Genomic DNA, 112,794 nt, shown 5'->3' on the forward strand with positions numbered 1-112,794 from the left:
CCGATCGCGTAGCCGGTGAGGAACAGCTCCGGCGCGACCAGCAGCCCGGCGCCCGCGGCGGCGGCCCGGCCCGCGGCCTCGTCGAGGACCTTGAGGTTCTCGACGACCGAGCCGGGGCGGCCGGAGCTCTGGAGCAGGGCTGTGCGCATGCGGGGTCCTCATCGGGCGAAGGGGGGCAGGGGGCCGCCCGGAGCGTTTCGGGGGCCTCCTAGACGGTACGGTCGGGCGCTCGGGCCGGACAAGGAGGAGCCGTTGCGCGCCGGTAAGCGATTCGTTGCGTAGGCCGACGGCCGCGCGGCGATTCGTTGCGCGCCCTCACCGGCGCCTTCCCCGGGCCACCGCCACCGCCGTCACCAGGTACGGCACCGCGCACAGCGCGAACACCGTGCCGTGCGGGAACGTCGAGCCGAGGGCGCCGTACGCGCCGTAGACACCGATGGTCAGCACCTCGGTGCCGAGACCCGCGACGGAGGTGAGGGTGGCCCGGCCGGTGGACTCGATGCGCCGCTGGAGGCGGGCGTCGGCGACGACGGTCGCGAGCTGGAAGCCGCCGAAGGCCAGGGCGACGAGGGCGATGCCGGCCGGGCTGCCGGTGAGCGCACCGAGGGCCAGGACGAGCGCGGAGCCGGTGAGCAGGGCGGCGAGTCCCGTCCGGCCGAGCCGTTCGGCGGGGCCGGTCAGCAGACTGCCGGCCGTGACCGCGGCCCAGAGCAGCATCAGGAAGTACGGGACGGCCGGCTCGGACACACCGGTGTCCCGCACCAGCAGGGGCGTGTACTCGTCGAGGGCTCCCCACACCGCCGCCACGGCCGGGACGAGCAGCAGGGCGCCGCGCACCGAGCGGTCGCGGCGGGCGTCGCCGAGGCCGGTCCGCAGGGTGGCGGTCCAGCTCTCCCCGTGGTCCGGGGCCGTCCGGTGCTCGGGGAAGCGGGTCGCCGTCGCGGCGCACAGCACACAGGCCAGCACGCTCGCCGCGCCGACCGCCGGGTAGCCGCCGGCTGCGAGGACCGGTCCGGCCAGGCCCGTCGCCGCCGTCACGGCCACCTGGCCGGCCGCGTGGGAGCGGCCCATCACGCGCGCGTACCGGTCGGCCGCGCCGAGCCGCTCCAGCTCGTCGTAGACCAGTGCCTCCAGCGCGCCGGAACCCAGCGCTCCGCGGACGCCCCACAGGACGAATCCGGCGGCGAAGGCCCAGAACGACGGGAAGAGCACCCACAGGGCGAAGCCGGCGCCGCCCAGCAGCGGGCCCAGCCACAGCAGCAGACGGCGCGAGACGGCGTCGGCCCAGGCGCCGGAGGGGACCTCGAGCAGGACGCCGGTGAGCGACCACAGGACGAACAGGGCCGACATCTGTCCGACGGACAGCCCGGTGTCCGCGAACAGCAGCGCGTACACCGGGTAGAGCAGCACGAACTCGTCGAGGAACGCGTACGCGTAGAGCGTGGCGGTCAGCCGACGGGTGCCGGGGGCGGTCGTGGATCAATGTCGCCAGGTCATGCCACCGATGTTAGACACCGTCCGGCGCGCTGCCCAGCCGGTTTCCGGGGACGGCGAAGGTGGTGATCACCGCCGCGTGGTCGGAGGGCCAGTCGTTGTCCTCGACGTCCGGCCAGGGTCGGGGGCTGCCGGTGACATGGGTCCGCGACTCCAGGACCGTGAGGCCCCGGTGGAGCACGAAGTCGATCCGGTCCTGGGGCTCGGGGCGGCCGCTGCCGTCCTCGTGCTCGGTGTGCACGGGGGACCAGGTGTGTCCGGGTTCCCGTGCGGGGTCGGGGTGGGCCTCGCGGTAGGAGTCGGCGAGCCCCGCCCGCTCGGCCGCCCTGGTCACCGGCCAGGCCACGTCCGGCCAGTCGAGGTGGGAGGGGCTGTTGAAGTCGCCGACGAGGACGACCGGCACCGCCGGGTCGAGGCGGCGCAGGGCGTCCCGCAGCTGGGCGAGCCGCACCTCCTCGTGGGCGATCAGCCCGTCGGCCGGCAGCCCGTCGAAGGCCGCCTCGTAGGGGCCGTACGGCGTGTAGTCGAGGTGGACCGTCCAGACGTCGACCTCGGTGCCGTCCACGTCGAGCCGGACCCCGGCCGCCCCGTAGAAGCCCACGTCCGGGTCGCCGAGGACGGCGGTGATCGGGTGGCGGCTGATCACGCCGAGGTTCTCCCCGGCCCGGTGGTGGTGCCAGCCGAGCGCCTCGGCGAGCTCCCCGGCGGCGGTGCCGTACGTCTCCTGGAGGCCGACCACGTCCACCTCGGTCTCGGTGATCGCCTTGAGCTGCTTGGCCCGGTGGTCGTGGACCTTGGTGCCGCCGTACCAGAGGTTCCAGGTCATGACCCGCAGCCGGGGCGGGGTCAGCGCGCGCAGCCGCTCGGGGGTCACGTCCTCCAGGCTGGTGAGCACGGTCCGGCCGGGGGCGGCTCCGATGGGGGCGAGCGAGGGCACCGCGAGGACGGCGCAGCCCGCCGCCTCGGCGGAGGCGACACCGGTCTCGGTGTCCTCGACGGCCACGCAGGCCGCGGGGTGGACGCCGAGGGCGCGGCAGGCGGCGAGGTAGGGGTCGGGGGCCGGCTTGGTGTGCTCGGTGTCGTCGGCGGTCACGGAGATCGCGAAGCGGTGGGCGCCGAGCGCTTCGAGGACGGTGTCGGCGACGGCCCGGGGGGAGGCGGTGACCAGGGCGGTGGGCACGCCGTCGCGGGCCAGGGCGTCGAGCAGGGCGAGCGCGCCGGGGCGGGGGACGATGCCGGTGCGCACCCGGTCGGCGAACTCCCGGTGGAGGGTGTCGGCGAGGTCCGCGGCCGGCCGGCCGCTGGTCGCGGCCAGCCAGTCGGCCGTGTGCTCCACGGGCCGGCCGAGCACCTCCGGCTGGTCCGCTTCGGTCAGGGCCCGGCCGGCCACCCGTTCCACCGCCTCCCACCACAGCCGCTCGGTGTCGACGAGCGTGCCGTCCATGTCGAACAGGACGGCCTGGAGCGGGAGTCGAGTCACGGTCACACTCTTTCTGCGCAGTGGGGGGATGTGCGGAGGGGGATCAGGGGGTGCGTGCGGCGACCAGGACCGGACGCTCGGGCAGCGACACGGTGACGGTGGTCCCCGCGCCGAGGCCGCCGGCCTCGTGTGCGGGCAGGTCGGCCTTCACCTCGGTGCCGTCGGCGAGCTTGACGGTGACGCGGACGGCGGCGCCCAGGAACGACGTGGCGACCACCCGGGCGGACCCGTCGCCGTCGGCGCGTACGCCGACCGCCTCGGGCCGCACCAGCACGTCGACGTCCGGGCCGGCCGGCACGGGTCCGTCGACGGGCAGCCGCTGTCCGAGCACCTCGACGCCGCCGTCGGCGAGCCGTCCGGGTATCCGGCTCATGGTGCCGACGAACTCGGCGACGAAGGCGGTGGCGGGCCGGCCGTACAGCTCGGAGGGCGGCGCGCACTGTTCGAGCCGGCCGGCGTGCATCACGGCGACCCGGTCCGCCATGGACAGGGCCTCCTCCTGGTCGTGGGTGACGAACAGGGTGGTGATGCCGAGGTCCTGCTGGAGCCGGCGGATCTCCTCGCGCAGGCTGAGGCGCACCTTGGCGTCCAGCGCGGACAGCGGTTCGTCGAGGAGCAGCACCCGGGGGCGCAGGGCGAGGGCGCGGGCCAGTGCGACGCGCTGCTGCTGGCCGCCGGAGAGCTGGTGGGGGTACTGGCCGCCCTTGTCGGCGAGGCCGACCAGTTCCAGCAGCTCGGCCGCCCGCGCCCGCCGTTCGGAGGTGCGGACCCCCCGCATGCGCAGTCCGAAAGCCACGTTGTCGAGGGCGTCCAGGTGCGGGAAGAGGCTGTACGACTGGAAGACCATCCCGGCGTCGCGGCGGTGGGCCGGGATCCGGGTGACGTCCTCGCCGTCGATCAGCACCTCGCCGGAGTCGGGGTGTTCGAACCCGGCGAGCATGCGCAGTGCGGTGGTCTTGCCGCAGCCGGAGGGGCCGAGCAGGGCGAGGAGTTCACCGGGGCGGACGGTCAGGTCGAGTCCGTCCAGGGCGACGGTGGGCCCGAACTCCCTGCGCAGGCCCCGGAATTCCACGGTGGCTGCGGTCGTCGCCGTCTTGTCGGGCGCGGTCACGGTCATGGTTCATCCCCGGGATGCGGTTCGGGTACGCCCGCCGGCACCGGCGAGCGCGAGGAGCAGGACCCATGTCACGAGCAGGCTGAGCACGGACACGGCGACGGAGAGCTGGGCCTGCGAGCCGCTGACGTTCACGATCCACACGGCGAAGGGCGCAAAGCCCAGCAGCTGGGCCACGGTGAACTCGCCGAGCACCAGGGCCAGGGTGAGGAAGGAGGCGTTGAGCAGGGCCCCGCGCAGATTGGGCAGGACCGCCTGGATCAGCGCCTGCGGCCAGCTCGCGCCGCAGCTGCGGGCGGCCTCGACGAGGGTGCGGACGTCGACGGCGCGCAGACCGGCGTCCAGGGCCCGGTACACGAACGGCAGCGCCATCACGACGTACGCGAGGACGAGCACGAAGGGGAAGTCCGGGTTCTGGATCGCGACGAAGGTCTGGAACAGCGGGGTCCGGGAGAGGTGTTCCGGCCCCCACTTGAGCACGGTCCCGATGCCGGCGACGAACGCGATCGGCGGGACGACCAGCGGCAGCGAGCACACCACTTCGACGACCGGCCGCAGCCGGGGCGCGCCGAGCCGCAGCGCGACCATGGCGGGCACCATCAGCAGCAGCACGACGGCGATGGTGGCGGCGGCCAGTTCCAGCGAGAGCAGCAGGCTGGAGGTGAAGCCGTCGGTGGAGAAGATCTGGGTGTAGGCGTCGAAGGTGATCCCCTGGCCGGGCACGTCGACGGTGAAGACGACGGACGCGGCGAGCGGGACCAGGAAGTACAGCCCGGCGAGGCCGAGGACGCCCCACCGCCACAGGGTCAGGCGAGCCATCGCGCGCTCCTCCGTTGCAGGGGCAGGTACACGGCCATGACCAGACCGGCGACCAGGACCATGTCGAGGCTGAGGGCGAGGGCCACGTTCTCCTGGCCGACCAGGACGTTGCCGGAGATGGCGTCGGCGATCTGGAGGGTGACCAGCGGGATGGAGCTGCCGACCATCGCGGCGGCGGTGGCGTAGGCGGCGAAGGCGCTGCCGAACAGCAGTACGAGCCCGCCGAGCAGCGAGGGCAGCAGCACGGGCAGGGCCACGTGCCGCCAGTACTGCACGGGTGTCGCGCCGTTGTTCGCCGCGGCCTCGCGCCACTGGACGCGCAGGCCCTCCAGGGCGGGGGTGATGGTGAGGACCATCAGCGGGATCAGGAAGTACAGGTAGACGATCACCAGGCCCCAGAAGCTGTAGAGGTCCCAGCCCTTGTCGGTGAGGCCCAGGTGCCGGGTGAGGACGCCCGCGTTGCCGAGGGTGGCGACGAAGGCGAAGGCCAGCGGGACGCCGCCGAAGTTGGCGAGCACTCCGGAGGCGGTGAGCACGGCCTCGCGCAGGGCGCGGAACCGGGAGGTGACGACGGCCTGGGCGAGCGGCAGCCCGAGCAGGGCGCCGAGGGCGGCGGAGACGGCCGACAGCTTGACGCTGCCGATCAGGGCGGTCAGGTACGCCCCCTGGAGCGAGGCCGTCAGATTGCCGGTGGTGTAGGAGGCGGCGCCGGTGGCCGGGTCCTTGGCGGTGAACGCGCCGTCGAGCATGGCCAGGGCGGGCAGCCCGAAGGCGAGCGCGGTGAAGGCGAGCAGCGGGACGACCGCGAGCCAGCCGAGCGACCGGCGCCGCCGCTTCACCGCAGCGGCGGGCGCCGAGTCGGCCCGTACGGCGGTGGCCGTCATCCGGAGACGGCCTTCGCCCAGCCCTGTCCGAGCACGGTCTTGGCCTTGCTCTGCTGGTCCTCGGTCGGGAAGGCGGGGGTGCCGGAGACCTCGGGCAGCTTGGCGGCGGCCGTCTTGTCGAGGGTGCCGGCCTTCTCCAGGGCGGTCATCAGGACCGGGCGGGCGTAGCCCTTGAGCCAGAGGTTCTGGCCCTCGGCGCTGTAGAGGTACTCCTGCCACAGGCGGGCGGCCGCCGGGTGCGGGGCGTCCTTGTTGATCGCCTGGGAGTAGAACTGGGAGAACTGGCCGTCGGTCGGGACGGCGACCTTCCAGTCGACGCCCTTGGACTTGAACTCGTCGGCGTAACCGGCGTTGAGGTAGTCCCAGTCGATGCTGATCGGGGTCTCGCCCTTCTCGACGGTGGCCGGGGTGGACTCGACGGGCGTGTAGTTGCCGTTCTTCTTCAGCTTGGCGAAGAAGTCGAGGCCGGGCTGGATGTCGTCGAAGGAGCCGCCGCTCGCGAGGGCCGCCGCGTAGACGCCGCCGAAGGCGGAGCCGGACTTGGTGGGGTTGCCGTTGAGGGCGACCTGGCCCTTGTACTGCGGCTTGAGCAGGTCGGCGAAGGTGGTCGGACAGGTCTTGACGCGCCCCGCGTCACAGCCGATGGAGATGTAGCCGCCGTAGTCGTTGTACCAGCGGGCCTTTGCGTCCTTCTGGCCCTCGGGGATGTCGGCGTACGAGGCGACCTTGTACGGCGCGAGCAGCCCCTGCTGGGCGGCGCTCAGGGCGAAGGAGCTGCCGAGGTCGAGGACGTCCGGCGCGCGGTCCTGGCCCTTGCGGGAGGTCACGGCGTTGATCTCGTCCTGGCTGGAGCCGTCCGGGTTCTCGACGGCGATCTTGATGCCGTACTTCTTCTCGAAGCCGTCGATGAGAGCTCCGTAGTTGGCCCAGTCGCGGGGCAGCGCGATGGCGTTGAGCTTGCCCTCCTTCTTCGCCGCCTTCACCAGGGCGTCGAGGCCCCCGAAGTCGGCGGCGGAGGTGGCCGTGGCGGCGTTCTTGCCGTCGGCGGTGGTGGTGGAGTCGTCGGGGGCGGCGCCACAGGCGCTCAGGGCGAGTGCGGCGATGACACCGAGGGCGGCGGTTCTCGGCAGGGACACGGTCACGGCTTCTCCAGGGGACGCGCGAGGGTGCGGGAGATCAGGAGACGGGGCGAACTTGTCTGAACAAGTTGGCCCCAGTAACCACGCCGCTGATGTCCCCCCGGTAAACTCCGGCGAAACCCTGATCCCTTATTTCGCGGACACTCCGGGCTGCTCTTCATCACGTTTCGATGTCGACTAGGCTGGTCAGGCTGTGCACAGCAGCTGGAGCGAAGGGGAAGCATGGCGGCCCGACACGAGGAGATCGCCGACGCACTGCGCCGGGCGATCGACCGCGAGGAGTACACGGTGGGCGCCCGGCTGCCCGCCGAGACCGACCTCGCGGCCCGCTACGGAGTCTCGCGCGGGACGGTCCGCCAGGCCGTGGCGGCGCTGACCGCCGAAGGGCTCATCGGCTCCCGCCAGGGCGCCCGGCGGGTGGTGCTGGCCAGCCGCCGCAGCCAGAGCTTCGCGGAACTGCGCAGCTTCGCCGAGTGGGCGCGGGCGATGGGCCGCGAGGCGACCGGGCAGGTGGTGGCCCAGCAGTACCAGCCGGCCGGCCACGAGGACGCCGTCCGCCTCCAGCTCCCCCTCGGCACGCCGGTGCTGCACGTCCTGCGGGTGCGCGGCCTGGACGGCGAGCCGGTGCTGCTGGAGCGGACCGTGTACGCCGACTGGATCTCCCCCGCCGTCGAGCCGATCGAACCGGACTGCCCCTCGGTGACCCAGCGGCTGCTGGACGACACCGGGCTGGTCTTCGCCTACGGCGAGCACGTCATCGACGCGGTGGCGGCGGGCGCCCAGGACGCGGAACTCCTCGGGGTGCGCCGCACCAGCCCGCTGCTGCGGGTCCGCCGGGTCACCACGACCCATGAGGGCCGCCCCGTGGAGTGGTCCGACGACCGCTACCGCTCGGACGCGGTGAGCTTCAGCGTCCACAACTCGATCGGCAACAACGCGCTGGCGCGCAAGACGGCCGACTGAAGGCTCGGTCCGAGCTCGGACCGAGCTCGGACCGAGGGGCTCAGGTGGGCGAGCCGGAGGAGAACCGGCGCAGCAGCGGGGAGAGCACCAGCACCGACTTGGTGCGTTCCACGAAGGGCTCCCCCGCGATCCGCTCCAGGACCCGCTCGAAGTGGCGCATGTCGGCGGCGAAGACCTGCGCGACCGCGTCGGCCTCGCCGGTGACGGTGGAGGCGGCCACCACCTCCTGGTAGCGCTCCAGGCCCCGCTGGATGGTCTCCGGCGAGGTGTTGCGCCGGCAGTAGATCTCGACGAACCCCTCGGTCTCCCAGCCGAGCGCCGCCGGATCCACCCGTACGGTGAAGCCGGTGATGGCGCCGGTCGCCCGCAGCCGGTCCACGCGCCGCTTCACGGCGGGCGCGGACAGACCGACCAGGTTGCCGATGTCCGCGTAGGAGCGGCGGGCATCCTCGGCGAGGGCGTGCACGATGCGTTCGTCGAGATCGTTCAGCACGGTGGGTGGTTCACTTCTCCAGCGGAGCGGGTGTGGCGAGGCGGGAGCGGCGTTGGCCGTACACGAAGTACACCACGAGCCCGACGGCCATCCAGACACCGAAGACCACCCAGGTCACGGCCGACAGGCTGCCCATCATCCAGACGCAGAAGGCGAAGCCCAGCGCGGGCAGCACCGGCGACAGCGGCACCCGGAAGGTGCGGGGCATCTCCGGCCGGGTCCGGCGCAGCACCACGACGGCCACATTGACCAGCGCGAACGCGAACAGCGTGCCGATGCTGGTGGCGTCGGCGAGCTGGCCCAGCGGGATCGCGGCGGCGAGGACACCGCAGAACAGGGACACGATCAGGGTGTTGGCGCGGGGCGTGCCGGTCCTCGGGTGGACGCGCGAGAACACCTTGGGCACCAGCCCGTCCCGGGACATGGCGAACAGGATGCGCGTCTGGCCGTAGAGCACGGTCAGCACGACGCTCGCGATGGCGACGACCGCGCAGAACGCCAGCAGGGTGGCCCAGAAGGACTGCCCGGTCACGTCGCGCATGATCTGGGCCAGCGCGGCCTCGGAGTCGCCGAACCGCCGCCAGGGCTGGGCGCCGACGGCCACGGCCGCCACCAGCACGTACAGCGCGGTGACGATGACGAGCGACAGCATGATCGCGCGCGGCAGGTCGCGCTGGGCGTTCTTCGCCTCCTCACCGGCGGTGGAGGCGGCGTCGAAGCCGATGTACGAGAAGAACAGCGTGGCGCCTGCCGCGCTGACGCCGGCCATGCCGAGCGGCATGAAGTGCGCGTAGTTGCCGGAGCGGAAGCCCTGGACGCCGATGGCGCAGAACAGCACCAGCGCGGCGATCTTCACGGCGACCATGACGGTGTTGGCCCGCGCCGACTCCCGCGCCCCGCCGAGCAGGAACGCCATGGCCAGCAGGACGACGATCAGGGCGGGCAGATTGAACACGCCCCCGTCGCCCGGCGGCGCCGACAGCGCGTCCGGGATGGTCACCCCGATGGTCCCGTCGAGCAGCTCGTTGAGGTACTCGCCCCAGCCGACGGCCACGGCGGCCACCGACACGCCGTACTCCAGGACCAGACACCAGCCGCACACCCAGGCGATCAGCTCGCCCATCGTCGCGTACGCGTACGAGTACGAGGATCCGGCGACCGGGATGGTGCCGGCCAGCTCGGCGTAGGACAGGGCGGAGAAGAGCGCCGTGAGACCGGCGATCACGAAGGACAGCGTGACGGCCGGTCCGGCCTTCGGCACGGCCTCGCCGAGGACGACGAAGATGCCCGTGCCGAGCGTCGCCCCGATGCTGATCATGGTGAGCTGCCACAGCCCGAGAGAGCGCCGCAGCGCCCCTCCCTCGCCCTGGCCGCCCTCGGCGACCAGCCGTTCCACGGGCTTGCGCCGCATCAGCCGCGCGGCGAACCCCGGGGACGGAGGGGCGGCCTGGATGCGGTCCTTCGGGGGTGCGCTGTGGTCGAGCACGCGCTGACTCCTTCGTCGCTGCCGACGGCACGACGGAGACCGGTGCGGGCGGGAACCCACCGAGCGGGGTCCCTGCCACGCCACGTACAGCGCATGACCCTATGAGCAGGGCCGTAGCGATCGTAATGATGCAACCTTGCGTACCCACGCAAGATCATTGCGTTGATGGCACCGAGGTGCACTTTTGTTGCTGCGGGGCCGTGGGGCCCTACCAGCTGGCGTGCAGCGGCTTGCCCTCCGCGTAGCCGGCCGCGCTCTGGATCCCGACGACCGCCTTCTCGGCGAACTCCTCGAGCGAGCCCGCGCCCGCGTAGGTGCACGAGGACCGCACCCCCGCGATGATCGAGTCGACCAGGTCCTCCACCCCCGGCCGGCCGGCGTCGAGGAACATCCGCGACGTGGAGATGCCCTCCTCGAACAGCCCCTTGCGGGCCCGGTCGTAGGCGGACTCCTCCGAGGTCCGGTTGCGCACCGCGCGCGCCGAGGCCATGCCGAAGGACTCCTTGTACGGCCGCCCGTTGGCGTCGTGCTGAAGGTCGCCCGGTGACTCGTACGTCCCCGCGAACCACGACCCGATCATCACGTTGGACGCCCCGGCGGCCAGCGCCATGGCGACGTCGCGCGGGTGCCGGACACCGCCGTCGGCCCAGACGTGCTTGCCGTGCCTCCGCGCCTCGGCGGCACACTCCAGGACCGCCGAGAACTGCGGTCGGCCCACGCCGGTCATCATCCGGGTGGTGCACATGGCGCCGGGGCCGACGCCGACCTTGATGATGTCCGCGCCCGCCTCGATCAGGTCCCTGACGCCCTCGGCGGAGACGATGTTGCCCGCCGCGATCGGCACCTGCGGGTCGAGCGCGCGCACGGTGCGGATCGCGCTGATCATCGACTCCTGGTGGCCGTGCGCGGTGTCGATGACGAGCGTGTCGACGCCCGCGTCGAGCAGTTCCTTGGCCTTGCCCGCGACATCGCCGTTGATCCCGACGGCGGCGGCGATGCGCAGCCTGCCGTGCGCGTCGACGGCCGGCGTGTACAGCGTGGCGCGCAGGGCGCCCTTGCGGGTGAGGATGCCGGCGAGACGGCCGTCCTCGTCCACGGCGGGCGCGTACCGCCGGTTGGCCGCGTCGAGGATGTTGAAGGCCTCGCGGGGGTCGATGCCGGCGTCGAGGAGGAGCAGGTCGCGGGACATGACGACCTCGAGCTGGGTGAAGCGGTCGACGCCGCTGAGGTCCTGGTCGGTGACGACACCGACCGGCCGGTGGTCCTCGTCGACGACGACGCCCGCGTTGTGCGCGCGCTTGGGCAGCAGCGCGAGGGCGTCCGCGACGGTCTGGTGCGGGGCGAGCACGATCGGCGTGTCCAGCACCAGGTGCCGGCTCTTCACCCAGGTGATCACATCGGTCACGACATCGTTCGGGATGTCCTGCGGGATCACGACGAGTCCGCCGCGCCGGGCCATCGTCTCGGCCATCCGGCGTCCGGCGACGGCCGTCATGTTGGCGACGACCAGCGGGATCGTGGTGCCCGTGCCGTCCGGGGAGGAGAGGTCCACCCCCTGCCGCGACCCGACCGCGCTGCGGCTCGGCACCATGAAGACATCGTCGTAGGTGAGGTCGTACGCGGGCTGGACGTCGTTGAGGAAACGCACGTGCTGCACATCCCAGTCGTTCAGAGGCGACCCCCTGACAGGTCAGCCAGGGGGAAGAGCACGTACTTCATTGTCCCATGACGACCGTAACGCGGTGCCCGGACGGAACGTCCAAGCAGCGCGGAAGGGCTTAGGAGGATCCTCCGAGAGCGAGCACGACGGAGAGCTCCGGCACCTGGTTCACCGCCGCGGAGAACACCTCCTGGGCGATCTCCCACTCCTCCGGCCGCGCCTTCGCGTAGGGCCTCCAGTTCCGCACGACGACCAGCACCGGGCCGAGTTCGGGCCCGTCCGGCAGGTCGGTGAGGCTGTCGGCGAGGGCGTCCCAGTTGCGGCCGAACCAGTCGGGCAGTTCGAGGTCCCGGACACAGCGGTCCATCAGGGCCGCCTTGTCCATGACCCCGTCGAGATCCAGCGTGAGCACGTGCTCCGTCATCCAGGCACCGTCCTGAGCAGTCGTGAGTGCGGAAAGGGGCGGCCGAGAGACCGCCCCCTTCTGATCTTCCCTCAGATCCCGTCCGGGTCCGCGCGGTTGAGGGCGGGCTTCGGTGTCGGTCCCGCCGTCATCAGATAGTCGGCCGCGGAGGTGTCCGTGACCAGGCTGGTGACGAGCCCGGACCGCAGCACCGCGTCGATCGCGGCCGCCTTGCGCTGCCCGCCCGCGATCGCCACGACCTCGGGGACCCGGCGGAGCTGGTCGGCCTTGACCGTGATGCACCGCTCGCCCAGGTCCCGTCCGACCCGGCGGCCCTCTCCGTCGAAGAGGTGCGCGGACATCTCGGCGGCGACCCCGAGCGAGGCGTAGTGGGCCCGCTCCTCGTCGCTGAGCATGTCGTGCACCGTCGAGATGCCGGGCTCCCAGGAACCGATGGAGACACAGGCGACGGTGACCTTGTCGAAGTACTCGAAGGCCCGGGCGATCCCGGTCTGGTTGCGCAGCGCGGCCGCGGTGGCGGCGTCCGGCAACAGCATCGGCGCGTAGATGGGGTGCGCGTCGCCGCCGGACACCTGGGCGGCGCGCCGTACGGCCTCCACGGAGCCGCGCTCGGCGGTCCCCGCGTCGTACACCCCCGTCAGCTGCACCACCGTGCAGGGCGGCAGCCGGTCCAGGGCCGCCGCCATGTGGATGGTGGAGCGGCCCCAGGCCAGGCCCAGGACGTCTCCCTCGTTCACCAGCTCGCCGAGCAGGTCGGCGGCCACCTCTCCCAGGTTCTCGGGGTCGGGCGAGTCCTCGGCCTCCGCCGGCGACTCGACCACCACGGCGTGCCTGAGGCCGTAGCGGGCGCGGAGCGCGTCGGAGCGCTCGGCGTCCAGCTCGGCCGGCACACGGATCTCGATCCGTACGAGATCCCGTTCGAGGGCGGTCTCCAGGACCCGGGCCACCTTGAAGCGGCTGACGCCGAACTCCTCCGCGATCTGGATCTTGGACTTGCCCTCGAGGTAGAAGCGGCGGGCCATGGCCGCCGCCTGCACCAGCTCTGCGGGTCCCATCCGCATGGCTGACCGGCCCGCCGACATACCCGACACGGCGATCTCCTCACTGCTGTTCACACTCTGGATACGCCGTTCATCCTTGCAGATCCGGCGCACTTGATCAGCCCTGATGGGAGCCGTTCACGTACCTGTGGCCCAGTGTCCGCACGGGCTGCGTGTTCAGTGGGCTACGTATGGTGTCGGCCCGCTGTTCAGAGGGCCGTGGTTCAGTGGGTCAGTGGGCGCAGGCCCAGCTCGCCTTCGCGGTCGCCGCCTCGGCCTGGGCGCGCAGGGCGCGGACCGCCTCGGCGGGGTCCTCCGCGCCGTACACCGCGGATCCGGCGACGAACACGTCCGCGCCGGCCTCCGCGCACCGCTCGATCGTCGAGGCAGAGACGCCGCCGTCCACCTGGAGCCACAGCTCCAGGCCGTGCTTGCTGATCAACTCGCGGGTGCGGCGGATCTTCGGGAGCATGATGTCGAGGAACGCCTGGCCCCCGAAGCCCGGCTCGACCGTCATGATCAGCAGCATGTCGAGTTCGGGCAGCAGGTCCTCGTACGGCTCGATGGGCGTCGCGGGCTTGAGCGCCATGGAGGCACGGGCGCCCTTCGCACGGATCTCGCGGGCGAGTCGCACCGGCGCGGCGGCCGCCTCGACATGGAAGGTGACGGACGAGGCGCCCGCCTCGACGTACTGCGGGGCCCAGCGGTCGGGGGCCTCGATCATCAGATGGCAGTCCAGCGGAGTGTCCGTCGCACGGGCCAGGGACTCTACGACCGGCACACCGAGCGTGAGGTTCGGGACGAAATGGTTGTCCATCACGTCGACATGGAGCCAGTCGGCTCCTTCGACCGCCTTCGCCTCGTCCGCGAGGCGGGCGAAGTCGGCGGACAGAATGCTGGGGTTGATCTGCGCGGCCATGCCCCAAGCCTGCCATGCCCTCCGAGGGTGGGGCGCATGGGTCCCCTCTCGTGGTCGGGTGCGGGTGCGTGGTGGGCTGGTCGCGCCCGCGCGGCGGAGCCGCACATGTCAGGGCCCCGCGCCCCTCACCAGCTGGGGTCGGTATGAAAGCCACCGCGCATCTTGTCTGTGGGCGGCGGGCCAAGTGGCTGGTGCTCGGGGTGTGGCTGGTCGTGCTGTTCTTCATGGCGCCGTTCGCCTCCAAGCTGACCGGGGCCCAGGACAACGACGCGGCGTCCTGGCTGCCGGGGTCGGCCGAGTCGACCCAGGTGCTGGAGATCTCCAAGGGGTTCCGGCCGGAGCAGATTCCCGCGATCGTCGTGTACGCCCGGGACGACGGGCTGACGGCGCGGGACCGGGCGCAGATCGCGGCGGACACGGTGCAGCTCAGGCGGCTCACGGACCACGGGATCCGGGGGGCCGAGACACGGGGGCCGGTGTTCGACCGTCCGGTGGACCCGCGCGCCGCGCAGATCTATGTGCCGATCACCATGGACGAGAAGGGCTGGTCGCGGATCTCGCCGGCCGTGGACTCGATCCGTGACGTCGTCGGCAAGGGCGGCGCCGGGCTGGCCGTGCACATCACCGGCCCGGGCGGCACCTCCTCGGACTTCGCCAAGGCCTTCGAGGGCATCGACTCCACGCTGCTGGTGGCGGCCATGGGCGTCGTCATCGTGATGCTCCTGATCACCTACCGCAGTCCGACCCTGCTGCTGGTCCCGCTGATCGGCGTGGTGGTCGCGCTGTTCACGGCGCAGGCGCTGATCTACTTCCTGGCCCACTACGCGGGCCTGACCGTGAACGGTCAGAGCGCCGGCATTCTCACGGTCCTCGTCTTCGGCGCCGGGACGGACTACGCCCTGCTGCTCGTGGCCCGCTACCGGGAGGAGTTGCGCAGACACGAGGACCGCCACGAGGCGATGGCGCTGGCCCTGCACCGGGCGGGCCCGGCGGTGCTGGCCTCGGGCGCCACGGTGGTGCTGAGCATGCTGGTGCTGACGGCCGCCGAGATGAACTCCACGGCCGGCCTCGGTCCCGTGGCGGCCATCGGCGTGGCGGTCGCGCTGCTCGCCATGATGACCCTGTTCCCGGCCCTGCTGGTGATCTGCGGCCGCTGGATCTTCTGGCCGGTGATCCCCCACTTCGGCTCCGCCGATCCGACGGAGCGCGGCTTCTGGGCCCGTAACGGGGCCGGCATCGCCCGCCGCCCGCGCATGATCTGGATCGTGACCGCGCTGGCGCTGGCGGTGTGCTCGCTCGGGCTGATCCAGCTGCGCGCGGCGGGCATCAGCAACGCCGACGCCTTCACCGGGAAACCGGACTCGATCACCGGCCAGGAGGTGTCCGAGAAGTACTTCCCGGCGGGCAGCGGCGACCCCCTGGTGATCGTCTCCCACCAGGCCCAGGCCCGTCAGGTGGGCGCGGCGGTGGCGGCCACCGACGGCGTCGTGCCGACCTCGCTCGGGCTGCCGCCGGGCACGAAACCCCTCCACGACGGCAAGGTGCTGTTCGAGGCGACGATGACCGCCCCGTCCGACAGCGACGCCGCCAAACAGACGGTGGACCGGGTCCGGGACGCGGTGCACGCGGTGCCCGACGCCGACGCGCGGGTGGGCGGCGGAACGGCGGCCCTGCTGGACGCGGACCGGGCCACCACCCACGACAACATCCTGATCATCCCGTTGGTGCTGGGCGTGGTCCTGCTGATCCTGTGCGGTCTGCTGCGCGCCCTGGTCGCCCCGCTGCTGCTGGTCGGGACGGTGATCCTGTCCTTCACGGCGGCCCTCGGCATCAGCGCGCTGGCCTTCCGGCACGTGTTCGACTACGCGGGAGAGTCGACGGACTTCCCGCTGTTCGTCTTCGTGTTCCTGGTGGCCCTCGGCATCGACTACAACATCTTCCTGACCACCCGTATCCGTGAGGAGGCGCTGCGGCAGGGCACCCGCAGGGGCGTGGTGACGGGCCTCGCCGCGACGGGCTCGGTGATCACCTCCGCGGGCCTGGTGCTCGCGGGCACCTTCGCCGCCCTCGGCACGCTCCCCATGGTGGGCTTCGCCGAGATCGGCTTCGCGGTCGCCCTGGGCGTCCTCCTGGACACCTTCGTCGTACGGTCCGTGCTGGTCACGGCGCTGTTCCTGGACGTCGGCCCGAAGGTGTGGTGGCCGCACCGGCTGGCCCGGGACGACGGCCCGGCGGTGACCGAGGGCGCGCCGGAGCCCGCCACCCGGTCGAGCGGCTGACGGACCCCGCCGGGCGCGCCCCTCAGGAGGCCTGATCGCCCCCCGGGACCGGGACCGGAGCGCCCGTGTTCCCGTGGGAGACCAGGATGCGGGCGCTGCCCTCGGCGAGCCGGTACGCCATGCCCACGACCGCCACGTCCCCCGCGTCCACCTGGTCCGAGAGGGTGCGGGAGCGGTCGAGGAGCAGCTGCACGGTGTGCCTTATGTGCTCGTCGACGATGTCGCTGTCGGAGGTCAGTCCGGCGGCGCGGGCGGCCAGCACGCTGGGGGTGACCCGCTCGACCACGTCCCGGACGAAGCCGGTCGAGGGCAGTCCGTTCGCCACGGCCTCGCGGGCCGCCGCGACGGCCCCGCAGGAGTCGTGCCCGAGGACGACGACCAGGCGGCAGCCGAGCACGGCCGTGGCGTACTCCACGCTGCCCAGCACCTCCGCCCCGAGCACATGCCCGGCGGTCCGGACGACGAAGAGGTCGCCCAGCCCCTGGTCGAAGATGATCTCCGCGGCGAGCCGGGAGTCGGAGCACCCCAGGATGACGGCGAAGGGTTCCTGGCCGGGCGCGAGCTCGGCCCGGCGGGCGGCGTCCTGGTTGGGGTGACCGGGTGCGCCCGCGACGAATCGCTCGTTGCCGGAGAGGAGCGCGTCGAGGGCGACGGCGGGGGATGTGCGTGGCATGGGGCCACCCTAAGGCGCCGGGCGGCCGGGGAACGGGCGGGGGCTGACCACGTGTTTCATGACGATGGTCGAGTCGAGGCCGCGCGCGCCGGGGAGCGGGACGAGGACGGTCTCGTACAGGCCGGGCCGCGGCGGTGGGCTGTGATCAACCGGAGGGTGGCCGCCAGCGCCGTGGCGGCCAGGACGAGGAGCAGCTGGGAGGTGTGCGTCCCGGCGCTGTCCGCGGCGCGGGCGACGCCGTTGGGCAGCCCGAGCCGGTCCAGCAGCCAGCCGAGGGCCGCGCCGGCCGTCAGCACCGCCCCCGCGCCCCGCAGCACGGAGTGCCCGCGCAGCCGGGTGAGACAGATCAGGCCCGGCAGGGCGAGGAGGACCAGCACGAGTTGCACGGCTTCGATGCCGAGGTTGAATCCCGCGAGGCTGAGGGCGAGTTGGGCGGTGGAGAGGTTCATCTCGGCGAGCGTGAGCGAGAAGGCCAGGCCGTGCCCGAGCCCGAAGACACCGGCGACCAGGGCTTCCCGCCCGGGGAATAGCGGGCGCATGGCGTGCACGGCACCGACGAGAATACTGAAGGCGATAAAAGCCTCGACCGGCTGGGCCGGAATGTCGAGACGTCCGAAAGCACTCAGCGCGAGCGCCAGGGAATGCCCGACGGTGAAGGCGAGAGTTGTCCAGCCCATTCGCCGTATCGCGGTCCGGTTGTCCACTGTTCCCCGCCAGCGTTTTCCGGCCGCCCGGAGGGGAGCGGGAAGCAGAAGAATCAGCAGGAAGAGCAGATGATCGGTGCCGTCGAGAATATGAGCGGCGCCGAGCCGGAACATGGCGTACGTCCCGCTCCAGACGCTCCCGCTCTCCAGGTCGACGGTGAGGGGGGCGACGGTCATGGTCCGGGTGTCGACGCGGATGACGCCGACCTCGGTCGCGGTGTCCTGCCCCGCGTCGGCCACCCGGCCGGCGGCCCAGTCCTGCCGGACGGAGACCATCACGGTGTGGGTGACGACCTGGTGGACGACGGCGTCGTAGTCGAGCACGAACCGGCGCGGGTCCCCGTCGGCCGGCGGGGTGAGCGTGGCCCGTACCGTCAGCTCGCGGTAGGTGCCGGTGGAGGTCTGCTCCGCCCGCCCCAGGGACATGGCGCCGAAGGCGACGGTCCATGCCTCGCCCCCGCGGGTGGTGGGGCGCAGATGCGCGGACAGGTAGCGGCGGATCGCGGCGGTCCGCGCCGACAGCTGCTGCACGGTGGTGGAGTCGTCCAGGACGATGCCGCTGGCCCGGGAGAAGTCGCCGACGGGCAGCTCCAGTTCGGCGGCCACCGACGTCTCGTGCACGTCGAGCAGCAGCACCGAGTGGGGCAGCGGATGCGCGGCAGCGGGCGGCGCTGCCAGAAGCAGCGCCGCCGTCACCGCCAGCGCGACCCCGGCCATCATGCGCAGCGCATGCGACAGTGAGATCGGCAGACGGTCCATCAGAACGAGAACTCTCCGCCGTAGTCGGTGGTGTGGTCCCGGTAGACGGTGTGGTAGTGGATCTGGTTCTGGTAGACCACGCCGTCCTGGCAGACGAACTCGATCCACACGCCCGGCCCGTCGATCCGGACGTAGTCGCCCTGGGTGTCCAGGTCGGTGCCGCCGGAGTACGAGATGTAGGTCTCGTCGAGTTCCGACTTGTAGGTGCTCAGCACGGAGGCGGCGGTGGTGTCGTCCGCCACGTCGACCCACGGCTCCATGGCGTTGAGGACCAGTTCCTGCTGGTCGTCGGTGAGGTCGGCGACCGCGAGGCCTTCCTTGGTCTCCGGGAAGGCACCGTCCTCGTCCGGGCCGAGCAGTACGTCGGTGTACGACGCGGACAGCTTCGCCTCCGCCAGCTCGTCGTCGCTCAGACCGGCGAGCAGGTCCAGCATCCCGTCGCGCATCCCGGCCAGGGGGGCGTACGAGGTGCCGTCGTCGTCGGTCCAGCTCGTGGGCTCCACACCGATGAAGAACGGGGTGGTGCCCTCGACCTCGCCGTCCTTGTAGGTGAGGTTCGCCGCGAGGTGGTGCCCGCCGAAGTGCAGCTGCCAGGTGCCGCTGGTGCCCGGGGTGCCGAGGAACGCCAGGTAGTAGTTGCCGCTGCCGTACCCGCTGGCGGTCTCGCCGAGGACGTCGTCGGCCGCGAGGATCTGGGAGATCTGGTCGTAGCCGGTGCCGCTGCCGGTGCCGGTCGCCGCCTCGATCACCGCCTTGGCCGCGGCGAGCTGCTCGTCGCTGAGCGTGCTCAGCTCGATGCCGACCCGGCAGCTGGAACCGCACGGGAGGTTGGACCAGGCGGTCGCGTTCGCCTCGGTGAAGTCGAGCAGCACCTCGGCCTGCTGGTCGTCGTCCAGCGTGGCGAGGAACGCGTCGGCGGCGTCGACCACGTCCGAGACGGCGGCGGACGAGGCGGACGAGGCGGTCGTGGTCGGCGACGCGCCGACGGAGGCGGCATTGGCGTTCACGTACACCGCCCCGAAGAGCAGGACCGTTCCCGCGGCGAAAGCCGCGCCGGCCTTCTTCAACCGGTTCTTCGACCTGCGGTGAGAGTTGTTCTCCGACATCTTCTCTATCCCTTCCAAAGAGGCTTCACGGAATTCCGGAAATCCCCTTCGGGAAGGTTGATCTCAGGAATTCCGTGCCGTTGTTTTGGTGAGATAAAGAAACCAGTCGGCACTGTGGCAGACATCGAGAAACAGTCGGGGTTGGCTATGCGATGCTGTGCCCGGACGCCGACGGCTTAAGGTTTCCCGACTTCAACTCTCTTGCCCGGCTTGGGATATGACGTACCGTCATCATCCGGTCCGGCGGATGAGCGCCAGATACATGGCGTCGGTGCCGTGCACATGCGGCCACAGCTGGATGTCGGGCCCGTCGCCCAGCGCCGGCACGCCCGGCAGCAGCGGCCGCGCGTCGACCAGATCGGTCTGCGGGAACTGCTTGAGCACGTCGGCGACGACCGCCCGGGTCTCCGCGAGATGAGGTGAGCAGGTGGCGTACCCGACGACACCGCCGACCCGCACGGCCTCCAGAGCGGTCCGCAGCAGCCCGCGCTGCAACGGCGCGAACCCTTCGAGGTCCTCGGGCCGGCGCCGCCAGCGCGCCTCGGGCCGCCGCCGCAGGGCGCCCAGGCCGGTGCACGGCACGTCCATCAGCACCCGGTCGAAGGATCCCGGCCGCCACGGCGGCCGGATCCCGTCGGCGGCGATGACCTGGTAGGGCCCCGGATTGCCGTGCAGCGCCTTGGCCACGAGACCCGCCCGGTGCGGCTGCTTCTCGGAGGCGAGCAGCACGGCCCCGCGCTCGGCGGCCAGGGCGGCGAGCAGCGCGGCCTTGCCACCGGGCCCGGCGCACCCGTCGAGCCACTTCTCGTCCCGCCCCTCCACGGGCGCGGCGGCGAGGGCCAGCGCGACGAGCTGGCTCCCCTCGTCCTGCACACCCGCACGCGCCTCCCGTACGGCCTCGACGGCCCCCGGCTCCCCGCCCTCGGTGAGCCGCACGGCGTACGGCGACCAGCGTCCCGGAACGGCGGCCTGCTCCCGGAGCAGTTCCTCCTGCGTGGCCCGCCCGGGCCGGGCGACGAGAGTGACCTCCGGCCGCTCGTTGTCGGCTTCGAGCAGCTCCTCGATCCCGGCCCGCCCGCCGCCGAGCGAGTCCCACAGCGCGGAGACGACCCAGCGCGGATGCGCGTGCACGACCGCGAGGTGCTCCTCGGGGTCGTCGTCGTACGGCGGGGCGACCTGCTCCAGCCAGCCGTCGAGATCGTGCTGGGCGATCTTCCGCAGCACGGCGTTGACGAACTTGGCCCGCCCGTCCCCCAGCACGACCCGCGCCAGCTCGACCGCCGAGGACACGGCGGCATGCGTCGGGATCCGCGTCCCGAGCAGCTGGTGCGCGCCGAGGCTGAGCACATCGAGCACCGGGGGATCGACTTCCCTGAGGGGCCGGTCCACACAGGCGGAGATGACGGCGTCGTACGTCCCCTGCCGCCGCAGCGTGCCGTACACCAGCTCGGTGGCGAGCGCCGCGTCCCGCGTGTCGAACTTCTCGGGTCCTTCCTTCTCCCGCGCCTTGCGCAGCAGCGGCGGCAGCACCAGGTTGGCGTAGGCGTCCCGCTCGTCCACGGCCCGCAGCGCCTCGAAGGCGAGCATGCGGACGGGGTCCTTCTGGGGCCGGCGGTAGGGCCGGGCGGGCTTGCGGGGACGGGAGGACTGGTCGCTCACGAAAAAGGTGCTCCGGATTGCGGGAAGGAAGGGGCGTCCAGCGTACGACGTACACGCCGGACCGGCGCAGGAGCGTTACGCCCCGACCCGCTCGCCCTCGCCGATGCGCACCCCGCGCGCCCAGTCGGCGGCCCGCATCGGCTTCTTGCCCTGGGCCTGGACCCACAGCAGCTCGACGGCGTACGACCCCGTCCCCACGTGGACGCTGTTCTTGCCGACGGCCAGCGCGCCGGGAGCGAGGCCGTCCCGCCCGGGGACCGGCTGCACATGGATGAGCTTGAGCCGCTCGCCCCGGAAGGTGGTCCAGGCGCCGGGGGCGGGGGTGCACCCGCGCACGACACGGTCCACCCGCAGCGCGGGGGCGGCCCAGTCGATCAGCGCGTCCTCGACGGTGATCTTGGGGGCGAGGGTGATCCCGTCCGCCGGCTGCGGCACGGCCTTCAGGCTGCCGTCCTCGATCCCGTCCATGGTGGCCGCGAGCAGCCCCGCGCCCGCGAAGGCGAGGCGTGTCAGCAGATCCCCGCTGGTGTCGGTGGCCCGCACCACCTCGGTGACGGTCCCGTAGACGGGCCCGGAGTCCAGCCCCTCCTCGATCAGGAAGGTGGACGCCCCGGTGATCTCGTCCCCCGCCATGACCGCGTGCTGCACCGGTGCGGCGCCACGCCAGGCCGGGAGCAGCGAGAAGTGCAGATTGACCCAGCCGTGGGCCGGGATGTCCAGCGCCACCTTGGGCAGCAGGGCCCCGTAGGCGACGACGGGACAGCAGTCCGGCGCGATCTCCCGCAGCCGCTCCAGGAACTCCGGGTCCCGGGGCCGCGCGGGCTTCAGCACCTCGATGCCCGCCTCCTCGGCCCGCTGGGCGACGGGAGAGGCCACCAGCCTGCGCCCCCGCCCGGCCTGCGCGTCGGGCCGCGTCACCACGGCGGCCACCTCGTGCCGCCCGGAGGCGAGCAGAGCGTCCAGGGCGGGAACGGCGACCTCGGGGGTACCGGCGAAGACGAGCTTCATAAAGGGACGGGCCTCTCGAAAAAACAAACCACGGGCAACGCACAAGTCTATGGCCCCACTCCGAGCCCCCCACCTCGATTACCGACGGCGGCCACCCCGGGAGAGGAAGGGGGCGCAGACCGGCACCGGGAGCGCCCGCATATGCCCATACGCGCCCACACCGTGACCAGCGGAGCGCACCCGCGTTGGTCAAGAAAGAGTTGACCTTCTCCCCAACGCCGGTTCGAGAGGCTTGTTCATGGCCGACCATGCAACCCACGACGCCCAGGCCCGGGCCAGCCTGCACTTGCTGGTGCGGGACATCGAGCGGGTCCGCCGGCAGGTGGACGCGCTGCGCACCCTCACCGCCCAGCTGGGCAACGTCTACCGCCCCCGCCGCTCCGGCCCCTCCACGGGCTTCGTCGTCTACGGACGCGCCCCCGCCCCGACGGTCCGCCTCGCCCAGGAACTCCGGGACAGCGTCGAGACCCTGGTCACCGCGGCAGTGGACTTCGACCGCTCGCTCGGCTTCTCGTGGGACGCGGTGGGCTCCGCGCTGGGAGTCACCAAGCAGGCGGTCCACCGCCGTTACGGCGCCCGCAGGGCCGCGGCCGCCCAGGCACCCGCCGACACCGAGCGCACCCCGGCGGATCCGACCGGCCCCCGCACGGTCAGCGTGAACACGGGCCTGCCTGCGGTCCCCACCGTCCCCGCCGCCCGCTGCATGCCCACCCAGCCGACGGCGGGCAGCCCGGCCCTGCGCGACGACGTGAGACCGACCGCCTTCCCCGGCCCGCGCAACGGCTGAGGCCCCCACCGCTCCTGCCCTCTCGGCCCCCTCCCGAGAGGGCAGCCGCATTCCGCCCGGCTCACCCCGGCCGCCCACCGCTCACCCGATGTCCCCGGGATCGACCCGCACCCACACCCGCCCCGACTCCTCGGCCCCCCGAGCCATCCGAGCCGCCTGAGCCGACTTCAACGCGGCCGCCAGCGCCGCGCCCCGCCCCGGCGGCACCCGCACCAGCGCCCGCTCCCAGTGCTCCCCCGCGGGCGGCGCCCCCGGCCGTCTCGGCCGCCCCGGCGGGGTGACCGGCAACGGCACCGGCCCCAGCACCTCCGCCTCGCCGGGCAGCTCGGCCGCCCCCAGGAACGCGGCCACCGCCTCCGCCGTCCCCGAGACCGACGCCATCCGCGACACCGGCGGGAATCCCAGCTCGGCCCGCTCGGCGAGCTCCCGCAGCGCATGGCCCACGGGATCCCACCGCACCAGCGCCTGCACGGGCCGTAGCGTCGGCTCGGCGACGACCACCACGGTCCCGCCCTCCCCCTGCGGCCGGACCAGGGCCGCGGCCGCGATCCAGCGCCGCAGCGCGTCCTCCCCGGCCCGCAGATCGGGCCGGCCCAGCATGGCCCAGCCGTCGAGCAGCAGCGCCGCCGCGTACCCGCCCTCGGCCACCGGCTCGGCCCCCGGGGTGCTCACGACCAGCGCGGGCGCCCCCGGCACCGTGTCGAGGACGTGCTCGCGCCCGGACGTGCGCACCGGGACGGCCGGGAACGCCCGGCCCAGCTCCTCCGCGGTCCGCCGCGCCCCCACGACCTGGGCCCGCAGCCGGAACGACCCGCACTCCGGACAGTGCCACGCGCTCTCCTCACGCCCGCACCACCCGCACCACAGCGCCCCGCCGTCCCGCGCCTCCAGCGGCCCGGAGCAGTGCCGGCACCGGGCGGCGGCCCGGCACTGCGCGCACGCCATCCGCGGTACGTAACCCCGCCGCGGCACCTGGACCAGCACCGGCCCGTGGCGCAGCCCCTCCCGGGCCGCCTGCCAGGCCAGGGTGGGCAGCCGGGCGGCGCGCGCGGCCTCGTCGCGCGCCAGGTCCTGGTCCCCCACGGTCCGCACCAGCGGCGCCACCTGCCGCATCTGCTCCCGCGCGGCGACCAGGGGCCGCGCCCAGCCGCTCTCGACGAGCTGCGCGCCCTCGACCGTGCAGCTCCAGCCGCCCATGAGGAACCCGCACCGGTCCTGCGCGGCACGCAGCAGCAGCACCTCGCGCGCATGCGGCTGCGGCGCGTGCTGCTCGCTGTGGCTGTCGTCCCCGTCGTCCCAGAGGGCCACCAGACCGAGGTCGCGCACCGGGGCGAACATCGCGGCGCGCGTCCCGACCACGGCCCGTACGCTCCCGCGCCGGACGCCGAGCCACTCCCGGTACCGCTTCTCCGGCCCGGCGTCCGCCTGGAGCAGCGCGTGGCGCCCCTCCCCGAGCAGGCCCGTCAGGGCCGCGTCGACGCGGGCGGCGGCCCGCCCGTCCGGTACGACCACCAGGGCCCCGCGGCCCGAGGCGAGCGTCGCGGCGACGGCCCGGGCCAGCTCCTCGCTCCAGCCGGGCCCGGGCAGCGCGTTCCACACGGCGCGCGGTGCCCCTCCCGAGGCCAGTGACTCCAGGAACGCGGCCCCGCGCTCGTACCGGCTCCAGGATCCGGCCTCCGGTGCCGGTGGCGGGGGCAGCGGCGCGGGCGAGGGCCGTTGTTCGGCGCGCGCGTTGCGCGGCGGTACGGCGAGCTGGAGCACGTCGGCGAGGCTCCCGGCGTAGCGGTCGGCGACGGCCCGGGCCAGTCCCAGCAGCTCCGGGCCCAGCACCGGTTCGGGCGACACGACCTGGGCGAGGGCCGCGAGCGGCCCTGAGTAGTCGGAGGAGGCGAGCCGCTCGACGAGGAACCCGTCGATCAGTCCCCCGCCCTCGCGCCGCCCCTCGCGCACCCGGCCCCGGCCCGCGCCGAACCGCACCCGCACCCGCACCCCCGGCTGGGCCTCGGCGTCCAGCTCGGCGGGCACGGCGTAGTCGAAGTAGCGGTCGAGGTGGAGCACGCCCTTGTCGACGAGCACCCGCGCGACCGGCAGCTCCTCGGCGAGCGCGGCGCCCCGCCAGGTCCGCGGCTTGGCCCGCGGCTCCTTGGCCTTGCGCACGGTCTCCCGGATCAACGCGAGCTGCTCCGGCGGTGCGCCCTCCCCGCCTCCGGCCCCCGGCCCGTTCTCGCTGCTCACCCCTGCATTCTTACCAAACCCCACTGACAGCGGCCCCGCCCCCGGCGCCGACCCCTTGGCGTTCACATACATGTACATCTGTTCAATACATCGACCCGGTCTCGACCTGAAGATCACCGAACGGCGGCCTCCACATCATCTCCACCGCCTCGACCACTCCTTCGGCGGAGACCCAGAAGGCGTAACGCCGACGGCGTGCCCCCCTCCGCGCGGAAAACGGACCGGCTCCCGGGACCATCTCGGCGATGGTCCCGGGAGCCGGTGTCGTCCTGGTGCGGGCCTGAGCCCTGCAGGCGTGCGGCCTTACAGCCCCGCGGCCTTGCGCAGCGCCTCGACGCGGTCGGTCTTCTCCCAGGTGAACTCGGGCAGCTCACGGCCGAAGTGGCCGTAGGCGGCGGTCTGGGCGTAGATCGGGCGCAGCAGGTCGAGGTCGCGGATGATCGCGGCCGGACGCAGGTCGAAGACCTCGTCGATGGCCTTCTCGATCTTCTCGGTCTCGACCTTGTTGGTGCCGAAGGTCTCGACGAACAGACCGACCGGCTCGGCCTTGCCGATCGCGTACGCGACCTGGACCTCGCAGCGCGCGGCCAGACCGGCGGCGACCACGTTCTTGGCGACCCAGCGCATCGCGTACGCCGCCGAGCGGTCCACCTTGGACGGGTCCTTGCCGGAGAAGGCGCCGCCGCCGTGGCGGGCGAAGCCGCCGTAGGTGTCGATGATGATCTTGCGGCCGGTGAGGCCGGCATCGCCCATCGGGCCGCCGATCTCGAAGCGGCCGGTCGGGTTGACCAGGAGGCGGTAGTTCTCGGTGTCGAGCTTGATGCCGTCGTCCAGCAGCGCCTTCAGCTCGGGCTCCACGACGAACTCGCGGATGTCGGGCGCCAGCAGGGAGTCGAGGTCGATGTCGCTCGCGTGCTGCGAGGAGACGACGACCGTGTCGAGGCGGACGGCCTTGTCGCCATCGTACTCGATGGTGACCTGGGTCTTGCCGTCGGGGCGCAGGTAGGGGATGGTCCCGTTCTTGCGGACGTCCGAGAGCCGCTTGGACAGGCGGTGCGCCAGGAAGATCGGGAGCGGCATCAGGGTCGGCGTCTCGTCGGAGGCGTAGCCGAACATCAGGCCCTGGTCACCGGCGCCCTGCTTGTCGAGCTCGTCGTCGTCGCCCTCGACCCGGGACTCATAGGCCGTGTCCACACCCTGCGCGATGTCCGGGGACTGCGAGCCGATGGACACCGAGACACCGCAGGAAGCTCCGTCGAAGCCCTTCTTCGACGAGTCGTAGCCGATCTCGAGGATCTTCTCGCGGACGAGCTGGGGGATCGGCGCGTACGCCTTGGTGGTGACCTCACCGGCCACGTGCACCAGACCGGTCGTGATCAGGGTCTCGACGGCGACGCGGGACGTCGGGTCCTCGCGCAGCAGCGCGTCGAGGATGGTGTCGCTGATCTGGTCAGCGATCTTGTCGGGGTGACCCTCGGTCACGGACTCCGAAGTGAACAGGCGACGGGACACAACGCTCCCTGGGGTTGCAGCGGCTGCTGGCTGATCATTGGCGGACGCGACGGGAGCTGCGCCCGGCGTCGTCCGGGAACAGTTTATCGGTCGAGCCCGGCCACCGGCCCACCTGTCTCGCCTCTCGGGAGCGCTGTGACCTGCGGCACGGGCATTCTGCCGAATGCCGAGCACGCTTGGCCAGGGTCGCCACGCCCGAATCGAGCGGCGTACGAGGGAACGGCGAGCGCATCAAACAGTCAGGTCAGGCGTGGCGTCACCAGGTCCCACACGATTTCGGCCAACGCTTCCTTGGGCCCGTGAGGTACCGGGGTCTCGGTGCCGTCGGCCCCCAGGACGACGGCCTCGTTCTCCTCGGAGCCGAAGGTCCGGCGCTCCCCCACCTCGTTCACCACCAGCAGGTCGCACCCCTTGCGGCGGAGTTTCGTGCGGCCGTTGGCGAGCACGTCGTCCGTCTCTGCGGCGAAACCGACCACCACCTGCCCGGGGCGGGCGCGGTCGGCGGAGATCTCCGCGAGGATGTCCGGATTACGTAGGAGGACGATCGGATCGGGATCCTGTCCGTCCTTCTTCTTGATTTTCCCGGTGGCGTAGGTCTCGGGGCGGAAGTCGGCCACCGCGGCGGCCATCACGACCGCGTCGGCGTCGGCGGCCGCCTTGAGCACGGCCTCGCGCAGTTGAACGGCGGTCCCGACCTGGACGACGTCGACGCCCGCCGGGTCGGGCAGCCCGGTGTTGGCCGCGATCAGGGTGACCCGGGCGCCGCGGGCGGCGGCGGTGCGGGCGAGGGCGTACCCCTGCTTGCCGGAGGAGCGGTTGCCGAGGAAGCGGACCGGGTCGAGGGGCTCGCGGGTGCCGCCGGCGCTGACCACGACATGGCGCCCGGCGAGGTCGGGTTCGCGCACTCCCCTGGCCAGTACGCGGCGGCAGACCTCGAAGATCTCTGCGGGGTCGGGCAGCCGCCCCTTGCCGGTGTCGACGCCGGTGAGCCGACCGACGGCGGGCTCGATCACGACGGCGCCGCGGCGGCGCAGCGTCGCCACGTTCTCCTGGGTGGCCGGGTGCTCCCACATCTCGGTGTGCATCGCGGGGGCGAAGACGACGGGACAGCGTGCCGTGAGCAGGGTGTTGGTGAGGAGGTCGTCGGCAAGGCCGTGGGCGGCCTTGGCGAGCAGGTCGGCGGTGGCCGGGGCGACCACGACCAGATCGGCGTGCTGGCCGATGCGGACGTGCGGGACCTCGTGGACCTCGTCCCAGACCTCGGTGGAGACGGGGTGGCCGGAGAGGGCGGACCAGGTGGCGGCGCCGACGAAGTGCAGGGCGGAGGCGGTGGGCACGACCCGTACGTCATGGCCGGACTCCGTGAGCCTTCGCAGCAGCTCACAGGCCTTGTAGGCGGCGATGCCGCCGCTGACCCCCAGAACGACCTTGGGCTTGTCCACCGTCTCTCCCCGGACCTCGGAAGCGCGCCGCGGCTCCGGCGCACGACTCCATCACACACCACAGGCCCGGCAGGAGCACTGCCGGGCCTGTGGAAAAGTCAGCTGCAAGCTGAAAGTACTACTACTGCGTCCGTGGGGCCGCGTTACTGCGCGGGGTCCGCGACGGCCTCGGACGTCAGCAGACCCGCGTTGATCTCGCGGAGCGCGATCGAGAGCGGCTTCTCGTGGACGTGGGTGTCGACGAGCGGACCGACGTACTCGAGGAGGCCCTCGCCGAGCTGCGAATAGTACGCGTTGATCTGGCGAGCACGCTTGGCCGCGTAGATCACGAGGCTGTACTTCGAGTCCGTGGCCTCGAGGAGCTCGTCGATCGGCGGGTTGATGATGCCCTCGGGCGCGGAGATGGAAGAGGACACGCTCTACCTTCCGATGGATGGGAAAGATTCAATGACGGTGATCGTCACGATCACACGACATCCATCAAGGCTAGCAGCTCACGCGCCACGTCCTCGACGGAGGTGTTGACCAGGGTCACGTCGAACTCCGGCTCGGCCGCGAGTTCGATCTTCGCGGCGTCCAGTCGTTTCTCGATGACCTCGGGCGGCTCGGTGCCCCGCCCGGTGAGTCTGCGCACCAGCTCCTCCCAGGAGGGGGGAGCCAGGAACACCAGCTGGGCGTCCGACATGGACTCGCGGACCTGCCGCGCGCCCTGGAGGTCGATCTCCAGGAGGACGGGCTCACCCGCTTCCAGCCGCTCCAGCACGGCGCCTCGCGGCGTGCCGTAGCGGTTGCCGGCGAACTCGGCCCACTCGAGGAGCTCGCCGTTGGCGATCAGCTTGTCCATCTCGTCGTCGGTGACGAAGAAGTAGTGGACCCCGTGCTGTTCACCGGGGCGGGGCTTCCGGGTCGTCGCCGACACCGAGAGCCAGACCTCGGGGTGTTCCTTGCGCATATGGGCGACGACCGTGCTCTTGCCGACCCCGGAGGGGCCGGAGAGCACGGTCAGCCGCGGACGTTCACTCATGCAGCGATTATTCCAGCAATCCCGGAGTGCCCGGGACTCCCTTCCCGGCAGTACCCGGGATCAGGACCCGGTGCTGCCGAACTCACGCTCCAGGGAGGCGATCTGGTTGGAACCGAGACCGCGTACGCGGCGGCTCTCGGAGATGCCGAGTCGCTCCATGATCTGCTTGGCACGGACCTTGCCCACGCCCGGCAGGGACTCGAGCAGGGCGGAGACCTTCATCTTGCCGATGACGTCGTTCTCCTGACCCTGCTTGATGACCTCGTGCAGGGAGGCGCCGGAGTGCTTGAGTCGATTCTTGACCTCGGCCCGCTCCCGGCGAGCCGCGGCGGCCTTTTCGAGCGCGGCTGCGCGCTGTTCGGGGGTAAGGGGCGGAAGAGCCACGCCTACGTCACCTCGGATGTCGAACTGTCGGATACGGACCGGTGAGGAACCTAGTCGCCCCACACCTAGGGAGCTACGAGCAACACGCTCTGCCCGTTCACTCTGCTCGGAGACTAGCGGCCAAGTCCGCCTGAGTCAGCGAGAACAGAGGAAAAGTCCTGGTCAGCCTCTGTCAGGACGGGATATTTCAGACATAGTGCCCCGGATTTGAGGATGTATCCAGCCTCAAATCGGCCACGAAGCACTCATCGGAGGTTTGAAACGCCCTCGGACCGGCCCTCAGGAGGACTCCAACGTGACGCGGATCTCGTCCGCGAAGCGGTCCGCGGCGTCACGCAGCGCGCCCACGTCGGGACCGTGGCGCAACACTCCCCGGCTGACGTTCGGCACGACGTTGCGCAGCGCGCTCCCGAACACCCCGGGAAGATCGGCCGGAGTCGCCCCCTGGGCGCCCACGCCGGGCGCCAGGAGCGGCCCGTTGATACCGAGGTCGTAGGACGAGAGGTCCCCCAGGGTCGCCCCGACGACCGCGCCGAAGGAGCCCAGCGGCTCCTCGCCCGCGTTCTCGGCGGCCAGGTGCGCCAGCATGGTCGCGCCGACGTCCCGGCCGTCGGCGCGCAGCGCGTGCTGCACCTCGCCGCCCTCCGGGTTGGAGGTGAGCGCCAGGACGAACAGTCCGGCGCCGTTCTCCCGGGCCAGCGCGACGGCCGGGCCGAGCGAGCCGTAGCCGAGGTACGGGGAGACGGTCAGCGCGTCGGAGAACAGGGGCGCGTCCTTGTGCAGGAAGGACTCGGCGTAGGCGGCCATGGTCGAGCCGATGTCCCCGCGCTTGGCGTCCATGACCACCAGGGCGCCGGCGGCCCGCGCCTCCTGGACCGACTTCTCCAGGACGGCGACCCCGCGCGAGCCGAACCGCTCGAAGAACGCGCTCTGCGGCTTCAGCACCGCGGCCCGGCCGGCCACCGCCTCGACGACCGTGCGGCTGAACCGCTCCAGACCCGCCACGTCGTCGTTCAGCCCCCACTCGAGAAGCAGGGAGCGGTGCGGGTCGATCCCGACGCACAGGGGGCCGCGCTCGTCCATCGCCCGGCGCAGGCGCGCGCCGAAGGGCTCGAGGGTCATGCCGTCTTCCTCACGTCGGCGCCGACCGCGTCGGCGAGGGTGGCGTACGGGCTCGTGCGCAGCCGCGCGGCGAGCCCCTTGTGGATCGCGCGGCCCCAGAAGGGACCCTCGTAGATGAAGGCGCTGTAGCCCTGGACCAGCGTGGCGCCGGCCAGGATGCGCTGCCAGACGTCCTCGGCGGTCTCGACGCCGCCGACGCCCACCAGGGTGATCCGGTCGCCCACGCGCGCGTAGAGCCGCCTGAGGACCTCCAGGGAGCGGGCCTTGAGCGGGGCCCCGGACAGTCCGCCGGTCTCCTGGACCAGCGCGGGGTCGGACCGCAGACCGAGCCCCTCGCGCGCGATGGTCGTGTTGGTCGCGATGATCCCGTCCAGGCCCAGCTCCACCGCGAGGTCGGCGACCGCGTCCACGTCCTCGTCGGCGAGGTCCGGGGCGATCTTCACCAGCAGCGGGACGCGCCGCGAGGTGACCGTACGGTCGGCGGCCTCGCGCACGGCGCTCAGCAGCGGCCGCAGCGCCTCGGTGGCCTGGAGGTTGCGCAGCCCGGGCGTGTTGGGCGACGACACGTTGACGACCAGGTAGTCGGCGTACGGGGCGAGCCGCTCGGTCGACTTCACGTAGTCGCCGACGGCCTCCTCCTCGGGGACGACCTTGGTCTTGCCGATGTTGACGCCCACGACCGTCCGGAAGACGGGCGCACGGGACGCCAGGCGGGCGGCGACGGCGAGCGAGCCCTCGTTGTTGAAGCCCATGCGGTTGATGAGCGCCCGGTCCTTCACGAGCCGGAAGAGGCGCTGCCTGGGGTTGCCGGGCTGGGGTTCCCCGGTGACCGTGCCGATCTCGACATGGTCGAAGCCCAGCATCGACATGCCGTCGATCGCGACGGCGTTCTTGTCGAAGCCCGCGGCGAGCCCGAAGGGGCCGTGCATGCGCAGGCCGAACGCCTCGGTGCGCAGTTCCTTGTGGCGCGGGGCGAGTGCGGCGGCGACGAAGGTGCGAAGCACCGGGACCCGGACGGCGAGCCGGATCCAGCGGAAGGCCAGGTGGTGCGCCTGCTCGGGGTCCATCCGCTGGAACACGAGATTGAAGAAGATCTTGTACATGGTTCCCTCATGAAGAGCCTCATGACGAGCCTCGTGAAGAGGGGGACACCGTTTCCGGTGTCCCCCTCTGGGCTGCTAGTCGCGGGCCGCGGTCAGGTGTTCCGCGTGTTCCTGGAGCGAGCGGACGCCCACGTCGCCGTGGTTGAGCGCGTCGATGCCCTGGACGGCCGCGGCGAGCGCCTGGACCGTCGTCAGGCAGGGCACGGACCGGGCCACGGCCGCCGTGCGGATCTCGTAGCCGTCGAGGCGGCCGCCGGTGCCGTACGGGGTGTTGACGATGAGGTCGACCTCGCCGTCGTGGATGAGCTGGACGATGGTCTTCTCGCCGTTCGGGCCGGTGCCCTCGGACTGCTTGCGCACGACCGTGGCGTTGATGCCGTTGCGCTTGAGGACCTCGGCGGTGCCGGAGGTGGCGAGCAGCTCGAAGCCGTGGCCGACCAGTTCGCGCGCCGGGAAGATCATCGAGCGCTTGTCGCGGTTGGCGACCGAGATGAACGCGCGGCCCTTGGTGGGCAGCGGCCCGTAAGCCCCGGCCTGCGACTTGGCGTACGCCGTGCCGAAGACGGAGTCGATGCCCATGACCTCGCCGGTGGAGCGCATCTCCGGGCCGAGGACGGTGTCCACGCCCCGGCCGGAGGTGTCGCGGAAGCGGGTCCACGGCATCACGGCCTCCTTGACGGAGATCGGCGCGTCCAGCGGCAGCTCGCCGCCGTCGCCGGTGGCCGGGAGGAGCCCTTCGGCGCGCAGCTCGGCGATGGTCGAGCCGAGCGAGATCCGGGCGGCGGCCTTCGCCAGCGGCACCGCGGTCGCCTTCGAGGTGAAGGGGACGGTGCGGGACGCGCGCGGGTTGGCCTCCAGCACGTAGAGGATGTCACCCGCCATCGCGAACTGGATGTTGATCAGACCGCGCACGCCGACACCCTTGGCGATGGCCTCGGTGGAGGCGCGTAGGCGCTTGATGTCGAAGCCGCCGAGGGTGATCGGGGGCAGGGCGCACGCCGAGTCGCCGGAGTGGATGCCGGCCTCCTCGATGTGCTCCATGACGCCGCCGAGGTAGAGCTCGGTGCCGTCGTAGAGCGCGTCGACGTCGATCTCGATGGCGTCGTCGAGGAAGCGGTCGACGAGGACCGGCCGGGTGGGGCTGATCTCGGTCGACTCGGCGATGTAGGAGGACAGCCGGGTCTCGTCGTAGACGATCTCCATGCCGCGGCCGCCGAGGACGTACGAGGGCCGGACGAGGACCGGGTAGCCGATCTCGTCGGCGATGGCCTTGGCCTCGGCGAAGGTGGTGGCGGTGCCGTGCTTGGGGGCGGGCAGGCCGGCCTCGGCGAGCACGCGTCCGAAGGCGCCCCGGTCCTCGGCCGCGTGGATGGCCTCGGGCGGGGTGCCGACGATCGGCACGCCGTTGTCCTTCAGCGCCTGGGCGAGACCCAGCGGGGTCTGGCCGCCGAGCTGGACGACGACACCGGCGATCGGGCCTGCCTGCGCCTCCGCGTGGACGATCTCCAGCACGTCCTCGAGCGTGAGCGGCTCGAAGTACAGGCGGTCGGAGGTGTCGTAGTCGGTGGAGACGGTCTCCGGGTTGCAGTTGACCATCACGGTCTCGTACCCGGCGTCGGACAGCGCGAAGGAGGCGTGGACGCAGGAGTAGTCGAACTCGATGCCCTGGCCGATGCGGTTCGGGCCGGAGCCCAGGATGATCACCGCGGGCTTCTCGCGCTGCGCGACCTCGGTCTCCTCGTCGTAGGAGGAGTAGAAGTACGGGGTCTTCGCGGCGAACTCGGCGGCGCAGGTGTCGACCGTCTTGTAGACCGGGCGGACGCCGAGCGCGTGCCGCACCTCGCGGACGACGTCCTCGCGCAGCCCGCGGATCTCGCCGATCTGCTGGTCGGAGAAGCCGTGCCGCTTGGCCTCGGCGAGCAGGTCGGCGTCCAGGCGCTCGGCGGCGGCCAGCTCGTCCGCGATCTCCTTGATGAGGAAGAGCTGGTCGACGAACCAGGGGTCGATCTTCGTGTAGTCGAAGATCTCCTCGGGGGTGGCGCCGGCGCGGATGGCCTGCATGACGGTGTTGATCCGGCCGTCGGTGGGGCGGACCGCCTCGCGCAGCAGCTCGTCCTTGTCGCCGGGCTCGCCGACGAAGGTGAACTGGCTGCCCTTCTTCTCGAGCGAGCGCAGTGCCTTCTGGAAGGCCTCGGTGAAGTTGCGGCCGATGGCCATGGCCTCGCCGACCGACTTCATGGTGGTGGTCAGCGTGGAGTCGGCCTGCGGGAACTTCTCGAAGGCGAACCGCGGCGCCTTGACGACCACGTAGTCGAGCGTGGGCTCGAAGGAGGCCGGGGTCTCCTGCGTGATGTCGTTGGGGATCTCGTCGAGGGTGTAGCCGACGGCGAGCTTGGCGGCGATCTTGGCGATCGGGAAGCCGGTCGCCTTGGAGGCGAGGGCGGAGGACCGCGACACACGCGGGTTCATCTCGATGACGATGACCCGGCCGTCCTCGGGGTTCACCGCGAACTGGATGTTGCAGCCGCCGGTGTCCACGCCGACCTCGCGGATCACGGCGATGCCGATGTCGCGCAGGATCTGGTACTCGCGGTCGGTCAGGGTCATCGACGGCGCGACGGTGATCGAGTCGCCGGTGTGCACGCCCATGGGGTCGAAGTTCTCGATGGAGCAGACGACCACGACGTTGTCGTGCTTGTCGCGCATCAGCTCCAGCTCGTACTCCTTCCAGCCGAGGATGGACTCCTCCAGGAGCACCTCGGTGGTCGGCGAGAGCGTGAGGCCCTGCCCGGCGATGCGGCGCAGCTCCTCCTCGTCGTGGGCGAAGCCGGAGCCGGCGCCACCCATGGTGAAGGAGGGGCGCACGACGACCGGGTAGCCGCCGAGGGTGTCGACGCCCGCGAGGACCTCGTCCATGGTGTGGCAGATGACCGAGCGGGCGGACTCGCCGTGCCCGATCTTCTTGCGGACCTCCTCCACGACCACCTTGAACAGGTCGCGGTCCTCGCCCTTGTGGATGGCCTCCACGTTGGCGCCGATCAGCTCGACGCCGTACTTCTCCAGGACGCCGTTCTCGTGCAGCGAGATGGCGGTGTTGAGGGCCGTCTGGCCGCCCAGGGTGGGCAGGAGGGCGTCGGGGCGCTCCTTGGCGATGATCTTCTCGACGAACTCGGGGGTGATCGGCTCGACGTAGGTGGCGTCGGCGATCTCCGGGTCGGTCATGATCGTCGCCGGGTTGGAGTTCACCAGGACGACCCGGAGGCCCTCGGCGCGCAGGATGCGGCACGCCTGGGTGCCGGAGTAGTCGAACTCGGCGGCCTGGCCGATGACGATCGGGCCGGAGCCGATGACCAGGACGGACTGGATATCGGTGCGCTTAGGCACGCTGGCCCTCCATCAGGGATACGAAGCGGTCGAACAGGTAGGCGGCGTCGTGGGGGCCGGCTGCCGCTTCGGGGTGGTACTGGACGGAGAAGCCCGGCTGGTCGAGCAGCTGGAGCCCCTCCACGACGTCGTCGTTGAGGCAGACGTGGGAGACCTCGGCGCGGCCGAAGGGCGTCTCGCTCACCCGGTCGAGCGGCGCGTCCACGGCGAAACCGTGGTTGTGCGCGGTGACCTCCACCTTGCCGGTCGTACGGTCCTGGACCGGCTGGTTGATGCCCCGGTGGCCGTACTTCAGCTTGTAGGTGCCGAAGCCGAGGGCGCGGCCGAGGATCTGGTTGCCGAAGCAGATGCCGAAGAGCGGCGTCTTCCGCTTGAGGACGGCGGTCATCAGGGCGACGGGGCCGTCCGCGGTGGCCGGGTCGCCGGGGCCGTTGGAGAAGAAGACCCCGTCCGGGGCGACCGCGTAGAGGTCCTCCTCGGTGGCCGTGGCCGGGAGCACGTGCACCTCGATGCCGCGCTCGGCCATGCGGTGCGGGGTCATGCCCTTGATGCCGAGGTCGATCGCGGCGACGGTGAACTTCTTCTCGCCGATCGCGGGGACGACGTACGCCTCCTTGGTGGCGACCTCCTCGAAGAGGCTGGCGCCCTTCATGTGCGGCTGGGCCTGCACGCGCGCGAGGAGCTCGCTCTGCGCGCCGACCGCCTCGCCGGAGAAGATGCCGGCCCGCATGGAGCCGCGCTCGCGGAGGTGGCGGGTGAGGGCGCGGGTGTCGATGCCGGAGATCCCGACGACGCCCTGGGCGACCAGCTCGTCGTCCAGGGAGCGCTTGGCCCGCCAGTTGGACGGCACGCGCGCGGGGTCGCGCACGACATAGCCGGAGACCCAGATGCGGCTGGACTCGTCGTCCTCGTCGTTCCAGCCGGTGTTGCCGATCTGGGGGGCGGTCGCGACCACGATCTGGCGGTCGTACGACGGGTCGGTCAGGGTCTCCTGGTAGCCGGTCATACCGGTGGAGAACACCGCTTCGCCGAAGGTCTCCCCCACGGCCCCGTAGGCACGGCCGCGGAAGATCCGGCCGTCCTCCAGGACGAGTACGGCGGGAAGCACCCTCTTCTCAGAAGGGATTCCCCTGGTGGAGGTCGTCATCGTTCGGCGCCTTCCGTCGTGTTGTTCTTGATCATGGAGTTGATGGATGCGACCCATTCGGTGTGCTCGGCCGCGTGGTCGGAGCGGAAACCGGAGTCGATCAGCTTGTCGCCGTGCTGCCAGGTCACCACCAGCAGTCCGCCCTCGGTGAGGACCTTGCCGGCGATGCCCTTGCCGAGCAGGGCCTCGCGCAGTGCTCCGGCGGGGACGAAGAAGTCGGTCGCGCCGGGGCGTACGACGTCCAGGCCCGCGTCGGTGAGCGTGAGCTCGACGCGGCTGCGGGTGCCCAGGCCGTGCGCCACGATGCGGTCGAGCCACTGCCCCGCGGTGGTGGAGCCGTGGTAGCGGCCGCTCATCGTCAGTCTCGCCTCGCCGGGCTCGTCCGGCGCGGTGGGGAGCTCGGGGAGGTCGCTCTGGAGGGTGCCCCGCCACTTCCAGCCCTCGCGCATCAGCCAGTAGACGAGCGCGACGAAGAGTCCGAGACCGACCACCCAGCCGATGCGCGCGGCCCAGTCGGTCACCTGGGCCGACTCCTTCCCGGCCGCGAGGGCCGTGAGGGCCGGCAGCAGGGGTGCTGAAGATGTCACGTGAGCTTCCCGTCGACGAGCGTGGCCTTGCCCCGGAGCCACGTGTGCGTGACACGGCCCGGCAGCTCACGCCCCTCGTACGGAGTGTTGCGGCTGCGCGAGGCGAAGCCCGCGGGGTCCACGGACCCACGGTATGCCGTGTCGACGAGCGTGAGGTTGGCGGGCTCACCTGCCGAGACGGGGCGCCCGTGGCCCTTGGCCCGGCCGATGCGCGCGGGCGCGGCGGACATACGGTCGGCGACCCCGGCCCAGTCCAGCAGGCCCGTCTCCACCATGGTCTCCTGGACCACCGACAACGCGGTCTCCAGGCCCACCATCCCCATGGCGGCGGCGGCCCACTCGCAGTCCTTGTCCTCGTGCGGGTGCGGGGCGTGGTCGGTGGCGACGATGTCGATCGTGCCGTCGGCAAGGGCCTCGCGCAGGACCCGCACATCACGCTCGGTGCGCAGCGGCGGGTTGACCTTGTAGACCGGGTTGTACGACCGCACCAGCTCGTCGGTGAGGAGCAGGTGGTGCGGGGTGACCTCGGCGGTGACGTCGATGCCGCGGGACTTGGCCCAGCGGACGATCTCCACCGAGCCGGCGGTCGAGAGGTGGCAGATGTGGACGCGGGAGCCGACGTGCTCGGCGAGCAGGACGTCCCGGGCGATGATCGACTCCTCGGCCACCGCGGGCCAGCCGCCGAGGCCGAGTTCGGCGGAGACGACGCCCTCGTTCATCTGGGCGCCCTCGGTGAGCCGGGGCTCCTGGGCGTGCTGGGCGACGACTCCGCCGAAGGCCTTCACGTACTCCAGCGCGCGCCGCATGATCACGGCGTCGTCGACGCACTTGCCGTCGTCGGAGAAGACGGTGACGCCGGCGGCGGACTCGTGCATGGCGCCCAGCTCGGCGAGCTTCCTGCCCTCCAGGCCGACGGTGACGGCGCCGATGGGCTGGACGTCGCAGTAGCCGTGCTCCTGGCCGAGCCGGTAGACCTGCTCGACCACACCGGCGGTGTCGGCCACGGGGAAGGTGTTGGCCATGGCGAACACGGCGGTGTAGCCGCCGGAGGCCGCCGCACGCGTGCCGGTCAGCACGGTCTCGGAGTCCTCGCGGCCCGGCTCGCGCAGATGGGTGTGCAGGTCGACCAGGCCGGGCAGCAGCACCTTGCCGGCGGCCTCGACGACCTCGGCGCCCTCGGCGCTCAGGTCAGGGCCCACCTCGGCGATGACCGCGCCGTCGATCAGGACGTCCTGCGGCTCGCCGCCGAGCACCTTCGCACCACGGATCAGGATCTTGCTCATGGGTTCTTACTTCTCCTCGGTGGTACGGGCGTGGCTGACGGCGGGCTCGTTGCCGCCCAGGAGCAGATAGAGGACGGCCATCCGGATCGACACGCCGTTGGCGACCTGTTCGACGACGGTGCAGCGGTCGGAGTCGGCGACCTCGGCGGTGATCTCCATGCCGCGGACCATCGGGCCGGGGTGCATCACGATGGCGTGCTCGGGCATCCGCGCCATGCGGTCGCCGTCGAGGCCGTAGCGCCGCGAGTACTCGCGCTCGGTCGGGAAGAAGGCGGCGTTCATGCGCTCGCGCTGGACGCGGAGCATCATCACGGCGTCCGACTTGGGCAGGACGGCGTCGAGGTCGTACGACACCTCGCAGGGCCAGTGCTCCACGCCGACCGGCACCAGGGTGGGCGGGGCGACCAGGGTGACCTCGGCGCCGAGGGTGTGCAGCAGGTCGACGTTGGAGCGGGCGACCCGGCTGTGCAGGACGTCGCCGACGAGGGTGATCCGCTTGCCGGCGAGGTCCTGGCCGAGCCCGGCGTCCCGGCCGACCAGCCGGCGGCGCATGGTGAAGGCGTCGAGGAGGGCCTGGGTGGGGTGCTGGTGGGTGCCGTCGCCCGCGTTGACGACGGCCGCGTCGATCCAGCCGGAGGTGGCGAGGCGGTAGGGGGCCCCGGAGGCGCCGTGCCGGATGACCACGGCGTCGACGCCCATGGCCTCCAGCGTCTGGGCGGTGTCCTTGAGGGACTCGCCCTTGGACACGCTGGAGCCCTTGGCGGAGAAGTTGATGACATCCGCGGAGAGGCGCTTCTCGGCGGCCTCGAACGAGATACGCGTGCGCGTGGAGTCCTCGAAGAAGAGGTTGACGATCGTGCGGCCGCGCAGGGTCGGCAGTTTCTTGATGGGCCGGTCGGCCACCCGGGCCATCTCCTCGGCGGTGTCGAGGATCAGGACGGCGTCGTCGCGGGTGAGGTCGGCGGCCGAGATGAGATGACGCTGCATCTGTCAGGCTCCGTAAGGCAGTTCACGTATGGGGAGATTCGGGGCAGGCGTGGGCGCGCCGAAGCGGCGGGCCGGATCCGACTGCTACTGGGTCTGCTTCACACCGAGGAGCACGGTGTCCCGACCGTCCTCCTCGGCGAGCTGGACCTTGACCGTCTCCCGCAGCGACGTGGGGAGGTTCTTGCCGACGTAGTCGGCGCGGATGGGCAGTTCGCGGTGGCCGCGGTCGACGAGGACCGCGAGCTGGACCGCGCGCGGGCGCCCGATGTCGTTGAGGGCGTCGAGGGCGGCGCGGATGGTGCGGCCGGAGAAGAGCACGTCGTCGACGAGGACGACCAGCTTGCCGTCGATGCCGTCACCGGGGATCTCGGTGCGGGCCAGCGCACGCGGCGGGTGCATGCGCAGGTCGTCGCGGTACATGGTGATGTCGAGCGAGCCGACCGGGATCTTGCGGTCGGTGATCTCCTCGAGCTTGGCGGCGAGCCGCTGGGCGAGGAAGACGCCACGGGTCGGGATGCCGAGGAGCACCACGTCGTCGGCGCCCTTGGCGCGTTCGACGATCTCGTGGGCGATGCGGGTCAGGACCCGCGCGATGTCGGGGCCTTCGAGAACGGGGCGCGCATCGGAGGGGTGGGAGTCGAGCTTGTCCATACGAAACGGACCTCCTTCTCCGCCTCACGGGACGGATCTTAAAGGACGTCGGGTTTGCGCCATCCACCGTAGCAGCCCGCAGGGACGGCCCTGATCACCCCTATGGAGTAATCGGCCATCGATACCACGGAAGAGTCGGTGTGGACCATTCGGCTTGACGCAGAAGAATCACGCTGCGTAACCTCACAATGAGTTACCAGCCGCGCGGTACGGAACCCAAGCCGGCCGCGTCGACCCAGTGCCGGGGAGCTATATGTCCAGCGAATACGCCAAACAGCTCGGGGCCAAGCTCCGGGCGATCCGCACCCAGCAGGGCCTTTCCCTCCACGGTGTCGAGGAGAAGTCCCAGGGACGCTGGAAGGCGGTCGTGGTCGGCTCGTACGAGCGCGGCGACCGCGCCGTGACCGTGCAGCGCCTCGCCGAGCTGGCGGACTTCTACGGCGTCCCCGTGCAGGAGCTGCTGCCCGGCACCACCCCGGGCGGGGCGGCCGAGCCGCCGCCGAAGCTGGTCCTGGACCTGGAGCGACTGGCCCATGTGCCGGTCGAGAAGGCGGGCCCCCTGCAGCGCTACGCGGCGACGATCCAGTCCCAGCGCGGTGACTACAACGGCAAGGTGCTGTCGATCCGCCAGGACGACCTGCGCACCCTGGCCGTCATCTACGACCAGTCGCCCTCGGTCCTGACCGAGCAGCTGATCAGCTGGGGCGTGCTGGACGCGGACGCGCGTCGCGCGGTCTCCCACGAGGAGAGCTGAGCCGCTCCGCGACTGAGCAGAAACGTACCGGCGGGGTGGCCTGAACCAAGCGGTTCAGGCCACCCCGACGGCGTTCTGGGGCCCTGTGGGGCGACGGGGACACGGATATGCCGGAGGGCCCGCAGCATCACTGCTGCGGGCCCTCCGGCGATGGTCGTGCCGCTCGTACCGCTCAGGCCCCGTCGCGGCGGAGCGACGGCTTGAGCTCCTTGAGCCGGGCGAGCAGACCGTTGACGAAGGACGGGGAGTCGTCCGTGGAGAACTCCTTCGCCAGCTGCACCATCTCGTCGATGACGACGGCGTCCGGGGTCTCGTCGACCCAGATCAGCTCGTAGGCGCCGAGCCGCAGGATGTTGCGGTCGACGACCGGCATCCGGTCGAGGGTCCAGCCGACGGAGTACTGCGCGATCAGCTCGTCGATCCGCTTCACGTGGTCCGCGTAGCCCTCGACCAGCTGCATCGTGTACTCGCTCACCGGCGGCTGCCGGGTGTCGGCCCGGGAGAGCCGGACCCAGTCCGCGAGGACCGTGAGGACGTCGGCTCCGCGCTGGTCGCCCTCGAAGAGGATCTGGAAGGCGCGCTTGCGGGCCGTGTTGCGGGCAGCCACGGTTAGCTGTTCACCCGGCCGAGGTAGTCGCTGCTGCGCGTGTCGACCTTGATCTTCTCACCGGTGGTGATGAAGAGCGGGACCTGGATCTGGTGACCGGTCTCCAGGGTGGCGGGCTTGGTGCCACCGGTGGAGCGGTCGCCCTGGAGGCCCGGCTCGGTCTCGGCGACGGTCAGCTCGACGGCGGCCGGCAGCTCGACGAAGAGCACCTCGCCCTCGTGGCGGGCGACGGTGGCCTCGAAGCCCTCGATCAGGAAGTTCGCGGCGTCGCCGACGGTCTTGCGGTCGATGTGGAGCTGGTCGTAGGTCTCCATGTCCATGAAGACGAAGTAGTCGCCGTCCATGTACGAGAACTGCATGTCGCTCTTGTCGACAGTGGCCGTCTCGACCTTGACGCCGGCGTTGAAGGTCTTGTCGACCACCTTGCCGGACAGCACGTTCTTGAGCTTGGTGCGCACGAAGGCGGGGCCCTTGCCGGGCTTGACGTGCTGGAACTCGACGACGGACCAGAGCTGGCCGCCTTCGAGCTTGAGCACCAGGCCGTTCTTGAGGTCGTTCGTGGAAGCCACGGTTGCGGAATCTCCTGGACTGACGTGGACGACCCCGGGGCACGCACCTCTACAGCGCGAGCAGCTCCTTGGTCGTGATGGTGAGTAGCTCGGGTCCGCCGTCCGCCTCGGGGCGCACGACGAGCGTGTCATCGATCCGGACACCGCCCCGGCCCGGGAGGTGGACCCCCGGTTCGACGGTGACCGGCACGCAAGCGTCCAGTTTACCCATGGCCGCGGGAGTCAACTGCGGGTCCTCGTCGATTTCGAGTCCGACCCCGTGCCCGGTGAGCGCCGGGAGGCCCTGCGCGTACCCCGCGGAGTCCAGTACGTGGCGGGCCGCGCGGTCCACGTCACGGTAGGCGGCCCCGGGTGCCAGGGACTCGCGCCCGGCGCGCTGGGCTGCGAAGACGAGGTCGTACAGCTCGATCTGCCAGTCGGCGGGGGACGTACCGATGACGAACGTACGGCCGATCTCGCAGCGGTAGCCGCGGTAGGCGGCGCCGAGGCACACCGAGAGGAAGTCGCCCTCCTCGACCCGCCGGTCCGTGGGGCGGTGGCCGGGCCGGCCGGAGTTCGGGCCGGTGGCCACCGAGGTGGGGAAGGCGGGGCCGTCGGCGCCGTGGTCGACGAGCCGGCGCTCGAGTTCGAGGGCGAGGTGACGCTCGGTACGGCCGACGAGGATCGACTCCAGCAGCTCGCCGAGGGCCTGGTCGGCGATCTCGGCGCCGACGCGGAGGCAGGAGATCTCCTCCTCGTCCTTGACGACGCGGAGCTGTTCGACGGCGCTGCCGAGGTCCGCGAGGCGCAGCCGGGGGGCGACCGAGCGCAGGGCGCGGTGGCGGGCCACCGTGAGGTGGTGCTCCTCGACCGCGAGGGAGTCGCCGCCCTCGGCCGTGAGGATGTCCGCGGCGGCGACGGCGGGGTCGCCCCCGGCGCGGGGCAGGGTGTGCGCCCTGAGCCGTTCGTCGGGGCGGTCCGCGCCGGGGCGGTCGTCGGGCGGGCCGGGGCAGACGAGGAGGTCCTCCTCCTCGCGTCTGCCCAGGAGCAGGACGGCCGCCTTGGGGGCGGCGCCGGCGAGGTACCTCACATTGGCCGGGCGGGAGATGAGCGCGGCTGTGCTGCCGCCGGCGTTGCAGCGGTCCCTCAGTCGCTTGCGGCGTGACGCGTACATCTCTGACATGAGTCGAGCGTATGAGGGGTGGGGGTTTTGTGCCGGTTGGGAGGGGCCGAGTGGGGGTGCGTGCGTTGTCGGGTGCGGGTCCGGTGGGGGTTGCTCGCGCAGTTCCCCGCGCCCCTGAAAAGCCTGCGGTTCCCCACGCCCCTGAAAAGCCGGCGGTGCCCCACGCCCTGGAAGCCGGCGGTCCCCCACGCCCTGAAACGCCTGCCATCAGCCGTGGCCTGAAGCCGACGGTCCCCCACCCTCTGAAACGCCTGCCGTCCGCCGTGGCCTGAAAAGCCGGCGGTCCGCCGCGCCCTGCAGCGCCTGGCGTCCGTCGTGGCCTGAAAGGCCGGCGGGCCCCCGCGCGCTGAGAAGGCTGCCGTCCGCCGGTCGCCGAGAAGGTGCAGTCCCCCTGGTCACCACTTCGGTGGGCTGGCGATCGCTCTCGACAGGACGTCGTCCAGGATCTTCGCGGTCGACGGGACGTCGAGGTGGGAGTTGTCGATGATCGGGAGGCCGGAGCCGTACCAGCCGGCCATGCGGCCGTGGATGCGGGCGACCTCCTCGTCGGTGAGGCGGCGGTTGCCGGAGCGCTGGGCGTTGCGGTCCAGGACGACCTCCAGACCGGGGAGGAGGACGACGGGGAGGAGTCCGGGGCCGACGTGCCGCTTCCAGCCGCCGAGGCCGACGACCGGGCGGTCGGGGAAGATCGCGTCGTCGAGGATGCAGGAGATGCCGTTGGCGAGGAAGTTGCGGGCGGCGAAGCCGCAGGTGCGGCGGGCCAGGCGGTACTGGGCCTCGGAGTGGTCGTTCCAGCCGCGCTGCGGGTCGGCGAAGCCGGAACGGACCCATTCGCGGACGTCGTCCAGGCTGACGTGGGCGGTGGGCACCCGGCGGTGGTCGGCCCAGAACTTGGCGACGCTGGTCTTGCCGGCGCCCGCGGGGCCGATGAGCAGCACCGCGACGGTGGTGGTCGCGAGGTCCGGTCCGGGTGCGGCGGGCGGGACCGTGGGCATCGCCACGGGGCCGCCGGGCGGCAGCGGGACATGGCCGGTGACGTCGGTGCCGTGCGGGACGGGGGCGTGCTGCGGGGCCGGGGGCGGCGGCACGGGCGGTACGGGGGGCCGGGGCGCGGGCGGGACGGGCCCGGAGGGAGGCGGGGAGCCGAGGTAGCCCGGCTGGTGCTGGGGGGCGCCGCCCGGCTGGTGCGGGCCCGGGTGTTGTGCGGCCGGCGACCAGCCGTCGGCCGGACCGTGCCCCGGCTGGTGGGGCTGCGGCAGCGGAGAACCCACTGCGTGCTGCATCCGGTGCCACTCCGTCTCGTACAGGCAATGGGCGCTGGCTACGGGGGTGTGCGCCCCCGATTTCGATTCTGAACGGTACCGCCCCCGGCCGTCGTTTGGTGAACGGCCGGGGGCGGTCCGAAGTGCCCGGTGTGGAAGGTGAATCGGGCGGAAGGGATCCCTCGGGATCTACTGGCCGACTTCGCCGTAGGCGGCGAGGAGGACGGCCGGGTCGGGGCCCTCCAGGACGGTCGGCTTGGCGAGTCCGTCGAGGACGATGAAGCGCAGCAGGTCGCCCCGTGACTTCTTGTCGACCTTCATGGTCTCCAGCAGCTTGGGCCACTGGTCGTGGCGGTAGTGCAGGGGGAGGCCGACGGACTCCAGGATCGAGCGGTGGCGGTCGGCCGTCGCGTCGTCCAGACGGCCCGCGAGGCGGCCCAGTTCGGCGGCGAAGTGCATACCGACGGACACGGCCGCGCCGTGCCGCCACTTGTAGCGCTCGTTCTTCTCGATGGCGTGCGCGAGGGTGTGGCCGTAGTTGAGGATCTCCCGCAGGCCCGACTCCTTCAGGTCGGAGGAGACCACGTCCGCCTTGACCTTGATGGAGCGTTCGATCAGCTCGGCGGTGTGCGGGCCGGCCGGGGTGCGGGCGGCCTCGGGGTCGGACTCGATGAGGTCGAGGATCGCGGGGTCGGCGATGAAGCCGGCCTTGATGATCTCCGCGAGCCCCGAGACGTAGTCGTTGACCGGGAGGGAGTCCAGCGCGGCCAGGTCGCACAGGACGCCGGCCGGCGGGTGGAAGGCGCCGACGAGGTTCTTGCCCTCGGCGGTGTTGATGCCGGTCTTGCCGCCCACGGCCGCGTCGACCATGGCGAGCACGGTGGTCGGTACGGCGATCCAGCGCACCCCGCGCAGCCAGGTGGCGGCCACGAACCCGGCGAGGTCCGTGGTGGCGCCGCCGCCGACGCCCACGACGACGTCGGTGCGGGTGAAGCCGGACTGGCCGAGCGCCTTCCAGCAGTACGCGGCGACCTCGGCGGTCTTGGCCTCCTCGGCGTTGGGCACCTGGATGGCGACGGCGTCGTAGCCCTGTCCGGCCAGGTCGGCGCGGAGCGCGTCACCGGTCTCGGCGAGGGCCTCGGGGTGGATCACGGCGACGCGCTTGGCCCGGGGGCCGATCAGTCCGGCGAGTTCGCCGAGGAGCTGACGGCCCACCAGGACCTCGTACGGCTCGGAGCCCGCGCTGCCGCCGACCCGGATCCGGGTCACCGCCTCACTGCTGCTCATGCTTCCTTCAACTCCAGTGCGTCCAGGGCGGCTTGGGTGACCTCTTCGGGCGTACGGCCGTCCGTCGCCACCACGGCGGTGGCGACCTCCTCGTACAGACCGCGGCGGGCCTCCATCAGCTCGCGCCACTGCTTGCGCGGGTTGACGGCGAGCAGCGGACGGGCCGCGTTGAGACCGGTGCGCTGGACGGCCTCCTCGACGTCCATCGACAGATAGACCACGCGCTGGTCCGCGAGCAGGGCGCGGCTGTCCGCGTCGAGGATCGAGCCGCCGCCGAGCGCCAGGACGCCCCCGTGCTCGGCGAGCGCGCGGCGCACGGCCTGCTTCTCGATCGCGCGGAACGTCTCCTCGCCCTCGTCGACGAAGATCTCCGCGATGCTGCGGCCCTGCTCGGCGACGATGTCGTCGTCGGTGTCCCGGAAGCCGGCGCCGAGCCGCTCCGCGAGCAGCTGCCCGACGGTGGACTTGCCGACGCCCATCGGGCCGACCAGGACGACCAGGGGCCCGCTCATCGGATGTGGAGGTGGTCGAGGTAGGACCGGACGTTGCGGCGGGTCTCGGGGACGCTGTCGCCGCCGAACTTCTCCGCGACCGCGTCCGCCAGGACGAGGGCCACCATCGCCTCCGCGACGATGCCCGCCGCGGGGACCGCGCACACGTCGGAGCGCTGGTGGTGGGCCTGGGCCTGCTCGCCGGTGGTCACGTCGACCGTCCGCAGGGCGCGCGGCACGGTCGCGATCGGCTTCATCGCGGCGCGCACGCGCAGCAGCTCGCCGGTGGTCAGACCGCCCTCGGTGCCGCCGGAGTGGCCGGAGGAGCGCCGGATGCCCTCGGGGGTGGTGAGGATCTCGTCGTGGGCCTTGGAGCCGGGCACGCGCGCGAGGTCGAAGCCGTCGCCGACCTCGACGCCCTTGATGGCCTGGATGCCCATCAGAGCGGCGGCGAGCCGGGCGTCCAGGCGGCGGTCCCAGTGCACGTGCGAGCCGAGGCCGACGGGGACGTCGTACGCCAGCACCTCGACGACGCCGCCGAGGGTGTCGCCGTCCTTGTGGGCCTGGTCGATCTCCGCGACCATCGCCTTCGAGGCGTCCGCGTCCAGGCAGCGCACCGGGTCGGCGTCCAGCTTCTCGACGTCGGCGGGGGTGGGGTACACACCGTAGGGCGCCTTGGCGGCGGCCAGCTCGACGACGTGCGAGACGATCTCGATGCCGGCCGTCTCCTTGAGGTACGAGCGGGCGACGGCGCCGAGGGCCACCCGGGCGGCGGTCTCGCGGGCGGAGGCGCGCTCCAGGATCGGGCGGGCCTCGTCGAAGCCGTACTTCTGCATGCCCGCGAGGTCGGCATGGCCGGGGCGGGGGCGGGTCAGCGGGGCGTTGCGGGCGAGGCCGGCGAGGATCTCGGGGTCGACCGGGTCGGCCGACATGACCTGCTCCCACTTGGGCCACTCGGTGTTGCCCACCATGATCGCGATCGGGGAGCCGAGGGAGAGGCCGTGCCGGACGCCGCCGAGGAAGGTGACCTCGTCGCGCTCGAACTTCATCCGCGCGCCGCGTCCGTAGCCGAGCCGCCGCCGCGCGAGGTGGTCGGCCACCATCTCCGTGGTGATCGGCACGCCGGCGGGAAGGCCCTCCAGCGTCGCGACAAGTGCGGGACCGTGGGACTCCCCCGCGGTCAGCCAACGCAGCCTGCTCAACGATGCTCCTCAGTGCTCGCGCCCTGGTACTGCCCTACGCGCGTCCTCGCGTACGTCCTCGGCCCGGCCGGGTGCGCGGCTCCGGCCAGCCACCTCGATCCTCCCACGTCCGGGACACGGATCGGGCTCCCGGTCCATTGGGCGGACGAAACGGCTCAGGAGCCGCCGCCGGCCGCTTTCACGGCTGGGCCGCCTGCCGGGAGGCCAGTGCGTGCTCGCCCGCCTTGCGCATCGCCTCCAGCGGTGCCGGGGTGATGCCGGTCATCTGTTCCACCTGGAGCACGGCCTGGTGGACGAGGAGGTCGAGGCCGCTGACGACGGCGCCGCCGAACATGGACCAGCGGGCGGCCAGCTCGGTCGGCCAGGGCTCGTAGAGCACGTCGAAGAGGGTGGCGGGCCGCTCGGGCACCGAGGCCGCCAGGGCGTCCGTCGCCCCGGCCGGGGTGGTGGCGATCACGAGCGGGAAGCGCAGGGCGTCGGCCGCCTCGGCCCAGTCGGCGATACGGACGTCGACGTCCAGGCGCTCGCCCCACTGCCGCATCTCGTCGGCGCGGGCCGCGCTGCGGACGTAGGCGACGATCTCGCCGGAGCAGACCCGGGCCAGCGCCGCGAGCGCGGAGGACGCGGTGGCGCCGGCGCCGAGGATCGCGGCCGAGTCGACCTGTTCGACGCCGTGCTCGCGCAGGGCGGCGACCATGCCGGGAATGTCGGTGTTGTCGCCGACGCGGCGGCCGTCCTCGGTGAACACCAGGGTGTTGACCGCGTCCACGGAGGCGGCCGTCTCGCTGATCCCGTCGAGCAGCGGGATCACGGCCCGCTTCAGCGGCATGGTCAGGGACAGCCCGGCCCACTCCCCGCCGAGTCCCCCGACGAAGCCGGGCAGGGCGGCCTCGTCGATCTCGAAGCGGTCGTACGTCCACGCGGTGAGCTCGAGCGCCTCGTAGGCGGCGCGGTGCAGCACCGGGGAGAGGGAGTGGGCGATGGGGCTGCCGAGAACGGCAGCCCGGCGGGCTTCAGTTGCCCGTGCTCTCATTGAACTTGTCCTTGAGCTTCTGGAATTCCGCGTGCGTCTTGGCGAATTCGGTCCTGCTCACCCCGTCGGTCGCCACGAAGTAGTACCAGCCGTCGTCGGTCGGATTCAGCATCGCCTTGATCGCGACATCACCGGGGTTGCCGATCGGTCCGGGCGGCAGGCCCTTGTTCGTGTACGTGTTGTACGGGTCCTTGTTGCTGTTGATCTCCGACTCGCTGATCTCGATCTTGCTTTCGCCCCTCAAGTAGTTGAAGGTCGAGTCGAATTGCAGGAATCCGTATGTCTCGGGGTTCGCTCGGTCGAGGCGGTTGTAGATCACCTCCGCCATCTTGCGGTAGTCGTCCTCGGTCTTGCCCTCGGCCTGGACCAGGCTCGCGACGGTGACCATCTGGAGCGGGCTGTCCAGCTTGAACGTCTTGGCCTTGCCCTCCAGGTCGTACGACGCGTACTTCTTCGAGGCGCTGGCCACCATCGCCTTCAGCACCGCCTCGGGCTTCATGCCCTTGGCCGCGGGATAGGTACCCGGGAAGAGGAAGCCCTCCAGGGGGTCCTTTATGTTGCTGTTGTCATTCGCCCACTTGGGCAGTCCGAGAGTCTTCCATTCCTTCTCGGCGACCTTGCGGGTGTCGCCCGCGGAAAGCCCGAGTTTCTGGTCGATGATCTCGTAGACCTTCACATTGCGCTGGCCGGGCACGACCATCACATTGGCCTGACTGTCCCCGTCGAGCATCATCTCGACGGCGGCCTTCGCGGACATCTCCTTCTTCAGAATGTACGCGCCCGCCTGGATCTTGTCCCCATTGGGATTGTTCGTGGCCGCGGAGACGAAGGCGTCCACGCTCTTGACGACACCGGCCTCCTTCAGCAGCCGGCCGATCCCCGCGCCGCCCGTCCCCTCGGGCACCTGGACGCTGACCGACTGACTCGTACCGTTGCCCGAATAGTCCGGGGGTGCGCCGTAACGATTCTTGTAGAAGTGGTAGCCGAAATAGCCGACGCCGCCGACACCACCGGCGAACACCAGTACGACGACCAGGCAGGCGACGCCGTTGCGGCTCTTCTTCTTGCCCTTGCCCGGCTTGCCCGCCTTGACGTCCTTGCCGCCGCGCCCCCTGCGGCCCCCGCGGCCGTCGGGATCGTCGTCGTCCTCGTCCTCGTCGTCAGCACGACCGCCCGCGAAGAACGCGTGCTCGCCCTGGTCGGGTCCGGGGTCCCAGTCGGGCTTCCGTTCGGCCTCCGCCTCGGGCTCGGGCTCCGGTTCGGCGACCCGCCGGGCCGGGGGCTCCGGCGGCGGATACGCGTCGGGGGTGCCGTAGAAGTCGGGCTGCTCGGCGCCGTACGCGGCGGGCTGCTGACCGTACGGGTCACCGGGGTCGGCGGCGTACGGCATGTGCGCGTGCGTGCCGGTGCCGTCCCAGCCGCCTTCCTGGTACTCGTGATAGTTCTGCTGGCCCTGCGAGCCGTACTGCTGCTGGTCATGGGGCTGCTGGTACTGCTGGGGGTCGTAGGGCTGCTGCGGGTACTGCTGCTGACCGTACTGGTGCTGGTCGTACTGCTGCTGGTCGTACTGCTGCGCCTGTCCGTTGCCCCAGTCGCCGTATCCGGGCTGCTGCGGCTGCTGCGGGTAGTGGTGGTGCTGCGGCTGGCCGCCGTAGGCAGGCTGATGGCCCTGGTGGGCCTGCTGCTGCCCGTCCCATCCGCCGTCCCCGTACAACGGGTCCTCGGGATGCCACGGTTCGGAGCCTGGGCCCCGGCCATACTCAGTCATCGATCCCCTAGAGCCGCGAGGCGGCGATCACGCGGCCTTCCCAGGTCCGTCACCGTTCCGCCTCTCTCTGTGCGGCGGCTGTTCGAACACCGCCGCATCGCGCGGAACGTTACCGTATCGCGATCAGATGACCACTTCGACGCCCTCGCCCGGTGCTTTACCTGACGCCCGTTCGGATTCCAGGGCCTGCTGAAGGATGATCACAGCGGCTGCCTGGTCGATCACCGACCGGCCCTTCTTCGCCTTCACCCCGGACGCGCGCAGTCCCTGACTGGCCGTCACGGTCGTCATCCGCTCGTCGACCAGGCGCACGGAGACGGGTGCGATGCCCCGGGCGAGCTCCTGTGCGAAGCCGCGAACCTTTACCGCGGCCGGGCCCTCGCCCCCCTTGAGGGAGCGAGGGAGACCGACGACGACCTCGATCGGCTCGTACTCCTCGACGAGTTGCCTGAGCCGTCGGTGGGCGGCCGGGAGGTCCCGGCCGGGGACCGTCTCCACCGGGGTGGCGAGGATCCCGTCGGGGTCGCACGAGGCGACCCCGATCCGGGCGTCCCCGACATCGATCGCGAGTCGACGGCCCCTGCGCATGGGCGCGCTCACTTGGCCGTGTCGGCCACGAGGCGCTCGACCGCGTCGACGGCCTCGCCGATCGCGGCCGGGTTCTGGCCGCCGCCCTGGGCGACGTCCGGCTTGCCGCCACCGCCGCCGCCGAGGGTCTTGGCGGCCGTACGGACCAGGTCGCCGGCCTTCAGACCGCGCTCGCGGGCGGCCTCGTTGGTGGCGATGACCGTGAGCGGCTTGCCGTTGTTGACCGTGAACAGGGCGACGACGGCGGCCCGTCCGCCCTGGATGCGACCGCGCACGTCGAGGACCAGCCTGCGCAGGTCGTCCGGGGTCGTGCCGTCCGGGACCTGCCCGGTGACCACGGCGACGCCGTGCACGTCCCTGGCGGACTCGGCGAGACCGGCGGCGGCCTGGAGGACCTTCTCCGCGCGGAACTTCTCGATCTCCTTCTCGGCGTCCTTCAGCTTGCCGAGCATGGCGGAGACCTTCTCCGGGAGCTCCTCCGGACGACCCTTGATCAGCTCCTGGAGCTGGGCGACGACCGTGTGCTCACGGGCCAGGAAGTTGTAGGCGTCCACGCCGACGAGGGCCTCGATACGGCGTACACCGGAGCCGATCGACGACTCGCCGAGCAGCTTCACCAGGCCCAGCTGGGCGGTGTTGTGGACGTGCGTGCCGCCGCACAGCTCCTTGGAGAAGTCGCCGATGGTCACCACGCGGACCCGCTCGCCGTACTTCTCGCCGAACTCGGCGATGGCGCCCTGCTTCTTGGCCTCGTCGATGCCCATGACCTCGGCGCGCACGTCGAGTTCGCGGGAGAGCACCTCGTTGATCTTCTGCTCGACATCGGTCATCACGGCCGTGGGAACGGCGGACGGCGAACCGAAGTCGAAGCGGAAACGGCCGGGCTGGTTCTCGGAACCGGCCTGGGCGGCCGTCGGGCCGAGCGCGTCACGCAGGGCCTGGTGGGTGAGGTGGGTGGCCGAGTGGGCGCGGGCGATGGCGGTGCGCCGGCGGGAGTCGATCGTGGCGTGCACCAGGTCGCCGACGGTCACCTCGCCGACCTGGACGACGCCCTTGTGGACGTAGACGCCCGGGACCGGCTTCTGGGTGTCGCGGATCTCCACGACGGCACCGGAGCCCACCTTGATCCGGCCGGTGTCGCCGATCTGGCCGCCGCCCTCGGCGTAGAAGGGGGTGCGGTCGAGGACGATCTCGACCTCGTCGCCCTCGGAGGCGGCCGGGGAGGAGACACCGTCAACCAGGATGCCGACGACGGTGGACTCGCCCTCCGTGTCGGCGTACCCGATGAACTCGGTCTCACCGGCCTTGTCGGCGATCTCCCGGTAGGCGCCGGCGCCGGCGTGGCCGGTCTTCTTGGCCTGGGCGTCGGCCTTGGCGCGCTCCCGCTGCTCCTTCATCAGGCGGCGGAAGCCGTCCTCGTCCACGGACAGCCCCTGCTCGGCGGCCATCTCCAGGGTGAGGTCGATCGGGAAGCCCCAGGTGTCGTGGAGCAGGAACGCCTTGTCGCCGGCGAGCACGGTGGAGCCGGCGGCCTTGGTCTCGCCGACGGCGCCGTCCAGGACGTTCGTCCCGGCGTTGAGGGTCTTGAGGAAGCGGGCCTCCTCGGCGAGAGCGACGTTCTCGATGCGCTCGCGGTCGGTGACCAGCTCCGGGTACTGCCGGCCCATCATGCCGATGACGGTGTCGATGAGGTCCTTGACGACCGGGCCGGTGGCGCCCAGGAGGCGCATGTTGCGGATGGCGCGGCGCATGATGCGGCGCAGGACGTAACCGCGGCCCTCGTTGCCGGGGGTGACGCCGTCGCCGATGAGCATCACGGAGGTGCGCATGTGGTCGGTGACCACGCGCAGGGAGACGTCCGAGTCATGGGCGTCGCCGTAGGCCACGCCGGTCAGCTCGGTGGCCTTGTCGATCACGGCCATGGAGGTGTCGATCTCGTACATGTTCTGCACGCCCTGCAGAATCATGGCGAGACGCTCGAGGCCCAGGCCCGTGTCGATGTTCTTGCTCGGCAGCTCGCCGAGGATCTCGAAGTTGTCCTTGCCGATGCCCTCGCCGCGCTCGTACTGCATGAAGACGAGGTTCCAGATCTCCACGTACCGCTCGTCGTTGACGGCGGGGCCGCCCTCGACGCCGAACTCGGGGCCGCGGTCGTAGTTGATCTCGGAGCAGGGGCCGCACGGGCCGGGGACGCCCATGGACCAGTAGTTGTCCTTCATGCCGAGGCGCTGGATGCGCTCCTTCGGCACCCCGACGACCTCGTGCCAGATGCGCTCGGCCTCGTCGTCGTCCTGGTAGACGGTGATCCAGAGCTTCTCCGGCTCCAGACCGTAACCACCCTTGTCCTGGGCGCCGGTGAGCAGCTCCCAGGCGTACTTGATGGCGCCTTCCTTGAAGTAGTCGCCGAAGGAGAAGTTGCCGCACATCTGGAAGAACGTGCCGTGGCGGGTGGTCTTGCCGACCTCTTCGATGTCGGGGGTGCGCACGCACTTCTGCACGCTGGTGGCGCGCGCGAAGGGCGGCTTGACCTCACCGAGGAAGTAGGGCTTGAAGGGCACCATGCCGGCGGGGACGAGGAGCAGAGTCGGGTCGTCCGCGATGAGCGACGCCGAAGGGACGACGGTGTGCCCGCGCTCCTCGAAGAAGCTCAGCCAGCGGCGGCGAATCTCGGCCGACTCCATCAGTGGTCCTCATTCCGGTCGTACGAGTACGTCGTGCTCTGGACGTACCTCGGGTGGGTGCTGTTCTCGATGGCGGCGAACCGCCGGGGCGCGGGGAGCGCGGGGTCCTCGTCGATACCGAGGGCGTCCTGGAGCTCCGCCTCGCGCTGGGCCATGTTGTCGCGGACGTCGAGCGCGAAGCCCACCGCACGGTCCTTCAGGCGCGCCCCCGTCTCGAGGGCCTTGTTGGCCGCGGTCGCGGCGAGGCTCTCCGGGGTGAGCTGCTTCAGCTTGCGGTTGACCTTGGTGGTGGCCCAGACACCGGCGGCGACGCCGGTCGTGAACCAGAACGTACGGCGGAACATGGCTGGCTCTCAGTCCCTCTTTCCACGGGGCTTCCGCTTCTCCCGCCGGGAGACCGTGCGGCCCACGATCACGGTACGCCGGGGCTCACGGGCGGGCATGTCCTCCCGGCGTCCGCCGAGGGCCCGGCGCACGCCGTAGCCGAAGGCGGCGACCTTGACCAGGGGGCCGCCGAAGGTGGAGGCGACGGTCGTCGAGAGCGCCGAGGCGTTCGAGGTGACCTCCTGGACGTCGGAGGCGATGGCGTCGACCCGGTCGATCTGGGTCTGCGCGGAGCGCACCGCCGCGGAGGCGTCGGCCAGCAGCGGGACGGCCTGGTCGGTCACGTCCGCGACCAGCTTGGTGGTCGCCTTCAGCGTCTGGGCCAGCCTCGCCAGCGCGACGGCGAGGAAGGAGACCAGGATCGCCCAGAAGACGGCCACCAGGATCCCGGCCACCTCTCCACCGGACACCTGGCACCTCTTTTGCAGTGTTGGGATCTAACTCCGGAGCCGAGCCTATCGCGCCGGGGGCAGGGCTCCGTACCGCATTAAGGGCATGCAAAAGCCCGCCGTCTCCGGGGAGACGACGGGCCTGGGCGCAGAAGTCCTGCGACCGCCGGAGGATCAGCGGGCGTAGTACTCGACGACGAGCTGCTCGTCGCAGATCACCGGGATCTCCTTGCGGTTCGGCTCACGGTCCAGGCGGAACGCCAGGGCCTTGAGGTTCACCTGGAGGTAGCGCGGGGTCTCGCCGTCGGGGGCGAAGCCACCCTCGCGGGCGATGGAGAAGAGGGTCTTCTCGCGGCTGCGCTCGCGGACCATCACGACGTCGTCGGGACGGACGCGGAACGAAGGCTTGTCGGTCTTCTGGCCGTTGACCTCGATGTGGCCGTGCACGACCATCTGACGGGCCTGGTAGATGGTGCGGGCGATGCCCGAACGCAGCACCAGCGCGTCGAGACGGCGCTCGAGCTCGATGATCAGGGCCTCACCGGTCTTGCCCTGCACCTTGGAGGCACGCTCGTAGGCGCGGACCAGCTGGCGCTCGGAGAGGTCGTACTGCGCGCGCAGACGCTGCTTCTCCAGCAGACGGACCTTGTAGTCCGAGTTCTGCTTGCGGCCACGGCCGTGCTCGCCCGGCGGGTAGGGGCGGGCCTCGAAGTACTTGACGGCCTTCGGGGTCAGCGCGATGCCGAGGGCACGCGACTTCTTGACCTTGGGGCGGGACTGGTTCGCCACTGCTCTCTCATTCCTGTTTTTCGGCTTGTCAGAGTTAAGGGAGGTCGCATCCGCAGCCGGGGAAACCCATGAGGTCCGCGAGGGACCCGCCGGGCAGCCGCTCCCCTGGTCTGGGCACATACGTGCAGCACGCGAGTGGCCCACCGGCCGCTCCCGCCGTGCGGCGGGTGGTGGTGGGCTGCCCGCGACACCGATCGACGGTGCGCGACGCTCCTGGAGCCGGTCCGGGGACCGGCCTCCGGCTGACTGTCCCGTTCTGACAGCGCGGGACGCAGCACTCCGAAAGAGTTTACAGGGTGCTCAGGACCGCTTTCGACCGAGGTGCTTCCTGGTCCACTCCACGGCGTCGGCGTACCGCGCCTCCGCGCCGTGCCGGGTCGGGGTGTAGTACTCCCGGTCCTTGATCGCGTCCGGTGCGTACTGCTGGGCGGCGATGCCCTCCGCCAGATCGTGGGGATACACGTACCCCTGGGCGTGGCCGAGCTTGGCGGCGCCCTTGTAGTGCCCGTCGCGCAGATGCGGCGGCACGGACCCGGCCAGTCCCTTGCGTACGTCGTCCAGGGCGGCGCCGATCGCGGTGGTCGCGGAGTTGGACTTGGGGGCGAGGGCGAGGGCGATGGTGGCGTGGCTGAGGACGAGGGCGGCCTCGGGGAAGCCGATCAGGGCGACGGCCTGGGCGGCGGCGACGGCCGTGGGCAGGGCGTTCGGATCGGCGAGGCCGATGTCCTCGCTGGCGGAGATCATCAGTCGGCGGGCGATGAAGCGGGGGTCCTCGCCGGCCTCGATCATGCGGGCGAGGTAGTGCAGGGCGGCGTCGACGTCGGAGCCGCGGATGGACTTGATGAGGGCGCTGGCGACGTCGTAGTGCTGGTCGCCGTCGCGGTCGTACTTCACCGCCGCCCGGTCGACGGTCTGCTCCAGGGTCTGGAGGCTGATCTCGCTCTCGTCCTGGTCGAGGGCGGCGCCGGCGGCGGCCTCCAGGGCGGTCAGGGCGCGGCGGGCGTCGCCGCCGGCGATGCGCAGGAGGTGGGCCTCGGTGTCCTCGGGGAGGGTGACGGCGCCCTTGAGGCCGCGCTCGTCGGTCAGGGCCCTGCGGAGCAGCGCCCGCAGGTCGTCGTCGGTGAGGGGTTCGAGGGTGAGCAGCAGGGAGCGGGAGAGCAGCGGGGAGATCACCGAGAAGTACGGGTTCTCCGTGGTCGCCGCGATCAGGGTCACCCAGCGGTTCTCGACGGCCGGGAGGAGGGAGTCCTGCTGGGCCTTGCTGAAGCGGTGGATCTCGTCGAGGAAGAGGACGGTCTCCTTGCCGTACCCCCCGGTGGCGCGGCGGGCGCCGTCGATGACCGCGCGGACCTCCTTGACGCCCGCGGTGATCGCGGAGAGCTCCACGAACCGCTTGTTCGTCGCCTTGGACACGACGTACGCCAGGGTGGTCTTCCCGGTGCCGGGCGGGCCCCAGAGGATCACCGAGGAGGGCCCGGCCGGGCCCTTGGCCCCCTCGCCGACCAGACGGCGCAGGGGGGAGCCCGGCTTCAGCAGGTGCTGCTGGCCCACGACCTCGTCCAGGGTGCGCGGGCGCATCCGGACCGCCAGGGGACTCCCGGCGGGGTCCTTCTCCTGGCGTTCTTCTGCTGCGGCGGTGAACAGGTCGGGTTCCACGCTGAAACCCTAAATCACACCACTGACAATCCCGCCGGGCCCTGGGAAGTCGGGGTCAGCTGGTCCAGAACTCCCACCAGCGGGTCAGGATCAGCATGCCGATGATGCCGATGTGCAGCACGGGCACGACCCAGGTGAACTCGCCGAAGAAGCTCTTCAGCCAGCGCGGGGCGGGCAGGAAGGCGTTGCGGATGTTGAACGAGGTCACGTACCAGAACATGGTGATCGTGGCGACCCAGGCCAGCGAGCACCACAGGCACAGGGCGTTGATCCGGTACAGGGACTGGAACTGCAGCCAGGTGCAGAAGGCGACGCCGAAGAGCGTGCCGAAGTTGAAGGTGAGCCAGTACCAGCGCGGGAAGCGGGCCCCGGCCAGCAGGCTCATGCCGACGCAGATGACGATGCCGTAGCAGACCAGGCCGAGCATCGGGTTGGGGAAGCCGAAGGCGGCGGCCTGCTTGGACTCCATCACGCTGCCGCAGGAGACCACCGGGTTCAGGCTGCACCCGGGCGTGAAGGTCGTGCCCGCGACCTTGGCCTCGAGCAGTTTGAACTTGTCGATCGTGATGACCCACGCGGCGAGCAGACCGGCCGCGCCGGTGATCAGCAGCAGGATCGCGAACGCACGGCTGCCGCCCGCCGTCCGGGGCGCGGCCGCGGTGTCACGCTCGGGCTCGGACTCCGTGGAGACGTCTTTGACTGTCGTCTTGCTCATCACGCCGATCCGTGTTTGAGAGTTGGACCATCTTCGGGCAGGGGCCATTGTGCCGCACCGGGCCGGGTATCCACCGTTCGATGGACATAAGGAGGCCCGCACGGTCGTCCCGGAACGCGCGGTTCCGGCCGAGTCTCTACGGCATGACAGCACACGCGAACGACCTCGCGGTGGACGTACGGGGGCTGCGCAAGCAGTACGGGGACGTGACCGCGCTGGACGGCGTCGATCTGGGGATCCGCGCGGGCGAGGTCTTCGGCCTGCTCGGACCGAACGGCGCCGGCAAGAGCACCACGGTGGAGATCCTCCAGGGACACCGCGCGAGGGACGGGGGCGAGGTGAGGGTGCTGGGCGCGGACCCGGCGACGGGCACGCGCGCGTGGCGCTCACGTGTCGGAATCGTCTGGCAGGACGAATCCGCGCCCGCCGAGTTGACGGTCCGCGAGACCGTACGGCATTTCGCGCGCTACTACCCGAGGCCGCGCGACCCGGAGCAGGTGATCTCCCTGGTGGGTCTGGAGGCGAAGGCGGACAGCCGGACGAAGACCCTCTCGGGCGGGCAGCGCCGCCGTCTCGACGTGGCGCTCGGGGTGATCGGCGGCCCGGATCTGCTGCTGCTCGACGAGCCGACGACCGGGTTCGACCCGGCCGCCCGCCGGCAGTTCTGGGACCTGATCCGCACCCTCGCCGACGAGGGCACGACCATCCTGCTGACCACGCACTACCTGGAGGAGGCGGAGGCGCTCGCCGACCGGCTCGCGGTCGTGGCCGGCGGCCGGGTCGTCGCCGAGGGCGAGCCGGCCGCCCTGCGGGAGCGGTACGGCACGGGCGCGACGGTCGCCTGGACCGAACCCGACGGGAGCGCGCGGAGCACGCGCACGGACACCCCGACGCGTGTGGTCGCCGAGCTGACGCAGCGCTTCGACGGCGAGATCCCGGGGCTGACGGTGACCCGGCCCACCTTGGAGGACGTGTATCTGAGCCTGACCGGACAGGGGGACCCCCGATGACCACGACCGCGGCCGCACCCCGGACGGAGGCCGTCTCCCCGCGTCTGCCCGGCGCCTGGACGCTGGGCCTGCACCGGGGCGCCCTGGAGCTGAAGCAGTTCTTCCGCCAGCGCGAACAGGTGGTCTTCACCTTCGCCTTCCCCGTCGTCTTCCTGTTCCTGTTCGCGTCGATCTTCAAGGACGACGTCAGCGGGGCGGGCGTCACGGCCTCGCAGCTGTACGTCCCGGCGATGATGGCGGCCGGCATCATGTCGACCAGCTTCCAGTCGCTGGGCATCTCGATCGCGATCGAGCGGGACGAGAAGGTGCTGCGCCGGCTGCGCGGCACACCGATGCCGCCGGCCGCGTACTTCCTGGGCAAGATCTGGCTGGTTCTGGTCACCGGGGCGCTGGAGACGGCCGTCCTGCTGCTGGTCGGCACCACGCTGTACGACGTCGATCTGCCCTCGTCGGCGGCGCACTGGTTCGACTTCGCGTGGATCTTCGTCCTGGGGCTCACGGCCTGTGCGCTGCTCGGCATCGCGATCAGCTCGGTCCCCAAGTCGGGCAAGAGCGCCACGTCGGTGGTCGTCCTGCCCTTCCTGGTGCTCCAGTTCATCTCCGGGGTGTACATCTCGGTCGCCACGATCCCCGACTGGATGCTGAGGATCGGCGCGCTGTTCCCGCTGAAGTGGATGTGCCAGGGGCTGCGCGGGGTGTTCCTGCCGGAGTCGGCGCGGGTCCTGGAGCAGGCGGGCAGCTGGGAGTTCGGACGGGTGGCCCTGGTCCTCGGGGCGTGGTGCGTCGGAGGATTGGCGCTGTGTCTGCTGACCTTCCGGTGGAAGAACCGGCGCGACGGATGAGCGGTCCCTCCGGGGCCGGCACGGACATCTGGGACAGTTCCTTCCGCATCTGGGACGTGTACTTCGCGCTGATCTGGGTGGCCACCCTGGTGTTCGTGCTCGGCACCGAACATCCGGGGTGGCCGGTCCGCGTGGCGGCGGCCGGGCTCCTCGTGCCGCTCGTCCCGTGGTACGTCGTCGTGGGGCGTCCCATGATGAACGACGCACGGGCGCCCGACGACCGCCGGTCCCTCGGGTATCTCGCGGGCGAGATGGCGCTGTTCCTGCCGTCGGCGGTGCTGGTGGGCGAGACCCGGCTGATGACGTTCGCGCTGGTGCCGCAGTGCTTCATGACGCTGAGGCTGCGGCCCGCCCTGATCGCGGTGGCCGTGATCAACATCGCGCCCGTGGTGGGCTGGGCGCTGCTGTGGTGGCCCAGCGACCAGGAGGTCTTCTTCAACGGACTGTTCGCCCTGGTCACCCTCGTCTTCTCGGCGGCCGTCGGCAGCTGGATCATCCGGATCATCGAGCAGAGCGCGGAACGCGCCGAGCTGATCGCCGAGCTGGACGCCAGCCGCAGCGAGGTGGCCCGGCTGTCGGCGGCCCATGGGGCGCTCGCGGAGCGGGAGCGGATGGCCCGCGAGATCCATGACACGCTCGCGCAGGGCTTCACCAGCCTGCTGATGCTGACGCAGGCGGTGGAGGCGGAGCTGGAGACGGACGCGGCGCGGGCCCGCGCGCATCTGCGGCTGATGGACGAGACCGCCCGGCAGAACCTGGCCGAGGCCCGTGCCCTGGTCGCGGGCGGCACCCCCGCCGATCTGGCCGGGACCTCGCTGCCGGACGCGCTCGGCCGGCTGGCCGCGCGGCACTCGGCGGATCTGGACATCACGGGCGAGGTGCGCGCGCTGCCCGCCGGGCCGGAGGTGGTGGCGCTGCGCTCCTGCCAGGAGGCGCTGACCAACGCCCGTAAGCACGCCGGGATTTCGGCGCGGGTGACGATCTGTCTGGGGTACGACGAGGGCGGTCTGACGGTGTCGGTGCGCGACGACGGCCCGGGCTTCGACCCGGCCGTCTCCTCGGACGGCTATGGTCTGGCGGGACTGCGGGCGAGGGCGGCGGAGGTGGGCGGGACCACGCTGGTGCGCAGTGCGCCGGGCGAGGGCACGACGGTCACCGTCCGGCTGCCCGTCCCGGCCGGGGTGAGGAGGGGGACCACGTGATCAGGATCGTCCTGGCCGACGACCATCCCGTCGTACGTGAGGGACTGCGGGCGATGCTGAGCGCCGAGCCGGATCTGGAGATCGTCGCCGACGCGGAGAGCGGCCCCCGGGCGGAGGCCCTGGCCGCCGAACTGCGCCCCGACATCGTGCTGATGGACCTCAGGATGCCGGGCGGCGGCGGTGTGGAGTCGATCGTGCGGATGGCGGAGGCCGGGCTGCCGTGCCGGGTGATCGTCCTGACGACGTACGAGACGGACCGGGACATCCTGCGGGCCGTGGAGGCGGGCGCGGCGGGCTATCTCCTGAAGGACCTGCCCCGGGGCCAACTGGCGGAGGCGGTACGCCGGGCGGCGCGCGGCGAGACGGTGCTGGCCCCGTCGGTGGCGGCCCGCCTGGTCGACCAGCTCCGCACCAAGCCTGAACGCCCTCGTCTGTCGACCCGTGAGACGGCGGTGCTGCGACTGGTCGCCGAGGGCTGCACCAACGCGGAGATCGGCAGACGCCTGTTCATCGGGGAGTCGACGGTGAAGACCCACCTGCTGCGGGCCTTCGCCAAGCTGGGGGTGGACGACCGTACGGCAGCCGTCACCAGCGCGATGCGGTTCGGGTTGCTGGACTGAGCAGGCGCGTCACGCTCCGGTGCGGCAGGTCTGCGCCGACTCCAGCCACGGCGCCAGGGTCGTCACCAGGGTGACCAGGAGCGCGGCGAGCCAGACCCGGTACAGGTCCTCGGGCCGTGCCCGGCGACGCGAGACCACCCACACCAGCCACGCGGCAGCCGACCCCGCCGCCAGCGCCAGGGCGATGCAGAGAGGCACCGCCCAGTCGGCGAGCGGACGCTCGGGCGGGTGGATGCCGCCCGTGCAGTAGGTGCCGCGGGTCTGTTCGGCATTGCCCAGCAGCATGAGCAGGGTCGCGGGGACCGACACGATCCAGGCCAGGGCGGTCAGCAGCCTGAACCACGCCCCCTTCCAGCCCCGCAGCGCGCCCCGCAGCACCTCGCGCATCAGCAGGAGCGGTACGGCCATGAGCACCACCGTCTGCCACAGGGCGGCGTAGCGGTACTCCCCGCGCATCTGGGCGTTGTCGGCCCAGTAGAAGAGCAGGAAGACCTGGCACAGCGCGGTGACGAAGAGCAGACCGGCCAGCGCGTGCGCGGGAACTCGCGCCCTGGACGTGCCGGGAAAGGAGGCCGGCCACAGGATGTGGCGGGCCTCCGTGCCCGGTCCCGGGCCGATCGCCGCCCGCCATCGCTCACTGGTCACGGACTTCACGCCATGGTTCCCTTCGGCTCTCACGGTGCGGACGCACAGAACTCTTGCGCGCCCGCGCCCCGGATCACCTCCGTGGAAACACGTACATCACCACGTACCCGTGCTAGCCGAGCCGGGCCTCCAGCTCCGCCACGATCTCGTTCACGCCGATCGCCGTCTGCTCGCCGGACTCCATGTCCTTGAGCTGGACGACGCCCTCGGCGAGGTCACGTTCGCCTGCGACGATCGTGTAGCGGGCGCCGCTGCGGTTGGCGCTCTTCATCGCGCCCTTGAGCCCCTTGGCGCCGTAGGAGAAGTCGGCCGCGACACCGAGCTTGCGCAGCTCCGTGACCTTGGCGAACAGCACCCGGCGGGCCTCCTCGCCGAGCGGGACGGCGTAGACGGAGGTGGTGGACGGCAGGTCGAGCTCGACGCCCTCGGCCTCCAGGGCGAGGACCGTGCGGTCGACGCCGAGCGCCCAGCCGACGGACGGCAGCGCCGGGCCGCCGATCATCTCCGACAGACCGTCGTAGCGGCCGCCGCCGCCCACCGCGGACTGGGAGCCCAGGCCGTCGTGGACGAACTCGAAGGTCGTCCGGGTGTAGTAGTCCAGGCCGCGGACCAGCTTGGGGTCGTCCTCGAAGGCGACGCCGGCGGCCGTGATCAGCTCACGGACCTCCTCGTGGTACGCCTTGCAGGCGTCGCAGAGGTAGTCCCGCAGAAGGGGGGCGTCACCGAGCTGCTTCTGGACCGCCTCGCGCTTGTCGTCCAGGACGCGCAGCGGGTTGATCTCGGCGCGGCGCAGGGTGTCCTCGTCGAGGTCCAGGCCGCGCAGGAAGTCCTGGAGGGCGGCCCGGTACACCGGACGGCACTCCTTGTCGCCGAGGCTGTTCAGCAGGATGCGGAAGTTCCTGAGGCCCAGCGAGCGGTACGCCTGGTCGGCCAGGATGATCAGCTCGGCGTCCAGCGCCGGGTCCTCCGCGCCGATCGCCTCGGCGCCGACCTGGGAGAAGTGGCGGTAGCGGCCCTTCTGGGGGCGCTCGTAGCGGTAGTACGAGCCGGAGTACCAGAGCTTGACGGGGAGGTTGCCCGTCTTGTGCAGGTTGGCCTCGAGGGCCGCGCGCAGGACGGAGGCGGTTCCCTCGGGGCGCAGGGCCAGCTTGTCGCCGCCCTTGGTCTCGAAGGCGTACATCTCCTTGGTCACGATGTCGGTGGACTCACCGACACCGCGGGCGAAGAGCTCCACGTTCTCGAAGCCGGGCGTCTCGACGTACCCGTAGCCGGAGTTGCGCAGCGGTGCGGCGATCGCCTCGCGGACCGCGAGGTAGCGGGCGGAGTCGGGCGGCAGAAGGTCGTACGTGCCCTTGGGGGCCTGAAAGGTGCTCACGGAGGTCTCTCGTCACATTCCTCGTCGGGGAGGGGCCGTCGGGTCCGCTCCCTGGCCGGCGGCCGCCACCTGCCGCAGATACGGGTTGGTGGCGCGCTCCTGGCCGATGGTCGTCTGGGGGCCGTGGCCGGACAGGACCACGGTCGAGTCGTCGAGCGGCAGGCACACGCGGGCCAGCGAGTCGAGCATCTCGGCCATGTCACCGCCGGGCAGGTCGGTGCGTCCGATGGAGCCGGCGAACAGCAGATCCCCGGAGAAGAAGACCGAGGGGATCTCGGTCGTCTCGGGCATCCGGAAGGTCACCGACCCCTTGGTATGGCCCGGCGCGTGCGCGACGGAGAACCGCAGACCCGCCAGGTCCAGCTCGACGCCGTCGGTCAGCTCGCGGACGTCGTCCGGCTCCCCCACGGTCAGCTCGCCCATCAGCGGCATCCCGATGGACCGGCCGAGCGCCTTCTCGGGGTCGCTCATCATGAACCGGTCCTCGGGGTGGATCCAGGCCGGCACGTCGTGCGCGCCGCAGACCGGGACGACCGAGGCCACATGGTCGATGTGGCCGTGGGTGAGGACGACGGCGACGGGCTTGAGCCGATGCTTCTTCAGCGCTTCCTCGACTCCGGGGGCCGCCTGGTGGCCCGGGTCGATGATCACGCACTCCTCACCGGCGGCGGGGGCGACGAGATAACAGTTCGTCCCCCAGGCCCCGGCGGGGAACCCGGCAATGAGCACGATCGTCCTTGGTTGTGTCGATTACGGGAGGCTTCCGCGCGGCGACAGCCGCTGTCAGAGCCTACCGGCGCTGCCGTTTCCTCAGCGAACCCATATACGGTACGGGGCACACGCAAGCGGTCGATGTCACGAGACGCACAAGGAGAGAATCCGGTGGTCACCCAGGAACAGCGCAAGCGTCAGCTCGCCCGGGAGAAGTTCTTGCGGCAGCAGCAGCGCCGAACGGCGTCGCGGCGCAAGGCGCGCGTGCGCAACTCGGTGATCGCGTCGGTGCTCGGCGTGATCGTGATCGGCAGCCTCACGCTGTACACGACGGGCGTGCTGAAGGACGACAAGGACGACAAGTCGAACACGAGCGCGGAGGCGAGCCCGGAGGCCTCGGCGAGCGCGGCGAAGGACCCGTGCGAGAAGGCCGCCGCAGGCTCGGTGAAGAAGCTGTCGTGGAAGAAGGAGCCGTCGGTCACCATCGACAAGTCGGCCGACTACACGATGAAGCTGGCCACGACGTGCGGTGACATCGACATAGCGCTGAAGACGGCCGCGGCCCCGCACACGGTCAACTCGTTCGACTTCCTCGCCGGGAAGGGCTACTTCGACCACACGAAGTGCCACCGGCTGACCACCAACGGGATCTACGTCCTGCAGTGCGGCGACCCCACGGGCAGCGGCAGCGGCGGACCGGGCTACACCATCCCGGACGAGAACCTGAAGGACAAGAGCCTCAAGGACAACATCTACCCGGCGGGCACGGTCGCCATGGCCAACACCGGCCAGGCGCACACCGGCGGCAGCCAGTTCTTCCTCGTCTACCAGGACAGTTCGCTCCCGCCGAGCTACACCCCGTTCGGTACGGTGTCGGCCGAGGGCATGAAGGTCCTGAAGAAGATCGCCGCCGCGGGTGAGAACACCGGCGCCGGTGACGGTGCCCCGAACGCGACCGTGGTGATCAACAAGGCGACGGTCACGAAGTCCTGACGTCCAGGGCGGCCAACTGCGGAATTCGGTCGCGCTGGATGCGGACAGGCGCCCCGCCGGTCGCCTATGTTGGCCGTGACGAAACTGTGGACGATGCCCGGGGGCGCCGTAGCCCCTCGGAGGCATCATGTGGAGGAGGCGCTGTGAGCAGCGACCCGTGGGGCCGCGTCGACGAGACGGGGACCGTGTACGTGCGTACGGCCGACGGCGAGCAGGTCGTCGGTTCCTGGCAGGCCGGCTCCCCCGAGGAGGCCTTGGCCTACTTCGAGCGCAAGTACGAGGGCCTGGTTGTCGAGATCGGCCTCCTCGAGAAGCGGGTGCAGACAACCGATCTGTCGGCGAAGGACGCACAGGTCGCCATCGACCACATCCGCGACCAGGTCGACGCGCACCACGTGGTCGGTGACCTGGACGCGCTGCGCACCCGGCTGGACAAGCTGGTGGCGGCGGTCGAGTCGCGCCGCGAGGAGCGCAAGCAGCAGCGGGCCAAGCAGTCCGACGAGGCCCGCCACGCCAAGGAGGAGCTGGTCGCCGAGGCGGAGCAGCTCGCACAGTCCGACCAGTGGCGGGCGGCCGGCGAGCGGCTGCGGGCCCTGGTGGACACCTGGAAGGGTCTGCCGCGCCTGGACCGCAAGTCCGACGACGAGCTCTGGCACCGCTTCTCGCACGCGCGCTCGGCGTTCTCCAAGCGCCGCAAGGCCCACTTCGCGCAGCTGGACGCACAGCGTGAGGACGCCCGCCGGATCAAGGAGCGCCTGGTCGCGGAGGCCGAGGCGCTGTCGGGTTCGACGGACTGGGGTCCGACGGCCGCCCGCTACCGCGAGCTGATGGCCGACTGGAAGGCCGCGGGCCGCGCCCAGCGCGAGCACGAGGACGACCTGTGGAACCGCTTCCGCGGTGCCCAGGACGTGTTCTTCGCGGCGCGCAGCGGAGTCTTCGCCGAGCGGGACGCCGAGCAGTCGGAGAACCTGAAGCTCAAGGAGGAGCTGGCCGAGGAGGCCGAGAAGCTCCTGCCGATCGGTGATCTGAAGACGGCGCGTGCCGCGTTCCGCTCGATCAACGAACGCTGGGAGACCATCGGCCATGTGCCGCGGGACGCCCGGCCGAAGGTCGAGGGCCGGATGCACGCCGTGGAGCGGGCGATCCAGGAGGCCGAGGAGGCCGAGTGGCGCCGCACCAACCCGGAGGCACGCGCGCGTGCCGAGGGCCTGACCGGCCAGCTCCAGGCCGCGGTGGACAAGCTGCGGGCGCAGATCGACCAGGCCCGCGCCCAGGGCAACGCCTCCCGTGCCGACAAGCTGGAGCGCGAGCTGGAGGGCCGCCAGGCACTGCTGGACCAGGCGCTGAAGGGTCTGCAGGAGTTCGGCGGCTGATACCGCCACCGCCATGAGGAAGGCCCCCGTACACCGCGTACGGGGGCCTTCCTCATGGCCTGCTACGGCCGACGGGCCGAGGTCACCCGGTAGACGTCGTACACGCCCTCCACGCCCCGTACGGCCTTCAGGACGTGACCGAGGTGCTTGGGGTCGCCCATCTCGAAGGTGAAGCGGGAGGTCGCGACCCGGTCGCGGGAGGTCTGGACGGCCGCCGAGAGGATGTTCACGTGCTGGTCGGACAGCACCCGGGTGACGTCCGACAGCAGCCGGGAGCGGTCCAGGGCCTCTACCTGGATGGCGACCAGGAAGACCGAGGACTGCGTGGGCGCCCACTCGACGTCCAGGATGCGCTCCGGCTCCCGGGACAGTGACTCCACGTTGACGCAGTCACTGCGGTGAACCGATACGCCACTACCGCGGGTGACGAAACCGATGATCGGGTCACCGGGGACGGGCGTGCAGCAGCGGGCCAGCTTGACCCAGACGTCGTCGACGCCCTTGACCACGACCCCGGGGTCCTGGTTGCTGCGCCGCTTGCGGCCACGGGTGCGGGACGGCGGGACCGCCTCGTCGATCTCCTCGGTGGCCGCCTCCTCGCCGCCGAGCGCCTGCACCAGCTTCTGTACGACGTTCTGCGCGGCCACATGGCCCTCGCCGATCGCCGCGTACAGCGAGGAGATGTCCGGGTAGCGCATCTCGTGCGCCAGTGTGACCAGGGAGTCGCCGGTCAGGATGCGCTGGATCGGCAGGTTCTGCTTGCGCATGGCCCGCGCGATGGCGTCCTTGCCGTGCTCGATCGCCTCGTCGCGGCGCTCCTTGGAGAACCACGCCCGGATCTTGTTGCGGGCCCGGGGTGACTTGACGAAACCCAGCCAGTCGCGGGACGGGCCCGCGCCGGTGGCCTTGGAGGTGAAGACCTCCACGAGGTCGCCGTTGTCCAGCGTCGATTCGAGCGGTACGAGCCTGCCGTTGACCCGCGCTCCTATGGTGCGGTGGCCGACCTCGGTGTGGACCGCGTACGCGAAGTCGACCGGGGTGGCACCCGCGGGCAGCGCGATGACATCACCCTTCGGGGTGAAGACGAAGACCTCGTTGCGGGACAGGTCGAAGCGCAGGGACTCCAGGAACTCGCTGGGGTCCTCGGTCTCCTTCTGCCAGTCGAGCAGCTGGCGCAGCCACGCCATGTCGTTGAGGTGGTCGTCCTTGCCCTTGCCGGCCTTCGGCACGTCGGTGCGCACCTTGGAGGCGCCGGCGACGGCCTCCTGCTTGTACTTCCAGTGCGCGGCGATGCCGTACTCGGCGCGGCGGTGCATGTCGAACGTACGGATCTGGAGTTCGACGGGCTTGCCGTTGGGCCCGATGACCGTCGTGTGCAGCGACTGGTACATGTTGAACTTGGGCATCGCGATGTAGTCCTTGAACCGCCCCGGAACCGGGTTCCAGCGGGCGTGGACGGTGCCCAGCGCCGCGTAGCAGTCGCGGACGGTGTCCACCAGGACGCGGATGCCCACCAGGTCGTAGATCTCCGCGAAGTCCCGGCCGCGGACGATCATCTTCTGGTAGACGCTGTAGTAGTGCTTCGGGCGGCCGGTGACGGTCGCCTTGATGCGGGCGGCACGGAGGTCGGACTGGACCTCGTCGGTCACTATGGCCAGGTACTCGTCACGCTTCGGAGCCCTTTCGGCCACCAGCCGTACGATCTCGTCGTACATCTTGGGGTAGAGGATCGCGAACGCGAGGTCCTCCAGCTCCCACTTGATGGTGTTCATGCCGAGGCGGTGGGCGAGGGGCGCGTAGATCTCGAGGGTCTCGCGCGCCTTCTTCTCCTGCTTCTCGCGCCTGAGGTAGCGCATGGTGCGCATGTTGTGCAGGCGGTCGGCGAGCTTGATGACCAGGACGCGCGGGTCCTTGGCCATGGCGACGACCATCTTGCGCACGGTCTCGGCCTGCGCGGCCTCGCCGAACTTGACCTTGTCCAGCTTGGTGACGCCGTCGACGAGCAGGGCGACGACGTCGCCGAAGTCACGGCGCAGGTCGTCGAGGCCGTACTCGGTGTCCTCGACGGTGTCGTGCAGCAGGCCCGCCATGAGGGTGGCCGGATCCATGCCCAGCTCGGCGAGGATCGTGGTCACCGCGAGGGGGTGGGTGATGTACGGGTCGCCGCTCTTGCGCTTCTGGCCCCGGTGCCAGCGCTCGGCGACCTGGTAGGCCTTCTCGATCTGGCGCAGCGTCGCGGTCTCGACCTTGGGGTCGTTGCTGCGCACTATCCGCAGCAGCGGCTCCAGGACCGGGTTGTAGGGGTTGGCGCGCTGGACGCCGAGGCGGGCGAGACGGGCGCGGACGCGGTTGGAGGAGGCGGAGCGGGCGGGGGGCTGCGCGGTCGCGGGGCGCTCGGGCGGGGCCGGCTTGGGGCGCGGCTGCTCGGCCGGCTTGTCGACGGGCGCGGAACGGTCGTGCTCGACCGGCCCGCCGGCGTCGGCTTGCGCCGGCTTGGCCGCAGGTGCCGAGGCGGGCTCGGGCTTGGCGGCGGTCAGGTGCTGGGCCTCGTCAGGCAAGAGGACTCCTCGTGCGCGATCCGGGTCCCCCGGTCAGGCTCCGGAGGACCCATCGTAGCGATCCTGGGCTCCGGCATCGCCTTCAGGCCGATGTGAGGACCGTCAACCCCTGCAACGCAAGGGGCGGGCACCGGATTCCTCCGGGCCCGCCCTTACGGCGTACAGCGGTGCTCAGACGGTCAGCAGGGCGTCCAGCGGGGCCTCGCCGAGCGCCGCCTGCAGGCGGGGGCGGCCGTCGAGGAAGCTCAGCTCCATCAGAACGGCGACGCCCGCGACCTCGGCGCCCGCGCGGTGGATGAGCTGGATCGCGGCCTCGGCGGTGCCGCCGGTGGCGAGCACGTCGTCGACGATCAGGATCCGGTCGTCGGCGGTGAGGTCCTCGGCGTGCACCTCGATCTCCGCCGAGCCGTACTCCAGGTCGTAGGCCTGGCTGAGGGTGGCTCCGGGGAGCTTGCCCGCCTTGCGCACGGGGATGAAGCCGAGGCCGGCGCGGACGGCGACCGGGGCGCCCAGGATGAAGCCCCGGGCCTCCAGGCCGACGATCTTGGTGGCGCCGGTGCGCTCGGCGATCGCCGCGAAGGCGTCGGTGAGCGCGGTGAACGCCACCGGGTCCGCCAGGAGCGGGGTGATGTCCTTGAACATCACCCCCTGCTCCGGGTAGTCGGCCACATCGCGGATACGGCTGAGCAGCAGGGTCGTGGTGTCGACGACGTCGGTCATCGGCGCTTCCCCGAAGGACGGCGGCGGCTGCGCGGCCCGGACTGGTCGCGCGGTCCGACTACCGCCGGGGTGGCGTCCTCGTCACCGAAGTCACCACGGGCGTCGGCGAGTTCCTCGTCGGCGGCGGCCTGGGCCCGCTTGGCCAGGACGCGCTTCTTCAGGGCCTTCATCTGCGGCTCGCGCTCCTTGAGGTCGGCGACGAGCGGCGTGGCGATGAAGATCGAGGAGTAGGCGCCGGCCGCGAGACCGACGAACAGCGACAGCGAGATGTCGTTGAGCGTGCCCGCCCCGAGGACACCGCCGCCGATGAACAGCAGGCCCGCGACCGGCAGCAGCGCGACCACGGTGGTGTTGATGGAACGGACCAGGGTGCCGTTGATCGAGCGGTTGGCGACCTCGCTGTAGGTGAAGCGGGTCTGCTTGGTGAGGTCCTTCGTCTGTTCCTTGAGGGAGTCGAAGACGACGACCGTGTCGTACAGCGAGTAACCGAGGATCGTGAGCAGACCGATCACCGTACCGGGCGTGACCTCGAAGCCGACGAGGGCGTAGATGCCGACCGTGATGGTGATGTCGTGGATCAGGGCGACGAGTGCCGCGATGGCCATGCGCCATTCGAAGGCGATCGCCAGGTAGATCACGACGAGGACCATGAAGATCGCCAGACCCTGCCAGGCCTTGTTGGCGATCTGGTCACCCCAGCTGGGGCCGACGAGGTCCGCGGCGATCGACTCCGGGTTGAGGTCGAAGTCCTTGGCCAGGTCGTCCTTGATCTGGTCGGACTGCTGGGTGTCCATGCCGGCGATCTGGATGCGCAGCGAGCCGTCGCCGAGCTTCTGCACGACCGCCTCGTGGCCGGACGCCGCCGCGGCGGCGTCCTCGGCCTGCGAGACGGAGACATGGGTGTTCTTCGGGGTGGTGAAGACCGCACCGCCCTGGAAGTCGATGCCCATGTTCAGGCCGCGGACCGCGAGGCCCAGGATGGCCGTGATGGTGATCAGGATCGAGATGCCGTACCAGAGCTTGCGGTGGCCGATGAAGTCGTAGCTGACCTCGCCACGGTGCAGTCGGGCGCCGAGGTTGCCGAGTTTCGACACGCTCACGCCTCCTTCGTCTCGACGGGGCCGGCCGGACCGGCGGGACGGCGGGTGCGGCGAATCGGCGGCTGCGCGCCCAGGCTCTTGGGGTCGAGCCCGGACCACTTGTGGCCGTTCGCGAAGAACTTGCGGCGGGCGAGCAGGGTCATCAGCGGCTTGGTGAAGAAGAAGACCACGACCACGTCGAGGACGGTCGTCAGACCGAGGGTGAACGCGAAGCCCTGGACCTTGCCGACCGTGACGATGAACAGCACCGCGGCGGCGAGGAACGACACGAAGTCCGAGACCAGGATGGTGCGCCGGGCGCGCGGCCAGGCCCGCTCGACGGCGGGTCGCAGGGTGCGGCCCTCGCGGATCTCGTCCCGGATGCGTTCGAAGTACACGATGAACGAGTCCGCCGTGATACCGATCGCGACGATGGCTCCACAGACGGCGGGCAGGTTCAGCGCGAAGCCGATGGCCGGGCCGAGCAGCGCCATGAGCACGTAGGTGAGGGCGCCGGAGACCAGCAGCGAGGCGAGCGCGACGAGCGCCAGACCGCGGTAGTAGGCCACCAGGTAGATCACGACCAGGGCGAGGCCGATGGCGCCGGCCAGCAGACCGGCGTGCAGCTGGTCACCGCCGAGCGCGGCGGTCACGGTGGTCACGCTCTGCTCCTTGAAGGAGAGCGGAAGCGCACCGTACGACAGCATGTTCGCGAGGTTCTGGGCCTCTTCCTGGGTGAAGCTGCCGGAGATCTGGGCGTTGCCGCCGGAGATCGCGTTCTGCACGTAGGGGCTGGAGACGACGTCACCGTCGAGGACGATGGCGAACTCGTTCAGCGGCTGGGTGTTCTGCGCCAGCTGGGCGGTGATGTCGGCGAACTTCTTCGTCCCCTTGGAGTTGAAGTCCATGGTGACCTGCCAGCCGGAGGCGCCCTGCGTGTCGAAGACGGCCGAGGCCTTGTCGATCTCGGTGCCGGCGACGGCGGACGGGCCGAGCACGTACTTGTACCAGACGCCGGAGATCTCACCGCAGGCGACGGTCGGGTCCTCGGGCTTGACGCCCTCGCCGGCCTTGGTGCGCACGGACTTCTTGCTGCAGTCCAGCGCCGCGTACTTGGCCTGGAGCGCGGCGGACTCGGCGTCGGTGCTCGTCGAGGCGGAGGCCGACGGGCTGGCGGATGCCTTGGCGCTGCCGCTCGCGGACGAGGACGGCGTGGAGTCGGCCTTCAGCGCGTCGGTGACCGCGCGGCCCTGCGAGGTGGCGGTGGCCGACGGCGAGGACGAGGAGCTCGCCTTCTCACCGGTGCCGGAGGCGCTCGCGGACGGGCTCGCGGTCGAGCTCGGCGAGGCGCTGGAGGAGCCCGTGGCGGAGGCGCTCGGCGAGGCGGTGCCCGCGGCGGCGCCGGTGGCCTCCTGGGCCAGCACGGGACGGAAGTACAGCTTGGCGGTGGTGCCGACCTGCGCCCGGGCTTCCTTGGAGTTGGTGCCCTTGGGGATGTTGACGATGATGTTCTTGTCGCCCTGGGTCTGCACCTCCGCCTCGGAGACGCCCAGACCGTTGACACGGCGGTTCATGATCTCGACCGCGGTGTCCATGTTGGCCTTGTTGATCGCGGACCCTTGGTCGGCCTTCGCCTCCAGTGTGATGCTGGTGCCGCCGGCAAGGTCGATGCCGAGTCGCGGGGTCGTGTGCCCGGTGGCGAACATGCCCCCGGTGAGCCCCACGATGGCGATCAGGATCAGGGCCAGCGAGCGCCCTGGCTTGCTCTGGGCGCTCGCGTTCCGGCCCTTCTTAGGTGCTGCCACCTTCTTGTACTCCCTCTCGGGCCGCCTCGTGCCTGGTCAGGGCGGCGGCCATGACATGTAGTCGGGATCCCGTGCGAGATGCGCACGCCCCGGGGCGCACGGATGTGATCCGCGAGCCCCGGGGGCGTGACTACTTCTTCGCGTCGGAGTCGCCGTCGGTCTTCTTCGGCTCCTCGTCGGCCTCGGCCTGCTGGACCTCGGGCTCGTCGGCCTTCACCGCGTCCTCGTCGGACGCGCCCTTCTTGCCGAGGTCGACGGACTTGTCGTCGGAGGCGGCGGCAGCTTCGTCGGCGGACTCGTCGGCGTCGGCGGGGTCGGTGAGGGAGGAGGCGTCGTCGGGGACGACGTCGGAGTCGGACTTCAGGTCGTGCTCGATGCCGTGGACGATGCGGTTGTACTCGTCGTCCGACAGGACGGCACCGATCGCGTTCTTCGCGAAGAGCAGTTCCACGCCGGGCCCGGCGTCGAGGAGGACCGTGTCTTCACTGACCTCCTTGACCGTCGCGTACATGCCCCCGATGGTGCGGACGCCACTGCCGGGCTGCATCTCGTTCCGCATGTCGGCGGCCTGCTGCTGCTTCTTCTTGGCCGACCGGGTCATCAGGAACATGGCCCCGATGAGCACGATGAACGGCAGGAGGGTCAAAGGACTCACGGGTCGGAACTTCCTTCATGCGACCGCGATGGCTGAGCGGCCTGATGGATGGGGGTTGGTTGTGTGCTGCCGACAAAGGCGGCATCGGCGGAGTCTAAGCGAGTCCGCGTGCATGGAACAACGCTCAGCATGGCACCTGGGTTCCTGGCCCCGCCATTGCCCCCGCCGATGAACCGCTCAGGTCCCGAACAGGTCCTGTTGTCCGTTTCCTGCTGTGGCGGTGCGGGGCGGGGTGAGGCCGAGGTGTGTCCAGGCGGCCGGGGTGGCCACCCGTCCCCGCGGGGTGCGGGCGAGCAGTCCCTCACGGACGAGGAACGGCTCGGCCACCTCTTCCACGGTCTCACGTTCCTCGCCCACGGCGACGGCGAGCGTGGAGAGGCCGACCGGTCCGCCGCCGAACAGCTTCAGCAGCGCCTGGAGGACCGCGCGGTCGAGACGGTCGAGGCCGCGGGCGTCGACCTCGTAGACGGCGAGGGCCGCCGAGGAGATGTCCCGGGTGATCACACCGTCGGCCTTGACCTGCGCGTAGTCGCGGACGCGGCGCAGCAGCCGGTTGGCGATCCGGGGCGTGCCGCGGGAGCGGCCGGCGATCTCGGCGGCGCCTGCGGGGTCGATCTCGACGTCGAGCAGGTGGGCCGAGCGGTGGACGACGCGCTGGAGCTCGGCGGGCTCGTAGAACTCCATGTGCGCGGTGAAGCCGAAGCGGTCGCGCAGCGGGGGCGGCAGCAGGCCGGCGCGGGTGGTGGCGCCGACCAGGGTGAAGGGCGGCAGTTCGAGGGGGATGGCGGTGGCGCCGGGGCCCTTGCCGACGATGACGTCGACGCGGAAGTCCTCCATGGCCATGTAGAGCATCTCCTCGGCGGGCCGGGACATGCGGTGGATCTCGTCGAGGAAGAGGACCTCGCCCTCCTGCAGGGAGGAGAGGATCGCGGCGAGATCGCCGGCGTGCTGGATGGCGGGTCCTGAGGTGATGCGGATGGGGGCGCCCATCTCGGCCGCGATGATCATCGAGAGGGTGGTCTTGCCGAGGCCGGGGGCGCCGGAGAGCAGCACATGGTCGGCGGTGGCGCCGCGGGCGCGGGCGGCGCGCAGGACGAGGTCGAGCTGTTCGCGCACCTTCTCCTGGCCGATGAACTCACCGAGGTCCTTGGGGCGCAGGGCGGCCTCGACGGCCTGGTCCTCGCCGTCGGCGACGGAGCCCACCAGCCGCTCGGCGTCGGTGTCGGTCGGGTCGTCCCAGTTCATTGATGTGCCTAGGGGGGTGTGGGTCGGCGGGCGCGGTGCGGGGTCAGCGGGCGCGGTTGAGCGTCTGGAGGGCGGCCTTGAGCAGCTGGCCGACCTGCGGGGTGCCCTCGGCGGCCTCGGCCTGCGGGGTGACGGCGGCCACGGCCTCGTCGGCCTCGCGGGTGGCGTAGCCCAGGCCGATCAGGGCGGCGTGCAGCTGGTCGCGCCAGCCCTGGGTGACCGGCGCGCCGATCGCGGGGGCGCCGATGGGCTCGCCGAGGCGGTCCTTCAGCTCCAGCAGGAGTTTCTGGGCGCCCCTCTTGCCGATGCCGGGGACGGCGATGAGCGCCTTCTCGTCGCCGGTGGCCACCGCGCGGCGCAGCGCGTCGGGCGTGTGCACGGCCAGCATGGACTGGGCGAGGCGGGGGCCGACCCCGCTGGCGGTCTGGAGCAGTACGAAGACCTGGCGCTCGTCGTCGTCCACGAAGCCGTAGAGCGTGAGGGAGTCCTCGCGCACGACCAGGGAGGTGGCGAGCCTGGCGGGCTGGCCGAGGCGGAGCGTGGAGAGGGTGTTCGGCGTGCATTGGACGGCCATGCCGACCCCGCCCACCTCGACCACGGCGGCGTCGGGAGCGAGGGCGGCGACCGTGCCGCTGACAAAGGCGATCATGCCGTACGGCCTTTCGGTGCGGTGGCTCGGTGCAGGGCGACCGCCTGCTGGAGTCGGTTCTGCGCGGGGGCGCGCCAGATGTGGCAGATGGCGAGGGCGAGGGCGTCGGCGGCGTCGGCGGGCTTCGGCGGTGCGCTCAGCCGCAGCAGCCGGGTCACCATCGCACCGACCTGGGCCTTGTCGGCGCGGCCGCTGCCGGTGACGGCGGCCTTGACCTCGCTGGGGGTGTGCAGGGCGACGGGGATGCCGCGGCGGGCGGCGCACAGCATGGCGACGGCGCTGGCCTGGGCGGTGCCCATGACCGTACGCACGTTGTGCTGGCTGAACACGCGCTCCACGGCGACGCATGCGGGCCGGTACTCGTCCAGCCACTGTTCGATGCCCTGTTCGACGGCGACCAGGCGCAGGCCCAGCTCGGCGTCGACGGGCGTGCGGACGACGCCCACGCCGAGCATGGTGAGCGGCCGGCCGGCGACGCCCTCCACGACCCCGACACCGCACCGCGTCAGTCCGGGGTCCACCCCGAGTACGCGCACCCGCGCTCCCTCCCCTTCGCTTGCCTGTTTGTGCAGGCTATCGGGTGCCACTGACAACGGCGGCGGGCCGGTAGGACGTGTCCCACCGGCCCGCCGAATCCGCTCAGCCAGCGACGGCGCAGCTACGCGTCGACCTTCTCCATGACCTCGTCGCTCACGTCGAAGTTGGCGAAGACGTTCTGCACGTCGTCGCTGTCCTCGAGGGCGTCGATGAGCTTGAAGATCTTCTTGGCGCCCTCCTCGTCCAGCTCGACCTGCATGGTCGGGACGAAGTTGGCCTCGGCGGAGTCGTAGTCGATGCCGGCCTCCTGAAGGGCGGTGCGGACCGCGACCAGGTCGGTGGCCTCGCTGAGCACCTCGAAGGACTCGCCGAGGTCGTTGACCTCCTCGGCGCCCGCGTCCAGGACGGCGCCCAGGATGTCGTCCTCGCCCAGCTCGCCCTTGGGGACAATGACGACGCCCTTGCGGTTGAAGAGGTACGACACCGAACCCGGGTCGGCCATGGAGCCGCCGTTGCGGGTCATGGCGACGCGGACGTCGGAGGCGGCGCGGTTGCGGTTGTCGGTGAGGCACTCGATGAGCACAGCGACGCCGTTCGGGCCGTAGCCCTCGTACATGATCGTCTCGTAGTCGGCGCCGCCGGCCTCGAGACCACCGCCGCGCTTGACCGCGGAGTCGATGTTCTTGTTCGGGACCGACTGCTTCTTGGCCTTCTGGATGGCGTCGTAAAGGGTCGGGTTGCCCTCGATGTCGACGCCGCCCATCCGGGCCGCGACCTCGATGTTCTTGATCAGCTTCGCGAAGAGCTTGCCGCGCTTGGCGTCGATCACGGCCTTCTTGTGCTTCGTCGTAGCCCATTTAGAGTGGCCGGACATCTGCCTGTCTCCTTCGCGTAACCCATCGATATACGAACCCCAGAGATCCTACAAGGACTCGGTGGCCCGGTTCGCGCGCACCAGGTCGACGAACAGGGAGTGCACGCGGTGGTCGCCGGTCAGTTCCGGGTGGAACGACGTGGCGAGTGCGTTGCCCTGGCGGACCGCGACGATGTGGCCGTCGTGCTCGGCGAGCACCTCGGCGGCGGCACCGACGGACTCCACCCAGGGGGCGCGGATGAAGACGCCCTCCACGGGGTCGCCCTGGACGCCCCGGACGTGCACCGCCGCCTCGAAGGACTCGTTCTGGCGTCCGAAGGCGTTGCGGCGCACGATCATGTCGATGCCGCCGATCGTCTCCTGGCCCGAGCGCGGGTCGAGGATCTTGTCGGCGAGCATGATCAGGCCGGCGCAGGTGCCGTAGACGGGCATCCCGGCCCGTACGCGCGAGCGGAGGGGCTCCATCAGGCCGAACAGGACGGCCAGCTTGGAGATCGTGGTGGACTCCCCGCCGGGGATGACGAGACCGTCCACCTCGGCGAGTTCCTCGGGGCGCCGGACCGGCCTGGCCACGGCGTCGGCCGCGGCCAGGGCGATCAGGTGCTCCCGTACGTCGCCCTGGAGGGCCAGGACGCCTACGACAGGAGTGCTCATCGGGGACTACCAGCCGCGGTTGGCGTAGCGCTCGGCCTCGGGGAGGGTGTCGCAGTTGATGCCGACCATGGCCTCGCCCAGGTTGCGGGACGCGTCCGCGATGATCTTCGGGTCGTCGTAGAAGGTGGTGGCCTTCACGATGGCGGCGGCGCGCTTGGCCGGGTCGCCGGACTTGAAGATGCCGGAGCCCACGAAGACGCCCTCGGCGCCGAGCTGGCGCATCAGCGCGGCGTCGGCGGGGGTGGCCACACCGCCGGCGGAGAACAGCACGACCGGGAGCTTGCCGAGCTCGGCGACCTCCTTGACCAGCTCGTACGGGGCGCGCAGCTCCTTGGCGGCGGCGTACAGCTCGTTGTTGTCGTAGCCGCGCAGCCGGGCGATCTCGTTCTTGATCTGGCGCAGGTGGCGGACCGCCTCGACGACGTTGCCGGTGCCGGCCTCGCCCTTGGAGCGGATCATCGCGGCACCCTCGGCGATCCGGCGCAGGGCCTCGCCCAGGTTGGTGGCGCCGCAGACGAAGGGGGTGGTGAAGGCCCACTTGTCGGAGTGGTTGACCTCGTCGGCCGGGGTGAGGACCTCGGACTCGTCGATGTAGTCGACGCCGAGCGACTGCAGGACCTGGGCCTCGACGAAGTGGCCGATGCGGGACTTGGCCATGACCGGGATGGAGACGGCCTCGATGATGCCCTCGATCATGTCGGGGTCGGACATCCGGGCCACGCCGCCGTCCTTGCGGATGTCGGCCGGGACCCGCTCCAGGGCCATGACGGCGACGGCCCCCGCGTCCTCGGCGATCTTCGCCTGCTCCGGCGTGACGACGTCCATGATCACGCCGCCCTTGAGCTGCTCGGCCATGCCGCGCTTCACGCGCGCGGTGCCGGTCTCGGGAGCCTGGTTCTCGGTGGTGGACACGGGTGACCTCACTGGAAGGGAAGAGGGGATTGTGCAATCACCGAGGAAACGGGAGGGGACCAGTCCACAGCAAGGGCCAATGGGAAGGCGGTGGATCGTTTTCGGTCCGGGCGGCTCAGGAGGCGCGGTCCGCCAGGGCGGCGGGGGCCTCGTCGTCCATCTCGAAGGCCATCGGGAACGGGGCGTGGCCGGCCAGCCGGAACCAGCGGACCTTGCGGTGCTCGCGCAGCCGGCGGGCGGCGCCGACGGCGTCGTTGTGGAAGCGGCGGGCCATGGGGACGCGGCGGACGGCCTCCGTCAGCTCGTGCGTCGCCGCCTCTCCCCCGGGGGCCTCACGGACGATCTCCACCTGGCGGGCGTCCGCGAAGACGGCCCTGAGGGCCTGGCTCAGCTCGCTCTCGGCGACCTCCCGCTGCTCCTCCTCGGCCTGCCGGGCGGCGTGCGCGGCCTCGTACAGCACGATCGAGGCGGCCGGGTCGAGGACCCCGGAGGTGGCCAGCTCCTGGGCGACGGACGCCCGGCGGAGCAGCTGGGCGTCCAGCGCCGCGCGCGCGGCGTCCATACGGGAGTGCAGGCGGTCCAGGCGGCCCGCCGTCCAGCTCAGGTACAGGCCGACGGCGACGAGGACGACGAGGGCCCAGATGAGGGTTGCGGTCACGGTGGGCAAGGCTATCGGCACCCCCTGCGCCGACAACGGCACGGTCGCATGCGAGACAACAGCCAACCGGTCACGGCCGAACCTGAGCCCACCGCACACACGACCCCCCGCGGACGGACCTGCATCGCCGCACCCAGGGTCGGCCGGGAAGCGCCCCCAGGCGTGCGCCCCCTCGCCACCGCGCACAGGCGGCCAGAAACCGGCCCCCGCAGTCAGCCCCTCGCCACCACACCCACAGCCGGTCGCGAGCCCGCCCCACACCACCGCACACACGATCCCTCACGGACGGACCTGCATCGCCGCACCCAGGGTCGGCCGCGAAGCGCCCCCGGGCGTGCGGCCCCTCGCCGCCACACCCACAGCCGGTCGCAGGCCCGCCCCACACCACCGCACCGGCGATCCGTCGCGGACGGACCTCCGTCGCCGGGGGGCCGGGGGCCCCGGCCGCCGCGCGCGTCGTCAGTCGCGGGCCAGGCCCAGGCGGGCCCGGAGCCCCGGGCCGCCCCGGTCGTCGTCGGTGGCGGCCACCGCCGCCGCGCCCGCCGTGACCGTCTCGTACACCGACAGGATGTCCGCGCCGACGGTCGACCAGTCGAAGCGGCGGACATGGGCGCTGCCCCGCTCCCGCAGCTCGGCGCGGCGCACCGGGTCGCCCAGGAGCCGTACGGCCGCCTCGGCCAGCGCGTCCGCGTCCTCGTTGGCGAACAGCTCGCCCGCCGCGCCCTGGTCGAGGACCTGGGCGAAGGCGTCCAGATCGGATGCTAGGACGGGGGCCCCCGCCGACATGGCCTCCACGAGGATGATGCCGAAGCTCTCGCCACCGGTGTTGGGGGCGACGTACAGGTCGACGCTGCGCAGGAAGCGTGCCTTGTCCTCGTCGCTGACCATGCCGAGGAACTCCACGCGTGCGTGCAGCTCCCTGGGCAGGTCGGCCACCGCCTCCTCGGCGTCGCCGCGCCCCGCGACCAGCAGCCGGGCGTTCGGGCGTTCCGCGAAGATTCTCGGCAGGGCCTTCATCAGGACCGGCAGGCCCTTGCGGGGCTCGTCGATCCGGCCGACGAAGCCGATCGTGTCGCCCTGCCACTCGGGCCTGGGCTCGGCCCGGGCGAAGAAGTCGACGTCGACGCCGTTGGGGATGACGACCGCGTCCCCGCCGAGATGCTCGACGAGCGTGCGGCGGGCGTACTCGCTGACCGCGATCCGCGCGCTGATCTTCTCCAGGGCGGCCTGCAGGATCGAGTACGCGGCGATCATCGCGCGCGAGCGGGGGTTGGAGGTGTGGAAGGTCGCCACGATGGGTCCCTGCGCCGCCCAGCAGGTCAGCAGACCCAGGGAGGGTGACGTCGGCTCGTGGATGTGGATGACGTCGAACGAGCCGTCGTGCAGCCAGCGGCGCACGCGCGCGGCGCTGAGGAAGCCGAAGTTCAGCCGGGCCACCGAGCCGTTGTACGGCACCGGGACCGCGCGGCCGGCCGAGACGACGTACGGCGGCAGCGGGGTGTCGTCGTCGGCCGGGGCGAGGACGGACACCTCGTGGCCGAGCCGGATGAAGTACTCGGCGAGGTCGCGGATGTGGAACTGGACGCCGCCCGGCACGTCCCAGGAGTACGGGCAGACGATGCCGATCCTCACGCGGTCCCCCCGGGACCTTGGCGCGCGGGGTCGAGATCCGAGCGCCACAACCGCTGCAGCATGTGCCAGTCCTCCGGATGGTCGGCGATGCCCGAGGCGAAGGCGTCTGCCAGCGCCTGTGTCATGACAGACGTCCTCTCGGCCCGCGTACCTGACCGGGGTACCTCGATCGGGGGATGGACGCGGCCCCGCATGACGGGCGACTCGTCGTACCAGAGCGTGACGGGGAGCAGGAGGGCGTCGGTCTGCTGGGCGAGCAGGGCCGGGCCCGCGGGCATCGTCGCGGTGTCGCCGAAGAAGTCCACCGGGACGCCCGAGGCGGACAGGTCGCGCTCGGCGACCAGGCAGACCAGCCCGCCGTCGCGCAGCCGCCGGGCCAGGGTGCCGAAGGCGGTGCCGCCGCTGTGCGGCAGGACCTCCATGCCGAGGCCCTCGCGGTAGGCGACGAAACGGTCGTACAGGGATTCGGGCTTGAGGCGTTCGGCGACCGTGGTGAACGGGGTCTCCAGCTCGGTGGTGACCCAGGCGCCGGCGAGGTCCCAGTTCGCCATGTGGGGCAGGGCCAGGATGACGCCCCGGTCGGAGGCGATGCCGTCGGTGAGGTGGTGGACGTCCTTGGGGTCGAAGCCGGTCCTGATCCGCTGCTCGCTCCACGCGGGCAGCCGGAACGACTCCATCCAGTAGCGCAGGTACGAGCGCATGCCCGCCCGCGAGAGCTCGGCGAGCCGCTCGGGGCCCGCGTCCGGCACCACGCGCGCGTAGTTGCTCTCCAGCCGCCGTACGCCCTTGCCGCGCTTCTTCCAGGCCAGGTCGGCGACGGTCTGCCCGAGGCGCACCGCGGCCGGCTCGGGGAGCTTCTTCACGGTGCTCCAGCCGAGGCCGTACAGCGCGTCGGTCAGGCGCTCCTGGGGGCTCACTTCGCCGCCTCACTCCCCTGAGAGGCACTGTCCTGAGAGGCACTGTCCTGCTGCGCGGCCGCCGCGGCCTCCGCCTCCGCCGACTCCCGCCGGACCGTGACGACCCGCTGGATCAGCGTGACCAGGCTGCCGACGGCCACGATCCACAGGGCGACGGGCAGCAGGTACTGGATGCCCGGCACGCCGAACGTGTGCAGCCCCGCGAGCCCGGCCGCGACCAGCGAGACCACCAGGCGTTCGGCCCGTTCGACGAGCCCGTTGACGGCGACCGGCAGGCCGATCGATTCGCCGCGGGCCTTGGTGTACGACACCACCTGGCCGCTGGCCAGGCAGAAGATCGAGACGGCGCACAGGACGTTGTCGTCGCCGTTGCCCGCGTACCAGAGGGCGAAGCCGCCGAAGATCGCGCCGTCGGCCACCCGGTCGAGGGTGGAGTCCAGGAAGGCGCCCCAGCGGCTGGACCGGCCGAGCTGGCGGGCCATGTTGCCGTCGACGAGGTCGGAGAACACGAACAGCGTGATCACGATCGTGCCCCAGAAGAACTCTCCCCTGGGGTAGAAGACCAGCGCTCCCGCGACCACACCGGCGGTGCCGATCAGCGTGACCGTGTCGGGGCTGACCCCCCGCCTGATCAGAAATGCGGCGAACGGCGTGAGGACACGCGTGAAGAACGCACGCGCGTACTTGTTCAGCATGGCCTTCCCGAGGTTCGGTTGGCCGCGCGGCCCTGCTGGCCACCGGCTGGCCCATCGTAGCCACGCGCGCGTGTGTGCGACGGACGGGCACCCGCACCCCGTGTCACAGCACGACGGCATCCGGGTCACGGCCCGGTCGCGGCCGTCCGCCCGGCTTGCCGTCCGCCGTATGGACGAGCGGTGACGGGAGTGGAAAGCTCGAAGGACCGCGGGCGTCGCCGGAGCCGCCATCGCACGCGGGGCCGTCGTGCCCGCGCCCCCAAGGACCTCACCGTGCACGGGAGGCAAGAAATGGGCGACAAGGCACACACCCACCCCGGAGCCGCCGGCAGGGCTACGGCGGCCGACCATCCCGCGTCCGTACGGAATGTGGTGCTGGTCGGCCACTCCGGATCGGGCAAGACGACATTGGTGGAGGCTCTCGCGCTGACGGCGGGAGCGGTGAACCGGGCGGGCCGCGTGGAGGACGGCGGCACCCTCTCGGACTACGACGAGATCGAGCACCGGCAGCAACGCTCCGTACAGCTCTCCCTGGTGCCGGTCGACTGGGACGGCATCAAGATCAATCTGCTGGACACCCCCGGATACGCCGACTTCGTCGGGGAGCTCAGGGCCGGTCTGCGCGCCGCGGACGCGGCCCTCTTCGTCGTCTCGGCCTCGGACGGCGTGGACGGCTCGACCCGCATGGTGTGGGAGGAGTGCGCGGCGGTCGGCATGCCGCGCGCCATCGTCGTCACGCACCTGGAGGCCGCCCGCGCGGACTTCGAGGAGCTGACCCCGCTCCTGGCGCAGGCGTTCGGCGGCGACGACCCGGACGCCGTGCTCCCGCTGTATCTGCCGCTGCACGGCCCCAAGGCTCCCGACGGGCACGCGCCCGTGACCGGGCTGACCGGGCTGCTGTCGCGGAAACTGTTCGACTACTCCTCGGGCGAGCGCGAGGAGTCCGAACCGGACGAGGACCAGCTTCCGGATCTGGAGGAGGCCCGCAACCGGCTGATCGAGGGGATCATCGCCGAGAGCGAGGACGAGACCCTCATGGACCGCTATCTCGGCGGTGAGCAGGTCGACGTCAAGACGCTGATCGAGGACCTGGAGCGAGCCGTGGCGCGCGGCACGTTCTTTCCCGTCCTGGCGGCCGCTCCCGCCGCCGAGGGCGCCCGGCAGGGCATCGGCACGGTCGAGCTGCTGGAGCTGATCACCAGGGGCTTCCCGACGCCGCTGGAGCGGGAGGCGCCTCAGGTGACGACGGTCGACGGCAGGCCGCGCGAGCTGCAGTTGTGCGACCCCGCCGGGCCGCTGGTCGCGGAGGTCGTGAAGACCTCGTCCGACCCGTACGTGGGCCGGGTCTCGCTGGTGCGGGTCTTCTCCGGCACCCTGCGCCCCGACGAGACGGTGCACGTCTCGGGGCACGGCATGGCCGACCGCGGTCACGAGGACCACGACGTCGACGAGCGCGTCGGCGCCCTGTCCGCGCCCTTCGGCAAGCAGCAGCGGGCACTGACCCACGCCATCGCGGGCGACCTCGCGTGCGTGGCGAAACTCAGCCGCGCGGAGACCGGCGACACGCTCTCCGCGAAGGACGACCCGCTCCTGATGGAGCCCTGGCAGATGCCCGACCCGCTGCTGCCGCTCGCCATCCAGGCGCACAGCAAGCCCGACGAGGACAAGCTCTCGCAGGGCCTCGCGCGGCTGGTCGCCGAGGACCCGACGATGCGCCTGGAGCAGAACCAGGACACCCACCAGGTGGTGCTGTGGTGCCTGGGCGAGGCGCACGCGGACGTGGCCCTGGAGCGGCTGCGCGCCCGCTACGGCGTGCAGGTGGACGTCGTACCGCACCGGGTCTCCCTGCGGGAGACGTTCGCCGACCGGTCGGCCGGGCGCGGGCGGCATGTGAAGCAGTCCGGCGGGCACGGGCAGTACGCGATCTGCGAGATCGAGGTGGAGCCGCTGCCGGGCGGGGCGGGCATCGAGTTCGTGGACAAGGTCGTCGGCGGCGCGGTGCCGCGGCAGTTCATCCCGTCCGTCGAGAAGGGCGTACGGGCGCAGGCGGCCAGGGGGGTCGTGGGCGGGCATCCGCTGGTCGACGTGCGGATCACGCTGCTCGACGGCAAGGCGCACTCGGTGGACTCCTCCGACGCCGCGTTCCAGACGGCCGGCGCGCTGGCGCTGCGCGAGGCGGCGGCCGACGCGAGGATCCATCTGCTGGAGCCGGTGGCGGAGGTGAGCGTGCTGGTCGGCGACGACTACGTGGGCGCCGTGATGAGCGATCTGTCGGGGCGGCGCGGGCGGGTGCTGGGCACCGAGCAGACGGCCGGCGGGCGCACCCTCGTCCGGGCCGAGGTGCCCGAGATCGAGATCGGCCGGTACGCGGTCGACCTGCGCTCACTGTCGCACGGCACGGCGCGTTTCCACCGGGCGTACGCCCGCCACGAGCCGATGCCTCCGCAGGTGGCCGAGAAGGTCCGGCAACAGGCGGCGGCCGGTTAGCGGTTGAGGCTGCGTCAGCCTCAAGTGACCAGAGGGGAAGGTGATCCTCCGGTTCGGCGGGCGGCTTCGGCCGTCCGCCGACGGATGTCGGTGGCTGGAGATACGCTGATGACCTGATCAACAGGTGTGCCGAGTACGGAAGTCGGGAAAGCCGCAGAAGCGGGATCGCGGCGAGTGGGGGCGGGAATGACCGTGGAGGACTTCTTCGGGCCACAGGTGCCCCGGACGGGCGGAGCGGGGCAGGGCCCGACGCTCGCGCTCGCCTCGGCGGCGTACCGGGACACCCCGATGGAGGAGATCAAGAAGGCCGACAACGAATGGCACCAGTCGACGGTCAACGAGGGCCGCAAGTGGGCGAAGATCTTCCGGCCCAACTTCGGTGAGGCGTACTCCCAGGCGGTGATCGACCGGATGCTGGGCGTCGGCCGCAAGCCGCTCATCCAGTCCTTCGGCAGCGAGCCCCAGGTCGTCGTCGAGCACTGCCTCGCGGCCTCCCGCATCCGCCGGCAGCGCGACATCACGCTGACCGGCATCATGCTGCTGTGCGGGGTGCTCTTCCTGCCCGGACTGCTGGTGTGGCTGCTCGTCTTCCAGCTCCGGGCCGGTATGGCCAAGACGGACAACAAGCGGATCTCCGGACTCGGCACCGGTCTCCTCGTCGCGGTCGCCGCGCTCGCCGTGATCTTCCTGGTCCGGGTGCCGTTCACCGGCTTCTGGGGGTGGTACGCGCGGGGCTGCATCGTGGCCCCGGTGGCCGGCTGGTTCCTGGCCAAGCGGGTCTGCGAGCGCACCGCGAAGGACCTGCGCGAGCGCTGGGGCGGGCTGCTGTCCGGCGGCAGCATCGGCGCGAAGGTCCCCGAGGCGGTGCCGACCAGCCCCGACCAGGCCGCGGCCGAGCAGCTGCGCCAGTCCCTGGCCCGGCTCAGCGCCGAGCAGCAGTCCAACTCGGTCTTCTACGCCGGCCCCAAGGGCATCCTCGGCATGGGCACCCGCTGGGGCGCCTGGTCCCTGGCGGAGGAGCTGACCCCGCTCGACCCCGTGAAGGGCGTCCACGAGTTCCGCAGCTGGACGGTCGTCCGGGCCATCCACGAGGAGCTGACCGTGCTGCACCGGCAGCGGCTGAAGACCGGCGGCTTCCCCGAGCCGCAGGTGCGGCACTGGATCGTCACGCATGTCGGCGAGGGCGCCAAGGAGGTCACCCGGCCCGAGGGGACCGACGTCGAGGCGTACCAGGTCAAGCCGCGGGCCGTGGAGGACATCTGCAACGGCAAGCAGTTCGACGGCGGCGACCGCCACTACCTCGGCGTGCAGTGGCCGCATCTGTACAACGGCAACCTGGTCCTCACCATGATGGTCACCGTGACCGTGCTCAAGGAGACCCTGCGCATCGAGGTCACCGGCCATGCGCTCGGCCCGGTCAACGGTCTGTTCGGCAGCAAGCCGGAGGCCCCGACCAAGGAGGTCGCCAAGACCGTCCGCTTCTGGGAGACGCGGACGATCAAGCTGCCCCTGGTCACCACCGACGAGGTGGTCCGGCTGGCCGCGCGGGCCACGATCAGCTGGTACCCGCCGCTGCTGAAGTGGCTGGGCGGCTCGATCGGTCTGCCCGAGCCGTTCGGCCTGCGGCACGCCTGGGCCGACCAGCCCTGGCGGCACCGCTTCATGGCCGATGACGCGCTGCGCACGGCCACACCGGTGCTGCGCGCGGTGCACCGGGCCGCGTTCCGGGTCCTCAAGGAGCACGACGTGGACCTGGAGAAGTTCAGCTCGCGCTCGTCGGTCCTGAGCGGCGGTGTGCAGGAAGTGTCGCCGCGCAAGGCCGACACGTACGACGCGTAGGCCTCCGGCGGTGGGGCCGGGCCGTGCGGGTGATTCCGGCGGCCGGCCCCGGGGGCTGCGCCCCCGGACCCCGCTTCGGCCCTGAAGGGGCCTCGTCCTCAAGCGCCGGACAGGCTGACAGTCACGCCGGACAGGCCGACGGTCACGCCGGCCAGGCCTCCGCCAGCATCTTCCGGGTGTCGGCCAGCAGCTGCGGCAGCACGCGCGTGTGGCCGACCACCGGCATGAAGTTCGTGTCCCCGCCCCAGCGGGGCACGAGGTGCTGGTGGAGATGGGCCGCGATGCCCGCGCCCGCCACGGTCCCCTGGTTCATGCCGATGTTGAAGCCGTGCGCGCCGGACGCGGTGCGCAGGGCCGTCATCGCCTGCTTGGTCAGCTCGGCCAGCTCGACGGTCTCGGGACCGGTCAGCTCGGTGTAGTCGGCGACGTGCCGGTAGGGCACGGTCATCAGGTGGCCGCCGTTGTACGGGTAGAGGTTGAGCACCGCGTACACGTGCTCGCCCCGTTTGACGATCAGCCCGTCCTCGTCGGATTTCGCCGGGATCGAGCAGAACGGGCAGCCGTCGTCGGCCCCCGGACCGGTCGGCTTGTTCTCACCCTGGATGTAGGCCATCCGGTGGGGCGTCCACAGGCGCTGGAACGCGTCCTGCGTCCCCACTCCGATCTGCTGCTCCGGCTCACTCGTCATGCAAGGCAGCATATGGCTTCGCCCGTTCGCGGCGTGTCGCCGGGGCTGCGCGAAAAGCCCGGCAGGCGAAGCTGGCCCGATGGACGAAGTCAGCCGTCAGGCGCGCTGGGAGCAGCGCACCGAAATCCCCCTCGCCTTCGCCTCTCTCTTGTTCCTCGCCCTGTACGCGGTCCTGGTCCTCGCCCAGGACCTGCCGGGCGGCTGGCGGGATCTGTGCACGGCGCTGCTGTCCCTCACCTGGGCGCTGTTCGCCGTCGACTACGGGGTGCGCTGGCGGCTCAGCGGACAGGGGCTGCGGTTCGTCCCCACGCACAAGGTGGACACCGTGGTCGTCGCACTGCCCCTGCTGCGGCCGCTGCGGGTGGTCAAGGTGTACGAGGCCGTCCAGCACCGGCACGGGGAACCCCGGCTGTCGCTGTACGCGCGCGTGATCACCTACGCCGGGCTGACGACGATGCTGCTCGGCTTCGCGTGCGCGCTCGCCGTCTACGACCGGGAGCGGGGGGCACCGGGCACCGAGATGCACAGCTTCGGGGACGCGCTGTGGTGGGCGTGCGCGACGCTGACCACGGTCGGCTACGGCGATGTCGTCCCGGTCACGACCGGCGGCCGGACGATCGCGGTGGGCCTGATGGCGTGCGGGCTGGCGCTGCTGGGCGCGGTGACGGGTTCGTTCTCGTCGTGGCTGGTCCAGGTCTTCTCGCTGGAGAGCGACCGCGAGAACGGCGAAGGGCCCCCGGCGAGCTGACCGCCCGGGGCCCTCCTACGGCCGGATCAGACCTGCGCGCGCTCCTCGACGACCTTCGCGATCTTCGCGATGGCCTCGTCGAACGGGATGCCGTTCTCCTGCGAGCCGTCGCGGTAGCGGAAGGACACCGAGCCGTTCGACATGTCCTCGTCGCCCGCGATGACCATGAAGGGCACCTTCTGCTTCTGGGCGTTGCGGATCTTCTTCTGCATGCGGTCGGAGGACGCGTCGACCTCGACGCGCAGCCCCTGCTTGCGGGCGGCCGCGGCGAACTTCTCCAGGTACTCCACATGCCCGTCGCCGATCGGGATGCCGAGCGCCTGGACGGGGGCGAGCCAGGCCGGGAAGGCGCCCGCGTAGTGCTCCAGGAGCACCGCGAAGAACCGCTCGATGGACCCGAACAGGGCGCGGTGGATCATCACCGGGCGCTGCTTGGCACCGTCGGGGCCGGTGTACTCCAGGTCGAAGCGCTCGGGCAGGTTGAAGTCGAGCTGGATGGTCGACATCTGCCAGGTGCGGCCGATGGCGTCCTTGGTCTGGACGGAGATCTTCGGCCCGTAGAAGGCGGCGCCGCCCGGGTCGGGCACCAGGGGCAGGCCCTGCTTCTCGGCGACCTGGCGGAGGGTCTCCGTGGCCTCCTCCCAGACCTCGTCGGAGCCGACGAACTTCTCCGGGTCCTTGGTGGACAGCTCCAGGTAGAAGTCGGTCAGACCGTAGTCGCGCAGCAGACCGAGGACGAAGGTGAGCGTCTTGTCGAGCTCCTCCGACATCTGCTCACGGGTGCAGTAGATGTGCGCGTCGTCCTGGGTGAAGCCCCGCGCGCGCGTGAGGCCGTGCACCACGCCGGACTTCTCGTACCGGTACACGGTCCCGAACTCGAACAGGCGCAGCGGCAGCTCGCGGTAGGAGCGGCCCCGCGCGTCGAAGATCAGGTTGTGCATCGGGCAGTTCATGGGCTTGAGGTAGTAGTCCACGCCCTCGTCGAGCTGCATGGGCGGGTACATGCCGTCGGCGTACCAGTCCAGGTGCCCGGACGTCTCGAAGAGCTTCCCCTTCGTCGCGTGCGGGGTGTAGACGAACTCGTAGCCCTCCTCCTCGTGGCGGCGGCGCGAGTAGTCCTCCATCACCCGGCGGACGATGCCGCCCTTGGGGTGGAAGACGGCGAGGCCGGAGCCGATCTGCTCGGGGATGGAGAACAGGTCGAGCTCGGCGCCCAGCTTGCGGTGGTCGCGCTTCTCGGCCTCGGCGAGGAAGTCGAGGTACGCCTTCAGCTCGTCCTTGGACGGCCAGGCGGTGCCGTAGATGCGCTGGAGCATGGGGTTCTTCTCGCTGCCGCGCCAGTAGGCGGCCGCGTTGCGCATCAGCTTGAACGCCGGGATGAGACGGGTGGAGGGCAGGTGGGGACCGCGGCAGAGGTCCTTCCAGCACAGCTCGCCGGTCTTGGCGTCGAGGTTGTCGTAGATCGTCAGCTCACCGGCGCCGACCTCGACGTCCGCGCCGTCGTCGGAGGACGCGGAGCCCTTGAGGCCGATCAGCTCCAGCTTGTACGGCTCGTCGGCGAGCTCCTCGCGGGCGGCCTCGTCGGTGACGACCCGGCGGGCGAAGCGCTGACCGCGCCGCTGGATCTCCTGCATCTTCTTCTCGACGGCCTTGAGGTCCTCGGGCGTGAACGGCTTCTCGACGTCGAAGTCGTAGTAGAAGCCGTCCTTGACCGGCGGGCCGATGCCCAGCTTGGCCTCGGGGAAGATCTCCTGCACGGCCTGGGCCATCACGTGCGCGGTGGAGTGGCGCAGGATGTTGAGGCCGTCCTCGGAGGAGATCTCGACGCCTTCGACCTCCTCGCCGTCGGAGAGCACGTACGACAGGTCCTTGAGCTCGCCGCCCACGCGCGCGGCGATGACGGAACGCTCGCCGGCGAAGAGGTCGGCGGCCGTGGTGCCCGTCGTCACCGTGCGCTCTTCCCGCTCGGAATCGCGTTGGATGATCACACGGACGTCTGACACCGGTCTCTCCTGACTGCAGGTGGGGTGCGGCGCCATACCGGGAGCGCGCGCATTAGGGGATCGTACCGACCCGCACCCGCCGACCGCGAAACGAGTCCTGTCCCCCCGCGGCCCGCAGCGGCCTCAGTCCCCGTCGTACTCCCCGCCGCAGGCCTCCTCGAAGAAGTCGAGATGTTCCTGGAGGGACTTCATCAGCCGGTCCCGCTCGGCGTCGTCGACCTGGACGGGTACGACCCCGCAGGCGCCGGTGAGCCTGCGGAAGCCGCCCCTGCTCTCCAGCCGCCCCTGCACCCGCACCGGCAGGCCGACGAGGTGGGCCTGCCCGGCGGTGCGGTAGTCCTCCTCGTCGAGGGTGAGCCGGACATGCGGGACCTCGGCGCCGGCGAGCACCCGCAGCCGTACGCTGCCCTCGCCGCGCGGCCCCGACCTGCGCAGCCGGACCACGGTGCCGGTGATCCGCACGGACACGGCGGGTTCCTCGCGCAGATAGCGGGCGCCGGCCTCGCGCAGCGCGGGCAGGTCGCCGGGCGAGAACTCGACGGGCTCGTTGGTGGCGGCGCAGTCCTCGGGCACTCCGGCGGCCGGGGACCACTCCACCGCGACCCGGGCGCCCTCGGTGCCGCGGACGAGGGCGATCAGCGCGTCGGTGAGCTCACGGCTGGCGCCGGCCTCCACGGCGCCGTCGAAGGCGTCCATGCCGCCGGTGGCCCGCTGGTAGTCGATGGCCTCACGGACCGCGTAGAGGGCCTGGTGGAGGCGGACGGCGAGGGGGCGGATCGTGCCGGCCGGCACGAAGGCGGTCAGCCGGCGGCCGCCGGCCCCGGAGCCGACCAGGACCTGGTCGAGCAGGGCGGAGGCGGCCCTGCGGTGCCGGGCGCCGTAGTAGCCGGCCCGGGCGCGGGTGGCGAGCGCGCCGGCGAGGAGCATCTGGCGGGCGGCGCCGCGCAGCTGTTCCTCGACGGTCCAGGGCGCGGCCCCGGCGGGCCCGTGCGGGGTGTCGCGCCACCAGCGGATCTCGTCGCTGGGCACGGCGAGCCCGACGAGCACCTCGCGCGCGGAGGGCGTGCCGCTGCGGGCGAGCGCCTGGAGCGCCTCGCCGAGCAGGTCGTCGCTGTCGGGGAAGGCCCGGCTCTCGGGCACGAGGAGGCTCGTGCCGCCCGTGCCGGGCCCGGGTGGGGTCCAGCGGCCGTAGCGTCCGGCGGCGCCGCCGCGCCGCTGCCAGCCGTGCCGGCGCAGCAGGGCGCCGAGGACGGCCGGGTCGACCTCGCCGGGCTCGGGGGCCCGGTCCCAGCAGAGCTCGGGGTGCGGCCGTACCGCCCTCAGGGGCTCGTCGAGGGGCCGGTGGGTCATGGTCTGCCTCCCGTACCGACCCGCGTCATGATCTCGCACAGGGCCCGGTCGTCGAAGATGCGTGAGGTCGGTATCCGCACGGTGGTCCGGGTCCGCCCGGTGATCGGGTGCCCGGCCAGGTTGACCCAGTAGCAGCAGTGCCGCAGGTCGAGGCGGTCGTGTCCGGCGCGCAGCCACTGGTCCTGCGAGCGGGGGACGATCATCACGACCAGGATCTTGTGCACCGACACCGGGGTGCGGGCGAGCTTGCGCAGGTGGTCGTTGTCGAGGGTGAAGGAGAAGAACCGGCCCGGCGGACCGGGCGGTATCTGGTAGGTGGCCTTGAGCTGCACCTTGATGGTGACCTCGTCGTCCACGGTGTGCCCGGGGGCGCTGTGACTGACGTGCCAGTCGATGCCGTTGTCCGGGAACGGCTGGGACAGCGAGCAGCCGGCGGCCGCCGCGACCGCGTGCAAGTACCCGACCTGCAGTGTCTCCATGCAGGCGGTGGTGGCGAGTGTGCCGCGATGGGGGCCCGTCTGTTCGGGCAGCAGCCCGCCCCGCTCGGGCTGCGCTATCGCCATGACCAACTGCCTTCCACGACAAGTGAGATGCCCGGAACCGGGCCGAACGAAATGCCGGGTGAACCCCGGTGAAAATCCCGCCGCGGGCCGCTGAACTGCAAAGACCCGTACTCCTGTTGTGTCCTTCCGGCGTAGTGCGCAAACAGCCCGGGTATCACCAAACAGGCAGAAGACGGTGCGTCAGCTGCCGTGGGTGAACGAGGGGTTGTGTTGGTATGTCGTACTGGTACGAGGGCCCGCTGGCCGCTTTCGACACGGAGACGACGGGCGTCGACGTGGAGGCCGACCGGATAGTGTCGGCCGCCCTCGTCGTCCAGGACGCGCCGGGGGTACGGCCGCGGGTGAGCCGCTGGCTGGTGAACCCGGGCGTGCCGGTGCCCGCCGAGGCGACGGCGGTGCACGGGCTGACGGACGACCATCTCCGGCGCAACGGCCGCTGGCCGGCGCCGGTGATGTTCGAGATAGCCGAGCTGCTCGCCGAACAGGCGGCGGCGGGACGGCCGTTGGTCGTGATGAACGCGCCGTTCGATCTGACCCTGCTGGATCGCGAGCTGCGCCGGCACCGGGCCTCGTCGCTGGGGCACTGGCTGGAACCGGCGCCGCTGCGGGTGCTGGACCCCCGGGTGCTGGACAAGCATCTGGACCGCTACCGCAAGGGCCGGCGCACACTGACCGACCTGTGCGGGCACTACGGCGTGTCGCTGGCCGACGCGCATGACGCGGCGGCGGACGCGCTGGCCGCGCTGGAGGTCGTGCGGGCCGTGGGCCGGCGCTTCTCGGCACGGCTGGAGCGGCTCTCCCCCGCGGAGCTGCACGCGCTCCAGACGACCTGGTTCGCGGCGCAGGCGCGCGGCCTGCAGGCGTGGTTCGCGCGCAGCGGCAACCCGGAGACGGTGGACACGTCGTGGCCGGTCCGCCCGGACCTGCCGGCGGCGGCCTAGTCGGGGCCGGTACGCGAAGAGCCGGTCCGCGATACGCGGACCGGCTCTTTCCCGGTGGGCGATACTGGGTTCGAACCAGTGACCTCTTCGGTGTGAACGAAGCGCTCTCCCACTGAGCTAATCGCCCGGGAACGCACTGAACCATACAGGTCCCGGCACGCTTCCTTCAAACCGCTTCCAGACGGGCGGCCAGGGCGCGCCGCCCGGTCCGCATCATCAGCCGGTGATTGGCCCGGAACAGCGGGCGCCCGGGCACCGCGAACCGTCTGAGCAGCGGCTTGCGCACCTCGACCACCTGTTCGTAGCGGGCGAGGGTGCCGGGGCCGCCGGCGGTGAGCGTCCAGCGGGCCCAGCCCTCGATGTCGCCGGACATCGCGATCTCCAGGACGCCCGCCGCCGGATCGCGGCGCGTCTCGCGCGCGGTGAACGTGATGTCGTACGGCAGGAACGAGCGGATACGGATGACCCCGGTGGTGTCGTCGAGCCGGTTCACCTCGCGGACCTGGCGCCACCAGCGCGGATAGTCCTCGGCCCGCTCCAGCTCGGCGTACACGGCGGCGGGCGGCGCGGGCAGGGCCCACAGGCTGAGGAAGCGGTAACGGGTCCAGTCCATGGGCCGAGTGTGCCGGTACGGGGGTCCGCCGGACGGCATTTGAGTACGTTCTGAGTACCCGTACGCATGCCGCGTGAACGTGACGCGACCCACACTCCTGGCATGACGTCCCTTCCGCCTCCGGCCGAGGAACTGCGGATCCTCGATGCCGAGCTGTACCGACTGGACGCCCGGCGCGCCCAGTTGCTGGCCCGACGGGCCTGGCTGGTCTCCGTGCTCCAACCGGTGCGGCCCCTGCCCGCGCCGACGTCCCCGTCCCCCCGGCCGGAGGCCACCGCACCCGGAGTGCAGAACGTCCTGCTGCTGCTCGGTGGCGTGCTGCTCACCGTGGCGGCGATGGTGTTCACCCTGGTCAGCTGGGGTCATCTGGGCATCACGGGCCGCTCCCTGGTGCTGGGCGGGGTCACGCTGGCCGTGCTGGGCGCGCCGGTGGCGCTGCTGCGGCGCGGGCTGCGCTCGACCGCCGAGTCGGTCGCGGGGCTCGGCCTCGCCCTGACGGTCCTGGACGCCTACGCCCTGTACGAGGCCGCGTTCGCGACGGCGGACGGCGTCACGTACGCGGCGCTCGCGTCCACGGTGCTGGGGGCGCTCTGGGCGGGGTACGGCACGGCCCTCGACGGGCTGCGGCTGCCCCGTCCGGCCGCCCTGGTGGCAGGCCAACTCCCGCTGCCGCTCTGGGTGGTGGCGGCGGGTGGCGGGACGTACGCGGTGACGGCGGCGCTGCTCCTGACGGCCGCGGCCGACGCCGTGGCGGCGCTGCGGGTGTCCGCGCGGCCCCTGCGGCCGGTCGCCCTGGTGTGCGGGTTCGCGGTGGGCGGCTACGGCGTGCTCGCGTCCGCCGCGCTCTCGCTGGACGCGACCGGTTTGGGCGCTGCCGCCCGTGCGGCGGCGCTCCTCCTTCTCGCGGCGGCGATCGCCCTGGGCGTCGCACGGTTCGCGCCGCACACCGCCCTCGCCACGGGTACGGCGACCGCGGCCGGGCTGTGCGCGGTCGCCGGGGCCGGCGGTGTGCTGCGGGTGTCGCTGCCCGGTGAGTGGGTCGTACCCGCGTGCCTGGCCTGCGGTAGCGCGCTGCTCTTCGTCGCGCGGGGCACGGCGCCGGTCCGCCGGGGGCTCGCTCTGGCCTCGTACGCCGTGCAGGGCGGCGCCGCGCTGTGGGCGGCGCCCGCGGCGGGTGTCGCGCTGCTGGGGCCGGCGGTGTGGCTGGACCGGGTCTGGGCGGGAGCGCCCGGGGACGCGCGGACGGCGGTGACGGCCGACGCGTTCTGGCCGCCGCACTCGGCCACCGCTCCGCTGGTCCTCGTCGTGGTCGCCGCGCTGCTCGCGGTCCGCGGCGACGCACGGTGGCGTCCCTACGCGCTCGTGCCGGCGTGGGCGGCGGCGATCGCCCTCCCGGCCGCGCTCGAACTGCCCTACGCGGCGGGCCTGTCGCTGCTCGGGCTGCTCCTCGCGGCGCTGCTGTGGCGCGGCACGCCCCTGGCCGCCTCTCTCGCCGTGGCGACCTCGCTCAGCCTCGGCCTCCTCTCCCTGGCCGCCGAGCCGGCCACCCTGACCGTCCTGGCCACGCTGACCGCCCTGTTCGCGGCGGCCGCGCTGCGCGGACGGTCCGCCCCGGCGCCGGCCGCCGCTTCCCTCGGGTACGCCACGGCGCTGGCCTGCGCGGTGGGCGCCTCGGCCGGCTGGCGGCCCGAGCACATCGCCCTGCTGGTCCTGGTGGTCCCGGCGACGGCGGCCCTGCTCGCGCCCCGGATCGCCGCCCCCGCCACCACGCTGACGGTGGAGATCACGGGTGCCGTCGCGGGCCTGGTCGCCGTCGGTCTGGCGCTGCCCGACCTGCCCCTGCTCGCCCTGGTGCTGTCCCTGTGCGCGGTGATCGCCGCGGGCACGGCCGTCCGTCCGGACCGGCGCCGCGTCGGGTACGCGGCGGTCGTGCTGTTCGTGCTGGCCGCCTGGGTGCGGCTGGCGGCCTGGCGGGTCGGCGTCCCGGAGGCGTACACCCTGCCGGTCACCGTCCCCGCGCTGCTGGTGGGCGTGGTGCGCCGGCGCCGTGACCCGCGGTCCTCGTCCTGGACGGCGTACGGCCCCGGACTCGCCGCCACCCTCCTGCCGAGCCTGGCCGCGGCCTGGAGCGACCCGGAGTGGACCCGTCCCCTGCTGCTGGGCGCGGCCGCGCTGCTGGTCACCCTGGTGGGCGCCCGGCACCGGCTCCAGGCGCTCCTGGTGCTGGGCGGCTCGGTGCTCGTCCTGGACGCGCTGCACGAACTCGCCCCGTATCTCGTGCAGGCCGCCGACGCGCTCCCCCGCTGGGTGCCTCCCGCGCTCGCCGGACTGCTGCTGCTCGCACTCGGGGCGACGTACGAGCAGCGGCTGCGGGACGTCCGGAAGGTGCGGGAGGTCCTGGGGCGGATGAACTGAGCGCCGGTTACGGCATCTTGTCGCCGAGGAGGGCCAGGTTCTCGATGGCGGCGAGGCCGTAGAGAGCGGTGTCGTTGGTGGACACCCAGGCGGCCTCGCTGCCCTCGACCAGGGCGGCGGGGCCGCTCACCTTCTCCGTCTTCCACGGCGAGGACTCGGTGTAGCCGTCGGAGCTGTAGAACTTCGTCCACGCCCGCTTGGCGAGCGTCTCGTCGCCGGTCTGCACGGCGGCGTACGCGTCGAGCCGGGAGTGGCCCTGGAACAGCAGCAGGGTGCCGAAGTTGGAGCCGTAGCGCGCCGCCTGCTCGGCCTTGGTGGCGTTGAAGTAGCGGCAGTAGTCGAAGTAGGCCGCGTCGAAGGCCGGCATGTCGACCAGGTGGATCAGCTCGGCGCACAGTTCGTTGAGGCCGAAGACGGCGGACAGATGGGAGACGCCGACGACCGGGGCGGTGGCCACGGCGAACTTCCCGGTGTCGAGGTCGTACAGACCGCTGCCCTGGACGAAGCCGTTGGGCTGGGCGGCGATCGTCTCCATCGTGGACAGCACGCGCGCCCTGGCCTTCTCCCACTTGGGGCCCTTGCGCTCCCATTCGGTGAGCCAGGCCGAGACCAGACCGCTCCAGTCGGTGCCGAAGCCGATCGACAGGGCGTGCCGGTCGGGGGTGTACGGCTCGGTGCGGATCTTGCGCAGCGGGTCCAGGGCGAGGAACGTCTCGTCGGAGTCGACGTTGGCGTGCATGAGGTCGCCGACGCGTTCGTCCGCCGTGAGGAAGTAGTAGTAGCGGCGGTAGGTGGTGTTGGCGATGCGCTGCTGCTTGGCGCTGTCGGCGTAGTGCTGGACGCCGTGCCGGGTGCCCAGGCCCGCCCACTGGCCGATGTGGTAGACGTCGACCTCGCCGGTGTGCCGGGTCATCGCCTCGGCGAAGCGGAAGATGTCGGCGCGGCCGGAGCGCAGATAGGCGAACCAGAGCCAGAGGTCCGGGGACAGCTCGGAGTTGTCCCAGGCGTAGCCGCCGATGTCGTACCGCCATTGGTGCCGGACGGTGTCGTAGGTGTGCATGATGTCGCCGTAGTCCCAGAAGCCGTACCAGCGGCGCTGCTCCACCTGGTCCTTGTAGTAGGTGAAGAGGAAGTCGAGGTGGTCCTCGATCTTCGCCTTGGCGGGGGTGGAGCGGTCGGGCTCGGAGTACAGCCCGGGACCGAACACCTTCGCCTTGATGAGCTGCTTCGGCGGGGCGGCGAGCTGCGGGAGCACCCGTACGGCCTCGACCTGTTCGGCGAGCTTCGCGGGCGTCGGCGTCGACTCGTTGGCCCAGAACAGCAGTTCGGAGGTACGGGCGATCCCGTAGGGGGTGCCGAATTCCGGCTCGTAGTCCTCGTAGGTGATGTTGAGGCCTTCGAGCTGCTCGGCGAAGGTGTCCTGGCCCATGCCGTCGTGGTAGAAGCGCAGGTCCATGGGCTGGGCCTCGGGGGACCAGAGCCAGAGGGTGACCTCGGCGGCGTCGGTGTGCGCGTCGCGGATGTCGAGCTGGGAGGGGTGCCGCTCCCAGAAGTCCCGGAGCCCGAAGGAGAATCCGCCGCTCACCCCGCCGACGTACCCGAAGCCGGAGGCCCGCCTGCCGCCGCCGGCGCCGATCCAGCCGTGCCCCTTCTTGGTGCGCTTGCGCAGGGTGAAGCCGTCGGCGGAGAGCTGCGAGAGGGTGTAGTCGCCCCACTCGGGGATGTACTGCAGACGGGTGGTGACGCGCTGGTCCCAGGTGGACGGGTCGGGCAGCTTCTCCCCCGCGTACTGGGCGGCCTGCACGGCGGCGCCGGGGTCGCGGCGCAGACCGGTGATGCCCTTGACCGCCTCTCTCAGCAGACCGGTGCCCTCGCCGCCGATGCGGATGTGGCGGTCGTACGCCGCGTCGCGCATCGGCACGGTGAAGCGGACCCCGAGCCCTCGGATGAAGTCGCCGGAGGCCTTGCCGGGCTCCTGGGTGCCGTCGTACGTGATCGTGTGGACCATGCGGAAGGAGTCGGCGCCCGCGTAGAAGTAAAGGCGGATCGAGAACGGCAGCCAGCTGCGGCTGCCCTTGCGGTGCTTGCCGTCGATGCGGACGACCGCGCGGACCGGGCCGTCCTGCTCGACGGTGACCTCCCCGATGGCGCCCTCGAAGCGTTCCGTCCTGACCGTGCCCTGGTCCTCGTCCTCGATCTCGGGCTGGCGGATCAGGACCAGCCGCCCGTTCCTGGCGATCTCGGTGGAGCCGCGCCGGACGGACTTGACGATCGAGGCGCCGTCCTTGCCGATCCGCACCGTGATGACTCCGGTGGAGACGTCGATCGTGCCGCCGCTCCTGTCGACGGTGACCTTCTTGTCGGGGGCGGCGGGGGCGCCGGCGGCGAGGGTGAGCTTGCCGGAGCCCTGGCTGACGGCGTGCGCGGTCCACTTCAGGGAGCCGTCCGGCCAGTACGCGATCGGCCAGGACTGGACGGGGACGTCCTTGCCGTCGGCGTCCGTCAGGGCGAAGGTCTGGTCCTCTTCGAAGGCGCCCATCGGCCAGGGCACGCCGAGCGTGGAGCCGGGGGCGGCGCCGAGGCCGCCGTCCTCCAGCCAGTCCAGGGTCACCGGATCCGCGTCGGCCGCCGCGGCCCGGGGCGCGGCCTCGGCGTCCCTGGTCCCGAGCGCCCAGGAGAACTGGGCGGCGGCGCCGGCGACGGCCGCCGCCTTGAGGAGGGACCTGCGGGGGATGGGAGACATCGTCTTTCCTTTCCCGAGTCTGACGGGTCAGCTGGTCAGGGGCATGACAGAGGAAGGTGCGGCGCCGGGCGCCGACCTGGAGAGGGGGTACCGCTCGTCAGCGGTGCCGGTGACGCTCCTCGACGGCGAGGGCCGCCGCCGCGACCACCCCCAGGACAGGGATCGCGAGCGGCGCGACGAACCAGGCGGACACGGCTACGACACCCAGCCCGCCGACGATCAGGAAGGAACCGGCGGGATCGAGCACGGTCCGGCGCCCGGCGTCCGCGAGCAGCGCCGGCCAGGCCGTGCCCGGCGTCCAGACGACCGCCGCCCGCAGCAGGGACACGACCAGCCCGATCAGCGCGAACACTCCGACGGCTCCGACGAACGGCCCGCCGGGGAGCCCGGCCCGCGCGGCCAGGACGTCCACCCACACCGCGGCGGCCGCCACCAGGCAGAGGAGCCCGACGACCCAGCCACCGCGGAGAGCCATGCGGAAGTCCTCGACGAACTCCCGCAGGCCACCGCCCTCGTGGCGGGTACGACGCCGAAGGTGCCGGGCCCCGGCGGCGAAGGCGGCGGGACACGTGACGACCCCGAGCGAGGCCACCGCCATCCACACGCCGGTGAGCAGACATTCGGCGAAGAGGGCGAACCGCTCGCCCCCGAGGAAGGACGGCCTGCGGGCCTTCACACGCACCGGGGCCATGGGAATCGCCTCACTTCAGTCCGGACGTCGCCATACCGTCGATGAGATAGCGCTGGAAGGCCATGAAGAAGGCGATGACCGGCACCAGGGCGACCAGCGACATCGCGATCATGCTGCCGTAGTCGGAGATGCCCTCCTGGTCGCGGAACATCATCAGACCGAGCGAAACGGTGTACTTGGACGGGGTGTTGAGGTAGATCAACGGCCCCATGAAGTCGTTCCACGCGTTGATGAAGGTGAAGATGGCGCTGGTGATGAGGGCGGGGCGGCACAGCGGCAGCACGATGGACCAGTAGATCCTCAGGTGTCCGCAGCCGTCGAGCCGGGCGGCCTCGTCCAGCTCGCGCGGCAGCCCGCGCATGAACTGCACCATCAGGAAGACGAAGAACGCCTCCACGGCCAGGAACTTGCCCGCCACGAGCGGCACGAGCGTGTCGATCAGCTCCAGCTTGCGGAACAGCACGTACTGCGGGATGAGCAGGACGTGGTACGGCAGCAGCAGTGTGCCGATCATCAGCGTGAACAGCAGGTTCCGCCCGGCGAACCGGATCTTGGCGAAGGCGTACGCGGTCAGCGAGCTGGACAGCACCACACCGACCACGGCGAGGACGGCGTACATCAGCGAGTTCATGAAGAAACTGCTGACGGAGATGCCGGAGATGCCGTCGGCGAGGCCGGAGAAGTTCGCCCAGACCGGCTTGGTGGGCAGCAGGTCGATGCTGGCGATGATGTCCTTGCTCGGCTTGAACGAGGCGCCGACCACCCAGATCACGGGGTACAGGACGACCGCGAGGACGGCGAGCGCGCCCACGTGCCAGGCGATCGAGCCGCCGCGCCGCCGCTGGTTCGCGGTGCGCGCGACAGGGCTGGTGGCGGTGGTCACTTGGCGGCCTCCTCGTAGTGCACCCACTTCTTCTGCGACCAGAACAGCACCGCCGTGACGAGCGCCACCGCGACCACCAGCGTCCAGGCCATCGCGGAGGCGAAGCCCATCTGGGCCTCCTTGAAGCCCTTCTGGTAGAGGTAACAGGTGTAGACGAGGGTGGCGTCGGCGGGCCCGCACCGGGTGTCGGAGACGACGTACGCGGAGCCGAACACCTGGAACGCGTGGATGGACTCCAGCAGCACGTTGAAGAACAGCACCGGGGAGATCATCGGCAGCGTGATGTTCCAGAACCGCCGGAAGGGGCCGGCCCCGTCCATCTCGGCCGCCTCGTACAGCTCCTGCGGGACCTGCTTGAGACCGGCCAGGAAGATGACCATCGGCGCGCCGAACTGCCAGATGCTCAGGGCCACCAGGGCGTAGAGGACGTAGTCCGGGTTGCCGATCCAGCCGCCCACGTCGAGACCGAAGATCTTCTGCGTACGGTCCACGATCGCGTCGTCCGAGAACAGCGCCCGCCAGACGAAGCCGACGGAGACGCTGGCGCCGATGAGCGAGGGCATGTAGAACGCGGCCCGGTACAGGCCCTGCCCCCGCCGCTTCTGCGCGAGCAGCAGCGCCACACCGAGCGCCAGCAGCAGCTTCAGCGGGGTGGCCACGACGACGTACTTCAGGGTGACCTCGACCGACTTCTGCCAGCGCGGGTCCTGGAACATCGTCGTGAAGTTGTCGAGCCCGACCCACTTGGGGGGCGTGAACAGGTTGTAGCTGGTGAACGCGTAGTACAGCGACGCGATCATCGGCCCCGCCGTGAGCAGCAGGAATCCCGCGATCCACGGCGACATGAAGAGATAGCCGGCGAGGTTCTCGCGGCGCCGCCCGCGCCGCCCGGCGGCGGGAACGGCGGACCGTTTCCCGGCCGGGCGCGCGGGCGCTTCCTTGACGAGCGTCATGGTGGTACGTCCCCTCAGCCCGCGAACGCGGCCTTGGCCTCGCTGAACAGCGCCTTCGCGGCGTCGGCCGGCTTGGTCTTGCCCTGGGCGACCTCACCGCCGATGCGCAGGAAGGCCGACTCGACCACATCGGCGCCGGACGGATGCGGGGTGATCTTCCCCAGCACCCCGGCCGCGGAGACCTCCTCCTCGTACGCCTTGACGCCCTTGTTGTTGTCGTCGGTGGGGACGAAGGCGTCGTACTGCTCGGTGGTGGAGAGGATGCCGCGGTCGTAGCCCATGATCTTGCCGACCTCGGGGTCGTGGACCATGAAGTCGATGAACTGGGCGACCTCCTTGGGGTGCTTGGTCCCGGAGAAGCCGCTGAGCATCAGCGAGCCGAGGTACTGGCCGGTGTCCTTGCCGTCGGTGGTGGGGATCGGCGCGAGCCCGTAGTCCGACTCGCCCTCACCCTCGTAGCGGATGGAGAAGTTGTCCCAGGTGAACTCGGCGGCGGCGAGCCCGGCCGAGAGACCCGACTTGGGGCTGACCTGCTCGATCTTCTTCGGGTCGGCGACGAGCCCGGACTTCGTCCGCTTGTAGCCGTCCTCCCACCACTGCGTCAGATCGTCCTCGGTGAAGCCGAGAGCGGAGTCGGTGAAGAACGCCTTGCCGTTCTGACGCAGATACAGGTCGTAGAGGTACATGATGCTGAAGTAACCCGTGTCACCGGCGATCTTCAGCTTGTCCTGGATGGTCTGGAGCGCGTCGAAGTACTCGTCCCAGGTCCAGCCGAACTTCGCCTCCACCCCGGCCTTCTTGAAGGCGTTGAGGTCGATGACGAGCGCCATGGTGTTGGCGCCGACGGGAATGCCGAGCTGCTTGCCGTCGACCTGACCGTTCGCCAGAACACCGTTGCGGAAGTTGTCCAGGCTCAGGTTCCCGGCGTCCGCCTGGGACTTGAGATCCATGAGAACGCCGCGCTTGTCGTACTTGCGCAGGAAACCGACCGCATTCTGAAAAACGTCCGGCGGATTTCCACCGGAGGCCTGGGTCTGGAACTTCTCCCAGAACGCCAGGTAGTCGGTGAATTCAGGCTTGATCTTGATCTTCGGGTACTTCTTCTCGAAGAGTGCGATCGTCTTCTTGATGGCGATGGCACGCGGCTCGCCACCCCACCACGCGTAACGCAGCGTCACCGTCCCGTCCCCGGAACTGCCGCTGCCCCCACCGCACCCGGTCGTCGCGGCAAGCCCCAGCGTTGCCGCAGTCGCCCCGGCCGCCTTCAGGATCGTTCGCCTCTCAACATTCCTGCTGGTTCCCACAGTCGGGCCCTCCCCGCGGCATCGTCGCCGCTGCATGAATCGTTTCAAGAAAGCGCTTGCTGGCAAAAGGTACGAGGGGGTTGAGGGAGCGTCAATGATTCGGACAGGAATTTCTTAGCCGGATGCGAGGCCGCGACGGGGACCGATGGTGAGTCAAGTCACCTCTGGTGCAAGGAAGTTGCAGGTGAGGGGGGCGCGTTCGGGATACCGGACCGGGGGTGGGGGTGAGGCGGGTGGGGCGAGCGACGGAAATCCGCCGGGGTGGGAGTGGGGCGTGAGTGGGGGTCGGGGCGGCGGGCGGCGTGAAGGAAGGCGAGCGGATGGGACAGGGGTGAGGGGGCGGAGGGGCGGGTCGGTGGGGGTGGCGCCCGGAGGTGATGGAGAGGCCTGGGGATGATCCTTGGGGCTTGAGGAGGTGGTGACGGGGAGGGGGCGGGAGTGCCGCGGGGCCGGGGCGGAGGCGGAAGCGGGGTGGGCGGGTGACTGCGTACGGTCACGAGGGCGGGGTGGGGCGGGGGATGCGTGTGGTTTGCGAGTGGCGTGGGTGGCGCGTGCGGTGTGGGTGGCGCGTGCGGTGTGCCGCCGCAAACAAAGGCCCCACCTGTAGCCCCGTCACCCCCATGTCCCGCCTCTTCACCGCAGCCCCGGAAGGGCGCCGGGCGATCGCCGGAGTGCCCGGTGTTGGCCTGACCGGGCCCGTATGGGGGTGGGGGCGGGCTGCGGGAACCTTGGGTCGACCGAGGCGGGGGCGAGATGGGCGCCGGAGGCCGCGAGGCCGGCGGTCCGGCTCGCCGCACGTGGGCTGAGCTGCGTCGTTCGACTTGGCGGCGCCGCACGGTCTGACGCACGGAGCAGGCGGTACGGGCCCGTGGCACACGGCCCGACGTGCGCGGCGCGGCTTGGCCGGGGAACCGGCGGCCTGGGCCACGACACCTGGTCCGACCTGATCTGCCTGACTTGACTTGGCTCGGCCCGCGGAGGTGACGGCTCGGGCCGATGACACACGCCGGCCTGCGCGCCAGGCGCCTGCGTAGGGGATCCGCGCCGGCATACGGGATCCGGTGGGCCCGGGGCTCGTGGTCCGACGCGTGTCGCTGTGAGCCGGAGGGCCGGTCTCGCGAGGCCAGAGGCAGGGGGCGGCCGGGATGTGCCTGGGGTGTCCGCGTGGCGGAAACGACGGTGGCCCGTCTGCACTGTCGCAGACGGGCCACCGGTCCGGGGTGGGCGATACTGGGTTCGAACCAGTGACCTCTTCGGTGTGAACGAAGCGCTCTCCCACTGAGCTAATCGCCCGGACGCAGGAAGAACATTACCCCATGTCAGGCGGTGCCTGTGACCACGACGGCCCGGCTCACCCGCCCTCGCGGCCGCTCACTGGTCCTTGATGTTCCAGGGCATCTCGAAGCCGAACTTCCACACGTAGATCCCCATGAGCACGCCGATGACCACCAGGCCGATCGAGGTGAGGATGATGTTGCGGCGGCGCACCTTGGGGTCCAGGGCGCGCGCGGTGGCCTCGGTGACCTTGCGCTTGGTCCAGCGCAGTACCAGCTGGGCCCAGACGAACTCGGTCGCCCAGATCGCCATACCGCCGAAGATCACGATCCAGCCGGGGCCGGGCAGCGGAAGCATGATGATTCCGGCCACGACGACGGCCAGGCCGATCACGAAGACACCGACCTGCCAGCTCAGATGCAGCACGCGGCGCGCCTTGACGAACTCGGGCGCCCGGGAGCCGAGCCCCTGGTCCTGAGGCTCCTCCTCCGCCCCGCCCGTCTTCGCTCCGTTCGCCGCCATGGCTACCTCGCCAGGCTCGTTACTCCCCGTATTCATACAGCCAGACCCTACCCGAGAGATTCCAGTCACCGGAATGGTGGTACTTCGCGAACAGGCTCTCGGCCGGAAGAGTTACGTAAAGACACGCAAAACACTCAGAGGGGTTTACAACGGCACCGTAGGTGGCATGTCGATTTCGCCGACGTGCGAATCCCCGAGCGCACACTGAGCGAAAGGCCCTGGCGCTTATGAACACCACGGTCAGCTGCGAGCTGCACCTGCGCCTCGTTGTGTCGAGCGAGTCCTCCCTGCCTGTCCCCGCAGGCCTGCGGTACGACACGGCCGACCCCTACGCCGTGCACGCCACCTTCCACACCGGAGCCGAGGAAACCGTCGAGTGGGTGTTCGCCCGCGACCTCCTCGCCGAAGGCCTGCACCGGCCGACCGGCACCGGCGACGTCCGTGTCTGGCCGTCCCGCAGCCACGGTCAGGGCGTCGTTTGCATCGCCCTCAGTTCTCCCGAGGGCGAGGCCCTGCTCGAGGCCCCGGCGCGGGCCCTGGAGTCCTTCCTGAAGCGGACGGACGCGGCCGTGCCTCCCGGCACGGAACACCGGCACTTCGATCTCGACCAAGAGCTCTCGCACATCCTGGCGGAAAGCTAGGGCGGGGCTCATACCGAGCTGCCCGGCGCCGTCCACTCGGGGAGACGGCTCGGGCTGAAAACAATCGCACAGGGAACACGCCGACGCCGCGCCACGGTCCATCGTGGAGCGGCGTCGGCGCGTGCGGGGCCGTCCTGGGCTCGCTCGCGCGCGGTCCCCAGGGGCAGCGCCCCGGTCGCCCCCGGAGGCGGTCACCGGCAGCTCGGGCGGCAGTCCCGGCCCTCCGGGCGGGCGGTCCGGGGCGGGAGCCCCGTGGCTTCCGCGCTCGGGGCGGCTACCATCGGCCAGCATCGGCGGGCGCCCGCCCGACCCCCAGGCCAGGGAGCGAAACGTGCTGATCACCCACGACACCCGGTGTGCGCTTGATGCCGTGGTGGATCTGGTGAACACCGCGCCGGAGGACGAGACCACCCCGGACGCGCTGCCGGATGTCGCCACCCTCGCGGAGTTCGTACGCAAGCACGCCATCAGTGACGTCGGTGTGCTGTCCGAGTTCGACCTCTCCGCGGTGCGCAAGATCCGGGGGCGGTTCGCCGGGATCTTCGCTGCCCGGGACGCCCGGACGGCCGCCGGACTGATCAATGAGCTGGTCGCCGCCGCGGGCACCACGCCCCGGCTCACGGATCACGACGGCTACGACTGGCATGTCCACTACTTCGCGCCGGGCGCGTCGATCGCCGATCATCTCGCGGCCGACTGCGGTATGGCGCTGGCGTTCTTCGTAGTGGCCGGGGAACAGGAACGGCTGCGGCGCTGTGAGGCCCCCGACTGCCGACGCGCCTTCGTCGACCTCTCCCGCAACCGCTCCCGCCGCTACTGCGACAGCCGCACCTGCGGCAACCGCCTCCACGTGGCCGCCTACCGAGCCCGCCGCAAGGAAGCGGCGGGCTGAGCACACCGGTCAGGACCGGGGCGGGGCGAGGCGGGGCGGAGACGGGGCGGGGCGAGGCGGGGTCTGAATCCGACGGCTCCGGCTACGGGCCACTGGCTACGGGCTATCCGACGGATACGGCTCGGGGCCACTGGGTGCGGGCCACGGGCCCACGCTTGGGGGCGGGCACCGCGGGGCTGCGACCTCGCGGTTGAGCGCGGGCGCTTCCAGGGAGTGCCAGCCAGAGACGGGCAGGTGCAGGTCGGGACGGGGCGTGCCCTGGGGGGCAGGAGCGGCCTGCTTGCAGGGTGTCCCGGTGCCGACGCGGGCCCGGCGGGTGGCGCCGGGGACCGCGGGTACGGCTCAGAGCAGCAGCAGATCGTGCAGCGACGCAATGAGCAGAAGACACCCGATCACCGCTAGGAAGATCATCAGCGGTGGCTGGGAAAGGGCGAAGAGGCACCCGCGGGGCTCGTCCTGAGGCGGCGCGGGGTCGCCTTGTTTGGTGTCCAGCATCTCGGGGCTGATGATGACGCAGGCCAGGCGTCCCGCGCGATCAACGCGCCCGGATTGAGCGGGTGTTCGCCGTATTCCGTGACGTCGGTTTCAGGCCGTGATCGTTTCCGCGCGCCAACGGGCCGACTGTGTCGTTTCGACGATCTCAGACGCACCCGCGCTTCATATGCCGTGCTTCTTCAGAATTGCCTCGATGTCGCTGAAGTCCTCGGTGGCGGCGGGGCGCGACGCCGGGCGGGCTGCTGCCGGGCCCAGGGACGGGGCCGAGGCCCCGGGAGCCACGGAGTCGGGCCGGGTGGCGCGGGCCGCCGCCTTGCGTTCCTTCCGGGTGCCGCGGCCGCCGCCACGGCGGCGCTCCACGGCGCGGGTGGTCGCGAACAGGGCCCAGGCGCAGCCGAGCACCGCGAAGCCGGCCCAGGCGGTCGGACTGAAGGCGGTGTCGGCGAGCCACTCGACGACACCGGTCATCACCAGGCCGAGCGGGACGAGCGCGTAGGCGGCGATGCGGGCGGCCGACAGGAAACGCTTGCGGTAGGCCGTGACCGCCGCGATGCCCAGGCCGGCCACGGCGACGGCGGAACAGACGGTCTCGGCAATCATCCGGTCCTCCAGGCGAGGCTCACTCGGGCAGGGACACCATGACTCCACACCTCGCTCACGCAGGCGCTTCGTCCCTTCCATCGTGCACCTTCGGCCCCCTCCCGGGCCATGCTCCGAGCTGGACATCAGGGACATCTCCGGGTCGGCTCCTCCGCGGGTCCCGGTCGGCACGGCGGAGGTCCGGATTGGGGCGGACGGGCCCCGGCTGGGAGACTGGCGGCATGAGCGACTCCTCCCCGGCCTCCGTGTCCGAGCCCGCGTCCGTCCGTCCCGCCGTCGTCCTGGACGTCTGGTGCGAGTTGCAGTGCCCGGACTGCCGTAGCGCCCTGGGCGATCTGCGGGCCCTGCGTGAGCGGTACGGCGACCGGCTGGAGCTGCGTCTGCGGCACTTCCCGCTGGAGAAGCACAAGCACGCCTTCGCCGGTGCCCAGGCCGCCGAGGAGGCCCTGGAACAGGGCAAGGGCTGGGCGTACGTCGAGGCCGTGCTGGGGCGGGTCGAGGAGCTGGACCGTGCGGGAGAACCCTTCCTGGTCGAGATCGCCGGTGAACTCGGTCTGGACGCCGAGGAGTTCGACACGGCGCTGATCGACGGCCGGCACATCCTGATCGTGGACGCCGACCAGGCCGAGGGCAAGGCGATCGGTGTCACCGGCACCCCGACCTATGTCATCGGCGGCGAGCGGCTCGACGGCGGCAAGAGCCAGGAGGGGCTGCGGGAGCGCATCGAGGAGATCGCGGACCGGCTGCTGGCGGCCGGTACCGCGTGAAGCCGCGGGAGGGGGCCGACGGCTCAGAGCAGGTTCTTGTACATCGAGTAGCCGACGGTCACGTACCCCAGTGACTCGTAGAGGCGCTCGGCGGGGGTGTTGCCCGCGAAGACGTTGAGGCCGAGCACCGGTCGGTCCGCGGCGAGCGTCTGGGCTTCGGCCAGCAGCATCAGGGAGCGGCCGTGGCCCCGGCCGCGATGCTCCTCGTAGGCCTCGACGTTGTAGACGAACGCCTTGTCGCCGGTGAAGGCCAGCCAGAGGTCGCCGACGGGGACGCCCTCGTGCTCCAGGACGCTGATCCGGACGTTCTCCGTCGCGAGGCCCTGGGGCAGTGAGCGGGCGTAGTCCCTGCGGGCCTTGGTCCGGGCGGGTTCGGCGGGCACCCCCCGGTCGATCCAGTCCTGTGCGTACTCCTCGGTGCCGCGCTCGGCCCATGGGCCGTACTCGGCCTCCGTCATGGGCCGGGCCCGAATGCCCGGCGGCAGTTCGGGGGCCACGGCGGCGAGCCGCTTCTCCATGCCGCGGTTGCGGTGGACGTATCCGAGGGCCGTCGCGAGCCGCAGTGCGGCCTCGGAGTCGCCCGGCACCCTGATCTCGATCTGCCGGCAGCCCCAGCCGCGGGCCACCTCCTCGGCGGCGAGCGCGGCCACCGCGCCCCGGCCCCGGCCCCGGTCCGGCTCCTCGATGTGCAGGTCGTCGAGGTGGGCGACGGCGAGCCCGAAGCCGGGATCGGTGGAGAGCCGGACCGCTCCGACGGGGCGGCTGTTCACGCACACCCGGAAGTGGCGGGACAGTGCTCCGTCGGCAGCGCGCTGAAGCGGCTCGGTCGGCCGCAGGGTCGTGGTCATCAGGGGGTTTCTACCCGTGCACGGGGACCGGAGTCAGCTCGTTTTCTCCCGGCGACGGCCCCGTCCCACGCCCTGCGCTCTCCGGCGGCGATCCCGGCCGCCGCGCCCTACGCTCTCCGGGCGGCGGTCCCGTCCCGCGTCCCGCGTGCTCCGGGCGGCCGTCCGACCCACGCTCTACGCGTCCAGGTCGCCCCCGGCGCGGTCCCGGCCCCGGCCCACGCTCCCCCTGCAGCCGTCCAACCCACCCTCTACGGATCCAGGTCCTCCCCGGCGGTGTCGAAGATGCGCCGCGGTCCCGGCCCGCGTCCCACGCTCCCCCGGCAGCCGCCCAGCCCACCCTCCACTCGTCCAAGTCCTCCCCGCCACGCTCGCCGAAGACCCGCCGCGGTCCCGGCCCGCGTGCCACGTTCCCCGAGGGACGTTCAGCCCACGGTCCTCCCCGGCTTGCTCGCCGGAGACCGCGGCGGCACGGTCCGGGTCCTGCCTTCCCCGGCAGCCGTCCAGCCCACCCCCTACGGGTCCAGGTCCTCCCCGGCGCGTTCGTCGAAGATGCGCATCGCCTTGGCGGTCACCGGGCCCGGGGCGCCGGGGAGTTCGCGGGTGTCGACGCGGTGGACGGCCTGGACGTCGCGGGTGGTGGAGGTGAGGAAGACCTCGTCGGCGCGCTCCAGCACGTCGAGCGGGAGGTCGGTCTCCTTGGCACCGGTCCACTCCACGGTCAGCCGGCGGGTGATGCCCGCGAGGCAGCCGGAGGCGAGCGGCGGGGTGTGGATCTCGCCGTCCAAAACGACGAAGACGTTCGAGCCGGTGCCCTCGCAGAGCTGTCCGACGGTGTTGGCGAAGAGGGCCTCCGAGGCGCCGGCCTCGTGCGCGCGGGCCAGGGCGACGACGTTCTCGGCGTAGGAGGTCGTCTTGAGGCCGGTCAGCGCGCCGCGCTCGTTGCGGGTCCAGGGGACCGTGATCACGGCGGTGGAGTCGGGGCGACGGGTCGTCTCGACGAGGGCGACGAGCAGGGTGGGGCCCTGGTCGCCTCGGTCGGAGCCGAGGGGGCCGTGGCCCGCGGTGTAGGTGAGGCGCAGCCGGCCGAGCGGCATCGGGTTCGCCTCGAGGACGGCGGCGCAGGCGGCGCGGATCTCGTCGTGGTCGGGGTCCGGCAGGCCGAGGCCGCGCGCGGAGCGGGTCAGCCGGTCGAGGTGGCGGGTCAGTGCGAACGGGCGCCCGTCCGTCGCCTTCACGGTCTCGAAGATGCCGTCGCCCACGGTCAGTCCGTGGTCGAAGACGGAGACGCGGGCGGCCGCGCTGTCCTGCAGAGCGCCGTCGAGCCAGATCTTCACCTCAGGGTCCCTTCCCTCACCTCGTACGTGCCCGACGCTACCGCGAGCAGGCGCGCCGCCTTCAGTTCGGTCTCCCGCCATTCCGCCTCGGGGTCGGAGCCCCAGGTGATCCCGGCGCCGGTGCCGAAGCGCAGCACGGCCGTGCCGTCGGAGGCGCGGTCGATCCAGAAGGTGCGGATGCCGACGGCCAGCTCGGCGGTGCCGCGGTCGGCGTCCACCCAGCCGATGCCGCCGCAGTACGGTCCGCGCGGTGCCGTCTCCAGCGCCTCGATGATCCGCAGCGCACTGGACTTGGGTGCGCCGGTGACCGAGCCGGGCGGGAAGGCGGCGTCGAGGAGTTGGGGCCAGCCTTCGCCGTCGCGCAGTTCGCCGCGGACCGTGGAGACGAGGTGGACCAGCCCGGGGTGCTTCTCGACCGCGCACAGATCGGGGACGGACACGCTGCCGGTGGCGCAGACGCGCCCGATGTCGTTGCGGACGAGATCCACGATCATCACGTTCTCGGCGTAGTCCTTGTCGAGGAGGTCGGCCTCGGTACGGCCGGTGCCCTTGATGGGGCCGGACTCGACGACGCGTCCGTCGCGGCGGAGGAAGAGTTCGGGGGACGCGGTGGCGATCTCCACGCCGTGACCCGGGAGGCGGATCGTTCCTGCAAAGGGTGCCGGGTTGCCCCGGGCCAGCAGCGCGGTCAGGGCGTCGACATCGGCGCCGGGCGCGACGGAGGCCGTGAGCACGCGGCAGAGGTTCGCCTGGTAGACCTCGCCGGCCGCGATGTGCTCCCGTATGCGGCGCACCCCCGCGGTGTACGCGGCGCGGTCGAGCGACGACGTCCAGTCGTCCGCGGCGGGCCCGCGCCACTCCCCCCGCACGGGCGCCGGCACCGGCTCGTCCCTCACGTCGGCGAAGCGGGCGCAGACCACACGGCCCTCGAAGTCCGCGCAGACCGCCCAGAAACCGGTGGAGTCGAGGGCGGCGGGGTCGTCGGTGACGTCCAGGAGGCCGGTGGCGACACGGCCGCCGAAGCGGGCGAGAGGAGAGAGGTCGTGCACGGTGTCGAGTCTAGGTCGGGTGCCGGCGGGGCGGTTCGGGGATGCCCCCGGCACGGCCCTGAGCAGGTCCGCAGTACGACCCCGGGCAGGTCGGGGGTGCGACCCCGGGCCGACCGGGACGTGTCCGGCACGGGTCCGGGCGGGGCCGCAGGGGCGCACGCTGCACAAACGCGTTTTTGTACTGGCCCAGGAATCCGCTAGAGTTCAACTCGTCGCCGGGCCGCGAGAGCGGAACGGAACCGACAAGCGGACGTAGCTCAGTTGGTAGAGCGCAACCTTGCCAAGGTTGAGGTCGCGAGTTCGAGCCTCGTCGTCCGCTCGAAGGAAAGTGGGGACTCCCGGTCCCCTACACTCCTGGTGGAGTGGCCGAGAGGCGAGGCAACGGCCTGCAAAGCCGTCTACACGGGTTCAAATCCCGTCTCCACCTCCAAGGACGATTAGCTCAGCGGGAGAGCGCTTCCCTGACACGGAAGAGGTCACTGGTTCAATCCCAGTATCGTCCACTGGATCTTCGCCGTGAGGCCCTGGATCCGTCCCGCGCGATTAGCTCAGCGGGAGAGCGCTTCCCTGACACGGAAGAGGTCACTGGTTCAATCCCAGTATCGCGCACGCAGTGTTCGTGATCCGCTCCTCGGAGTGGTCGCGGTCCCGAGGACGATTAGCTCAGCGGGAGAGCGCTTCCCTGACACGGAAGAGGTCACTGGTTCAATCCCAGTATCGTCCACACACCGACAAGCCCCCGGCCGTCCCGTACGGCCGGGGGCTTCGTCGTGTGCGGGGCGCGGGCGTCCGGCTCAGCTGGAGAACAGCATGTGGCCGAAGCTCTTGTGGCGGTGGTGGCCGCCGTAGTGCCCGCCGCCATGACCGCCGTGGCCGCCGTGCGGGGCACCCCAGGCCGGGGCGGGGGGCGCGGGCGGGTACGCCTGCGGGGCCGGCGGCGGGGGCGCCGGCTGGGTCCACTGGGACTCCAGACGGGTCAGCGCCTCCAGCTCGCCGTAGTCGAGGAAGATCCCCCGACAGTTGGCGCACTGTTCGATCTGGACACCATTGCGGTTGTATGTCTGCATCTGTCCGTGACACTTCGGGCACTGCATGATTCGGCTCAACTCCTCGCCGGTCGGTCCTGTTTCGCGTACCGCCAGGACAGACTCTGTCCGGCTGCGGTCGGTTGCACCCTACTTCGTGGAGCTTCACGGCAACTGCGGAGGTACCGAACCCATTCGGGCACACGCGTCCACGAGCGACTGCTCGATCTCGTCCAGCGGCCGGTCCTCGGCGGCGGCCTTCGTCACCGCGCGGGCGGCGGTCTGGACGGTGAGGGCGCGGGCGGGGACGTCGAGCGCGGGCCAGGGGTCGCCGGCCGGCGGGACCGCCGGGCCGCCGGCCGCGCGGTAGGCGTCCAGGAAACGGGTCCACTCCTCGGGCGGCAGCAGACCACAGGCGTACCAGGCGGCCGGGCGGGCGAGGTCCCAGGCGGGGGCTCCCCCGCCGAGGTCGTCCACGTCGATGAGGCGCCAGGGGCCGTCGGGGGCGGGATGGCGGACCAGTTGGCCGAGGTGGAGGTCGCCGTGGCAGAGGGTGGCGGTGTCGGGCAGGGGGGCTTCGGCGCGGGCCCAGGCGGGGAGGACGGACCAGGCGCGGAGGACGGGGGTGAGGGTGGCGGCGGGCGGGGCGGCCGCCCGGAGTCGGGCCACGGCCTGGGCGGCCTTGACCGGGCCCCGCATCGGCGGGAGGCCGGGTGCGGCGGGGGTGCGATGGAGGCGGGCCAGGAGGGTGGCGGCCTCCTCCCAGGGGGCGGAGTCGGGATCGTCGGGGTCCACGGGGGTGCCGTAGGGCCAGAAGGTGACGAGGCGGCCGTGCAGGGAGACGGGGGCCGGGGTGAGCGGTGGGAGGAGGAGGTCCGGAAGGCGGGCGGCGGTGGCCAGGCGCGGGGCGAGGTCGGCCGGGAGCGTGGTGGGGGCGTGGGCCTTCGCGACGGTGTCCGCGTGGCGTACGACGGTGGCGTCGGGGCGGTCGGCGAGGGTGCCCGCGGGACAGGGGCAGCGGTGGGGGTGCGGGGAGCGCGGATGCGCCGTGGCCCTGGCCCGGGTGGTGAGGGCGGCGAGCAAGGGGGTGGCGGTCACGGGGCTCCCTGAGCGGTACGGGGCTTCGTGGTGAGGGTAGTCACCGGGCGCATCCGGCGGGGTCGCCGGTGGCGCCGGTGGGTCCCTTGTGGTTCCCCGGCGGTGTCCGGGCAAAGCAATGCCGGCGCAGCTCCCCAGCTGCGCCGGCATTTTTTGCCGTCCGCCGCACCCCCGTCCCCACGGGGTTTCATGGATGGATGTCCCCGCCCGGACCGCTCTTCCGGGCCTGGGGTCGCCGCTCAGCGCCCCAGCATCACACCCACGGACGACGCCTGTGTGGCCACCGTCTCCCAGCCGTCGAAGACGAGGAGGAGCAGGGCCGCCAGAGGAAGGGCCATCAGGGTCGCCACCAAGGGGTGGCGACGGCCCGTGCGGCGGGTGCGGGTGCGGAACTGCGTGCGCGGTGCCGTGTGGGCCATGGTCCCTCTCCTGACCGTCTTGGTTGTCTTGGCAGCGGCGGGTGTCTGACCTCGGGGGACGAGTGCTGCACCCGCCGCTTGAAGTCAAATCTAGGCGCGTGGCGCACGGAGCACGTCATGCCCTCGTACCGATTGCCGGGCCTCCCGGAGGATGAGCCA

General features: G+C 71.5%; 103 protein-coding genes and 7 tRNA genes (1 of these 110 running past the window's edge). 23 read left to right on the forward strand and 87 right to left on the reverse strand.

All coding sequences use genetic code 11. The features are described 5' to 3' along the window. The 7 genes from ACYQ8Q_RS09060 to ACYQ8Q_RS09090 all read right to left on the reverse strand — a co-directional run. Positions 1-149, reverse strand: the beginning of a protein-coding gene (locus tag ACYQ8Q_RS09060) for a carbon-nitrogen hydrolase family protein (RefSeq protein ID WP_460063420.1). It extends 631 nt beyond the left edge of the window; only the first 149 of its 780 coding nucleotides appear in the window; it begins with the start codon at positions 147-149; its stop codon lies beyond the left edge, outside the window. 166 nt (positions 150-315) lie between these two features. Then, positions 316-1,410: an MFS transporter gene (locus tag ACYQ8Q_RS09065; protein ID WP_460063422.1), complete on the reverse strand. Its 1,095-nt coding sequence runs from the start codon at positions 1,408-1,410 to the stop codon at positions 316-318. 97 nt (positions 1,411-1,507) lie between these two features. After that, on the reverse strand, positions 1,508-2,974 hold the full coding sequence (locus tag ACYQ8Q_RS09070) for an HAD-IA family hydrolase (protein WP_460063424.1): 1,467 nt from the start codon (positions 2,972-2,974) through the stop codon (positions 1,508-1,510). Between the two features lie 43 nt (positions 2,975-3,017). Further along, on the reverse strand, positions 3,018-4,091 hold the full coding sequence (locus ACYQ8Q_RS09075) for an ABC transporter ATP-binding protein (RefSeq protein WP_460063425.1): 1,074 nt from the start codon (positions 4,089-4,091) through the stop codon (positions 3,018-3,020). A gap of 3 nt (positions 4,092-4,094) precedes the next feature. Continuing rightward, a complete protein-coding gene (locus ACYQ8Q_RS09080; RefSeq protein ID WP_460063427.1) occupies positions 4,095-4,907 on the reverse strand; it encodes an ABC transporter permease in 813 nt (270 codons plus the stop codon). Then, positions 4,895-5,791: an ABC transporter permease gene (locus ACYQ8Q_RS09085; RefSeq protein WP_460063429.1), complete on the reverse strand. Its 897-nt coding sequence runs from the start codon at positions 5,789-5,791 to the stop codon at positions 4,895-4,897. Before ACYQ8Q_RS09085 ends, ACYQ8Q_RS09080 begins: the two co-directional genes overlap by 13 nt. After that, positions 5,788-6,933 carry an ABC transporter substrate-binding protein gene (locus tag ACYQ8Q_RS09090; RefSeq protein ID WP_460063430.1) on the reverse strand — a complete coding sequence of 382 codons (1,146 nt, stop codon included), beginning with the start codon at positions 6,931-6,933 and terminating at the stop codon, positions 5,788-5,790. Before ACYQ8Q_RS09090 ends, ACYQ8Q_RS09085 begins: the two co-directional genes overlap by 4 nt. Before the next feature lie 219 nt (positions 6,934-7,152). On the opposite strand from ACYQ8Q_RS09090, the gene ACYQ8Q_RS09095 reads away from it, so the two are divergent. After that, positions 7,153-7,893: a GntR family transcriptional regulator gene (locus tag ACYQ8Q_RS09095; protein ID WP_055638499.1), complete on the forward strand. Its 741-nt coding sequence runs from the start codon at positions 7,153-7,155 to the stop codon at positions 7,891-7,893. Positions 7,894-7,933: 40 nt separating this feature from the next. Here the strand turns inward: ACYQ8Q_RS09095 and ACYQ8Q_RS09100 are convergent, their stop codons facing one another. From ACYQ8Q_RS09100 to rpe, 6 genes are all read right to left on the reverse strand, one after another. After that, entirely contained in the window at positions 7,934-8,386 is a 453-nt protein-coding gene (locus ACYQ8Q_RS09100; RefSeq protein ID WP_359001030.1) for an Lrp/AsnC family transcriptional regulator, read from the reverse strand. A gap of 10 nt (positions 8,387-8,396) precedes the next feature. Then, positions 8,397-9,872 carry an amino acid permease gene (locus tag ACYQ8Q_RS09105; RefSeq protein ID WP_460063432.1) on the reverse strand — a complete coding sequence of 492 codons (1,476 nt, stop codon included), beginning with the start codon at positions 9,870-9,872 and terminating at the stop codon, positions 8,397-8,399. A gap of 208 nt (positions 9,873-10,080) precedes the next feature. Continuing rightward, the gene (locus tag ACYQ8Q_RS09110) at positions 10,081-11,520 is read right to left on the reverse strand and encodes a GuaB1 family IMP dehydrogenase-related protein (protein WP_460073224.1); all 1,440 of its coding nucleotides are present in this window, start codon (positions 11,518-11,520) and stop codon (positions 10,081-10,083) included. Between the two features lie 130 nt (positions 11,521-11,650). Continuing rightward, on the reverse strand, positions 11,651-11,956 hold the full coding sequence (locus tag ACYQ8Q_RS09115) for a barstar family protein (RefSeq protein ID WP_460063435.1): 306 nt from the start codon (positions 11,954-11,956) through the stop codon (positions 11,651-11,653). A gap of 71 nt (positions 11,957-12,027) precedes the next feature. Next, positions 12,028-13,071, reverse strand: a complete 1,044-nt coding sequence (locus tag ACYQ8Q_RS09120; protein ID WP_460063436.1) for a sugar-binding transcriptional regulator — start codon at positions 13,069-13,071, stop codon at positions 12,028-12,030. A 157-nt stretch (positions 13,072-13,228) separates the two neighbouring features. Next, positions 13,229-13,915, reverse strand: a complete 687-nt coding sequence (gene rpe / locus ACYQ8Q_RS09125) for a ribulose-phosphate 3-epimerase (protein WP_460063438.1) — start codon at positions 13,913-13,915, stop codon at positions 13,229-13,231. 143 nt (positions 13,916-14,058) lie between these two features. Here rpe and ACYQ8Q_RS09130 point away from each other — a divergent pair, with 143 nt between their 5' ends. Next, complete coding sequence (locus ACYQ8Q_RS09130; protein ID WP_460063439.1) at positions 14,059-16,194, forward strand: MMPL family transporter; 2,136 nt, start codon at positions 14,059-14,061, stop codon at positions 16,192-16,194. Between the two features lie 22 nt (positions 16,195-16,216). Here the strand turns inward: ACYQ8Q_RS09130 and ACYQ8Q_RS09135 are convergent, their stop codons facing one another. The 5 genes from ACYQ8Q_RS09135 to fmt form a co-directional block, all read right to left on the reverse strand. Continuing rightward, on the reverse strand, positions 16,217-16,867 hold the full coding sequence (locus tag ACYQ8Q_RS09135) for a carbonic anhydrase (RefSeq protein ID WP_460063442.1): 651 nt from the start codon (positions 16,865-16,867) through the stop codon (positions 16,217-16,219). 56 nt (positions 16,868-16,923) lie between these two features. Beyond that, complete coding sequence (locus ACYQ8Q_RS09140) at positions 16,924-18,330, reverse strand: HupE/UreJ family protein (RefSeq protein ID WP_460063444.1); 1,407 nt, start codon at positions 18,328-18,330, stop codon at positions 16,924-16,926. Then, the gene (locus tag ACYQ8Q_RS09145) at positions 18,330-19,436 is read right to left on the reverse strand and encodes a DUF3500 domain-containing protein (RefSeq protein ID WP_460063445.1); all 1,107 of its coding nucleotides are present in this window, start codon (positions 19,434-19,436) and stop codon (positions 18,330-18,332) included. The genes ACYQ8Q_RS09140 and ACYQ8Q_RS09145 overlap by 1 nt, the downstream gene beginning before the upstream one ends. Positions 19,437-19,667: 231 nt before the next feature. Continuing rightward, on the reverse strand, positions 19,668-21,095 hold the full coding sequence (locus tag ACYQ8Q_RS09150; RefSeq protein ID WP_460063448.1) for an RsmB/NOP family class I SAM-dependent RNA methyltransferase: 1,428 nt from the start codon (positions 21,093-21,095) through the stop codon (positions 19,668-19,670). Between the two features lie 75 nt (positions 21,096-21,170). Beyond that, complete coding sequence (gene fmt / locus ACYQ8Q_RS09155) at positions 21,171-22,103, reverse strand: methionyl-tRNA formyltransferase (protein ID WP_460063449.1); 933 nt, start codon at positions 22,101-22,103, stop codon at positions 21,171-21,173. Positions 22,104-22,341: 238 nt separating this feature from the next. Here fmt and ACYQ8Q_RS09160 point away from each other — a divergent pair, with 238 nt between their 5' ends. Next, positions 22,342-22,890, forward strand: coding sequence for a hypothetical protein (locus ACYQ8Q_RS09160; protein ID WP_460063451.1), 549 nt, complete (start codon positions 22,342-22,344; stop codon positions 22,888-22,890). Positions 22,891-22,971: 81 nt separating this feature from the next. Here the strand turns inward: ACYQ8Q_RS09160 and ACYQ8Q_RS09165 are convergent, their stop codons facing one another. The 14 genes from ACYQ8Q_RS09165 to pyrR form a co-directional block, all read right to left on the reverse strand. Beyond that, positions 22,972-25,125, reverse strand: a complete 2,154-nt coding sequence (locus tag ACYQ8Q_RS09165) for a primosomal protein N' (protein WP_460063453.1) — start codon at positions 25,123-25,125, stop codon at positions 22,972-22,974. Positions 25,126-25,428: 303 nt separating this feature from the next. Further along, on the reverse strand, positions 25,429-26,637 hold the full coding sequence (metK, locus tag ACYQ8Q_RS09170) for a methionine adenosyltransferase (RefSeq protein ID WP_059203329.1): 1,209 nt from the start codon (positions 26,635-26,637) through the stop codon (positions 25,429-25,431). Positions 26,638-26,876: 239 nt separating this feature from the next. Beyond that, positions 26,877-28,079, reverse strand: coding sequence for a bifunctional phosphopantothenoylcysteine decarboxylase/phosphopantothenate--cysteine ligase CoaBC (gene coaBC / locus ACYQ8Q_RS09175; RefSeq protein ID WP_460063455.1), 1,203 nt, complete (start codon positions 28,077-28,079; stop codon positions 26,877-26,879). 143 nt (positions 28,080-28,222) lie between these two features. Further along, positions 28,223-28,495: a DNA-directed RNA polymerase subunit omega gene (rpoZ, locus tag ACYQ8Q_RS09180; RefSeq protein ID WP_067250001.1), complete on the reverse strand. Its 273-nt coding sequence runs from the start codon at positions 28,493-28,495 to the stop codon at positions 28,223-28,225. Between the two features lie 50 nt (positions 28,496-28,545). Continuing rightward, positions 28,546-29,103 carry a guanylate kinase gene (gene gmk / locus ACYQ8Q_RS09185; protein ID WP_460063459.1) on the reverse strand — a complete coding sequence of 186 codons (558 nt, stop codon included), beginning with the start codon at positions 29,101-29,103 and terminating at the stop codon, positions 28,546-28,548. 60 nt (positions 29,104-29,163) lie between these two features. After that, complete coding sequence (locus tag ACYQ8Q_RS09190) at positions 29,164-29,487, reverse strand: integration host factor (protein WP_003977346.1); 324 nt, start codon at positions 29,485-29,487, stop codon at positions 29,164-29,166. Positions 29,488-29,766: 279 nt separating this feature from the next. Continuing rightward, positions 29,767-30,609 (reverse strand): orotidine-5'-phosphate decarboxylase, encoded by an 843-nt coding sequence (gene pyrF, locus ACYQ8Q_RS09195; RefSeq protein WP_460063462.1) that lies wholly within the window; start codon positions 30,607-30,609, stop codon positions 29,767-29,769. After that, the gene (locus tag ACYQ8Q_RS09200) at positions 30,606-31,712 is read right to left on the reverse strand and encodes a quinone-dependent dihydroorotate dehydrogenase (RefSeq protein WP_460063464.1); all 1,107 of its coding nucleotides are present in this window, start codon (positions 31,710-31,712) and stop codon (positions 30,606-30,608) included. Before ACYQ8Q_RS09200 ends, pyrF begins: the two co-directional genes overlap by 4 nt. A gap of 75 nt (positions 31,713-31,787) precedes the next feature. Beyond that, positions 31,788-35,096 (reverse strand): carbamoyl-phosphate synthase large subunit, encoded by a 3,309-nt coding sequence (gene carB / locus ACYQ8Q_RS09205; protein ID WP_460063465.1) that lies wholly within the window; start codon positions 35,094-35,096, stop codon positions 31,788-31,790. Beyond that, entirely contained in the window at positions 35,089-36,243 is a 1,155-nt protein-coding gene (gene carA / locus ACYQ8Q_RS09210; RefSeq protein WP_460063468.1) for a glutamine-hydrolyzing carbamoyl-phosphate synthase small subunit, read from the reverse strand. Before carA ends, carB begins: the two co-directional genes overlap by 8 nt. Further along, positions 36,240-36,830, reverse strand: coding sequence for a PH-like domain-containing protein (locus tag ACYQ8Q_RS09215; protein ID WP_460063470.1), 591 nt, complete (start codon positions 36,828-36,830; stop codon positions 36,240-36,242). Before ACYQ8Q_RS09215 ends, carA begins: the two co-directional genes overlap by 4 nt. Continuing rightward, positions 36,827-38,113, reverse strand: coding sequence for a dihydroorotase (locus ACYQ8Q_RS09220; protein WP_460063473.1), 1,287 nt, complete (start codon positions 38,111-38,113; stop codon positions 36,827-36,829). The genes ACYQ8Q_RS09215 and ACYQ8Q_RS09220 overlap by 4 nt, the downstream gene beginning before the upstream one ends. A gap of 6 nt (positions 38,114-38,119) precedes the next feature. Next, positions 38,120-39,100 (reverse strand): aspartate carbamoyltransferase catalytic subunit, encoded by a 981-nt coding sequence (locus tag ACYQ8Q_RS09225; protein WP_460063476.1) that lies wholly within the window; start codon positions 39,098-39,100, stop codon positions 38,120-38,122. A gap of 84 nt (positions 39,101-39,184) precedes the next feature. After that, positions 39,185-39,751 carry a bifunctional pyr operon transcriptional regulator/uracil phosphoribosyltransferase PyrR gene (gene pyrR / locus ACYQ8Q_RS09230; RefSeq protein WP_460063477.1) on the reverse strand — a complete coding sequence of 189 codons (567 nt, stop codon included), beginning with the start codon at positions 39,749-39,751 and terminating at the stop codon, positions 39,185-39,187. Positions 39,752-40,004: 253 nt separating this feature from the next. On the opposite strand from pyrR, the gene bldD reads away from it, so the two are divergent. Next, a complete protein-coding gene (bldD, locus tag ACYQ8Q_RS09235) occupies positions 40,005-40,505 on the forward strand; it encodes a transcriptional regulator BldD (RefSeq protein WP_009313753.1) in 501 nt (166 codons plus the stop codon). A 172-nt stretch (positions 40,506-40,677) separates the two neighbouring features. Here the strand turns inward: bldD and nusB are convergent, their stop codons facing one another. The 16 genes from nusB to ACYQ8Q_RS09315 all read right to left on the reverse strand — a co-directional run bounded on the left by nusB (position 40,678) and on the right by ACYQ8Q_RS09315 (position 57,088). Further along, a complete protein-coding gene (nusB, locus tag ACYQ8Q_RS09240; protein WP_460063479.1) occupies positions 40,678-41,112 on the reverse strand; it encodes a transcription antitermination factor NusB in 435 nt (144 codons plus the stop codon). A 2-nt stretch (positions 41,113-41,114) separates the two neighbouring features. After that, positions 41,115-41,681: an elongation factor P gene (efp, locus tag ACYQ8Q_RS09245; RefSeq protein WP_359274405.1), complete on the reverse strand. Its 567-nt coding sequence runs from the start codon at positions 41,679-41,681 to the stop codon at positions 41,115-41,117. A 49-nt stretch (positions 41,682-41,730) separates the two neighbouring features. Beyond that, the gene (locus ACYQ8Q_RS09250) at positions 41,731-42,843 is read right to left on the reverse strand and encodes an aminopeptidase P family protein (RefSeq protein ID WP_460063481.1); all 1,113 of its coding nucleotides are present in this window, start codon (positions 42,841-42,843) and stop codon (positions 41,731-41,733) included. Between the two features lie 395 nt (positions 42,844-43,238). Beyond that, positions 43,239-44,126 carry a Pro-rich N-terminal domain-containing protein gene (locus tag ACYQ8Q_RS09255; RefSeq protein WP_460063484.1) on the reverse strand — a complete coding sequence of 296 codons (888 nt, stop codon included), beginning with the start codon at positions 44,124-44,126 and terminating at the stop codon, positions 43,239-43,241. A 168-nt stretch (positions 44,127-44,294) separates the two neighbouring features. After that, entirely contained in the window at positions 44,295-45,392 is a 1,098-nt protein-coding gene (aroB, locus tag ACYQ8Q_RS09260) for a 3-dehydroquinate synthase (RefSeq protein WP_460063486.1), read from the reverse strand. Then, positions 45,389-45,904, reverse strand: coding sequence for a shikimate kinase (locus tag ACYQ8Q_RS09265; protein ID WP_460063488.1), 516 nt, complete (start codon positions 45,902-45,904; stop codon positions 45,389-45,391). Before ACYQ8Q_RS09265 ends, aroB begins: the two co-directional genes overlap by 4 nt. Further along, positions 45,901-47,085, reverse strand: coding sequence for a chorismate synthase (gene aroC, locus ACYQ8Q_RS09270; RefSeq protein ID WP_460063490.1), 1,185 nt, complete (start codon positions 47,083-47,085; stop codon positions 45,901-45,903). The genes ACYQ8Q_RS09265 and aroC overlap by 4 nt, the downstream gene beginning before the upstream one ends. Before the next feature lie 178 nt (positions 47,086-47,263). Then, on the reverse strand, positions 47,264-48,118 hold the full coding sequence (locus ACYQ8Q_RS09275; protein ID WP_460063491.1) for a shikimate dehydrogenase: 855 nt from the start codon (positions 48,116-48,118) through the stop codon (positions 47,264-47,266). Then, positions 48,099-49,886: an endolytic transglycosylase MltG gene (mltG, locus tag ACYQ8Q_RS09280; RefSeq protein WP_460063492.1), complete on the reverse strand. Its 1,788-nt coding sequence runs from the start codon at positions 49,884-49,886 to the stop codon at positions 48,099-48,101. Before mltG ends, ACYQ8Q_RS09275 begins: the two co-directional genes overlap by 20 nt. Positions 49,887-50,009: 123 nt before the next feature. Beyond that, positions 50,010-50,474, reverse strand: coding sequence for a Holliday junction resolvase RuvX (gene ruvX / locus ACYQ8Q_RS09285; RefSeq protein ID WP_460063494.1), 465 nt, complete (start codon positions 50,472-50,474; stop codon positions 50,010-50,012). 8 nt (positions 50,475-50,482) lie between these two features. Next, positions 50,483-53,155 (reverse strand): alanine--tRNA ligase, encoded by a 2,673-nt coding sequence (gene alaS / locus ACYQ8Q_RS09290; RefSeq protein ID WP_460063495.1) that lies wholly within the window; start codon positions 53,153-53,155, stop codon positions 50,483-50,485. After that, positions 53,155-53,499: a hypothetical protein gene (locus ACYQ8Q_RS09295; RefSeq protein ID WP_460063497.1), complete on the reverse strand. Its 345-nt coding sequence runs from the start codon at positions 53,497-53,499 to the stop codon at positions 53,155-53,157. Before ACYQ8Q_RS09295 ends, alaS begins: the two co-directional genes overlap by 1 nt. A 9-nt stretch (positions 53,500-53,508) precedes the next feature. Continuing rightward, the gene (locus ACYQ8Q_RS09300) at positions 53,509-53,949 is read right to left on the reverse strand and encodes a DUF948 domain-containing protein (protein ID WP_460063498.1); all 441 of its coding nucleotides are present in this window, start codon (positions 53,947-53,949) and stop codon (positions 53,509-53,511) included. 153 nt (positions 53,950-54,102) lie between these two features. After that, complete coding sequence (gene rpsD / locus ACYQ8Q_RS09305; protein WP_055633391.1) at positions 54,103-54,717, reverse strand: 30S ribosomal protein S4; 615 nt, start codon at positions 54,715-54,717, stop codon at positions 54,103-54,105. A 300-nt stretch (positions 54,718-55,017) separates the two neighbouring features. Continuing rightward, positions 55,018-56,373, reverse strand: a complete 1,356-nt coding sequence (locus ACYQ8Q_RS09310) for a replication-associated recombination protein A (RefSeq protein WP_460063500.1) — start codon at positions 56,371-56,373, stop codon at positions 55,018-55,020. A gap of 55 nt (positions 56,374-56,428) precedes the next feature. After that, entirely contained in the window at positions 56,429-57,088 is a 660-nt protein-coding gene (locus tag ACYQ8Q_RS09315; protein ID WP_460063501.1) for a vitamin K epoxide reductase family protein, read from the reverse strand. A 143-nt stretch (positions 57,089-57,231) separates the two neighbouring features. Here ACYQ8Q_RS09315 and ACYQ8Q_RS09320 point away from each other — a divergent pair, with 143 nt between their 5' ends. From ACYQ8Q_RS09320 to ACYQ8Q_RS09335, 4 genes are read left to right on the forward strand one after another with little or no spacing between them, the layout of a single operon-like run. Further along, positions 57,232-58,098 carry an ABC transporter ATP-binding protein gene (locus tag ACYQ8Q_RS09320; protein WP_460063502.1) on the forward strand — a complete coding sequence of 289 codons (867 nt, stop codon included), beginning with the start codon at positions 57,232-57,234 and terminating at the stop codon, positions 58,096-58,098. Further along, positions 58,095-58,940, forward strand: coding sequence for an ABC transporter permease (locus ACYQ8Q_RS09325; protein ID WP_460063503.1), 846 nt, complete (start codon positions 58,095-58,097; stop codon positions 58,938-58,940). The genes ACYQ8Q_RS09320 and ACYQ8Q_RS09325 overlap by 4 nt, the downstream gene beginning before the upstream one ends. Next, positions 58,937-60,142, forward strand: a complete 1,206-nt coding sequence (locus ACYQ8Q_RS09330) for a sensor histidine kinase (protein ID WP_460063505.1) — start codon at positions 58,937-58,939, stop codon at positions 60,140-60,142. The genes ACYQ8Q_RS09325 and ACYQ8Q_RS09330 overlap by 4 nt, the downstream gene beginning before the upstream one ends. Then, entirely contained in the window at positions 60,139-60,762 is a 624-nt protein-coding gene (locus ACYQ8Q_RS09335) for a response regulator (RefSeq protein WP_460063506.1), read from the forward strand. Before ACYQ8Q_RS09330 ends, ACYQ8Q_RS09335 begins: the two co-directional genes overlap by 4 nt. Before the next feature lie 9 nt (positions 60,763-60,771). On the opposite strand, the gene ACYQ8Q_RS09340 is transcribed toward ACYQ8Q_RS09335, so the two are convergent. From ACYQ8Q_RS09340 to ACYQ8Q_RS09350, 3 genes are all read right to left on the reverse strand, one after another. After that, positions 60,772-61,416 (reverse strand): hypothetical protein, encoded by a 645-nt coding sequence (locus tag ACYQ8Q_RS09340; RefSeq protein WP_460063508.1) that lies wholly within the window; start codon positions 61,414-61,416, stop codon positions 60,772-60,774. Positions 61,417-61,519: 103 nt separating this feature from the next. Continuing rightward, positions 61,520-62,782, reverse strand: a complete 1,263-nt coding sequence (gene hisS / locus ACYQ8Q_RS09345) for a histidine--tRNA ligase (RefSeq protein ID WP_460063510.1) — start codon at positions 62,780-62,782, stop codon at positions 61,520-61,522. Between the two features lie 12 nt (positions 62,783-62,794). Next, positions 62,795-63,511 (reverse strand): MBL fold metallo-hydrolase, encoded by a 717-nt coding sequence (locus ACYQ8Q_RS09350; protein ID WP_460063512.1) that lies wholly within the window; start codon positions 63,509-63,511, stop codon positions 62,795-62,797. Between the two features lie 153 nt (positions 63,512-63,664). On the opposite strand from ACYQ8Q_RS09350, the gene ACYQ8Q_RS09355 reads away from it, so the two are divergent. After that, positions 63,665-64,486 carry a peptidylprolyl isomerase gene (locus ACYQ8Q_RS09355; RefSeq protein ID WP_460063514.1) on the forward strand — a complete coding sequence of 274 codons (822 nt, stop codon included), beginning with the start codon at positions 63,665-63,667 and terminating at the stop codon, positions 64,484-64,486. 143 nt (positions 64,487-64,629) lie between these two features. Beyond that, positions 64,630-65,859, forward strand: a complete 1,230-nt coding sequence (locus tag ACYQ8Q_RS09360; RefSeq protein WP_460063516.1) for a DUF349 domain-containing protein — start codon at positions 64,630-64,632, stop codon at positions 65,857-65,859. Positions 65,860-65,921: 62 nt separating this feature from the next. Here ACYQ8Q_RS09360 and ACYQ8Q_RS09365 read toward each other — a convergent pair whose 3' ends face one another. The 15 genes from ACYQ8Q_RS09365 to pgsA all read right to left on the reverse strand — a co-directional run bounded on the left by ACYQ8Q_RS09365 (position 65,922) and on the right by pgsA (position 81,449). Next, the gene (locus tag ACYQ8Q_RS09365; RefSeq protein ID WP_460063518.1) at positions 65,922-68,417 is read right to left on the reverse strand and encodes a RelA/SpoT family protein; all 2,496 of its coding nucleotides are present in this window, start codon (positions 68,415-68,417) and stop codon (positions 65,922-65,924) included. Between the two features lie 171 nt (positions 68,418-68,588). Beyond that, entirely contained in the window at positions 68,589-69,137 is a 549-nt protein-coding gene (locus tag ACYQ8Q_RS09370) for an adenine phosphoribosyltransferase (RefSeq protein WP_460063520.1), read from the reverse strand. Beyond that, positions 69,134-70,231, reverse strand: a complete 1,098-nt coding sequence (secF, locus tag ACYQ8Q_RS09375) for a protein translocase subunit SecF (RefSeq protein WP_460073225.1) — start codon at positions 70,229-70,231, stop codon at positions 69,134-69,136. The genes ACYQ8Q_RS09370 and secF overlap by 4 nt, the downstream gene beginning before the upstream one ends. 2 nt (positions 70,232-70,233) lie before the next feature. Continuing rightward, a complete protein-coding gene (gene secD / locus ACYQ8Q_RS09380) occupies positions 70,234-72,021 on the reverse strand; it encodes a protein translocase subunit SecD (protein WP_460063523.1) in 1,788 nt (595 codons plus the stop codon). Between the two features lie 130 nt (positions 72,022-72,151). After that, positions 72,152-72,676 (reverse strand): preprotein translocase subunit YajC, encoded by a 525-nt coding sequence (gene yajC / locus ACYQ8Q_RS09385; protein ID WP_460063526.1) that lies wholly within the window; start codon positions 72,674-72,676, stop codon positions 72,152-72,154. A 177-nt stretch (positions 72,677-72,853) separates the two neighbouring features. Next, complete coding sequence (gene ruvB / locus ACYQ8Q_RS09390) at positions 72,854-73,921, reverse strand: Holliday junction branch migration DNA helicase RuvB (RefSeq protein WP_460063528.1); 1,068 nt, start codon at positions 73,919-73,921, stop codon at positions 72,854-72,856. A gap of 43 nt (positions 73,922-73,964) precedes the next feature. Then, positions 73,965-74,570, reverse strand: coding sequence for a Holliday junction branch migration protein RuvA (ruvA, locus tag ACYQ8Q_RS09395; RefSeq protein WP_460063530.1), 606 nt, complete (start codon positions 74,568-74,570; stop codon positions 73,965-73,967). After that, positions 74,567-75,106: a crossover junction endodeoxyribonuclease RuvC gene (ruvC, locus tag ACYQ8Q_RS09400; protein ID WP_460063532.1), complete on the reverse strand. Its 540-nt coding sequence runs from the start codon at positions 75,104-75,106 to the stop codon at positions 74,567-74,569. Before ruvC ends, ruvA begins: the two co-directional genes overlap by 4 nt. Before the next feature lie 122 nt (positions 75,107-75,228). Next, complete coding sequence (locus ACYQ8Q_RS09405; protein ID WP_460063534.1) at positions 75,229-75,981, reverse strand: YebC/PmpR family DNA-binding transcriptional regulator; 753 nt, start codon at positions 75,979-75,981, stop codon at positions 75,229-75,231. A 48-nt stretch (positions 75,982-76,029) separates the two neighbouring features. Beyond that, the gene (gene pdxT, locus ACYQ8Q_RS09410) at positions 76,030-76,635 is read right to left on the reverse strand and encodes a pyridoxal 5'-phosphate synthase glutaminase subunit PdxT (RefSeq protein WP_460063537.1); all 606 of its coding nucleotides are present in this window, start codon (positions 76,633-76,635) and stop codon (positions 76,030-76,032) included. 6 nt (positions 76,636-76,641) lie between these two features. Further along, on the reverse strand, positions 76,642-77,547 hold the full coding sequence (gene pdxS / locus ACYQ8Q_RS09415; RefSeq protein WP_067250098.1) for a pyridoxal 5'-phosphate synthase lyase subunit PdxS: 906 nt from the start codon (positions 77,545-77,547) through the stop codon (positions 76,642-76,644). A 115-nt stretch (positions 77,548-77,662) separates the two neighbouring features. Then, positions 77,663-78,205, reverse strand: coding sequence for a LemA family protein (locus tag ACYQ8Q_RS09420; RefSeq protein ID WP_460063539.1), 543 nt, complete (start codon positions 78,203-78,205; stop codon positions 77,663-77,665). 459 nt (positions 78,206-78,664) lie between these two features. Beyond that, the gene (locus ACYQ8Q_RS09425) at positions 78,665-79,837 is read right to left on the reverse strand and encodes a glycosyltransferase family 4 protein (protein ID WP_460063540.1); all 1,173 of its coding nucleotides are present in this window, start codon (positions 79,835-79,837) and stop codon (positions 78,665-78,667) included. After that, entirely contained in the window at positions 79,834-80,754 is a 921-nt protein-coding gene (locus tag ACYQ8Q_RS09430) for a phosphatidylinositol mannoside acyltransferase (protein WP_460063542.1), read from the reverse strand. Before ACYQ8Q_RS09430 ends, ACYQ8Q_RS09425 begins: the two co-directional genes overlap by 4 nt. Beyond that, positions 80,751-81,449 (reverse strand): phosphatidylinositol phosphate synthase, encoded by a 699-nt coding sequence (pgsA, locus tag ACYQ8Q_RS09435; RefSeq protein WP_460063543.1) that lies wholly within the window; start codon positions 81,447-81,449, stop codon positions 80,751-80,753. Before pgsA ends, ACYQ8Q_RS09430 begins: the two co-directional genes overlap by 4 nt. A gap of 291 nt (positions 81,450-81,740) precedes the next feature. Between pgsA and ACYQ8Q_RS09440 the strand changes: the two genes are divergently transcribed. Beyond that, positions 81,741-83,936 (forward strand): elongation factor G-like protein EF-G2, encoded by a 2,196-nt coding sequence (locus tag ACYQ8Q_RS09440; protein ID WP_460063546.1) that lies wholly within the window; start codon positions 81,741-81,743, stop codon positions 83,934-83,936. A gap of 186 nt (positions 83,937-84,122) precedes the next feature. Further along, complete coding sequence (locus ACYQ8Q_RS09445; protein ID WP_460063547.1) at positions 84,123-85,775, forward strand: hypothetical protein; 1,653 nt, start codon at positions 84,123-84,125, stop codon at positions 85,773-85,775. 142 nt (positions 85,776-85,917) lie between these two features. Here the strand turns inward: ACYQ8Q_RS09445 and ACYQ8Q_RS09450 are convergent, their stop codons facing one another. Further along, a complete protein-coding gene (locus tag ACYQ8Q_RS09450) occupies positions 85,918-86,475 on the reverse strand; it encodes an HIT family protein (RefSeq protein ID WP_358994800.1) in 558 nt (185 codons plus the stop codon). Positions 86,476-86,542: 67 nt separating this feature from the next. Here ACYQ8Q_RS09450 and ACYQ8Q_RS09455 point away from each other — a divergent pair, with 67 nt between their 5' ends. After that, positions 86,543-87,211: a potassium channel family protein gene (locus tag ACYQ8Q_RS09455; protein ID WP_460063549.1), complete on the forward strand. Its 669-nt coding sequence runs from the start codon at positions 86,543-86,545 to the stop codon at positions 87,209-87,211. 26 nt (positions 87,212-87,237) lie between these two features. Here ACYQ8Q_RS09455 and thrS read toward each other — a convergent pair whose 3' ends face one another. The 3 genes from thrS to ACYQ8Q_RS09470 all read right to left on the reverse strand — a co-directional run bounded on the left by thrS (position 87,238) and on the right by ACYQ8Q_RS09470 (position 91,127). After that, on the reverse strand, positions 87,238-89,214 hold the full coding sequence (gene thrS / locus ACYQ8Q_RS09460; protein WP_460063550.1) for a threonine--tRNA ligase: 1,977 nt from the start codon (positions 89,212-89,214) through the stop codon (positions 87,238-87,240). Positions 89,215-89,337: 123 nt separating this feature from the next. Then, the gene (locus ACYQ8Q_RS09465) at positions 89,338-90,564 is read right to left on the reverse strand and encodes a hypothetical protein (protein WP_460063552.1); all 1,227 of its coding nucleotides are present in this window, start codon (positions 90,562-90,564) and stop codon (positions 89,338-89,340) included. Continuing rightward, positions 90,561-91,127 (reverse strand): DUF4365 domain-containing protein, encoded by a 567-nt coding sequence (locus ACYQ8Q_RS09470; protein WP_055633424.1) that lies wholly within the window; start codon positions 91,125-91,127, stop codon positions 90,561-90,563. Before ACYQ8Q_RS09470 ends, ACYQ8Q_RS09465 begins: the two co-directional genes overlap by 4 nt. A 215-nt stretch (positions 91,128-91,342) precedes the next feature. Between ACYQ8Q_RS09470 and ACYQ8Q_RS09475 the strand changes: the two genes are divergently transcribed. Next, a complete protein-coding gene (locus ACYQ8Q_RS09475) occupies positions 91,343-92,068 on the forward strand; it encodes an exonuclease domain-containing protein (protein WP_460063554.1) in 726 nt (241 codons plus the stop codon). 55 nt (positions 92,069-92,123) lie between these two features. Here ACYQ8Q_RS09475 and ACYQ8Q_RS09480 read toward each other — a convergent pair. Then, a tRNA-Val gene (locus ACYQ8Q_RS09480) sits at positions 92,124-92,195 on the reverse strand. A gap of 39 nt (positions 92,196-92,234) precedes the next feature. Then, entirely contained in the window at positions 92,235-92,681 is a 447-nt protein-coding gene (locus tag ACYQ8Q_RS09485) for an SRPBCC family protein (protein ID WP_460063556.1), read from the reverse strand. Between the two features lie 102 nt (positions 92,682-92,783). Between ACYQ8Q_RS09485 and ACYQ8Q_RS09490 the strand changes: the two genes are divergently transcribed. Then, complete coding sequence (locus tag ACYQ8Q_RS09490; protein ID WP_460063558.1) at positions 92,784-95,096, forward strand: SCO7613 C-terminal domain-containing membrane protein; 2,313 nt, start codon at positions 92,784-92,786, stop codon at positions 95,094-95,096. 7 nt (positions 95,097-95,103) lie between these two features. Here ACYQ8Q_RS09490 and ACYQ8Q_RS09495 read toward each other — a convergent pair whose 3' ends face one another. The 7 genes from ACYQ8Q_RS09495 to ACYQ8Q_RS09525 form a co-directional block, all read right to left on the reverse strand. Beyond that, complete coding sequence (locus ACYQ8Q_RS09495) at positions 95,104-97,839, reverse strand: exo-rhamnogalacturonan lyase family protein (RefSeq protein ID WP_460063560.1); 2,736 nt, start codon at positions 97,837-97,839, stop codon at positions 95,104-95,106. Positions 97,840-97,936: 97 nt separating this feature from the next. Then, complete coding sequence (locus tag ACYQ8Q_RS09500; protein ID WP_460063563.1) at positions 97,937-98,530, reverse strand: hypothetical protein; 594 nt, start codon at positions 98,528-98,530, stop codon at positions 97,937-97,939. 10 nt (positions 98,531-98,540) lie between these two features. Then, the gene (locus ACYQ8Q_RS09505; RefSeq protein WP_460063564.1) at positions 98,541-99,413 is read right to left on the reverse strand and encodes a carbohydrate ABC transporter permease; all 873 of its coding nucleotides are present in this window, start codon (positions 99,411-99,413) and stop codon (positions 98,541-98,543) included. After that, complete coding sequence (locus tag ACYQ8Q_RS09510) at positions 99,410-100,366, reverse strand: carbohydrate ABC transporter permease (RefSeq protein WP_460063565.1); 957 nt, start codon at positions 100,364-100,366, stop codon at positions 99,410-99,412. The genes ACYQ8Q_RS09505 and ACYQ8Q_RS09510 overlap by 4 nt, the downstream gene beginning before the upstream one ends. Positions 100,367-100,380: 14 nt before the next feature. Beyond that, a complete protein-coding gene (locus ACYQ8Q_RS09515) occupies positions 100,381-101,670 on the reverse strand; it encodes an ABC transporter substrate-binding protein (RefSeq protein WP_460063566.1) in 1,290 nt (429 codons plus the stop codon). Between the two features lie 1,221 nt (positions 101,671-102,891). Next, positions 102,892-102,963, reverse strand: a tRNA-Val gene (locus ACYQ8Q_RS09520). Positions 102,964-103,041: 78 nt separating this feature from the next. Beyond that, the gene (locus ACYQ8Q_RS09525; protein WP_460063568.1) at positions 103,042-103,503 is read right to left on the reverse strand and encodes a TIGR02611 family protein; all 462 of its coding nucleotides are present in this window, start codon (positions 103,501-103,503) and stop codon (positions 103,042-103,044) included. 191 nt (positions 103,504-103,694) lie between these two features. Between ACYQ8Q_RS09525 and ACYQ8Q_RS09530 the strand changes: the two genes are divergently transcribed. Next, positions 103,695-104,108 carry an SsgA family sporulation/cell division regulator gene (locus ACYQ8Q_RS09530; protein ID WP_004002642.1) on the forward strand — a complete coding sequence of 138 codons (414 nt, stop codon included), beginning with the start codon at positions 103,695-103,697 and terminating at the stop codon, positions 104,106-104,108. A gap of 331 nt (positions 104,109-104,439) precedes the next feature. After that, a complete protein-coding gene (locus ACYQ8Q_RS09535; protein WP_460063569.1) occupies positions 104,440-105,000 on the forward strand; it encodes a CGNR zinc finger domain-containing protein in 561 nt (186 codons plus the stop codon). A 342-nt stretch (positions 105,001-105,342) separates the two neighbouring features. Here the strand turns inward: ACYQ8Q_RS09535 and ACYQ8Q_RS09540 are convergent, their stop codons facing one another. Then, a complete protein-coding gene (locus ACYQ8Q_RS09540; protein WP_358994843.1) occupies positions 105,343-105,495 on the reverse strand; it encodes a hypothetical protein in 153 nt (50 codons plus the stop codon). 162 nt (positions 105,496-105,657) lie between these two features. Next, on the reverse strand, positions 105,658-106,095 hold the full coding sequence (locus tag ACYQ8Q_RS09545; RefSeq protein WP_460063570.1) for a hypothetical protein: 438 nt from the start codon (positions 106,093-106,095) through the stop codon (positions 105,658-105,660). Positions 106,096-106,316: 221 nt separating this feature from the next. Between ACYQ8Q_RS09545 and ACYQ8Q_RS09550 the strand changes: the two genes are divergently transcribed. After that, positions 106,317-106,862 (forward strand): DsbA family protein, encoded by a 546-nt coding sequence (locus ACYQ8Q_RS09550; protein ID WP_460063571.1) that lies wholly within the window; start codon positions 106,317-106,319, stop codon positions 106,860-106,862. Between the two features lie 23 nt (positions 106,863-106,885). Here the strand turns inward: ACYQ8Q_RS09550 and ACYQ8Q_RS09555 are convergent, their stop codons facing one another. The 3 genes from ACYQ8Q_RS09555 to ACYQ8Q_RS09565 form a co-directional block, all read right to left on the reverse strand. Continuing rightward, positions 106,886-107,710, reverse strand: coding sequence for a GNAT family N-acetyltransferase (locus ACYQ8Q_RS09555; RefSeq protein WP_460063573.1), 825 nt, complete (start codon positions 107,708-107,710; stop codon positions 106,886-106,888). A 512-nt stretch (positions 107,711-108,222) separates the two neighbouring features. Then, entirely contained in the window at positions 108,223-109,044 is an 822-nt protein-coding gene (locus ACYQ8Q_RS09560) for an aminotransferase class IV (protein ID WP_460063575.1), read from the reverse strand. Then, on the reverse strand, positions 109,041-110,093 hold the full coding sequence (locus ACYQ8Q_RS09565) for a chorismate-binding protein (protein ID WP_460063578.1): 1,053 nt from the start codon (positions 110,091-110,093) through the stop codon (positions 109,041-109,043). Before ACYQ8Q_RS09565 ends, ACYQ8Q_RS09560 begins: the two co-directional genes overlap by 4 nt. A 246-nt stretch (positions 110,094-110,339) precedes the next feature. Between ACYQ8Q_RS09565 and ACYQ8Q_RS09570 the strand changes: the two genes are divergently transcribed. From ACYQ8Q_RS09570 to ACYQ8Q_RS09590, 5 genes are all read left to right on the forward strand, one after another. Next, a tRNA-Gly gene (locus ACYQ8Q_RS09570) sits at positions 110,340-110,412 on the forward strand. A gap of 37 nt (positions 110,413-110,449) precedes the next feature. Then, a tRNA-Cys gene (locus tag ACYQ8Q_RS09575) sits at positions 110,450-110,523 on the forward strand. A gap of 1 nt (position 110,524) precedes the next feature. Further along, a tRNA-Val gene (locus tag ACYQ8Q_RS09580) sits at positions 110,525-110,596 on the forward strand. 34 nt (positions 110,597-110,630) lie between these two features. Beyond that, positions 110,631-110,702, forward strand: a tRNA-Val gene (locus ACYQ8Q_RS09585). Between the two features lie 43 nt (positions 110,703-110,745). Continuing rightward, positions 110,746-110,817: transfer RNA gene (locus tag ACYQ8Q_RS09590), tRNA-Val, on the forward strand. 70 nt (positions 110,818-110,887) lie between these two features. Here the strand turns inward: ACYQ8Q_RS09590 and ACYQ8Q_RS09595 are convergent. From ACYQ8Q_RS09595 to ACYQ8Q_RS09605, 3 genes are all read right to left on the reverse strand, one after another. Then, positions 110,888-111,187, reverse strand: coding sequence for a TFIIB-type zinc ribbon-containing protein (locus tag ACYQ8Q_RS09595; protein WP_397806333.1), 300 nt, complete (start codon positions 111,185-111,187; stop codon positions 110,888-110,890). Between the two features lie 96 nt (positions 111,188-111,283). Continuing rightward, complete coding sequence (locus ACYQ8Q_RS09600) at positions 111,284-112,216, reverse strand: phosphotransferase family protein (protein ID WP_460063581.1); 933 nt, start codon at positions 112,214-112,216, stop codon at positions 111,284-111,286. A gap of 239 nt (positions 112,217-112,455) precedes the next feature. After that, positions 112,456-112,635 carry a hypothetical protein gene (locus ACYQ8Q_RS09605; protein WP_358994867.1) on the reverse strand — a complete coding sequence of 60 codons (180 nt, stop codon included), beginning with the start codon at positions 112,633-112,635 and terminating at the stop codon, positions 112,456-112,458. Positions 112,636-112,794: the final 159 nt, after the last annotated feature.

Source organism: Streptomyces sp. YKOK-I1 (assembly GCF_054660435.1).

What these genes read in the sequence shown, in the direction of transcription:
- ACYQ8Q_RS09075 (WP_460063425.1), bottom strand. Translation starts at nt 4,091, where the DNA reads ATGACCGTGACCGCGCCCGACAAGACGGCGACGACCGCAGCCACCGTG.
- ACYQ8Q_RS09080 (WP_460063427.1), bottom strand. Translation starts at nt 4,907, where the DNA reads ATGGCTCGCCTGACCCTGTGGCGGTGGGGCGTCCTCGGCCTCGCCGGG.
- ACYQ8Q_RS09085 (WP_460063429.1), bottom strand. Translation starts at nt 5,791, where the DNA reads ATGACGGCCACCGCCGTACGGGCCGACTCGGCGCCCGCCGCTGCGGTG.
- ACYQ8Q_RS09095 (WP_055638499.1), top strand. Translation starts at nt 7,153, where the DNA reads ATGGCGGCCCGACACGAGGAGATCGCCGACGCACTGCGCCGGGCGATC.
- ACYQ8Q_RS09115 (WP_460063435.1), bottom strand. Translation starts at nt 11,956, where the DNA reads ATGACGGAGCACGTGCTCACGCTGGATCTCGACGGGGTCATGGACAAG.
- rpe (WP_460063438.1), bottom strand. Translation starts at nt 13,915, where the DNA reads ATGGCCGCGCAGATCAACCCCAGCATTCTGTCCGCCGACTTCGCCCGC.
- ACYQ8Q_RS09130 (WP_460063439.1), top strand. Translation starts at nt 14,059, where the DNA reads ATGAAAGCCACCGCGCATCTTGTCTGTGGGCGGCGGGCCAAGTGGCTG.
- ACYQ8Q_RS09135 (WP_460063442.1), bottom strand. Translation starts at nt 16,867, where the DNA reads ATGCCACGCACATCCCCCGCCGTCGCCCTCGACGCGCTCCTCTCCGGC.
- ACYQ8Q_RS09140 (WP_460063444.1), bottom strand. Translation starts at nt 18,330, where the DNA reads ATGGACCGTCTGCCGATCTCACTGTCGCATGCGCTGCGCATGATGGCC.
- ACYQ8Q_RS09145 (WP_460063445.1), bottom strand. Translation starts at nt 19,436, where the DNA reads ATGTCGGAGAACAACTCTCACCGCAGGTCGAAGAACCGGTTGAAGAAG.
- fmt (WP_460063449.1), bottom strand. Translation starts at nt 22,103, where the DNA reads ATGAAGCTCGTCTTCGCCGGTACCCCCGAGGTCGCCGTTCCCGCCCTG.
- ACYQ8Q_RS09160 (WP_460063451.1), top strand. Translation starts at nt 22,342, where the DNA reads ATGGCCGACCATGCAACCCACGACGCCCAGGCCCGGGCCAGCCTGCAC.
- gmk (WP_460063459.1), bottom strand. Translation starts at nt 29,103, where the DNA reads ATGAGTGAACGTCCGCGGCTGACCGTGCTCTCCGGCCCCTCCGGGGTC.
- pyrF (WP_460063462.1), bottom strand. Translation starts at nt 30,609, where the DNA reads ATGACCCTCGAGCCCTTCGGCGCGCGCCTGCGCCGGGCGATGGACGAG.
- ACYQ8Q_RS09200 (WP_460063464.1), bottom strand. Translation starts at nt 31,712, where the DNA reads ATGTACAAGATCTTCTTCAATCTCGTGTTCCAGCGGATGGACCCCGAG.
- carA (WP_460063468.1), bottom strand. Translation starts at nt 36,243, where the DNA reads ATGACGACCTCCACCAGGGGAATCCCTTCTGAGAAGAGGGTGCTTCCC.
- ACYQ8Q_RS09220 (WP_460063473.1), bottom strand. Translation starts at nt 38,113, where the DNA reads ATGAGCAAGATCCTGATCCGTGGTGCGAAGGTGCTCGGCGGCGAGCCG.
- ACYQ8Q_RS09225 (WP_460063476.1), bottom strand. Translation starts at nt 39,100, where the DNA reads ATGCAGCGTCATCTCATCTCGGCCGCCGACCTCACCCGCGACGACGCC.
- pyrR (WP_460063477.1), bottom strand. Translation starts at nt 39,751, where the DNA reads ATGGACAAGCTCGACTCCCACCCCTCCGATGCGCGCCCCGTTCTCGAA.
- bldD (WP_009313753.1), top strand. Translation starts at nt 40,005, where the DNA reads ATGTCCAGCGAATACGCCAAACAGCTCGGGGCCAAGCTCCGGGCGATC.
- ACYQ8Q_RS09250 (WP_460063481.1), bottom strand. Translation starts at nt 42,843, where the DNA reads ATGTCAGAGATGTACGCGTCACGCCGCAAGCGACTGAGGGACCGCTGC.
- ACYQ8Q_RS09255 (WP_460063484.1), bottom strand. Translation starts at nt 44,126, where the DNA reads ATGCAGCACGCAGTGGGTTCTCCGCTGCCGCAGCCCCACCAGCCGGGG.
- aroB (WP_460063486.1), bottom strand. Translation starts at nt 45,392, where the DNA reads ATGAGCAGCAGTGAGGCGGTGACCCGGATCCGGGTCGGCGGCAGCGCG.
- ACYQ8Q_RS09265 (WP_460063488.1), bottom strand. Translation starts at nt 45,904, where the DNA reads ATGAGCGGGCCCCTGGTCGTCCTGGTCGGCCCGATGGGCGTCGGCAAG.
- ACYQ8Q_RS09275 (WP_460063491.1), bottom strand. Translation starts at nt 48,118, where the DNA reads ATGAGAGCACGGGCAACTGAAGCCCGCCGGGCTGCCGTTCTCGGCAGC.
- mltG (WP_460063492.1), bottom strand. Translation starts at nt 49,886, where the DNA reads ATGACTGAGTATGGCCGGGGCCCAGGCTCCGAACCGTGGCATCCCGAG.
- ruvX (WP_460063494.1), bottom strand. Translation starts at nt 50,474, where the DNA reads ATGCGCAGGGGCCGTCGACTCGCGATCGATGTCGGGGACGCCCGGATC.
- alaS (WP_460063495.1), bottom strand. Translation starts at nt 53,155, where the DNA reads ATGGAGTCGGCCGAGATTCGCCGCCGCTGGCTGAGCTTCTTCGAGGAG.
- ACYQ8Q_RS09295 (WP_460063497.1), bottom strand. Translation starts at nt 53,499, where the DNA reads ATGTTCCGCCGTACGTTCTGGTTCACGACCGGCGTCGCCGCCGGTGTC.
- ACYQ8Q_RS09315 (WP_460063501.1), bottom strand. Translation starts at nt 57,088, where the DNA reads ATGAGCAAGACGACAGTCAAAGACGTCTCCACGGAGTCCGAGCCCGAG.
- ACYQ8Q_RS09320 (WP_460063502.1), top strand. Translation starts at nt 57,232, where the DNA reads ATGACAGCACACGCGAACGACCTCGCGGTGGACGTACGGGGGCTGCGC.
- ACYQ8Q_RS09325 (WP_460063503.1), top strand. Translation starts at nt 58,095, where the DNA reads ATGACCACGACCGCGGCCGCACCCCGGACGGAGGCCGTCTCCCCGCGT.
- ACYQ8Q_RS09330 (WP_460063505.1), top strand. Translation starts at nt 58,937, where the DNA reads ATGAGCGGTCCCTCCGGGGCCGGCACGGACATCTGGGACAGTTCCTTC.
- ACYQ8Q_RS09370 (WP_460063520.1), bottom strand. Translation starts at nt 69,137, where the DNA reads ATGACCGACGTCGTCGACACCACGACCCTGCTGCTCAGCCGTATCCGC.
- ruvB (WP_460063528.1), bottom strand. Translation starts at nt 73,921, where the DNA reads ATGAACTGGGACGACCCGACCGACACCGACGCCGAGCGGCTGGTGGGC.
- ruvA (WP_460063530.1), bottom strand. Translation starts at nt 74,570, where the DNA reads ATGATCGCCTTTGTCAGCGGCACGGTCGCCGCCCTCGCTCCCGACGCC.
- ACYQ8Q_RS09405 (WP_460063534.1), bottom strand. Translation starts at nt 75,981, where the DNA reads ATGTCCGGCCACTCTAAATGGGCTACGACGAAGCACAAGAAGGCCGTG.
- pdxT (WP_460063537.1), bottom strand. Translation starts at nt 76,635, where the DNA reads ATGAGCACTCCTGTCGTAGGCGTCCTGGCCCTCCAGGGCGACGTACGG.
- pgsA (WP_460063543.1), bottom strand. Translation starts at nt 81,449, where the DNA reads ATGCTGAACAAGTACGCGCGTGCGTTCTTCACGCGTGTCCTCACGCCG.
- ACYQ8Q_RS09440 (WP_460063546.1), top strand. Translation starts at nt 81,741, where the DNA reads ATGGGCGACAAGGCACACACCCACCCCGGAGCCGCCGGCAGGGCTACG.
- ACYQ8Q_RS09445 (WP_460063547.1), top strand. Translation starts at nt 84,123, where the DNA reads ATGACCGTGGAGGACTTCTTCGGGCCACAGGTGCCCCGGACGGGCGGA.
- ACYQ8Q_RS09450 (WP_358994800.1), bottom strand. Translation starts at nt 86,475, where the DNA reads ATGCTGCCTTGCATGACGAGTGAGCCGGAGCAGCAGATCGGAGTGGGG.
- ACYQ8Q_RS09455 (WP_460063549.1), top strand. Translation starts at nt 86,543, where the DNA reads ATGGACGAAGTCAGCCGTCAGGCGCGCTGGGAGCAGCGCACCGAAATC.
- ACYQ8Q_RS09465 (WP_460063552.1), bottom strand. Translation starts at nt 90,564, where the DNA reads ATGACCCACCGGCCCCTCGACGAGCCCCTGAGGGCGGTACGGCCGCAC.
- ACYQ8Q_RS09470 (WP_055633424.1), bottom strand. Translation starts at nt 91,127, where the DNA reads ATGGCGATAGCGCAGCCCGAGCGGGGCGGGCTGCTGCCCGAACAGACG.
- ACYQ8Q_RS09475 (WP_460063554.1), top strand. Translation starts at nt 91,343, where the DNA reads ATGTCGTACTGGTACGAGGGCCCGCTGGCCGCTTTCGACACGGAGACG.
- ACYQ8Q_RS09485 (WP_460063556.1), bottom strand. Translation starts at nt 92,681, where the DNA reads ATGGACTGGACCCGTTACCGCTTCCTCAGCCTGTGGGCCCTGCCCGCG.
- ACYQ8Q_RS09490 (WP_460063558.1), top strand. Translation starts at nt 92,784, where the DNA reads ATGACGTCCCTTCCGCCTCCGGCCGAGGAACTGCGGATCCTCGATGCC.
- ACYQ8Q_RS09495 (WP_460063560.1), bottom strand. Translation starts at nt 97,839, where the DNA reads ATGTCTCCCATCCCCCGCAGGTCCCTCCTCAAGGCGGCGGCCGTCGCC.
- ACYQ8Q_RS09500 (WP_460063563.1), bottom strand. Translation starts at nt 98,530, where the DNA reads ATGGCCCCGGTGCGTGTGAAGGCCCGCAGGCCGTCCTTCCTCGGGGGC.
- ACYQ8Q_RS09510 (WP_460063565.1), bottom strand. Translation starts at nt 100,366, where the DNA reads ATGACGCTCGTCAAGGAAGCGCCCGCGCGCCCGGCCGGGAAACGGTCC.
- ACYQ8Q_RS09525 (WP_460063568.1), bottom strand. Translation starts at nt 103,503, where the DNA reads ATGAATACGGGGAGTAACGAGCCTGGCGAGGTAGCCATGGCGGCGAAC.
- ACYQ8Q_RS09530 (WP_004002642.1), top strand. Translation starts at nt 103,695, where the DNA reads ATGAACACCACGGTCAGCTGCGAGCTGCACCTGCGCCTCGTTGTGTCG.
- ACYQ8Q_RS09540 (WP_358994843.1), bottom strand. Translation starts at nt 105,495, where the DNA reads ATGCTGGACACCAAACAAGGCGACCCCGCGCCGCCTCAGGACGAGCCC.
- ACYQ8Q_RS09545 (WP_460063570.1), bottom strand. Translation starts at nt 106,095, where the DNA reads ATGATTGCCGAGACCGTCTGTTCCGCCGTCGCCGTGGCCGGCCTGGGC.
- ACYQ8Q_RS09550 (WP_460063571.1), top strand. Translation starts at nt 106,317, where the DNA reads ATGAGCGACTCCTCCCCGGCCTCCGTGTCCGAGCCCGCGTCCGTCCGT.
- ACYQ8Q_RS09555 (WP_460063573.1), bottom strand. Translation starts at nt 107,710, where the DNA reads ATGACCACGACCCTGCGGCCGACCGAGCCGCTTCAGCGCGCTGCCGAC.
- ACYQ8Q_RS09595 (WP_397806333.1), bottom strand. Translation starts at nt 111,187, where the DNA reads ATGCAGTGCCCGAAGTGTCACGGACAGATGCAGACATACAACCGCAAT.
- ACYQ8Q_RS09605 (WP_358994867.1), bottom strand. Translation starts at nt 112,635, where the DNA reads ATGGCCCACACGGCACCGCGCACGCAGTTCCGCACCCGCACCCGCCGC.